The organism is Streptomyces sp. NPDC098781 (assembly GCF_044759995.1).
Classification (GTDB): Bacteria; Actinomycetota; Actinomycetes; order Streptomycetales; family Streptomycetaceae; genus Streptomyces.
This window is the reverse complement of the sequence record NZ_JBIWAK010000002.1, coordinates 904,449-1,018,066: the sequence shown is the minus strand read 5'-3', so window position 1 is coordinate 1,018,066 and position 113,618 is coordinate 904,449. Positions and strand designations below refer to the sequence as shown.

Sequence of the window (113,618 nt, the reverse complement as noted above, 5' to 3'; positions counted from 1 at the left end):
GGGTGCACGCGTACCGGCGACTTGGAGTCGGTGCCGCCGACGCGGTACGCGGCCTGCCGGGTGTGGGCGCCGTGGTCCGGCATGTGCACGAAGACACGCATCCAGCCGCGCTGGGTGCCGCTCAGCGTCCACTTGCCGGAGATGTTCAGCCGCTTGCCGTCGGCGGTCGCCAGCCAGCGGGTGTGCCCCATCCAGAAGTGGTTGTTGTTGCCCGCTCCGATCTGGTGCAGGTCCATCTTGGACGGGTACTTGCCGCCCTCGCCCGCGAAGGTGAACTGGAAGGTGCCCTTCGAGCCCACCGCGCAGGTACGTCCCGACGATCCCGCAGGAACGGTGCCGTTCGGCAGGTCGTCCACGATCAGGGACCCGGCCGGCAGGCCGGTGTTGCAGCGCGGCGGGTAGGAGCTCTCGTCGGGCTGCTCGGGATAGGTGTCGTCGAACCGGTGGATCGCGTTGCCGCACCGGGCCTCGGTGGTGCAGTTCTTCCACGCGACCCGCTGGTTCCACCAGCACTTCAGGTACAGCGGGTTGTCGCTGTGGGGGTCACCGGGCAGCGCGCACGGGCCCTTGCCGTCATCGTTGGAGGCACCGTCGGTGATCTTCGACGGCACGCAGTCGTTCTGCGGGCCGCAGAAGGTGAAGATCGGCGGCTTGGCGGAGGTGCGGGCGTCGTTGGAGTTCCACCAGGCGGCGCGGTAGCCGGCCTGCATGTCACCCGGCTTGAACATGGCGGCGATCGGACGGGCGGCCCAGCCGATCACCTTCTCCTCGTACGGCCAGTCCTGCGGGTGCGAGGCGTGGCTGTAGTCGTCCTTGCCCGCGGAGTTCTCCAGGAACGGGGTCCTGTTCTCCTTCCACAGCGGGTTGGCCGGGTTGTTGGTCCAGCCCACACCCCACTTGCCGTTCTGCGGGGCGGACTTGGGGTAGTACCCGGAGTTGTACGCCCACAGCGCGTAGAACCAGTTCTCGATGTACTTCGGATGGCCGTCGTTGATCTCCAGGCCGTCCTTGCGGGTGGTGTTCCACTTCTCGATGAGGATGTTCACGCCCGCCGCGATGTTCGCCGCGTAGTCCAGCGCCACGGCCTCCTGCTGCACCGTGGTCTTGGGCTGCTCGCCCGGCTTCTCCTTGCCGTGCATCCGCATGCCGTCGGTGACCTGCGTGATGCCGTAGCCGCAGTCGGCCTCGGCGAAGTCGATCGCCCAGGGGTCCTGCTGCTGGCCGTTCGAGGCGTACTCGACGCCGTAGAAGTTGCCGATCAGCGAGTTGGCCGTGACGCCGGGCACCGCGAGGCGGGTCGCCTGCCACATGTTGGACTCCTGCGCGGTGATTCCGAGCAGCACCGTCGCGGGCACGTGCCAGTCCTCGCCGGATCCGCCGGTCAGCGGCGTCAGCGGGAACAGCGTTTGCGGGGCGTAGGCCGCCATGCCGGTGTTCTTCCAGTTCGCCGACCGCGTCGCGCTCTTGTTGAGCTTGCCGACGACGGCCTGGTCGACGGCCCACTCGACCTGGCGCGGGGTGGGCTGGAAGGCCTGCTTCTTGGGGTCGTTGCGCGGGACGGAGCAGTAACGGTCGGCTTCGACGGTGTCGTTGGCCGCCGCCCGGGTGGAGCGGCCGGGCCCGGCGCCCTGCGCGAGCAGGACCGGGCTGGTCTGTGTGCCCTGGGTGACCTCGCGCTGATCGCCGACCGGGTCGGAGCCGGGGGGAGCGTCCAGGACGATGGTCTTGCGGGTGTCCAGCGCCTTCACCGTGGTGCGTACGGTGCGGGCCTCCAGAGCCTCCTCGGGACGGATCCGGGAGTCCTTGCCGTCCGCCCAGCGGGAGGTGACGACGGCCTCGCCCCGGCTGGAGACCCGGGCGTCCTTGTCGATGCCGCCGGGGTTGCGCAGCACGCCGCTCGCCGCGCGTGAGCCGGCGGCGGCCTTGCCGGTCACGTACACCGTGCCCGACGGGGTGGCGGTGAGGTCGAACTCGTCGAGCTTGCCGCGCGCGAGTCCGGCGGGCTTGCTCCGGCCGTCGGACTTCTTGATCTGCCCGGCGCTGACACGGGAGACGGTGGCCGTGTTCTCCGCCGCGGCGGCGCCGCGTGCCTTCGCCGCCTTGGGGTCGGCGTCGATGAAGGTGACACCGCCGTCCGCGTCGGCCTTGAGCTGGAACGGCCAGGCCTTGGTGGTGGCGATGTCCCGGGTCCTGCCGTCCTTGACGGACACGATGTGACGGCCGGCGGCGGCGACGATGCCCTGGTCGGTGGGCACGGCCGAGGTGACCTGCCCGGTGACCGTCTGCCGGGTGACGGACTGTCCGGTCCTGGCGTCGACCGTGATCAGCCGGGTCTGGTTCTTCGCCGCTCGGTCGTCCGTCAGCGCTGTGAACACCGCTTGCTCACCCTGGCCGCAGCCCGGGGAGAAGTAGCCGAGCGTGGCCTGGAACGGCAGCTTCGTGACCTTGCCGTCGGTCAGGTCGACGACGGCCGTGAAGGCGCCGCGCGTCATCAGCTCGGGCTTGTTGGTGAAGGTGCGCGGCGCGTACGCGACGGCCGCGAACTTCCCGGACTCGGTCAGACAGGCGTTGCCGATCCAGGCGTCGCTGTCGAAGCCGGGCTCGGACAGGGTCGCCGCCGTCTTCCAGGCGTACCCCTGCCTCTCGTCCGCGACGAGGAGATGGAAGCCGGTGCCGTCACCGGAGGTGGTGAAGGCCCGGTCGGACGAATCCCGGTAGTCCTCGCCCAGTACGTCCGCACGGCGGTCCGACGGGACTGCCGTGGGTTGGTCGCCGGGCTTGGTGCCCGGATCGCGGGCGGTCGGTGCCGACCAGCCCTTGGCTTCCCCCGGTGGGTCGGCCGCAGCGTATGCCTGCGTCGTGGCGACACCGGCGGACAGCGCCATGGTGAGGGCTGCTGCCACCGGTATCCGCACACGCCGGAGCAGCGCGTTGCGTATCAACGTGAAGTCTCTTCCTACGGGTTGAGCGTTTCCCTTGCAAAGGGCACGCGAGGCGTTGTCAGCGAAGGAGAGAGCGAAGGTCGCGCGAGCCTCGTGGTCGCGTAGGGTCACCGGCCGTACTGGTCAGGTTGTGGCCGTGCCGTGCAGATGTGTGCAACGGGCAAGAAGGTGACTCGCAGAGCCTCGCGAGACATAGCGCAGCATTCCCCCGTGAAAAGCGCGCAGTGGGAACCGATGTTCGGTTCAGTGGTCGTGTGGAACGTATCAGTCACTGCCATTGTCTGCCATCACGATTTTCACAGCGCGGTCACATGTGACGCACACCACGCGGGCTCGGGGTAGCGGAAAGATCGCCGACAGGTATGGTTTCGCTGACCGTTCAACCGCCCTGCTGTGCAACTGCACATGTTTCGGCGGGGCTTTGAAGCTTTCCAGGGGGAACCACCATGACCCGTGCATTCGTTCGCACGCTCGCGGTCGGCGCCGCGCTGCTCGCGTCCGCCTTCGTGACGCCCGCGGCCACCGCCGCCACGCCCACCGTCGAAGAACTGCGCGTACCGGGGACCACCGTGCAGTTCACGCCGGCCGCGTCCGCCAAGACCAAGGCCATCGCCCAGCAGGAGAAGGCCGCTGTCAGGGCGACGGCCACGCTGTGCGGCTCCGGCTACCGGCTGCACGTCGCCGAGCGCCTGCCCGACTCCCGCCGCTTCGGCACCCTGTTCACCTACACCAAGTCCAACAGCCAGGGCTTCTCCGGCGCTTGTGCCGTCTTCGACAACAACATGCCCGGCGGCATGAAGATGAAGCTGAAGCTGTGCCCGAACCGCGTCAACGCCACCTGCAAGGTCGACGAGGGCCTCTTCACCCAGTACGCGGGCCCGGTCAAGGTCGAGGGCAGCCATTCCTATGTGTTCTGCTCGAAGGTGACCGCCATCATGTGGGACGGCATCGCCGGCCCGGCGATCATCGACGCGGTCCGCAGCGCCACCCCTTGCGACTGACCCTCGCCGCGGTACTCCGGGAGAGTGATCCGGGGCGACGGCGGCCGGTGAAAGGCACCCGCGTCGTCGTCCCCCGGGAATGACTGTCCGAGCGTGAACACGAAGTGCTGACGTTGGTCGCGCGCGGGCTCAACAACCGGAAACCATCGTTGCGTTGGGACGTATCCCACGGGCGGTGAAGACGCACGTCAGCCGCGTCAAGGGTCAACCGGGGGCGCGGGGCCGGCCGCAGCCGGTCGTCTTGGCGTATGAGTCAGGGATGGTGACACCGGGGAGCCTGTGACGGAAGGTCTATGTCTGACCCTCCGTCAAAAGGAGCTCGATGACCATCCTGAGCCGCACACTCCTGGCCACCGCAGTACTCCTGACCACACCGCTCACCGCCGCCGGCACCGCCTCCGCGGCTCCCGGCTGCACCTCCTCCGTCCCCTATGTCTCGGGGGAGGACGGCTACGACACCTACCGCATCCCGGCGACGGTCACGACCGCGCGGGGCACGGTGCTCGCCTTCGCCGAGGGCCGGCACGACGGGGCGGGTGACACCGGCGACATCGATGTCGTCGCCAGACGGTCCCTCGACGGCGGCTGCACCTGGGGCCCGCTGAGCGTGGTCGCCGCCGGGGAAGGGGACACCCGGGGCAATCCGGCGCCGGTGGTGGACCCGCGCACCGGCGCGGTCGTGCTGGTCACCTCCTACAACAGCGGGGACGTGACCGAGGCGCAGATCATGCGGGGCGAGGCGACGGCGGAGCAGAGCCGCCGGGTGTTCGTCCAGCGCAGCGCCGACGACGGCCGTACGTTCACCGCTCCGCGCGACATCACGGACGCCGTGAAGCGGACGAACTGGCGCTGGTACGCCACGGGGCCGGGCCACGCGATCGCGCTCCGGCACGGCAAGTACGCGGGGCGGCTGGTCGTCCCCTCGAACCACTCGATCGCTCCGGCGGCGGGGTCCTCCGACACCGGTCAGGAGGCGAAGTACTACGGCGCCCACGCCATCTACAGCGACGACGGCGGGCGTACCTGGCAGACGGGCTTCGTGGACGCCACCTACGACGGCTACAGCAACGCCAACGAGTCCACCGCCGCGGAACTCCCCGACGGCAGGGTGTACTTCAACTCACGCGACCAGAACGGCACGAGCGCGGGCAATCGCCTCGACAGTGTCTCCAGTGACGGCGGGGAGAGCCTGGACCGTCCGTACACCGTGCAGCCGTCCCTGAACGACGTGCCGGTCGTGGAGGGCAGCGCCCTCCAACTCTCCCGCAGCAAGGGGCTGTTGCTGTTCTCCGGTCCGTCCGTCCCCACGGCCCGTCAGTCGATGGCGGTGTGGCGCAGCACGGACGGCGGGGCGACCTTCACGCGGGCGCTGACGCTGTCCCAGCAGCGGGCGGCGTACTCGGATCTGGTGCGGCTGGATGGGCAGACGGTGGGGATCCTGTACGAGACGGGGGTGGCGGGGACGTACGAGACGATCGAGTTCCGACGTCTGGCGGTGGGTGACCTGGAGTAGTTCTCCGGGAACCGTCCAGGGGGCTCGTCCCCCTGGACGACGCCCCGAGGCCCCCTCGGGGGCGAGACGAACCGGCTACAGCAGCCCCGCCCCGGCCAGGAACTTCCCCACCCGCTCCACCTCCTCCGACGACAACGCCACCTGCGGCTCCGCCGTCGCCGGACAGTCGATCACCCCTCGCAGGTACAGCGCCGCCTTGAACGCCCCCAGCGCCGACGAGCTGCCCCCCATCCGCCCGGGGTCCCCGACCGTCACCATGCCGAACAGCGCGCACAGCCGTTCCTGCTCCGCCCGCGCCGACTCCCGGTCACCGGAGCGGTGCAGCCGGTCGAGACGCACGTACCCCGCGGGATCGACGTTGGCGAGCCCCGGCACCGCCCCGTCCGCCCCGACCGCGAGAGCCGCGTCGACGATGAGTTCCGAACCGGTCAGGACGCTGAAGCCCTTGAGACCGGACTGGCCGCGCACCCCCATGACGATCTCGCGGAAACCGGCCAGATCGCCGCTGGAGTCCTTCAGACCGGCCAGCGCCCCCTCGGCGGCGAGGTCGAGGACGACCTCGGCGGGGAGCTTGGTGTGGACGGCGGACGGGAGGTCGTAGGCCACCACGGGGACCGGCGCCGCCGCCGCGATCAGACGGTAGTGGCGGGCGATCTCGGCGGGATGGGTACGGGCGTAGAACGGCGCCGTCGCCACCACCGCGTCCGCGCCCGCCTCCGTCACCTCCCGCACATGGTCCAGCACCCTCGGCGTCGTCATGTCGATCACGCCGGCCAGCACCGGCACCCGGCCGCCGACGTGCCGCACGGCCGTCTCGACCACCACCCGCCGCTGCCGGTCCGTCAGATACGCCACCTCCGACGTCGAGCCGAGCACGAACAGGCCGTGCACCCCGCCCTCGATCAGATGGTCGATCAGTCTGCGCAGGGACGGTACGTCCACCTCGCGGTTCGGTGTCAGGGGTGTGCAGACGGGCGGGACGACACCGGTGAGCGGGGTGGGGATCATGATCAAGGCTCCCTGGAAAGGTGACTCTGTCGTACGAGGTCTCGCGTGGCCTCGCCCTCCTCCACTGGATGGTGACACCTGTAACGATGCTCGGGGCTCGACGCGGCCGTAAAGTCCGGCATCGCGTCCGCACATACCCCGTCCGCCTTCCAGCACCTGGTCCGGAAGGGGCACCCACTCGGCGGTCGCGTCGCCGACGGGACCGGGCCGACCAGCGGGATCGGGTCGATGGGGTCCAGCAGACCGGGGGTCGCGGAGAAGAGCGCGCGGGTGTACGGGTGCCGGGAGCCGTCCGTGACATCGGCCGCCGGGGACTCCTCGACGATCCGGCCCAGGTACATCGTGATCACCCGGTCGCTCATCCGGCGTACCGTCTGGATGTCGTGCGAGACGAACACCAGGGCCAGTCCGAGGCGCTCCTTGAGGTCGAGCAGGAGGTTCAGGATCTGGGCGCGGACCGACACGTCCAGCGCGCTGGTCGGCTCGTCCGCCACCACCAGGTCGGGGTCCAGGGCCAGGGCGCGGGCGATGGCGACGCGCTGGCGCTGACCGCCCGACAGCTGGCCGGGCAGGGCGTCGGCGAGGGCGCGGGGCAGGCCGACCAGGGACATCAACTCCCGTACGCGGTCCTCGCGTTCGCGCCTCGTGCCGCGCTCGTGCACATCCATCGGGTCCCGCAGGATCTGGCGGACCGGCAGCCGGCGGTTCAGCGCCGTCGACGGGTCCTGGAAGATCATGCCCGTCCCGGCGCCCACCGCGGTCCTGCGCTCGCCCGGCGTCATCGACCACAGGTCGCGCCCCCGCAGGGACACCGTCCCCGACGTCGGCCGCTGCACCCCCACCAGCACCTTCGCCAGCGTCGACTTGCCGCAGCCCGACTCACCGACCACGCCCACCGTCTCGCCGGGCGCGATGGTGAGGTCGGCGCCGGTCAGGGCGTACACCCTGTCCCGGGTGAAGAGGCCGCCGCTGCGGGCCTTGTGCACGACGTGCGCGTCCGACAGCCGCACCAGCGTGTTCGGCTCGTCCGGGCCCACGGGCACATCGCCCGCGGTCACCTTGACCACGGTCACGTCACCCGGGCTCATCGCGCCCGTGTTCATCCCACCCGCGTTCATCTCGTTCGCACTCATGTCACCGCCTCACTCTCCGAGCGGTCCGTCGGCGCCAGAAGGACCGCCGGGTGATGGCAGGCCGCCGTATGTGTCCGCGTACCCGCCAGGACGGGGGCCATGGTCCGGCACACCTCGCTCGCCAGCGGGCACCGGTCCGCGAAGCGGCAGCCCGCCGGGAAGTCCGCGGGGGAGGGGACCACGCCCTTGATCTGCGTCATCCTCGACTGTGCCGACTCCAGCGACAGCACACTGCCGAGCAGGCCGCGCGTGTAGTGATGCGCCGGCGCCTCCACCAGGTCGGCGGTCACGCCGGTCTCCACGATCTGCCCGCCGTACATCACGACCACCCGGTCGGTGACGTCGGAGATCAGCGCGAGGTCGTGCGAGACGAGGATCAGCGCGAAGCCCAGCTCCTCCCGCAGCCTGAGCAGCAGCTCTATGATCTGCGCCTGCACGGTGACGTCCAGTGCGGTCGTCGGCTCGTCGGCGACGATCAGCTTCGGATCGCGGGACAGGGCCATGGCGATCAGGACGCGCTGGCGCTGGCCGCCGGAGAGCTCGTGCGGGTAGCTGCGCAGGGTGCGTTCGGGGTCGAGGCCGACCATCGTCAGCAGTTCCCGCGGGCTACGACGACCGCCGCGCCGCACGACCTGCTTGAGCTGCGAGCGGATCGTCATCGCCGGGTTCAGGGACGACAGGGCGTCCTGGTAGATCATCGCCATCTCGTGGCCCAGCAGCTTGCGGCGTACCCGCATCGGCTCGCCCACCAGCTGCCGCTGGTTGAAGCGGACGTGGCCGCGCACCCGGGCGCCCTTCGGCTCCAGCCCCATCACCGTGAGCGCGGTCAGCGACTTCCCGCAGCCCGACTCGCCGACCAGCCCCAGCACCTCACCGGGCTGCACCTCGAAGCTGATGCCGTCCACGATGTCCACGCCGGCGTGACGGCCCTCGAACCCGATCGCCAGGTTCTCCACCGCCAGCACCGGCTGCCGCCCCTGCGGCAACGGACGGGCCCGGGACCGCAGCCGGGCCGCCGCCTCCGTCAGACCGGGCAACCGGAGCACCTCGCCGCTGCCCGGTTCCGGGGCCTCCAGGCGGTCGTGCTCCTCCTTCACGTCGACCTCGCGCGCCGACGGTGCCGCCCACGCGTCCGACACCCCCTCGGAGAGGATGTTCAGCGAGAGCACGGTCACGAGCATCAGCAGCCCGGGGAAGACGGTCGCCCACCAGCCGCCGGTGAGCACCATGTTCTTGCCGTCCGCGATGACACTGCCCCAGGACGGGTCGGGCGGACGGACACCGGCTCCGATGAAGGACAGCGACGCCTCGAAGACGATCGCCTCCGCCACCTGGACCGTGCAGAAGACCAGCACCGGCGCGGCACAGTTGATCGCCACGTGCCGGATGACGATGTGCGGCGTGCGGGCGCCGATGACCCGTTCCGCCGTCACATAGTCCTCGCCGTACTGATCGAGGACGTTCGCCCGTACGACCCTCGCCACCGGCGGTGTGAACAGGAACGCGATCGCGCAGATCAGGACCGTGATGCCGCCGCCGAACACCGCGACCAGCACGGCGGCCAGCGCGATGCCCGGGAACGCCATGACCACGTCCAGACAGCGCATCAGCGTCTCGTCGACCGCCTTGCGGGACGTGGCCGCGACGGCACCGATCAGGGCCCCGACCACGAGCGCGAGCGCGGTCGCGCCGAGCCCGATCGCCAGCGACCAGCGGGCGCCGTACATCAGCCGGCTGAGGATGTCCCGGCCGAGGCTGTCCTGGCCCATCCAGTGCCCGGCGGACGGGTGTCCGGTGCCGTCGACGGGCTGCTGCTGGTCGAGCGGGTCGTGCGGGGCGAGGAGCGGGGCGAACAGCGCCACCAGGACCACGACGGCCAGGAAGCAGACAGCCACCTTCGACAGCAGCGGCAGTTTGCGCCAGCCGCGCAGCCGGATGCCGGGCCGGGACAGCGCGTCGGCCAGCCGTTTGCGGTTGAACGTCATGTCGCCTCCCGCAGTCGCGGGTTGACCAGCAGATACAGGATGTCGATGACGAGGTTGACGACCACGAAGCCGATCGCCGTGGTGATGACGACGCCCTGGACGACCGCCGGGTCACCGTTCTTCACGGCGTCGATCATCAGCTTCCCCATCCCGGGGAGGGAGAAGATCGTCTCGATGATGACCGCGCCGCCGAGGAGGTAGCCGACCCGCAGACCGAGGACGGTCAGCGGGTTGATGAGCGCGTTGCGGAGCACGTTCCGGCCGACGACCACCCGCGGCGGCAGGCCGCTGCCGATCGCGGTCCGCACGTAGTCCTTGTCCAGCTCCTCCACCACCGACGTGCGCACGATCCGGGTCAGCTGCGCCGCGACCGGCAGCGACAGCGCGAGGGCCGGCAGGGTCATGGTCTTCAGCCAGCCGGTGAAGGAGTCGGCCGGGTTGATGTAGCCGCCGGTCGGGAACCAGCCGAGGTCGACGGCGAGGTACTGGATCATCAGCAGCGCCAGCCAGAAGGCGGGGGCCGCGACACCGGTGAGGGAGACGACGCGGATGATCTGGTCGGGCAGCCGGTCGCGGTAGATGGCCGCGGTGACGCCGCCGAGCAGCGACAGCACGACCGCGATGCCGAGGCCCAGGAAGGTGAGCTGGATGGTCAGCGGCAGCGCGGTCATGACCTGGTCGACGACCGGCGCCCGGGTCAGGGCGCTGATGCCCATGTCGCCGTGGAGCAGGTCGCCGACGAAGGCGACGTAGCGGACGGGGAGCGGATCCAGCAGGCCGTTCTGCTCGCGGAAGTCATGCAGTTGCTGGGGCGTGGGGTTGGCGCCCTGGAAGAACGCGGACGCCGGGTCGACGTCCGAGAACCGCATGACCAGGAACACGAACAGCACGATGCCGAGCATCAGCGGCACGAGCAGCAGGACGCGGCGAGCCAGGATCCTGACGACGGTGATCACAGAGGGACTCCTAGACCCACTTGGCCTGGAGGAGGTTGATGCCGGGATACGGCTGTGCCCTTATGCCGGTGAGCAGCTTCGGGTTCCACGCCGTCATCAGCTCGTTGTGCACGACCGGGTAGAGCACCGCCTGCTCGGCGACGACGTCGATGTAGTCCTGGACCATCGTCTTCTTCTTCTCGGTGTCCGACTCCTGGGTCGCCCGGTCCATGTCCTTGAAGAGCGCCTTGGCGACGGAGTTGTCGGCCCACCGGGTGTACTGCATCCACAGGTTCTCGGGGCCGTAGTTGTAATGCATGATCAGGTCCGCGTCGAGGCCGAACTGGTTGGGGTTCGACGCGGCGGCGACCACCTGGTAGTCCTGCTTCTGGTCCATCTTGGTGAAGACGGCCGTCGTCTCCTGCGGGGACAGCGTGGTCTGCACACCGATCGCGTCCCAGGAGGACTTGATGGTCGGCAGACAGTCCACGATCCAGCTCACGTTGACGGCCAGGATCTCCACCTTCAGCCCGCTGACCCCGGCCTCCTTCAGCAGCGCCTTCGCCTTGTCGGGGTCGTAGTCGTAGACCGTCTTGGCGCGCCGGTAGCTGGGGTTGGCCTCGTTGAGGAAGGACGACGACGGCTTGCCGTGGCCCTTCAGGGCGACCTGGATCATCTTGTCGGTGTCGATCGCGTAGCGCAGCGCCTGGCGTACGCGTACGTCGTCGAAGGGCTTGTGCTTGGTGTTGAACATCAGGAACAGGTTGTTCATCCCGGCACCGCCCGCGACCTGAAGGCCGCCGCTCTGGAGCTGGCCGATGTTCGCGTACGGGATGTTGTCCGCGATCTGCGCGCCGGCGCTGGCACCCGAGATCCTGGCCACGCGCGGCGCGGCGTCCACGATCGTCAGCCAGTTCATCTTCTTGAAGGTGGCCTTGCGCGGGCCGTTGTAGTCGGCGAACGCCTCGAAGGTGGTGTTGGACTTCGGGTGGTGCGCGGTCTGCCGGTACGGCCCCGAGCCGATCGCCTTGCCCTTGATGGCGTCGTCCCAGCCGCCCGGCTGGGAGAACACGTGCTTCGGCATGATCTTGGCGAGGGTGAGCCGCGAAAGACCGTCCGGGAACGGGAACTTGAGCACCAGCTCGACGTTCTGCGCGTCGATCTTCCGCACTTCCTTGAGCCAGCTCGCGAAGAACCCCTTGGCGAGGGTCTGGGTCTTCGGGTCGAGGATCCGGTCGAAGACGAAGACGACGTCGTCCGCGGTGACGGGCTTGCCGTCATGGAACTTGGCGCCCGCGCGCAGCGTGAACTTCCAGGACGTGGCGCTCGCGTCGGCCGGAACCTGGGTGGCGAGGGCGGCGTACGGCTCGCGGGAGATCGGGTCGGTGTCGAGGAGACCCTCGTAGATGTGGTTGTTGGCGGCCATGCAGAAGGCGGACGCCGTCTGGGTCGGGTCCCAGCTGCCGTCGTTGCCGTAGCCGATCACTGCGGTGAGGGTCCGGTCCTGGCCACCGCCGGAGCCGGTCTCGTTGGTGGACTCCGGCCCCGACGAACAGGCCGACAGCGACGCGGAGACGGCGGCGGCCGCGCCCAGCGCGCCGGTGTACTTCAGGAACGACCGGCGGTGCAGCGCCGGCACGTCGTGGGTCACGTCGCGCACGCTTCCTCCAGCGGCTATGAGCTTGATGTGAGCTCGGGGAACGATCTTGGTTGGGTGAGGAGATACGACGTCCTACGTCCTGACGGTCAGCGCGACCATAGGTGGGGCACAGGGGGCGGTCAAGGGATCTCACACGAATGGCGCATCTGCCACAGGTCGGACCAATGGCGCTATGAAATGGCGCGAGTTGACCCCCCGTCAGGGGCGTATCCGGCGGACATGGGACGTGGGACGTCCGGGTGCGCGTAGCATGCGCCGCATGCCCGGGCAGCCCAGGAACAGTCGTCCGTCCGAGGAGTCCAGGAACAGCCGCATCCAGCGTCAGGTCATGCAGCTGATCATCGACCGCAGGCTCCAGGCCGGCACTCTCCTGCCCACCGAGGCGGAGCTGATGGAGGATCTGGGGGTCAGCCGGAACTCCGTGCGGGAGGCGCTGAAGGCGCTCCAGGCCCTCGACATCGTGGAGATCCGGCACGGCTACGGCACGTATGTCGGCCAGGCGTCCCTCACCCCTCTGATCGACGGCCTCACCTTCCGCACGCTCGCCCGGCACGACCACGACGACTCGGGGGCGCTGTCGGAGATCCTCCAGGTGCGGGAGGTGCTGGAGGAGGGGCTGATCCGGCGGGTGGCGGCGACGGTGACGGAGGCCGAGCTGGACCGGCTGGAGGTGGTCGTGTCGCGGATGGAGACGGCGGGGAGGGCGGGGCGGGCCTTTCCGGAACTGGACCGGGAGTTCCACGAGCTGCTGTACGCGTCGCTGGGCAACGATCTCGTGCCGCAGCTGTTGGCCGCGTTCTGGACGGTGTTCCGGCGGGTGAACGGTGCGCGGGGCCGACCGGACGATCCGTCTCCCGAGGTGACGGCCCGCTGGCACCGGGACATCGTGATGGCCCTGCGGGCCCGGGATGTGGAGGGGGCGCAGCGGGCGATGGCGGTGCATTTCCGGGGGATCGCGGCACGGAAGGTTTGACCATCCTTCTGGGGCTCCGCCCCAGACCCCGCTCCTCAAACGCCGGAGGGGCTGGTTTTTCAGCCCGTCCGGCGTTTGAGGACGAGGCCCCTTCAGGGCCGAAAGCGGGGGTCTGGGGGCGCAGCCCCCAGGGACGGGACGGGTAGGGGCGGCGGGGGCGAGAAACGAAATGGATGCCTCCGCCGGCACAGGTCAGGAATCGAGAAGCGCCGCCCCCGCCCCCCGGCTAGCGTGACGGGCATGGACATCAGCATTCACGCCAGTTTCCTTGCGCACGACGACCCGGAAGCCTCGCTGGCCTTCTACCGCGACGCCCTCGGCTTCGAGGTCCGTACCGACGTCGGACAGGGCAAGATGCGCTGGATCACCGTCGGCCCGCCGGGTCAGCCCGGCACGTCCATCCTGCTCGCGCCCCCCACCGCCGACCCCGGCATCACCGACGACGAGCGCCGAGTCATCGCCGAGATGATGGCCAAGGGCACCTACGGCTGGATCCTGCTGGCCACCGCGAACGTCGACGACACCTTCGAGAAGGTGCAGGCCACCGGCGCCGAGGTCGTCCAGGAGCCGACCGACCAGCCGTACGGCATCCGCGACTGCGCCTTCCGCGACCCCGCGGGCAATCTGATCCGTATCCAGGCGCGAGGCTGAGCCAAGCCGAGCCGTGCCCGGTCCAGCCCCGTCCAGTCACACCCCGCGCCCTCGCCAATGGAGAATCGCACGATGAACGAGCCGCACGCCGCCGACAGCCACGACCTGATCCGCGTGCACGGAGCGCGGGAGAACAACCTCAAGGACGTCAGCATCGACATCCCGAAGCGCCGGCTGACGGTGTTCACCGGCGTGTCCGGCTCGGGCAAGAGCTCGCTCGTCTTCGACACCATCGCCGCCGAGTCGCAGCGGCTGATCAACGAGACGTACAGCGCCTTCCTCCAGGGCTTCATGCCCAACCTCGCGCGGCCCGAGGTCGATGTCCTCGACGGGCTGACCACCGCGATCACCGTCGACCAGCAGCGCATGGGTTCCGACCCGCGCTCCACCGTCGGCACCGCCACCGACGCCAACGCGATGCTGCGTATCCTCTTCAGCCGGCTCGGCAAGCCGCACATCGGCCCGCCCGCCGCGTACTCCTTCAACGTCGCCTCGGTCTCCGCGACCGGCGGTCTGACCGTCGACCGGGGTGCGGACAAGACGAAGACCGAGAAGGTCACCTTCAGCCGCACCGGCGGCATGTGCACGCACTGCGAGGGCCGGGGCCGGGTCTCGGACATCGACCTCACCCAGCTCTTCGACGACTCGAAGTCGCTCTCCGAGGATCCGTTCACCATCCCCACCTACACGGGGGACGGGTGGGTCGTGCGGGTCATCGCCGAGTCGGGGTTCTTCGACAAAGAGAAGCCGATCCGGAAGTACACCAAGAAGGAGCGGCACGACTTCCTCTACCGGGAGCCCACCAAGGTCAAGATCAACGGCATCAACCTCACTTACGAGGGCCTGATCCCGAAGCTCCAGAAGACCTTCCTGTCCAAGGACCGCGAGTCCATGCAGCCGCACATCCGGGCCTTCGTCGACCGCGCGGTCACCTTCGCCGAGTGCCCCGAGTGCGAAGGCACCCGGCTCAGCGAACTCGCCCGCTCCTCGAAGATCGGCAAGATCAACATCGCCGACGCCTGCAAGATGGAGATCCGGGACCTGGCCGAGTGGGTCCGCGGGCTCAAGGCGCCCTCCGTCGCGCCGCTGCTCGCCAAGCTCCAGCACAGCCTCGACTCCTTCGTCGAGATCGGCCTCGGCTATCTCTCGCTCGACCGCGCCTCGGGCACCCTCTCCGGCGGCGAGGCCCAGCGCACCAAGATGATCCGCCACCTCGGCTCCTCGCTCACCGACGTCACGTACGTCTTCGACGAGCCCACCATCGGGCTGCACCCGCACGACATCCAGCGCATGAACAACCTGCTGCTGCGGCTGCGCGACAAGGGCAACACCGTGCTCGTCGTCGAGCACAAGCCGGAGACCATCGCCATCGCCGACCATGTGGTGGACCTCGGCCCCGGCGCCGGCACCGCGGGCGGCACCGTCTGCTTCGAGGGCACCCTGGACGGCCTGCGGGCGAGCGACACCGTCACCGGACGGCACCTCGACGACCGGGCCAAGCTCAAGGCGGTCTGCCGTGAGGCGACCGGCAAGCTGGAGATCCGCGGCGCGAGTGCCAACAACCTCCAGGACGTCGACGTCGACATCCCGCTCGGCGTGCTCTGCGTCATCACCGGCGTCGCCGGCTCCGGCAAGAGCTCGCTCGTGCACGGCTCCATCCCGGCGCCGGAGGGCGTGGTCTCCGTCGACCAGACGCCGATCCGCGGCTCGCGGCGCAGCAACCCGGCGACGTACACCGGACTGCTTGAGCCGATCCGCAAGGCGTTCGCCAAGGCCAACGGTGTGAAGCCGGCCCTGTTCAGCGCCAACTCCGAGGGCGCCTGCCCCACCTGCAACGGCGCCGGCGTCATCTACACCGACCTGGCGATCATGCAGAGCGTGGCCACCACCTGCGAGGACTGCGAGGGCAAGCGGTTCGACGCGTCGGTGCTGGAGTACCACTTCGGCGGCCGGGACATCAGCGAGGTGCTGGCGATGTCGGTGACCGAGGCCGAGGAGTTCTTCCGGGACGGCGAGGCCCGCATCCCGGCCGCGCACAAGATCGTCGAGCGGATGGCGGACGTCGGGCTCGGCTACCTCACCCTCGGCCAGCCGCTGACCACGCTGTCCGGCGGTGAGCGGCAGCGGCTGAAACTGGCCACACACATGGCGGACAAGGGCGGTGTCTACGTCCTCGACGAGCCGACCACCGGGCTCCACCTCGCCGATGTCGAGCAGATGCTCGGCCTGCTGGACCGGCTGGTGGACTCCGGCAAGTCGGTGATCGTCATCGAGCACCACCAGGCCGTGATGGCACACGCCGACTGGATCATCGACCTCGGCCCCGGCGCCGGTCACGACGGTGGCCGGATCGTCTTCGAGGGCACCCCCGCCGACCTCGTCGCCGAGCGCTCCACCCTCACCGGTGAGCACCTCGCGGCCTACGTCGGCGGCTGACCGCGATGTGTCTGACCTCGGCACCTGTGCTGGCCCTGCTTTCGTCCCGCTCCCGCCTCACCCGGGAGTGGACGAGGTGGGAGACGGTTCGGGAGGATGCGGGTGTGAGCCCCAGCCACTCGATGCCCGAGGAACAGCGTCTGCGCAACCTCGTCGCGCTGCGTCGCGTCCGCGACCGGATGGACCGGGAGTACGCGCAGCCGCTGGACGTGGAGGCGCTCGCACGGGGCGTGCACATGTCGGCCGGCCATCTCAGCCGTGAGTTCCGGGCCGCCTACGGCGAGTCGCCGTACGGCTATCTGATGACCCGGCGCATCGAGCGCGCGATGGCGCTGCTGCGCCGGGGCGACCTCAGTGTCACCGACGTGTGCTTCGCGGTGGGCTGTTCGTCGCTGGGCACCTTCAGCACCCGGTTCACGGAACTGGTCGGCATGTCGCCCAGCGCCTACCGGCGCCAGGAGGCGGACACGACGCAAGGGATCCCGTCGTGTCTGGCGAAGCAGGTGACCAGGCCGCTCAGGGACCGGCCGGCGCCTTTCAGCCTGGCGGCCGCGGTCAACGGGGCGGTGCCGGCCGGCGAGCCGCAGCCGTAGTGACGCGCGTGACGACCACCGACTGCCGCCTGGGCGGCAGTCGGGCCGGCGCACCACCCTCGTCCACGCCCGCGTAGCCCTCCGGGTGCCCCCGGTGGGTCAGACCAGCGTCTGCGAGAGCAGCGCGGCCGTCTCCGCCACCAGGGCGTCGTCCCACACCGCGTCCTGAGCGGGCTGGGTGGACAGGACGGAGAGGACGACGGGGGCGCCGTCGGGGGTCCAGGCGACGCCCACGTTGTTGGTGGTGCCGTAGGAGCCCGAACCCGTCTTGTCCGCCACGGTCCAGGTCTTGGGCAGGCCGGCGCGGAAGCGCTTGGCGCTGGTGGTGTTGTTCAGCAGCCAGTGGGTGAGCAGGCCGCGGTCCGCGTGGTTCAGGGCGTCGTCGCCGAGGACCAGCGCGCCGTAGGTGCGGCCGATCGCGCGGGGGCTGGTGGTGTCGGTGACGCGCCCGGGTTCCGCCGAGTTCAGCTCGGTCTCCCAGCGGTCGAGGCGGGTCACCGGGTCGCCCAGGGAGCGGGCGAAGCGGGTGATGGCGGTGGGGCCGCCGAGTTCGCGCAGCAGGAGGTTTCCGGCGCCGTTGTCGCTGAAGGTGATGGCGACGTCGCACAGTTCGGCGACCGTCATCCCCTCGGCCAGGTGCTCCCTGGTCTTGTCGGAACCGGACTCCGGCAGGTCCGCCTCCGTGTAGTGGATCCGGCGGGCGAGGAACTCGCCGTCACGGTCGAGGTCCCGCAGGACGGCCGCGGCGGCCAGGGTCTTGAAGACCGAGCACATCGGGAACAGCTCGTCGGCGCGGTGGGTGACGGTCTTGCGCGTACGGAGGTTGTGCGCGAACACGCCCAGCCGGGCGCCGTGTCGGCGCTCCAGTTCGTGCAGCCGGCCGGTGGTGGCGGCGTGGGCGGGTGCGCCGGTGAGGAGGGCAGCGGCGGTGGCGGTGCCTGCGGTGAGCAGGGTGCGTCGGCCTAGGATCTCGGTCTCCTTCGCTCGGATGCGTCCGACGGACGGCGTCGATTCCGTCCGACGTCGGTGTCGATTGCGTCCGACGGATGGTGACGCTTCGGTCGGACGGTGGTGACGATCTCTGCCTTGATCGACGCCGTATGTCATTCCTTGGTTGCCGTGACGTAGACCATCGGCGGACGGACGCGGCGCCACGCGCTCGCCACAGTGGCCGTATGGAGAACACCAAGGGGATCAGCCGGGCACGATTTCTCACGGGGGCGGCGGCCCTCGGGCTGGCCGGGGCGGTGCTGCCCGCGACAGCGGCCGCGGCGACCGCGCGCGAACCGAGGCACCGGGGACTGAGGCACCGGGGCGTCGTCTACACCGTCGGCGCGGGCGAGACACCCGGCACCGCGTGGAGTGCCGCCCGGATGCGCACCGACCTCCGTGTCATCCGCGACGAGCTGCACGCCGACACGGTCGACGTCACCGGCGACGGCGTCGACCGGCTCACCGCCACGGCCGCCGAGGCCGCCGAACGCGGACTGCACGTCTGGCTCCAGCCGACCCTCGGGGACGTGCCGGAGCGGGACATCCTGGACTCGATCGCCGAGTGCGGCCGGTTCGCCGAGCGGCTGCGCCGGCAGGGCGCGAGCGTCGACTTCAGCGTGGGCTGCGAGTTCTGGCTGTTCGTGCCGGGGATCATCCCGGGCGCCACGGTCCTGGAGCGCGTCGACAACCTCCAGAAGGGCAACGTCGACATGGCGCGGATGCAGCGCCGACTGGCCCGCTTCACCGGCCGCGCGGCGGCCGTGGCACGGTCCGTCTTCCACGGCCGCCTCGGCTACGCCGCCGCCCAGGACGAGGAGTTCGAACCGGTCGACTGGAACCTCTTCGACGTCGTCGGCATCGACTACTACTCGTTCTTCCCCCAACCGGCCGACCACGTCCGCGAGTTGCGCCGCCATCTGCGCTGGGGCAAGCCCCTGGCCATCACCGAGTTCGGCACCTGCGCCTACGAGGGAGCCCCCGAGACGGCCGGCATGGGCTGGGACATCGTCGACCACACGAAGGAGCCCGAAGAGATCAAGGGCGACCCGGTGCGCAGCGAGCGCACCCAGGCCGCCTATCTCGCCGGTCTGCTGGACGTCTTCGAGTCGATGGGCCTGTACGCGGCGATGGCCTTCGAGTTCGTCACCCCGGACGCCCCCCACCGCCCCGACGACCCCCGCCATGACCTGGACCTGGCGAGCTACGCCCTCACCAAGTCGGTCAAGGACCGCCCCGACGACCCGGCCTCTCACTGGCACTGGGAGCCGAAGGAGGCATTCCACGCCGTGGCCCACCGGTACGGCCGACGAGCGGGGACCGCCGCGCTGGGTGACCATGGCTGAGGAGGTGCGGGTATGGAGTGGACCCTTGAGCTGATCGGCGTACCGGTCACGGACATGGACCGGGCCAAGGCCTTCTACCGGGACCAGTGCGGTTTCACCGTCGACATCGATGCGCCGTTCTTCGACGGCGCCCGCTTCATCCAGCTCACCCCGCCCGGCTCCCGCTGCTCGATCGTGCTGGAGTCCGGCATGCCGGACGCCCCGGGCCAGTCCCGGATGGCGCCCGGCTCGCTGAAGGGCCTGCAACTCTGCGTCACGGACATCGAGGCGGCGAGGGCGGAGCTGGTGGGACGCGGGGTCGAGGTGACCGAGGTGCTGCATGTGGGCGCGTCCGGCTGGGCGGAGGGCCGGGGCGGGGAGACATGGACCTCCTTCGTCTTCTTCGAGGACCCCGACGGCAACGGCTGGGCGGTCCAGGAGGCCCCGGCACCCCTGGCAGAACGCTGAGCTAGTCGCAGTACTTGTCCCGCGCCGGACGCTCGCCCGTCGTCAGGAAGCGGGAGACGGTGGCGTCGCCGCACGCGGTGCCGTTGTTCAGGTAGGAGTCATGGCCGGTGGAGTCGTTGACCACCATGACCGCCCGATGGCCGTAGGCCGCCCGCAGCTTCAGGGCGCCGCTCAGCGGGGTGGCCACGTCCCGTTCGTTCTGGATCATCAGGACGTTGGATGGCCCGCGGTCCGTCACCCGCAGCGGCGCCTCCCTCGGCTGCCACGGCCACGAGGTGCACGGCAGGGCGTTCCGCGGCATGCCCGCCGTGAGCGGGTACTTCGCCCGGCTCTCGGCGACGCCCTTCTCGTACACGGCCGGCGACTCGGGCCAGTCGGCGTCGTTGCAGATGGTGCCGGCGCCGACCGCCAGGTAGTTCTGGAGCGCCGGCTCCGGTGGGCTCGGCGGCGCCGGCGGCAGGGTGCCCTTCTCGGCGGCCAGCATCAGCTTCGCCAGCGCCGGGTAGTCGTCGGGGTCGTAGAGGCTGTTGAGCATGGACTGACGCAGGACGTTGCCGTTCAGCTCCGCCGGGTTCGCCCCGGGCCAGGGCATCGGCTCGCGGTCCAGTCGGGCGGCGAGGGCGAGGAAGGCCGAGCGCACCTTGGCCGGGGTGACGGCGACGCGGTCCGGATTGCCGGGCCTGGACGCCCACTTGGCGAACTCGGGGAAGTTGTCCTCCACGCCCACCTCGAACGCCCGCAGCCAGGCCCGCTCCGCCTGGACCGGGTCGGGGTTGTCGCTGCTGTCCAGCACGATCCGGTCGGTGCGCCGCGGGAACAGCTCGGTGTAGGCGGCGCCGATGTAGGTGCCGTAGGAGACGCCCCAGGCGGACAGCTTGCGCTCGCCGAGGGCGGCCCGGATGCGGTCGATGTCCCGGGCGTTGTTGAGCGTGCTGATGTGCTTGATCAGCTCGCCCCCGTTGCGGGCGCAGGCGTCCCCCAGGCGCCGGGCCATCGCCATGTTCTCGGTGACGGAACCGTCGGGGGCCGGCCAGGGAAGCCGCTTGTCCGCGGCCAGGTCGCCGGTGTCGACGTCACAACTGACCGGGGTGGAGGGCGCGTTGCCGCGCGGGGCGAACCCGACCAGGTCGTAGGCGTCCCGCAGCTCCTTCGGCATCAGCTTGCCCTTGTCCGTGGGATGGCCGAGGCTGTCCCCGCCCGGCCCGCCGGGGATCATCAGCAGCACTCCCCGGCGGGCGGCCGGGTTGTCGCTGCGGATACGGGACACCGCGATGTCGATCTTCGGGCCGTCGGGGTCGGCGTAGTCCATCGGCACGGACACCGTGGCGCACTCCTGGCGCCGGTCCAGCCCGTCGCCCGCGCACTTGGTCCACTTCAGCGGCGCGGGCCCGCCGTCGGCGGACGCGGTGAGCGGGGTGACGACGCCGAAGACGACCCCGGAGGCGGCGGCGATCAGGGCGGCACTCTTCGTGATCTGCTTCATGTACAGCAGACTGACGGACCTTCACGGGGGGTCATATCCGGCCAACTCCCGGATTCGCCGGGGGGATTACCTCCCGCACCTCTGCTGGGGATTACCCCCGTACGGCCCCTACGTCAGCCCCAGCACCATGATGAGCCGGTCCTCGCCCGGCCCCAGATAGTCCCGGTGCACGCCTCCCTCGGTGGTGAAGCCCAGCGTCCGGTACAGCATGATCGCGGCCGCGTTCGTCGGCTCCACGGTCAGCCGGACCTCGTGCACCCGCTCCCGGCGCAGCTGCCGCAGCACCTCCAGCATCAGCCGTTTGCCGAGCCCCCGCCCGCGCCGGTCGGCGCTGACGGCCAGGCTGAGGACCCAGCACACATACCGGTCCGAGGTCGTGACGAACAGGACGTAGCCGTGCAGACAGTCCCCGTCGTCGAGGACGAGCACGCGGTCTCCGTGCACGTCGAGGTGCTGGCGCAGCACGAAGTACGGGTAGGGGTCGTCCGGGAAGACCTCCCGGTCCACGCGCAGCAGCTCGGGCAGGTCCGCTTCGGTGACGCCCCTCATGGTCAGCGGACGATCGCTGATGTCGGCCAGGAACGCCTGGTCAGCGCGGAGACCCAGAACAGGGAAACGTTCCTCCGGCACGGCCATCAACTGCCCCCTATGTGATGGAATCGAGTCACTCGTACGGGTGAGCACCTGTTGCCTGCCCTTTCAGGCGCTCGGTTGGAGATCAGCCCATCTTGAGCAGGGCAATCCGGCGGTTCAAGAGCGTGACTTGCTTATGCCTCGACGCGCTCCCAGTGCGCCTTCCTTTGGTACCGTGACAGAATGACCCAGAGATCGTCGGGGGGCGTCCGGTTGAAGAACGCTGAGGTGCGCTGGGCGGCATTCGACCCGATCGCCTATGTTGATCACAACTACCGCGACTTACAGGCAGAGGACGCGGAGATCCTGCACATGGTCCGGGATCATTTCGGCGATCATTTCCAGAAGCAGGGCGGAGGCCCCGTTTCCGGTATCGACGTGGGCGCGGGCGCCAATCTCTACCCGGCACTCGCGATGATGCCGTGGTGCGAGGAGATCACCCTCTTCGAGCGCTCGTCGGCGAACGTCGGCTACCTCAGGAGCCAGGTCGACTCCTACGACGGCAACTGGGACCAGTTCTGGGACGTGCTGAGCACGCACGAGGCGTACAACTCCCTTGGCGTGGACCCGCGGGAGCGGTTCCGGAAGGTCGTCTCGGTCGAGCAGGGCGACCTCTTCGACCTCGCGCGGTACGGGCGCCGGTGGTCCATGGGGACCATGTTCTTCGTCGCCGAGTCGATGACCACCTCCCACCGGGAGTTCCGGCTGGGCGTCGAGCGGTTCATGCGCGCGCTGTCGCCCGGCGCCCCGTTCGCGGCCGCCTTCATGGAACATTCGAAGGGCTATCACGCGGGCGAGCATTTCTTCCCGGCCTGTGACGTGGGAGAATCCGAGGTGCGCGAGAGCCTTGAGGCATTCGTGGACGACGTCAAGGTCCAACGGCTCGAATCCGCGGCCAAGGTGCGTGCCGGGTATTCCGGAATGATCGTCGCCTACGGCTGGCGCAACAATTCGGATTCGGTCATTCCGATCGGCTGACCGGTGTGAGCTTCACAGTGAAACTTCACAATAGAAGAGGGATATTCCTCGACTGATGGCAGGGCGGCCTGTGTGAGGGGCATGGGATGCAGATCAAGCCACGCCAGCATCTGCTGGACATCTGGCAGGCAATCGCCCGCCACTCTTTCGACGGGGGAGAGTGGGAGTGGGGCGACTGGGGCGGAGAGAGCAGTGTGGCCGACGCCGAGCGGCTGCTCTGCCTGCTGTACCCGGCAACCGAGATCCCCGCGTTCCGGCTGGACGACCCGGACACCACACAGGAGGACGTGCAGCAGGTCCTGAAGAAAGCGGGCGGTCGGCTGGACATCCCGGCCAACCTCGTCACCGCAGCGGCCGACTTCATGCGCGCGCACACCGGCGACGACAAACGGCCCACCTTCGCGGGCGGCTACTACTTCGGCTCCGCCGACAAGAGCAAGGAAGTCACCGAGGAACAGCGCCAGATCGGCGTGGTCGACTCCTTCTCCATGTCGATCACCCTGTGCCTGGCCACCCTCGGCTTCCTCAAGATCTACGAGACCAGAACCCGGCGCAGCGACATCAAGGAGACCATCGCCGACCTGCGCCAGGCCACCAGCAACCGGCTCACCGCCGCGATGGTGAGCCTGCTGCGCTCCTTCGTCGTCAACGTCTTCGACACCGACTCCCCCCAGGGCCGTACGCTCAGCGAACTCCTGGGCCAGGGACGGCTGTCGCAGCGCCAGGTGCTGAACACGTTCCAGAACCGCTTCCGCGCGCTGCGGGCCGCGATCGTCGAGAGCGTCTACCTCGGTATCGACGTCCAGGAAGGCCTCAAGGACGAGAACCAGCTGTTCGAGTGCGGCTGGTCGTGGACCATGGTCAAGGACGCCCCCGAGGTCGAGACCACCGAACCGGTCGGACCGCAGCCCGAGGGCGTCGCCAACGCGGTGCCGTATCTGTACTTCACCGTGGTCGCCCTCGACGGTATCCAGGACCTGTTCTCCGACCGCACCCTCACCCTCGGCCTGCTCAACACCGAACAGCAGCGGCTCGCCGAGGCGCTCCGACTGCGGTGGGAGCTCACCCAGCAGTACTGGTCCCGCATCGCCCGCTTCGACGACGACCGCTGGCCCCTGGAGGACATCCCCTGGCGTACGACCGGACAGCAGCTGGAGTCCGAGTACTTCTCCCTGTCCGTCGCCGCCATCCTCGTGCACGACCTGATGCGCCGCCGGGCCACCGACGACGACCTGACCCGCACCGTCGGCATCATGGAGCGCCTCGCCGAGCGCGGCCGTATCACCAGCCGGATGACCCGCGAAGACCCCGTCGTGCACGAACTGCACAACATGGGTGTCGCCCTGCCGCTCCAGGGCAGTGAGCAGCTCGGGCCGCAGATGACCTGGGCCATGACGGACTTCTCGGCCCAGCTGCTGAAGCGGACCGTCCAGCTGTGCACCCTGTCGCGCAACCTCGGCTCGCACGACCGGCTGCTCAGACTCGCCGAGGACGTCTTCGACCACATGTGGCGCCGCCGCATCCGGGACGGCGAGGGCGTCGGACTGTGGGACAACGTGCACGCGGCCTATCCCGAGGCGGAGATCCAGAAGCGGCGCGTCCCGGTGTCGTGGAGCATCACCGAGCGGGTCACCGAGGTGATGGTGCAGGCGCACGCCATGTACCGCCAGCCCCCGATCCGCAGCCTCGAACTCACCGACCTCGCCAGGGCGTTGCTCAGTGAGTCCGCCCACCTCCTGGGCAACGAACAGATGGAGCCCGCGCCCTCCGGAGACGGCCGGCACGGGATGCAGATCAGGAACATCGAGGTCAAGTTGCGCCGCGCCCGCAGCCTCGTGGACGAACAGCCGGGTACAGCCTACGCGTTGACGCTCGACGTGCTGGGACAGCTCGACTCGCTCGCCCGTGCCCGCGAAGCCGCGGACCGGGGAGTGTGAACCGTGCTGATCTTCGCGGCCTCCGACAAAGGAGGCACCGGCCGCTCCGTCACGAGCGCCAACCTGGCCTATCACCGCGCGCTGGCCGGGAACGACGTCTGCTACCTGGACTTCGACTTCGGCTCGCCCACCGCGGCGGCCGTCTTCGACGTGGCAGACGCCCGCCAGGAGACCGAGGACCGCGGTCTGCACGCCTACCTGATAGGAGAGGTCAGCGAACCGGCCCGGATCGACGTCTGGTCCGAGACCGAACACCAGGTGCTGCGCTTCCCGCCGCCCGGCTGCGGCCGGCTGGTGCTGATGCCCGGTGACATCAGCGGCGGCGAGTTCGCCACCAGCGACGACAATCTGCGCCGCTGCGTCGACCTGCTGATGACGCTGTACTACGAGTTCGACCTGGTGATCGTCGACCTCAGCGCCGGCCGCTCCTACGCCGTCGACATGGTCCTGGAGGCCACCGCACAGCGCGAGATGCGCGAGGTCACCGCCCGCTGGCTGGTGTTCCACCGCTGGACCCGCCAGCATGTGGCCGCCGCCGCGAGCCTGGTCTTCGGCAAGCGCGGCATCGTCGCCGGCGGCGTCGAGCGCGGCCACGACGAGGACGCGCTGCGCAACGCCATCCGGTTCGTACGGGCCGCCGTACCCGACCCCGAGTCGCCGCTGTGGTCGCAGGTCTCGCCCACCCAGTCGGCGTGGATGCGCAAGACCGACGGCGACCTCAAGCAGCTCGCGTCCACGCACGGCATCGGCTACAGCCAGGTCCTCGGGTCGGTCCCGCTCGAACCGGTCCTTCAGTGGCGTGAGCAGCTCATCACCGACGAGGACGTGCTGGACAGCCAGATCGCCAACCAGGAGACCTGGACCGCGCTGAGCCAGCTCGCCGGACGCCTCACCGACGACAAGTACTGGGAGCAGGCGTGAGCGAAGCCGTGTTCCAGGAGACCACCGCGGACCTGCGCACCCAGTCCGTGCCGCTGTCCCATCTGTCGCTGGAGCTGGGCCATCTCTACATGGAGGACTTCGAGGCGGGCCCCAAGCGCCTCGCCGAGCACTTCGCCGAGGTGAAGGTCTGGGCGGACGCCGTACGCGCCTCCGCCGGCCGCCGCGGCAAGCGGCCCCGGATCAGCACCTGCTTCCTCGTCGACGACTACTTCACCCGTTTCTCCACCCCGGCCGAGCTGATCCCGATGGTGCTCAAGGAGGCCGAGAAGGCGGGCCTGGTCATCGACTACCTGGCCCGCGAGTCGGCCTGCGCGGTCGCCGACCGCGTCGAACTCGCCGAATCGGTCATGCACCGCCTCGTCGAGTCCCCACCGCCCGGCAGCTACGGCTCCCGCCCGCCCGTCAGCCAGACCGGCTGGCTCGCCAACGGCCAGCGCACCCCGTCGACCTCCCGCAGCGCCCTGGGCGAGGTCAAGGGCTGGCAGGCGCCCCAGGAGACGGCGGCCCGCAACCACTCCATCTTCATGGACGTCGAGCTGTGGTCCGAGCAGGACGGACGCCGGCTGTGGTCCTGCCCGTTCCTGGCCGCCGTGTGGCAGCTCGCCCGGCTCGGCCTCTTACGGCACCTCGGCGAACCCGTGCTGGAGGCCAGGGACTGGCAGGGCGAGGACTTCCCGCACGACTGGGACCGGCTGCCGCCGCTGGTCAAACTCACCGACACCAAGGCGGCGTTCAGCGCCTACCGCACCTGCACCCTGATGCCGAACCGCTTCCTCGCCGTAGAGGACGCCGTACGGCTCATCCTGGACCAGATAGACGTCGACGCGGGGGCGCTCCGGCAGGTCGCCGAGCGATCGGCCGGCGAGGGCATCCCGGTACCGCCGGCCGTCGCGCAGCGCGCCACCTACGTCTTCTACGAGGAGCCGGGAGGCTCCTCCGAGGGCGAGGAGACCTGAGATGACGGCGGCCCCCGGACACCCCGCGCGCACGGTCCTCGCCTGCGGTGAGGTGCGCACCTGTCTGCTCCCGTCCCACCAGGCGCTGGACACCCGGGCCGCCGCCCAACTGCTCCGGCTGCGCGCCGACGAACCCGTCCGGGTGTCCGAGCGGCCCAGCATGTACGCCCGTTCCCCCGAGATCCTCACCGGCGTGGACTGCCGGCTGCCCGCGTCCAACGGCTCCAAGGTGCGGGGCGTCGGTACGGTGGCCGCCCGCGCGGCGCTGACCGAGGGCCGGGTCCTCCAGGCGACGGCGTACTTCAGTCTCCCCGCCACCGGGCCCGACGTGCGCCGCCCGTGGGGGCAGTACCTGGTCCGGCCCGGCCTGGTCGAACCCTTCGGCAAGCTGCCCCAACACGCCACCGCGGAAGGTGTGTTGAGGGGGGCGCGGCGCGGTGAGCTGGACCTCGGGATGATCGCCGAGGGGCTGCTGGCCGGACTTAGGCGGCACGCCCTGCTGGACCGGCGGGTCCCCTTCAAGTCGAGTCCCACCAGGCTGCGTTGGATCGCCCGCCGGGAATCCGACGGTGAGCGGGCGTCGCTGGTGAACTTCACCGTGGCCGAGGGCGGGCTGCGGACCATGGAGATACGGCTGCCGGAGCACATTCCGGCGGCATCGGCCGCGGGCATCTGTGAGGATCTCGCCCTGCACGACTGGCTTTTGACGACTGTTCAGCACATGCTTGACAACAGCAGGCTCGGTACGACGGACGGGCCTTCCGTGGTCGACACGTTGCATCCCGTCGTCGTACATCTGCTGCACCTGTGGATGCCGCGCGCACATGTGGACCCCGCACTGGGTCACCTGTGGGACGTGCTGGAGGAGAAACCTGGGTTCTCCCGGCAGTGGGAGAACCTGAGCCGGCGCATCCGGGACCGACTGGCCCTCCAGGCCGTGGCTACACCGCACCAGGCGCTCAGCGACGTGCGCTGAGGGGCGGTACCCGAACCAGACACCCGACGGGGGATGAGACATGAGTGGAGCGTCGTCATTAGGAGCAAGTAGCAACGGGCAAGTGGTGCCGCGTCCTGAGCAGCGCATGCCCAAGATGTTCTGGCGCATCGTCATCACCGCCGGGGCGGCGGGCGGGGCCTTCCTGCTCACCAGCATCCTGAGCGAGGACGACGGGAACATCTGGCAGTGGGTGGCGTCCATCGTCATCGGCAGCGCGGCGCTGATCGTGCAGTACCTGATCGACTTCGGCGAGCGGTTCGAGAAGGTCGACACCCGCTTCAACGAGATCCTCGCCGCGACGGAGCTGTTCAGTCAGGTCGATGGTTCGGTGCTGCGCTCCGACGAGGTGACCCGGCTGGTGCTCGGCTACACCAAGGTCCGTGAGCAGGGCGGCGACATCGTGCAGGCCTTCGCGGAGAAGGAGCTGGGCCGTCTCGCCAAGATGATGGAGGGGCTCGGCAGCGGAAGCGCGGACTGCCCCGGTGAGAACCACGAGTGGCTGATCGACATCACCGACTGCGTCAAGATGACCCTCGACGCCACCAGCACCTCGGTGGACCGGGAGTTCTGGAGGAGCGGGCCCGCCGAACGGTACCTCTCCGCGCAGGAGAAGGCGATCAAGAAGCGGGGCGTGGAGATCCGGCGCCTGTTCATCGTGCGGACCGAGGACGAGGTCACACCGGAGCTCCGGGCGCTGTGCGACGACCATCGACGGCGGGGCATCGACGCGCGTATCGCGGTGCGGGCGCTGATGGAGTCCAACCCCAGGGTGAGCGACTTCATCGTCTTCGACGGCGAACTCTGCCACGAGACGAAGCCGGACCAGGAGAACAACCCCGACAGCACGTTGCTGAGCACCGAGCCGGACCATATCGAGGACCACGTCACCCAGTTCACCGAGCTCTGGACGGAGGCGGAGCGTCAGCAGACGGCTCCACGGGTCACCTCAGAGACGTGAGGAACCTGTCCCAGGCCGGGGCGGAGATGAGGAGTACGGGGCTGTCCGGGGCCAGTTTGGAGTCCCGGACGGGGGTTGCGCCGGGGACTCCGTCGGCGACCTCGACGCACGACTCGCCGCCGCTGCCCCCGCTGTAGGTGCTCTTGCGCCAGCGGGCCTTGCTCAGGTCGTACTCCTGCATCGTCTGTAGTCCTCCGCCACCGACTCGATCAGTGCCAGGGACGCCTCCAACGACAGCGCGGCGCCCCTCAGGAGATCGTAATCCGCCTGTGTTCGCTTCACTACAGCCGGATCGTCCAACAGACTCCCCGAAAACACCCCCTTTGTATAGGCGGTTGGTGGGGCGTCCTCGAACTGCTTGAGGGTCATCATCTTGCCCATCTGAGGGTGGGCTCCCGCGGCGAACGGAAGTACCTGCACCAGCACCTTGCGCTGACGCAGCATCGTCGCCACGTGCTCCAACTGGGCCGCCATCACGGCAGAGCCACCTACTGGGATGCGCAGCACTGCCTCGTGCAGGATCGCCCAGTACATCGGCCTCGTGGCGTCTTTGAGGAGCCGCGCGCGTTCCTGGCGCAGCCCGACCATCTCCTCGATGTACCTGTCCGTCGCGAGCGGGTTGCTGGCGAGGTAGATGGCGCGTGCGTACTCAGGGGTTTGCAGGAGCCCGGGCACGACCGCCGGTGCCCAGTCGCAGATGGCCGTCGCCAGCCGCTCCAACTCCGCGGCGTGCGCGAAATACTCCGCGTACGGCTGCTCCTTGATGAGCTTTCGCCAAAGGCGCTCGAAAATACCGTCGGTTTGCAGGGTCTCGTCAATCCGCCTCGCTACATCAAGTTGCGGCTTTCGAATTGCCTGTTCGAACTGGCCGATGTATCCGCCGGAGACAAATACCCGGGAACCCAACTCCGCTTGAGTGATCCCGGCGTTCTCCCGGCGCCGTTTCAGTTCCGCCCCGAAGAACTCCCACGCCGCCTGACGCGAACCATTGGCCATGGCAACCCCCTTGCCCTGCACCGCACTTGTAGAGCACAGACTCCTGCCGAGTGTAGGCGTCGCAGGTCACCATGGAGATAGGAAGCGTGAAACCCAATGGGGAGGGGAGCAACGTGACGGCACGACACTCGGCGCGCTGCGTCGAAGAAGCGGAGGAAACGGTGAAGGAATTGCGGGCGGTGCTCCAGAAGGCAGGAATTACGCTGCCGACACTCCGGATCGATCCGGCGAGTCTTGCGCGTGAAGCCCCTTGCCCGCTCGTCGAATTGGGCCGTTGTTCCGTCGACACCGCGAAGCGCCTCGCGGCGGCACTGCGATGAAACCGCCGGTGGGGTCGTATGTCGTCGACACTCGTTCGGGTCGGATCGGCGTGGTGATGGGACACGAGGGGCCGTACGTCCAGCTGAGGCCGTACGGCGGCGGCAAGGAGTGGGACGCCGAGCCGGCGGCCGTACGGAACGCCACGCCCGCCGAACGGCTGCGCGCGGCGACGGCGTACGCGAACGCACGCAGCAGGGGCGAGGTTCCTTGACGTAGGGGCGGGCGCATAGGGTGCGGCGGCATGGCCTTGTGGAGATGGAGAAGGCGCGGTGTGAAGGCGGCCCGCCGCTACCCCGTGCCGCTCACCGTGCACCAGCTGTGGATGGTCGCGCTGAGCGCGCCGGTGAGCCGGGACCGGGGCGCCTCGCGGACCACGCTGTACCCGTACGCGCGGATCGACGACGACAGCGCCCGGCGCTGGCTGGCCGACCAGTGGGAGATCACCTCGCGGGCCCAGCTGGCCGGCCGGCTCGACGAGCTGAGCCGTACCGGCTACCGGGCCAGGGCCTACCGGCTCACCGGTGTCGCGCCGCTCGCCTGGGACGCCGCGCTGTACGTCGACCTCGCCCGCCGTGGCTTCGCCTGCGGGCTGATCGACGAGGGGGACGCGTGGACCGCGCTGAAGAACATCGTGCCGGCGGTGGTGGGGACGTACGGCTCCTGGCACGAGTACGCCGCCCACTACCTGCTCGGACGGAAGGTGTGGCGGGACGGGCTGCGCGGCGCGGAGGACTCCGGTGCCCCGGTGCCGCAGGAGGTCGCCGATGAGCATCTGCGCTCCCTGCTGAACCCGGAGAATCGTTCCAGCCCGTGGAACATGGCCCCCTGGGACGCCATCAGCCACCCCGACCGCCGCCGTACGAGAGAATGAACCCATGAGTCTGTTCCGCGACGACGGCATCGTGCTGCGCACCCAGAAGCTGGGGGAAGCGGACCGGATCATGCTGTGCTGTCCCGGGGGCCGCCCCCCGGACCCCCGGCCGGTGGCGTGTGGAGGTCGGCGATGAGTCTCTTCCGGGATGACGGCATCGTCTTGCGCACCCAGAAGCTGGGGGAAGCGGACCGGATCATCACGCTGCTCACTCGTGGGCACGGGCGGGTGCGGGCCGTGGCCCGGGGCGTGCGGCGGACCAAGTCGAAGTTCGGTGCCCGGCTGGAGCCGTTCTCGCATGTCGACGTGCAGTTCTTCGCGCGGGGGAGCGAGCTGATCGGGCGCGGACTGCCGTTGTGCACGCAGAGCGAGACCATCGCTCCGTACGGCGGCGGGATCGTCAGCGACTACACCCGCTACACCGCGGGCACGGCCATGCTGGAGACCGCCGAGCGGTTCACCGACCACGAGGGCGAGCCGGCGGTGCAGCAGTATCTGCTGCTGGTCGGCGCCCTGCGCACCCTCGCCCGCGGCGAGCACGCCCCGCACCTCATCCTCGACGCGTTCCTGCTCCGATCCCTCGCCGTCAACGGCTACGCCCCGACCTTCAGCGACTGCGCCAAGTGCGGAATGCCCGGACCGAACCGCTTCTTCTCGGTCGCCTCCGGGGGCTCGGTCTGTGTCGACTGCCGGGTGCCCGGTAGCGTCGTACCGTCGCCGCAGACCCTGGAACTGCTCGGAGCGCTGCTTACGGGAGACTGGGAGACGGCGGACGCCTGCGAGCCGCGGTACGTGCGGGAGGGCAGCGGGCTGGTGTCGGCCTATCTGCACTGGCACCTGGAGCGCGGGCTGCGATCGCTTCGGTACGTGGAAAAGTAAGGGAGACGACAAACACATGGCCGTGAGTGGGTTCCTGGGGCGCCGACGACGCGATTACAGGGCGCCGGAGCCGCACCCGTCGGGTGCCCGCGCGCCGAAGCTTCCGGGCGAGCTGATCCCGAAGCATGTGGCGATCGTCATGGACGGGAACGGCCGCTGGGCCAAGGAACGCGGTCTGCCGCGCACCGAGGGCCACAAGGTCGGCGCCGAGCGCGTGCTGGACGTCCTCCAGGGGGCCATCGAGATGGGCGTCGGCGCGATCTCGCTGTACGCCTTCTCCACCGAGAACTGGAAGCGCTCGCCCGACGAGGTGCGCTTCCTGATGAACTTCAACCGGGACTTCATCCGCAAGACCCGGGACCAGCTCGACGAGCTGGGGGTGCGGGTCCGCTGGGTCGGCCGGATGCCCAAGCTGTGGAAGTCGGTCGCCAGGGAGCTGGAGATCTCCCAGGAGCAGACCAAGGACAACGACAAGCTGACCTTGTACTTCTGCATGAACTACGGCGGCCGGGCCGAGATCGCGGACGCCGCGCAGGCCCTCGCGGAGGATGTGCGGGCCGGGCGGCTCGACCCGTCGAAGGTGACGGAGAAGACCTTCGCGAAGTACCTGTACTACCCGGACATGCCGGACGTGGATCTCTTCCTGCGGCCGAGCGGTGAGCAGCGCACCTCCAACTACCTGCTCTGGCAGAGCGCTTACGCCGAGATGGTCTTCCAGGACGTGCTGTGGCCGGACTTCGACCGGCGTGACCTGTGGCGTGCCTGCGTGGAGTTCGCCTCGCGCGACCGGCGGTTCGGCGGCGCGATCCCGAACGAGGAGCTGCTGGCGATGGAGGGCCGCCCGGAGGAGTGACCTGGTGGGTGCGCGAGGGGGTTCTCTCCCTCGCCGCCCCTACCCGTCCCACCCCCAGGGGCTCCGCCCCCACGCCGGTCCGGGCATTTCAGCCCGTCCGGCGTTTGAGGACGAGGCCCTTTCGGGGCCGGAGCGGGAGTCTGGGGGCGCAGCCCCCAGGGGACGGTCACCCCACCCACCCGCACGTTCAACGGCTCAGCCCGCGGCGCACTCCGCGCACGTACCGAAGATCTCCACCGTGTGCGCCACGTTCACGAAGCCGTGCTCGGCCGCGATGGCGTCCGCCCACTTCTCCACCGCCGGGCCCTCGACCTCGACCGCCTTGCCGCAGACGCGGCAGACGAGGTGGTGGTGGTGCTCGCCGGTCGAGCAGCGGCGGTACACCGACTCGCCGTCGGAGGTGCGCAGGACATCGACCTCGCCGGCGTCGGCGAGGGACTGGAGCGTGCGGTAGACCGTGGTGAGCCCGACCGAGTCGCCCTTGTGCTTGAGCATGTCGTGGAGTTCCTGCGCGCTGCGGAACTCGTCGACCTCGTCGAGGGCCGCCGCCACGGCGGCCCGCTGCCGGGTCGCGCGGCCCTTAACGGGCGGTCCAGCGGTCGTCACCGGTATGCCTCCTCACGTCTGCGCCTTGCCGGGCCATTGTGCCAGCCCGTGCTGTGCGCGGTCAGACGCTCACCTTTCCGTCGCTCTCCCTGCTGGCCGGAATCGCGCACTCCGCCGGGTCGCCCGAGGGGTGCGCGGCCGCCAGGGCGCGGGCCCTGCGCCGGGCCAGCGGGGTCGCCAGCGCGGTCAGTGCGATGAACGCGCCGATGGTGAGCAGCACGATCGTCGCGCCGGGCGGCACGTCCTGGTAGTACGAGGTGACGGTGCCGCCGATGGTCACCGTGACGCCGATCGCGACGGCGATGGCGAAGGTCGCCGCGAAGCTGCGGGTCAGCTGCTGGGCCGCCGCCACCGGCACCACCATGAGCGCGCTGACCAGCAGCAGGCCGACCACGCGCATGGCGACCGTCACGGTCACCGCCGCGGTGATCGCGGTCAGCAGGTTCAGGGCGCGCACCGGCAGGCCCGTGACCCGGGCGAACTCCTCGTCCTGGCTCACCGCGAACAGCTGGCGGCGCAGGCCCAGGGTGACCAGCACCACGAACGCGGCGAGCAGGATGATCGCCGTCACATCCGACTCGCTCACCGTGGACAGGGAGCCGAAGAGGTACGACGTCAGGTTGGCGTTGGAGCCGCCCGGCGCGAGGTTGATGAACATCACGCCGCCCGCCATGCCCCCGTAGAAGAGCATCGCGAGGGCGATGTCGCCTCGGGTCTTGCCGTACCAGCGGATCAGTTCCATCAGGACCGCGCCGAGCACGGAGACCAGCGTCGCCATCCACACCGGCGACCAGGAGAGCAGGAAGCCGAGGCCCACGCCGGTCATCGCGACATGGCCGATTCCGTCGCCCATCAGCGCCTGGCGGCGCTGGACGAGGTAGATGCCGACGGCGGGGGCGGTGATGCCGACCAGGACGGCGGCGAGCAGTGCCCGCTGCATGAAGTCGTAGTTCAGGAAGTCCATCAGCTCAGCAGTCCCGTCCGGATCGGTTCGGCGTCGTGAGCCGCGTGCGGGTGTACGTGGTCGTGGCCGGGCAGCGCGTGCTGGCCGACCGCCTTCGGCGGCGGGCCGTCGTGCAGCACACAGCCGTCGCGCAGGACGACCGCCCGGTCGATCAGCGGCTCCAGCGGGCCCAGCTCGTGCAGTACGAGCAGCACCGTCGCGCCCTGGGACACCTGCTCCCGGAGCGTGCGGGCGAGCACCTCCTGGCTGGCCAGGTCCACGCCGGCCATCGGCTCGTCCATGATCAGCAGTTCGGGCTCGGAGGCCAGGGCGCGGGCGATGAGCACCCGCTGGTGCTGGCCGCCGGAGAGGGCGTTCACCGAGTCCTTCACCCGGTCCGCCATGCCGACGAGCTCCAGGGCGCGGCGTACGGCCGCGTGGTCGGCCTTGCGGAAGACGCCGAAACGCGCGCGGGACAGCCGGCCCGAGGAGACGATCTCGCCGACCGTCGCGGGCACGCCACCGGCGGCCGTGGTGCGCTGCGGGACATAGCCCAGCCGCGCCCAGTCGCGGAACCGGGACCGCGGGGTGCCGAACAGCTCGACCTCGCCGGCGCTGACCGGTACCTGGCCGATGACGGTGCGTACGGCGGTCGACTTGCCGGAGCCGTTGGCGCCGAGCAGCGCGACGACCTCACCGCGCCGGACGGTGAGGTCGATGCCGCGCAGGACGGGGCGCGAGCCCAGCTCGGCGCGGACCTCGCGCAGCGATATGACGGGCTCGGTCATGCCGTCCTCCCTAGCGTTGATCATTTGGCTCCCAGGGCGGTCTCCAGGGCCGCGAGGTTGGCCTCCATGACCTGGAAGTAGTCGTCGCCCTTGGACTTGTCGGTGATGCCCTCCAGCGGATCGAGGACGTCGGTCTTGAGGCCGGCGTCGTCGGCGAGGGTCTTGGCGGTCTTGTTGGACACCAGGGTCTCGTAGAAGACGGTGGTGACGCCGTCGGCCTTGGCCTCGTCCCGCAGTTCCCTGATCCGGGCCGGGCTGGGCTCGCTCTCCGGGTCGACGCCGGAGATGGCCTCCTGGGTCAGGCCGTAGCGCTCGGCGAGGTAGCCGAAGGCGGCGTGGTTGGTGAAGAAGACCTTGCTCCTGGTGTTCTTCAGCCCGTCCGCGAACTCGGTGTTCAGCCCGTCGAGCTTCTTGACCAGCGCCTCGGTGTTCTTCTTGTAGTCGGCGGCGTGGTCCGGGTCCGCCTTCTCGAAGGCCGCGCCGACGCCCTTGGCGATCTCGGCGTACTTCACGGGGTCGAGCCAGACGTGCGGGTCGAGGCCGTGCGACTCCTCCTCGGAGTGGGCCTCGCCCTCGTGCTCGTGCTCGACGTCGCCGTGGTCCTCCAGCTTGGTCAGCGTGGCCGCGTCGATCTTCGTGTCGAGGCCGGCCTGGGCGATCGCCTCGTCGACGGACGGCTGGAGACCCTTGAGGTAGAGCGCCGCGTCGGACTCGTCCAGCTGCGCGGTCTGCTTGGCGCTGATCTCCAGGTCGTGCGGCTCCTGGCCGGGCTCGGTGAGGCTGGTGACCTTCACGTGGTCGCCGCCGATCTGCTCGGCGAGGAAGGCCATCGGGTAGAACGACGCGACGACGTCGAACTTGTCCGTGTTGCCGGCGGCCGAGCTGTCCGAGGAGCAGGCGGACAGCGCGCCGATGCCTACTGCGGTGACGGCCGCGAGGGCGATCCCGGATATGTGTGGTCGTCGTACGTTCATGACAGTCATTTTCAGCGAAAGTGGAAACGGTTGTCAACAAGCGTGAGGTGGTCCACAGAGGGCTACCGATTTGATTGAGGGGGAGCCCCCGCCGGTACCCTGAAGCATTCGCTGTGAAGCGCCTCGCTTCGTCGCCCGTCGTCGTAATGAAGAGAGCACCGTGGCCGCCGACAAGATCGACACCATCGTCAGCCTGAGCAAGCGCCGTGGCTTCGTATTCCCTTGCAGTGAGATCTACGGCGGCCAGCGCGCCGCCTGGGACTACGGGCCGCTGGGTGTCGAGCTCAAGGAGAACCTCAAGCGCCAGTGGTGGCGCTACATGGTGACGTCGCGCGAGGACGTGGTCGGTCTCGACTCGTCCGTGATCCTGGCCCCCGAGGTCTGGGTGGCCTCCGGCCACGTCGCCACTTTCACGGACCCGCTCACCGAGTGCACCTCCTGCCACAAGCGCTTCCGCGCCGACCACCTGGAAGAGGCGTACGAGGCCAAGAAGGGCCACCTCCCGGAGAACGGCCTGGCGGACATCAACTGCCCGAACTGCGGCAACAAGGGCCAGTTCACCGAGCCCAAGCAGTTCTCGGGTCTGCTCTCCACCCACCTCGGTCCGACCCAGGACAGCGGCTCGGTCGCCTACCTGCGTCCCGAGACCGCCCAGGGCATCTTCACCAACTTCGCCCTCGTGCAGACCGCCTCGCGCCGCAAGCCGCCGTTCGGCATCGCGCAGATGGGCAAGTCCTTCCGCAACGAGATCACGCCCGGCAACTTCATCTTCCGCACCCGCGAGTTCGAGCAGATGGAGATGGAGTTCTTCGTCAAGCCGGGCGAGGACGAGAAGTGGCAGGAGTACTGGATGGAGCAGCGCTGGAACTGGTACACCGGCCTGGGCCTGCGCGAGGAGAACATGCGGTGGTACGAGCACCCGAAGGAGAAGCTCTCCCACTACTCCAAGCGCACCGCCGACATCGAGTACCGCTTCCAGTTCGGCGGCAACGAGTGGGGTGAGCTGGAGGGTGTGGCCAACCGCACCGACTACGACCTCAACGCCCACTCCAAGGCCTCCGGCCAGGACCTCGCGTACTACGACCAGGAGGCCGGCGAGCGCTGGACCCCCTACGTCATCGAGCCCGCGGCCGGTGTCGGCCGGGCGATGCTGGCGTTCCTGCTCGACGCCTACGTCGAGGACGAGGCGCCGAACGCCAAGGGCAAGATGGAGAAGCGGACCGTGCTGCGCCTGGACCACCGTCTGGCGCCGGTGAAGGTGGCCGTGCTGCCGCTGTCCCGGAACCCGGAGCTCTCCCCGAAGGCCAAGGGTCTCGCCCAGGCGCTGCGCCAGAACTGGAACATCGAGTTCGACGACGCCGGCGCCATCGGCCGCCGCTACCGCCGCCAGGACGAGATCGGCACGCCGTACTGCGTGACCGTCGACTTCGACACCCTCGACGACAACGCCGTGACGGTCCGCGAGCGTGACTCGATGAAGCAGGAGCGGGTGTCCCTCGACCAGATCGAGGGCTACCTGGCGAGCCGGCTCGTCGGCTGCTAGGTCCCGCGGGCACCGACTGAGAAACCCCGGTTTCGTCACGGCCGTCGAGCGCCGCGACGGGATCGGGGTTTTTTGGTCCCGTAACCGGACCCGCGATTGGCCCTGTATGCGCAACCGGCGACCGCGGCAGGGTGGCGGCATGAGTCTCGCCTTCCTTCTCACCACCCTCGTCGTCGTCGCCACTCCCGGTACCGGTGTCGTCTACACCCTCGCCGCCGGTCTCTCCCGTGGCCGTCGGGCGAGTGTGGTCGCCGCTCTCGGTTGCACGCTCGGGATCGTGCCGCACATGGTGGCCACCGTGACCGGGGTGGCCGCGCTGCTGCACGCGAGTGCGGTCGCGTTCCAGGTGCTGAAGTACGCCGGTGTCGCGTACCTCCTCTACATGGCCTGGGCGACGCTCAGGGACAAGGAGGCCATCGCGGTGGACGAGGGTGCCGCGCCGGTCTCCTCGGGGCGGGTGATCGTGCGGGGTGTGCTGATCAACATCCTCAATCCGAAGCTGACGATGTTCTTCTTCGCCTTTCTGCCGCAGTTCGTGGACCCGGGCGAGGCACGCGCCGTGCCGCGGATGCTGGCGCTGAGCGGGGTGTTCATGCTCGCCACGTTCCTCGTCTTCGCGGCGTACGGCGTCCTCGCGGCCTCCGTCCGCAGCCAGGTCGTCTCCCGGCCCCGGGTGATGACCTGGCTGCGGCGGACCTTCGCGGGGTCGTTCGTGGCGCTGGGCGCGAAGCTGGCCGTCACCGCCCGCTAGAGCGCCGCCTGGGGCGCGGGCGTTCCAGGTGGACCAGGAGCGGCCGGCTGCCGAACAGGCTCAGTTGCCGCACCTGCACGGGGGCCAGGCCGACGGCCAGGGCGTGACCCAGCCCGCCCGCCTCGGGCAGCAGCACGATCGCGCGGCCCTCGTCGGTGAGGACCCGGGCGAGCTCGTGCCACCAGCGCTCCGGGTGCCCGGCGAGCCGCCCGGCCGCGTCGACCTGCGCTCCCCAGGGCGGGTTGCACAGCACACGGTCGACAGCGCGGTCGGCCAACGGGAGGGCGCCGGCGTCGCCGTGTCCGACGGTGACGGGGAGCGGTCCGGCGTTCCGCCGTGCCGCCTGGCAGGCGACCGGGTCGACGTCGAAGCCGAGCAGGGTGGTGCCGGGCACCGTGTGATGGGCCTCGATCAGCAGCGTTCCCGCGCCGCAGCACGGGTCCAACACCCGTTGCCCCGGCCGCAGTTCGGCCGCCTGGGCCATGGCGGCGGCGACCGGGGGATGGAGCGTCCCCGCGATCGTGGTGTTCTTGTAGGCACGCCGGTGCGCCGGGCGGTGTCCCAGGCGGAGCAGCAGACAGGCGTGGGTGCCGTCCAGCGTCAGCCGCCAGCCGCTGTGGCCGGGCGGGGGCGGATCGCCGTGCCGGCGGGTGTGGTACGGCAGCCCCGCGCGCTCGGCCAGGACCCGGCCGACGCCGTCCTCGATGTCGTAGCGGCTGTACGTCCTGCGTCCCAGGAACGACGCCGAGATCTCGACGCCCCCGCCGAAGCCGGGCGGGCCGCCGTGTGCCCGGCGCGCTCGGGCCAGGGCGTCCAGGTCGACGGCACGCGCCATCTCGGCCAGGGCGGCCAGGTCGCGCTTGTGCGGGCCGATGTCGTCCCGGCGGTGTGCCAGCAGGAAGACGTCGTCGGCGGTCCGCAGCCGAAGGTCGTGATGGTCGTCCGTCCGGAAACCCACCTCGCGGTGGCCGATCCGGTCGATGGTCGCGGAACCCGTCCGCAGAATCTCCGTGGCGAGCGCGGGCTCCAGCCCGCGTACGCATCGCGCCACCAAGAACACGCGCCGTGTGCGCATGATTCCGTCTTCTCCCACGTCGCAGCCCGGGACGGTGGAAGACCGTCCCGCGTCGTCGGCGCCGGGGTGATCCGCGTCGTGCCGACGGAGCGGCTAGCGGAGGTGGAAGAAGTACGTCATCGTCATGATCGAAAAAGCGTACCAGGGTGCCGGGTTCCGTGAGAGCCTTCGGTATGGCCGTCATCCACCACACCACCGTCACGCCGACCAAGCTGGAACTGCTCGCCACCTGGCTGCCCACTCGCCCTTGGTACGTCGGTGCCGGTGAACCCCGTCTCGCCAAGGCCGGCGGGTTCCGGCTGGACGATCCGCAGGGCGAGGTCGGGATCGAGTTCATGGTGACCACCGATGACGCCGGGCCCGAGCCGGTCGCGTACCTGGTGCCGCTGACCTATCGCGGCGCGCCCCTCGACGGCGCGGAGCACGCTCTCGTGGGGACCATGGAGCACGGGGTGCTGGGCCGCCGCTGGGCTTACGACGGCTGTCACGACCCGGTGCTTGCCGCCGAGTTGTGGGCCCTGATCGAGGGGCGGGCCGAGGCCCAGGCGCAGAGCGTGACCGACATGGTCGACCGGGAGGTCACCCGTTCCTACGCGGGCCCGGGCCTGCCGCCCGAGCAGGTCACGGCCCCCGTCGCGGAGGACTCACCGGACGGCACCCGCCTCCCCGCCCCGGACGGCACGACCCTCCACGTCCAGCGAACGCTGCGGCCCCTCCCGCAGGACGCGCCCCTCCTCCCCGAGGGAGCCGTCGGCCACTTCGGCGGCACCTGGCAACTCCCGGACGGCACCCGCGTGCAGGGGCTGTTCGGCGCGCTGTATGTGGGTGCGTGAGGTCGCGCTGTCGCTGCTGCGCCCGGACTTCTGAGGGGCGCCGCTCGCGGGGCTGAGGCGAGTACGTCATCCGCCGGTTCAGCGGGGAGCCTGAGGCGCGGCCTCACCTCCGGCGACCACCGGGGCTGTGGGCGACGGCCCGCCCGCCCCGCGTGCGCCCCGATGAGGTGCTGGACGCGGCGCCGCCCGGCATCCCGGGAGGTGGGCCGTGAAGGCGGGCAGGCGCCGCTGGTTCAGCGGGAGTCGGTGGTCAGCGGCCCTGTAGTGACCTGACATTGTCGCCGAAGGTCCAGTTCTTCGAGCCGTCCCAGTTGATCGACCAGGTCATCAGGCCCTTGAGCGCAGTGCCGTAGTGGCGCCAGGCCTGGGTGACGAGGGACGGTGACATGTAGCCGCCGCCCGCGCCGGACTGGGCGGGCAGGCCCGGTACCTGCTTGTCGTAGGGCACCTTGATGGTCGTGCCCTGCACTACGAGGCCCTTGTTGAGGCAGTCGGTCTGGGCGGTGAAGCCCTCGACGGTGCCGGCGGAGTAGGAGTCGCCGGAGCAGCCGTACATGCTGCCGTTGTAGTACTGCATGTTCAGCCACCACAGCCGGCCGTTGTCCGCGTACTTCTTGATGACCGGGAGATACGCGCCCCAGATCGAGCCGTAGACGACGCTGCCGCCGGTGACGTACGCCGTCTCCGGGGCCATGGTCAGGCCGAAGTTGGACGGCATCCGGGCGAGGATCCCGTCGATGATGCGGATCAGGTTGGCCTGGGACGTGGACAGTTGGGTGATGGTGCCGCTGCCGGTCAGGCCGGTCTCGATGTCTATGTCGATGCCGTCGAAGTTGTACCTCTGAAGGATCGGGACGATCGTCGCCACGAACCGGTCCGCCACGGCCGTCGAGTTGAGGTCGATGCCGGCCGTCGCGCCGCCGATGGACATCAGGATCGTCTGCCCGGACGCCTTAGCCGCGCACATCTCGGCCGGTGTCGCCACCTTCACCCCGGAGTCCATGCCGTCCTCCCACAGGGCCGTCCCGTCGGAGCGGATGACCGGGAACGCCGCGTTGATCACGTTGTAGCCGTGCGCGGCGATACGGGAGTCGGTGATCGGGGTCCAGCCGAAGGGCGGGTGGACGCCGTTCGCCGCGCCGTCCCAGTTCTCCCAGTAGCCCTGGAGGACCTTGCCGGACGGCTTGGACTTGACCGCGCAGGTGTCGGCGGCGGACGCGGGGGGTGCGGCGGGGAGCTGGGTGAGACAGGCGGTCGCCAGCGCGGCGGTGAGCAGGCTGAGGGCGCGGCGGAGCATACGGGCCTCCCGGTGGGGGGTGCGGTGAGGTGTCGTAGGCATGACATTGCTCGTGGTCCAGACCTCTCGTCAATAGGTCTGGACCAGTCTGGAGCAGTTCGTTGCCTGTGCCGCGTCGTCAACAGCGACCATGCAGTGACGAGTATGGACTGACAGATATTGAAATCTGTCAGCTGTTAGGGCAAGGTGGAGGCATGACGATGCGAACCCACTCCCTCGGAACCACCGGCCCCCAGGTCTCCGCCCTCGGCCTCGGCTGCATGGGCATGTCCGCGCTGTACGGCGACGCGGACCGGACCGAGTCGATCGCCACCGTCCACGCCGCCCTGGAAGCCGGCGTGACGCTGCTCGACACCGGCGACTTCTACGCCATGGGCCACAACGAGATGCTGATCGGCGAGGCCCTGCGCACGGCACCCGCGGGCCTGCGCGAACAGGCCCTGCTCAGCGTGAAGTTCGGCGCGCTGCGCGACCCGGCCGGCGGCTGGTCCGGGTACGACGGCCGCCCGGCCGCCGTGAAGAACTTCGCCGCCTACTCCCTCCAGCGCCTCGGCGTCGACCACATCGACGTCTACCGGATCGCGCGGCTCGACCCCGACGTACCGATCGAGGAGACCGTCGGCGCGATCTCGGAACTCATCGAGCAGGGATACGTCCGGCACGTGGGCCTCAGCGAGGTCGGCGCCGACACGATCCGCCGGGCCGCCGCCACCGCGCCGATCTCCGACCTCCAGATCGAGTACTCCCTGATCTCCCGCGGCATCGAGGAGTCCGTCCTGCCGACCACCCGTGAACTGGGCATCTCCATCACGGCGTACGGCGTCCTGTCCCGCGGGCTGATCTCCGGCCACTTCACCCGCGACCGGCAACTCGCCGCCAACGACTTCCGGTCCATGTCGCCCCGCTTCCAGGGCGAGAACCTCCAGCACAACCTGGACCTGGTCGACGCGCTGCGCAAGATCGCCGAACGCAAGGGCGTCTCCGTCGCCCAGATCGCCGTCGCCTGGGTGCTCGCACAGGGCGCACGGCACAACGACGACATCGTGCCGCTCGTCGGCGCCCGCACCCGCGAGCGGCTCACCGAGTCGCTGGGCGCGCTGGACGTCACCCTGGAGGCGGCCGACCTGGCCGAGATCGAGCAGGCGGTGCCGGCCGACGCGGCGGCGGGTGACCGCTACCCGGCCGCGCAGATGGCCCACCTGGGCACCAAGTGACGTCCGACCTGCCGGGTACGGTCTAGGGCATGTCACCGACGCCCCAGACCCTGACCGCCGAGCGCATCCTCGAAGCCACCGAGGAGGTGCTGCGCCGCCACGGCCCGGCCAAGGCCACCGTGGTCGACGTGGCCCGCGCGCTCGGCGTCAGCCATGGCAGCGTCTACCGGCACTTCCGCACGAAGGCGGCGCTGCGGGAGGCCGTGACGAAGAGGTGGCTGGACCGTACGACGGACGTGCTCGCGGCGATCGTCGCCGCCCCGGGCCTGGACCCCGAGACCCGGGTGCGCGAATGGCTCGCGGCGCTCTTCGCCGCCAAGCGCCGCAAGGCGTTCGACGACCCCGAACTCTTCGCCACGTACTCGGTGCTGACCACGGAGACCGCGGAGACCGTCGTCGGCGAGCACATCGCCGAACTCACCGGCCAGCTCACCGAGATCGTCCGCGCGGGCGCCGACGCCGGCGCCTTCACCGCCGAGGACCCGGCCACCACGGCCGTCGCCCTCTTCCGCGCTACGGACCGCTTCCACGACCCGCACTACGCGCGGGAGTGGGAACAGCCGGGTGTGGAGGGGGAGTTCGAGGTGGTCGTGGAGTTGCTGATACGAGGGTTGCGGGCCCGGGACTGAGCCGCCGGTCACCGAAGGTCCGGCTCTCCCGTCGTACGGCCGAGGTAGGTCACCGGGCCCGGGTCCGGGACCTCGATCTCATGGAAGCCGAGGCGGTCGTAGAACGCCCTGGCCGGGGTGTTGGCCGTGACCATGGAGAGATGGACGGCCGGCACCCCCTTGTCCCGCAGGGCCCCCAGCAGGGTGCCCATCAGCGCACGGCCGTGGCCCCGGCCCTGCCACGCCGGGAGCAGATCGATGTGCAGATGGGCCGGGTAGGCCGCGACCTCCGGGACCAGCATGCGCTCCGGGTCGTGCAGCAGACCGACCATCCGCTCGTCCGGGGTGGCTGGTGGGCCGGACGGCTCCGGGTGGCGGCCGGCGACCCGGGGGAGCCACTGCGCGCGGAAGGCCCGCACGAAGCGCGGGGTGTCGGCGGCGCCCAGGACGTAGCCGACCGCCCGGCCCGTCCCGTCGTCCAGGACGAACGCGAGATCGGGCTCCAGGACGACGTACGGCAGAGCGAAGGCCGCCGGGAAGACACCGGGATCCCGGTAGTGGGGACGGCTGTCACCGCCCTCGTGCGCCGTGCGGACGCAGACGTCCTCCACGGCCTCCCGGTCCTCGGGGCGGTACCGGCGGATGCGGGTCATCGGATACGGGCCATCGGGTTCGGGTGCCGGGTTCGGGTGCTGGGTGCGGTCATCGGTCGGGCTGGGAATCCGTCGGGTCCACCGTCGCCTGGTGGGCCTCCGACAGGTGCTCCTCCGCCTTGAGCCACGGCAGGAACTGGGCGTTCTTGCGCCAGCCGCAGGTGTCGCACCGGATCGTCCGCTGCGCGCCCTTGCGCTGTACTCGTACGACGTGCTCGCGCCCGTGGTGGTCCCAGCGGCTCACCTTGCTCGTGTTGATCTCCAGCATGACGCCTCCAGCGTCCCAGGACATCGAGTCTGCGTGCGCGCCCTCGCGCAGCAAGGAGTGTGCAGCAAGACCAACATCAACAGGGACTCTTTCCCGGCGAGTTGTCCAACCTGTGGCCACACCCTCACATCTCGATCAGCTGATGTTCCGCGGCAGACGCAGGCTGAGCAGGCCCGTCAGTGCCACACCGGCCAGCTGGACCAGCAGAGTTGTGATCAGCGCGTCGCGCATTCCGGCCCCCGGGACCAGGGAGAGGAACAGCGTGCCCAGGGTCGCCACACCCAGCGCCAGCGCCGACTGCTGGGTCGTGATCATCACCCCGCTGCCCACGCCCGCCCGGGCCGGCGGCACCTCGGACAGGATGATCCGGAAGACCACGGGGAGTTGGAGGGCCTGGCCCGCGCCGGCGATCGCGGCACCGGGGAGCAGTTCGAGCAGACCGAGCTGTGGCCAGGAACGCCACGCGGCCAGCGCGATCAGCGCCACGCCCACGCCCTGGACCACCGCGCCGGCGGTCACGACCCGGGTGCCGTACCGGGTCACCAGCCGGGGCCCGGCGAGGGAGACGCCGAAGAACGCCACCGCCATCGGGACCAGGGCCAGCCCCGCCTCGACCGGCCCATGGCCCGCCCCCTGCTGCAACGCCACCGCGATCACGAACATGAAGCCGCTGAAGCCGATCGAGAACGGCACGATCATCACCAGGCCACGCCGGAGGGACGTGAGCTCGAACAGGCTCGGCGGCACCAGCGGGGTACGGCCGCGCCGGTCCGCCCCGCGCTCCACCGCGTAGAACGCCGCGGCCACCAGCGGGAACGCCGTCAGCGACAGCCACGTCCACAGCGGCCAGCCCGCCGCCCGGCCCTCGGTGAGCGGGGCCAGCAGCGCGAGGAGGGCGGCGGCGAGCAGGACCGTGCCGGGGGCGTCGACCGGTTCCGGGTGCTGGGAACGGGTCTCCGGGACCGCGCGGGCGGCCAGGAACAGGCCGACGAGGACGACCGGCACGTTCACCAGGAACACCGAGCGCCAGCCGGTGCCCGCGATGTCCGCCGCGACGAGTACGCCGCCGAGGATCTGCCCGGCCACCATGGACAGTCCGGCGGTCGCGCCGTAGAGCCCCATGGCCTTCGCGCGGCGCTGACCGCTGGTCGCCGCCTGGATGGTGGCCAGCACCTGCGGCAGCATCGCCGCCGACGCCGCGCCCTGCGCGACCCGCGCCGCGACGAGCGTCCACGCGGTGGGCGCGAGCCCGCACGCCAGTGAGGTGAGCCCGAAGGCCGCCATGCCGCCGAGGAACAGGCGGCGCCGGCCGAAGAGGTCGCCGAGCCGCCCGCCGAGGACGAGCAGCACGGCGTACGCCAACCCGTAGCCCGCCACGACGAGTTCCAGCACGGCCTCGCTCGCCGCGAGGTCGTGGCCGATGGTGGGCAGGGCCACGTTGACGATGAAGAAGTCGATGAGGGGCAGTGCCGCCGCGAGCAGCACCGTGAAGAGGCCGAGGCCGCCGAGTGAAGGTGGGGCGTCGGTGGTCCGGGCCTTGAGCGCAGTGATGGTTTCGGTCACGCTGACGAGCCTGCGCCCGCTCTGAGACGGGTACCAGAGTGTCCTTATCCTGGTAGCAGGACCACCTGGAAACAGGGTGCGGGCTGCGGGAGGCTGGAGGCATGACGACCATGGCCCACGAGACGACGGCGACCGCGGACGGCTCGCACGGGACGGCCGCGTCGGCGATCCGGCGCCATGAACTCGCCGCCTTCCTGCGCCACCGCCGCGAGCACATCACCCCCGAACAGGTCGGCCTGCCCCGCGGCAGCCGGCGCCGCACGCCCGGCCTGCGCCGCGAGGAGGTCGCGCAGCTCGCCGCGGTCGGCGTCACCTGGTACACGTGGCTCGAACAGGCCCGGGACATCCAGGTCTCCGTCCAGGTCCTCGACGCCCTCGCCCGCACCCTGATGCTCGACCCCAGCGAGCGGACGCACCTGTTCCAGCTGGCCGGGGCGATCGATCCCACACCGGCGACGACATGCCCCTCGGTGACCCCCGCCATGCGGGCGGTGCTGGAGCAACTGGAGCCGTATCCGGCCTGTCTACAGAACAGCCGCTACGACATCCTCGCCCACAACCGCACCTACGGGCTGCTGCTGTGCGACCTGGAGGCCGTGCCGCCGGAGGACCGCAACTGCCTGATCCTCTCCTACACGAACGACGACTGGCGCTCGTCGATCGTGCACCTGGCGGAGGCCCAGCGCCTCATGGCCGCCCGCTTCCGCGCCGCGATGGCCGGCCATCTCGCCGAGCCCGCATGGAAGATGCTGCTCAAGCGTCTGCGGGCGGAGTCGCCCGAGTTCCGCGAGGTGTGGGACCGCCACGAGGTGGTGTCCCACCGCGGCAAGCGCAAGGAGTTCCTGAACCGGCACGTGGGGCGCATCCTGGTCGACCACACCGACCTCTGGCTGAGCCCGGACGTCGGCCCGAGGATGGTGACTTACGTCCCGGCGGACGAGGAGTCGAGAGTACGTCTGGAGACGCTGCACGAAATCGCCCTGGAAGGGGCGCGGGGAACTGCGCGACCAGCCCCCGCCCGGCGATAGTCGCCGAACTACGCGACCACCCTCGACGCCTCGCGCACGTCGGCCGACTCCAGCGTCTGGGCCGTACGTTCGGCGGTCTTGCGCGCCCAGGGCCCACTCGTCAGCGCTCCCACCGCCAGGACCAGTAGTCCGCAGCCGGTGATGATCCACCAGCCGGGTACCGCGGCGGACACGAAGGTCTCCCTGTACGACGACGCCGCCACTCCGGAGGCCAGGACCGCCCCGACCACCGCCACACCGAGCGTCTGCCCCAGTTGGCGGCTGGTGGAGGCGATGGCTGCCGCGACGCCGGCCTGGGCGCGTGGCATCCCGGACACCGCGGTGTTCGTGATCGGAGCGTTGACGAATCCGAAGCCGATGCCGAACAGGGCGTAGCCGAGGATCAGTGTGACGTTGGACGTCTCGGCGTCGAAGAGGGCGAACAGTGCCGCGCTGGACGTCATCGCGACACCCGCGACCACCAGCGACAGCCGCGGTCCACGGCTTCCGACCAGCCGCCCGGACAGGGGCGCGCACAGGAACATCGGCATCGCCATCGGCAGCATCCACAGGCCCGCGTGCAGGGCGTCCAGCCCGCGTACGTTCTGTAGGTACAGCGTCGACAGGAACAGGAACCCGCCCAGCGCCGCGAACGCGCCGATCGCGATCACCGTCGCCCCGCTGAACGGCGCCGACCGGAAGAAGCGCAGGTCGATGAGGGGTTCCTTGCGGCGCGGCTCGTACGTCAGGAGGCCAAGGAGGGCCGCCAGCGCTGTCGCCGCGAACGGCAGGACCGACGTGAACCCGGCGTTCGGCGCCTCGATGATCGCGTACGTCAGCGAGCCGAACAGCGCGATCACCAGGAGCTGGCCGACCGGGTCGAGGCGGCGGGCCCTGGGGGCGCGGGACTCGGGGACGAAGCGGAGGGTGAGCAGCAGAGCGGCCAGGCCCACGGGCAGGTTGACCCAGAAGATCGCGCGCCAGTCCACCGCGTCCACCAGCAGACCCCCGACCAGTGGCCCCGCGGCCATCGAGATGCCGACGACCCCACCCCAGACACCGATCGCCCGGGCACGCTCACGCGGGTCGGTGAAGGTGTTGGTGATGATCGACATCGCGACCGGGTTCAGCATCGAACCGCCCACCGCCTGGATCATCCGGAAGACGATCAGCGAGTCCAGGCTCGGCGCGACGGAGCACAGCGCCGAGCCGATGGTGAACAGGATCAGGCCGGTCATGAAGACCCGTTTGCGGCCGATCCGGTCCGCCGTGGACCCGGCCAGCATCAGCAGGGACGCCAGGACGAGCGTGTAGGCGTCGATCGTCCACTGGAGGCCCGATGTGCTCGCGCCGAGGTCGCGTTGCATCGAGGGCAGGGAGACGTTGAGGGCCGTGGTGTCCAGGCTCACGATCAGCAGGCTCATGCAGCAGATCGCGAGCACCAGCATCCGGCGGCGAGGGCTGAGCTCCGGCATCCTTGAATAGTACGCCTAACTAATGAATTTCGCCCCACCCGGTTCAGTACGTGAGAATGGGTGGATGCCCACGACCGCCTCGCCCTTGCAGTTCGGCCCGCACACCGTCCAGCCGCCCGTCGTCCTGGCGCCGATGGCCGGCATCACCAACGCGCCCTTTCGCACGCTGTGCCGTGAGTTCAGCGGGGGCAAGGGGCTGTTCGTCAGCGAGATGATCACCACTCGGGCGCTGGTCGAGCGCAACGAGAAGACCATGCAGCTGATCCACTTCGACGCGAGCGAGAAGCCCCGGTCGATCCAGCTGTACGGCGTCGATCCCGCCACCGTGGGCAAGGCCGTCCGCATGATCGCGGAGGAGGGGCTGGCCGATCACATCGACCTGAACTTCGGCTGTCCCGTCCCGAAGGTGACCCGCAAGGGCGGTGGATCCGCGCTGCCGTTCAAGCGGCACCTGCTGCGGGCGATTCTGCGCGAGGCCGTGAGCGGGGCGGGGGAGCTGCCGGTCACGATGAAGATGCGCAAGGGCATCGACGACGACCACATCACGTACCTGGACGCCGGGCGGATCGCGGTCGAGGAAGGCGTGACGGCGATCGCGCTGCACGGGCGCACCGCCGCGCAGCACTACGGCGGCACCGCCGACTGGGACGCCATCGCCCGCCTGAAGGAGCACGTTCCGGAGATCCCCGTGCTCGGCAACGGCGACATCTGGTCGGCCGACGACGCGCTGCGGATGGTGCGCGAGACCGGGTGCGACGGCGTCGTGGTCGGACGCGGGTGCCTCGGGCGGCCCTGGCTGTTCTCGGATCTGGTCGCCGCCTTCGAAGGACGTACGGCCGACATCGCGCGACCGGCCCTGCGTGAGGTCGCCGACGTCATGGTCCGGCACGCCACGCTGCTCGGGGAGTGGATCGGGGACGAGGCACGGGGCGTCATCGACTTCCGCAAGCACGTCGCCTGGTACCTGAAGGGCTTCGCGGTCGGCTCGGAGATGCGCAAGCGACTGGCGATCACCTCGTCGCTGGCCGAACTGCGCGCCGGGCTGGACGAGTTGGACCTCGACCAGCCGTGGCCGACGGGCGCCGACGGTCCCCGCGGCCGTACGTCCGGCAACAACCGGGTGGTGCTGCCGGACGGCTGGCTGAAGGATCCGTACGACTGTGCCGGTGTCGGCGAGGACGCCGAACTGGACACCTCCGGCGGCTGAGAGCTACTTCGACGGGTTCGGTATCGAGCCGTACGCCTTCAGGAAGCGGTCCCGGAAGGCGTCCATCTTCCAGACCGGGGTCTCGGGAGCGGGCTGGAGGCCGTCCGCCCAGTTCCATGAGGCGATCTTGTCCAGCACCGCGGGATCCTTGGCGACGATCGAGATCGGCACGTCCCGGCTGGCCTTGGTGCCGCTGACCCGGGACATCGGCTGGTGGTCGCCGAGGAAGACAAGGACGGTGTCGTCGGAGCCGTAGCGCTCCAGCCACTGGGTCAGGCTGGTGACGGAGTACGAGATCGACTTGCCGTACTCCTGCTTGGAGCGGCTGGAGTCGGAGATGATGTCCCCCGGCTTGGTGCCCGCCTTCTGGATGGGCCCGAAGACCGAGCCGTCGCCTAGATCATCCCAGTCGACCATCTTCGGGACCGGCGCCCAGGGCTGGTGGCTGGAGGTCAGGATGATCTCCGACATCAGGGGCTTGTCGCGCTTCTTGCCGTGGACCTGGCGCTGGAACGCCTCCAGGGCGTACTGGTCGGGCATCGTGGACCAGCTGAACTTCGGTCCCTCGTAGCCGAGCTGGAAGGCGTTGTAGACCTTGTCCAGGCCGTAGTACTTCTGCTCCGGCCAGGCCTTCTGCACGCCCGGCATGATGCCGACGGTGTCCCACTCGCCGGTCTTCTGGAAGACCTTGGTGAGGCTGAGGTGGTCGCTGGCCATGACGGTGCGGTAGCGCTGCTGGTTGTCGATCCACAGGCCGGCCAGGGTGCTGGAGTGGCCGAGCCAGCTGTTGCCGCCGAAGGTCGCCGACGTCAGCCAGCCGCTCTTCGCGTGGAAGCCGGCCTTCTCCAGCGCCTGCGTGCTCGTGTCGAGCGTGCCGGTGACGCCGGGTGCTATCTCCGGGTCCTCCAGCGCGCTGCGGCCGTAGCTCTCGATGAACGTGAAGACGACGTCCTTGCCGCGCAGGTCGGGGACGAGCTGGGCGGGCGGGGTGTTGCCGAAGGTGTCCGCCTCCGCGTCCTTCGCGAACTGCGCCTCGTCGTGCAGGGTGTCCATCGCCCGGCGGACGTGGACCTTCACGACACCGGCCGTGTGGTCCGCGGCGATCGGCGCGCCGGCGAGCTGCACACCGAACGCGGTGCAGGTGATCCATACGGTGCCGGCGATCAGGGCGCCCTTGGACGCGTCCGCCTTGTGGCGGGCGAGTACGTCGGCGACGCGGACGGTGGACAGGGCGACGAGGGCGATCAGGGCGACGGCCAGGGCTATGACGCCGATCGTGAGCAGCACCGTGGTCGTGCCGCCCATGGAGTCCTTCATGTACATCTGGGCGTCGTCGAGGAGTTCCCAGTCCAGGACGATGTTGAAGTGCCGGCCCAGGTATTCGTTGAAGCCCATGTCGAGGAGGCTGAGGATGGTCAGCGCGCCGAGGGCCGCGCCGGTGACGGCCGCGGTGATCCGGCGGGGGCGGCGGGGGAGGCTGAGCAGTACGGCGGCGCCGATGATCGCCTCGGCGGGCAGCCGCGTGAACTCCCGGAAGCGGAGGTTGCCGAGGGTGTTCGGCATCTGGAGACAGACGTAGATCAGGGCGACGGCGAGGAGGGTGAGGGTCCATCGGAGGTAGGGGCGGGTGGGGTGCGCGGGCTCGGCTTCGCCTTGGGCTGTGCGGGTCTCGTCGCCGGGTGCGTCCTCGGCTTCGCCTTCGGCCGTTTCGTTCCCACCCGCACCACCCGTGCGGGTTTCGTCGTCGGGTGCGGGTGGCCCCTGTGGGGCGCTCTCGCCGTCGGCGGGCGCGGGTGCGCTCTCGGTGGGCGCGGGCTCCGGCTTCTCCGGTGATTCCTCGCTGACAGGTGCCCCGCCGGTCAAGTCATCGTTCGTACCGGGCGATTGACGAAAGCGCGTGAAGACAGGCACCCGAAGGTCCTTCCGTGCGAGGCCCCTGTTGGAGTGGTGTGGCGGGCCGCGCTGGGGAGGCTGCGGCCCGCCATCCCCTCGTACGTCCCGACCTGCGCCGATGTTCACCCATCGCGCCCCACCGCTCGGCAAACAGCGGGCAAACGCCAGGCCAACCAGCCCGCCGACGCGGGGCCACCCGCACCCGGCGACGCAGGCCGCACGGGTGGGCGCGGGTGGGAACCGGAATCGAGCGAAGCCGAAGCCGAGGAGGAAACGCCCGCCCTCCCCCGGAGGGTTACGCCCCGCCGACAGCCGTCAGCAGCGCCAACGGTGCCGCCGCCGACCGCGACTCGCGCACGCACGCGTGGGGATACGGCACCGGCTCCGCATGGGTGTCGCGCCCGTACCCCGCCAGGACCTCCGGCAGCCGGTGCCCGGTCGTCGTCGCTGCGTCGACCAGCGCGTGGGCCACCGTGCGGGCCTCGTCGTGCAGGCCGTAGCGGGCCAGGCCCAGGGTGATCAGCGCGTTGTCGTGCGGCCAGACCGAGCCGCGGTGGTAGGAGAGGGGGTGGTACGCCGGCTGGCCGGAGGCCAGGGTGCGCACGCCCCAGCCCGAGAAGAAGTCCGGCTCCAGCAGACGCCGGCCCACCAGCTCGCCGTACTCCTTGTCCAGCAGCCCGGACCAGAGCAGATGCCCCGCGTCCGAGGCGAGGGCGTCGACCTGGTGGCCGGAGCCGTCCAGCGCCAGGGCCGGGAAAGAATGCCCCGCCATCCAGAAGTCCCGCTGGAAACGGTCCCGCAGATCGCCGGCCGCCTGCTCCAGCAGTGCCGCGTACGTCCCGTCCTGCCACACGGTACGGGCCAGCCATGCCGTGCGGCGCAGGGCGTCGTAGGCGTAACCCTGGGCGCCCGCCGCCATCACGGGGCCGGCCGGGCGGGTGCCGTCCGAGGAGCAGATGGCGCCGGGGGAGTCCTTCCAGTTCTGGTTGGCCAGGCCGCCCTGGTCGGCGCGGTAGACCAGGTAGCCACGGGTGGTGAGGCCGCCGTGGTCCAGCATCCAGCCGATCGCCGCCCGCGCGTGCGGCTCCAGACGCCGGGCGAGCGCCGTGTCCGCGGTCTGTTCCACGTAGGTGCCGAGCAGGATCAGGAACAGCGGGGTCGCGTCGACCGAGCCGTAGTAACGGCCGTACGGCACCTGCCCGAAGTGCGCCAGCTCCCCCTGCCGCACCTCGTGCACGATCTTGCCGGGCTGCGAGACCGCGTCGGCCGCCGTCCGCGTCGCCTGGGTCGCGGCCAGCGCGAGCAGCGTGGCGGCGGCCGGCCGGGGGCGGTAGGGGAGGGCGAAGAGGGAGGTCAGAAGGGCGTCGCGGCCGAGCAGGGCGAGGAACCAGGGGGCGCCGGCGGCGGGGACGCGCAGTTCCTCGCCGTCCGGTCCGGTTGCCGTGACCTGGAGCGCGGCCAGGTCGGCGAGGCCCCGCGCGCAGGCGGCGGCCAGTTCGGGCCAGCCCGTCGGGAAGGCCACGCCCTCCACGAACTCTCCCTCCTGGGACAGGAGTTGGGTGGAGAGGGCCGCGGGGGAGCGGGGGACGCGCAGTGCGCGTTTCTCGCCGTGCGGGCGGGCCATCACCCGAAGGGTCAGTTCCGCCGTGCTGTGCGGGGCGAGGTCCAGCGTCCAGACCATGCGCCGGGCGCCGGTGCCCGTCTCCTCCACCGCGTCGGGGGCCGGGTCGGTCGTCACCGTCGTCACCGAGCGCCACTCGCCTCGCTGGTAGGTGAACTCCACACCGTGGTCGAGCACCTGGCGGGAGCGGGTGGCACCGGACTTGGTGTACGTGCGGTGGTCCGAGCGCAGTTCGAACTGGTCGGTGAAGTCGGCGTCGGCGGTGACCGCGAGACGGATCGTCGTCGGCACCGGGCGGTTGCTGGTCACCCGCAGGGACTCGATGAACGCGCTGTCCCCCACGGCCTGTTCGCGGAAGAGCGTGTAGGCCGGTGGCTCGTTCCGGCCGCCGCGCGGCACCAGCACACAGCGTGCCGTGTCCCCGTCGGCGACCGGGCTGAGCGTCTGCGGCACCGCCCCGTCCACGGTGAGCTGCCAGCGGCTCAGATGCCGCGCGTCACGTACGAACAGCCCTTCCGGGGAGCCCGCGGCCCGGACGCCGCTGATGTCCCCGCCGTCGCCCACGGCGGCGAAGGTCCCCCCGTACACGAGCAGATGATGACGGTCCGTCATCTCCGGTCCCCTCCCTTGAGGTCCTTGAGTTCCTCGGCGTCGTGCAGCAGATCGAGCGTGAGCGCGGCCGTCCAGCCGAAGCCGGTGGCCCCGCAGGCCGCGCCGGTGAACGGGTCCACGTACTCGGCGAAGCCGGAGGCCACGGCCAGTTCCAGCACCGCCTCGCGCAGGGCGTCGGCGCGCTCCCGCTCGCCGTGGACGCGCAGGCCGCGCTCCAGCAGCCAGTTGGTGTTGAACCAGGCCGGGCCCCGCCAGTAGCGGTGCGGGTCGAAGGCCTCGCCGAGCAGGTCGTACGACGGGGCGAGGCGGGTGGTGTCGCCGAGGCCGAAGTGCGGGCCGTGTGCCGTGCGGACCAGGGCGGCGGCGATGTCGCGCGGCAGGGTGGGCAGGAGGAGCGGGACGAGGCCCGCGACGCCGCGTTCGGGGACGAGGTCGTCCGTGCGCACGTCGTGGCAGAAGAACATCTCCCGCGCCGGGTCCCACATACGGTCGATCAGGGCCGTCGTCAGGCGTTCGGCGCGGGCGTGCCGGGCCGTGCCCGGTGCTCCCAGTTCCGTCGCGATCCCCGCGAGCGCGTGCTCGGAGGCGATGAGCAGGGCGTTGAACGCCGGGTCCTCGACCGCGAACTCGCCCGGTCCGTCGGCGTATCCGCCGTCCCGGTAGTCCGTCGCCAGCCGTACGTACCGTCCGTAGTCCAGATCCGTCGGCCGGTCCTCGGGGGCGCCGTGCGCGAGGTCGGCACGGCGGAAGGAGCGGGCCGGGGCGGGGGTGACGCGGGACAGCGGGGTGTCCCAGCAGGGGCTGTTGTCCATGCCCTGTTCCCAGGGGTGCACGACCGACGCGAGGCCGGCTCCGCCGAGGTCGCGGCGGTGCAGCAGATAGCGGTGCCAGGCCGCGAGGCGGGGATAGAGGCGGGGGAGGAAGCCGCGCGCCCGGGACAGGCCGGGGTCGGCCCGGTGCACCAGCCAGGCCGCCAGGGCATGCACCGGTGGCTGCACGATGCCGGAGGTCTGTACGGTGCGCGGGGCGCCCGCGGCATGCCCCGCGGTGGAGGAGCGCCAGAAGTCGGGGCTCGGGAAGTAGGCGTCGAGCGGCACCGAGGGGTTGAAGACGATGTGCGGGACGCGTCCGTCACCCCATTGGGCGTCGAACAGGGTCTCCAGCTCCGTCTGGGCCCGTAACGGCGAGAGATGCCTGAGGCCGATCGCGATGAACGTCGAGTCCCAGGACCACTGGTGGGGGTAGAGGCTGCGCGAGGGCACCGTCGAGGAGCCGGTCCAGTTGGCCTCCAGCACCCGGGCGGCGCCGAGGTGCCGGGGATCGGCCGCCGGGGGCGGATCGTATGCGATGTCACGGGCCGCTGAGCGGGCGGTGAGTTGAGCGGTGCGATCCACTTCGGGGCTCCCCGAAAGACGTCCGGCCGTCCGGTCCGGTCGGTACCGGTCGGCGCCACAGTAGAGTTACGTCTATTTAACACGCAAAACCCAGCATGTAATGCAGGCTTGAGAAACACAAGGGGGTGTGCATGAGCGCACGGGGTCAGACGAGTGCCGGGGAACTGCTCGAACTGGTGCGGAGCGGCCGGGCCGTCACACGCGGAGCACTTCAACAGGCGACCGGGCTGTCCCGTGCCACCGTCGGCCAGCGCCTCGACCGGCTCTTCCGGGCCGGCTGGCTGCGCGAGGGGGCCGGCGGACCGGTGGACTCCCCGCTCGGCGGACGCCCCTCCATCACCCTGGAGTTCGACGACGCCCACGCCGTGGTCCTCGCCGCCGACCTGGAGACCCGGCACGCGCGCGCCGCCGTACTGTCGCTGACCGGCGAGATCCTCGCCGAGCACAGCGGCACGCTGGTCGTCGAGGACGGGCCGGAGACCGTGCTGGACGAGCTGGCGCGCTGGTTCGCCGAGCTGCTGGAGAAGGCCGGGCGGCGGGCCGAGGAGGTGTGCGGCATCGGGCTCGCGGTGCCGGGGCCGGTGGACAGGGAGACCGGCCGGGTCGTCCAGCCGCCGATCATGCCCGGCTGGGACGGCTACGACATAAGGGGGCGGCTGGCCCGCGCCTTCGGCGAGCGCACGGGAGCCGCGCCGGTGCCGGTCCTCGTCGACAACGACGCCAACCTCATGGCGTACGGCGAACAGCGCACGGGATATCCGGGGTGCACGGCGTTCGTGCTGGTCAAGGTGTCGACCGGGATCGGTGCCGGGGTGGTCGTGGACGGCTCGGTGTACCGGGGTGTCGACGGTGGCGCCGGCGACATCGGGCACATCCGGGTGGGCGCCGACGTGCGGTGCCGGTGTGGGTCCTACGGCTGTCTGGCCGCCGTCGCCAGTGGCGGTGCCGTGGCCCGCCGGCTGGCCGAGGACGGGGTGCCGGCGGCCTCCGGCTCGGATGTGCGGGACCTGCTGGCGGCCGGGCACCCGGGGGCGGCCGCGCTGGCCCGGGAGGCCGGGCGGCAGGTCGGGGACGTGCTGGCGACCGTAGTGACGCTCCTGAACCCCGGTGTGCTCATGATCGCCGGGGATCTGGCCGGAACACCCTTCCTCACCGGCGTACGGGAGCTGCTGTACCGGCGGGCGCTGCCGCGCTCCACCGCTCATCTGGACGTGGTGACCTCGCGCCTGGGGGAGCGGGCCGGGCTGATCGGTGCCGGGGCGCTCGTGGTCGAGCATCTGTACGCGCCGGAGCGGGTGGAGGAACGGCTGGTGGCGCTGGGTGTGTGACGAGCGTGTTTCCGTTTCGGCAGGTGTCCGGCGCACGTCCGCATGGTGAAATCCGGGCGGCTGTGGCAGCGTGATTCTCGCCACCCTTGATAAGGGTTGCGCTCAGATGAGCGGATCTTGAGCGGCTGCACTTCTCCAAAGGGTGGCACTCGGTGCCATGGCTTGATCGTTCATCGATCGAAATCAGACGTGCGGTAAGGCCGCTCACTTGAGCGAAAATCCGCACCTGTGGGCGCTCTTGCGTTCAAGAAGTGAAAACATCGGCGCGTCGGCGCTTGCCAACCTTTGACTTTCGATCCTCTGGCGGACGGGTGGTTACAGGCGCATGACGCATGAGTAGACGTACCCAGGTGCCTTCGATCTGGGTATGTTCCTCGCCGTCAGGGCAGCCACCACAGTCCTCGAGGGAGTCGAGACCGTGTCGGAAAACAAAGATCCCCACGTAGCGAAGTTCGTTTACGACTTCACCGAGGGAAACAAGGACCTCAAGGACCTCTTGGGTGGCAAGGGCGCCAACCTCGCCGAGATGACCAACCTGGGGCTTCCCGTTCCCCCGGGCTTCACGATCACGACGGAAGCCTGCAAGGTCTACCTCGACAGCGGCGAGGAGCCCGCGGCACTGCGTGACGAGGTGAGTGCGCACCTCGACGCCCTCGAGTCCCGGATGGGTAAGAAGCTCGGCCAGGCCGACAACCCGCTGCTCGTCTCGGTCCGCTCCGGCGCGAAGTTCTCCATGCCCGGCATGATGGACACGGTTCTCAACATCGGGCTCTCCGACAAGTCCGTGAAGGGCCTCGCCGAGCAGGCCGGCGACGAGCGGTTCGCGTGGGACTCCTACCGCCGCCTCATCCAGATGTTCGGCAAGACGGTCCTCGGCGTCGACGGCGAGCTCTTCGAGGAGGCCCTCGACAAGGCCAAGGAGGCCAAGAAGGTCACGGTCGACACCGACCTGGAGGCCGCCGACCTCAAGAAGCTGGTCACCGCCTTCAAGAAGATCGTCAAGAAGGAGGCCGGCCGGGACTTCCCGCAGGAGCCGCGCGAGCAGATGGACCTCGCCATCGAGGCGGTCTTCAACTCGTGGAACACCGACCGCGCCAAGCTGTACCGCCGCCAGGAGCGCATCCCCGGCGACCTCGGCACGGCCGTCAACGTCTGCTCGATGGTCTTCGGCAACCTCGGCCCCGACTCCGGCACCGGCGTCGCCTTCACCCGTGACCCCGCCTCCGGCCACCAGGGCGTCTACGGCGACTACCTCCAGAACGCCCAGGGCGAGGACGTGGTCGCGGGCATCCGCAACACCGTGCCGCTCGCGGAGCTGGAGACGATCGACAAGAAGTCGTACGACCAGCTGATGCAGATCATGGAGACGCTGGAGAACCACTACAAGGACCTCTGCGACATCGAGTTCACGATCGAGCGCGGTCAGCTGTGGATGCTCCAGACCCGCGTCGGCAAGCGCACGGCGGGCGCCGCCTTCCGGATCGCGACCCAGCTCGTCGACCAGGGCCTGATCGACGAGGCGGAGGCGCTCCAGCGCGTCAACGGCGCCCAGCTCGCCCAGCTGATGTTCCCGAAGTTCGACGAGGAGGCCAAGGTCGAGCAAGTCGGCCGGGGCATCGCGGCCTCGCCGGGCGCGGCCGTCGGCAAGGCCGTCTTCGACTCCTACACCGCGGTGAAGTGGTCGCGTTCGGGCGAGAAGGTCATCCTGGTCCGCCGGGAGACCAACCCCGACGACCTCGACGGCATGATCGCGGCCGAGGGCATCCTGACCTCCCGCGGCGGCAAGACCTCCCACGCGGCCGTGGTCGCGCGCGGCATGGGCAAGACCTGTGTCTGCGGCGCGGAGGAGCTGGAGGTCGACACCAAGCGGCGCCGGATGACGATCCCCGGCGGGCACGTCGTCGAGGAGGGCGACGTCATCTCCATCGACGGCTCCAGCGGCAAGGTCTACCTGGGCGAGGTCCCGGTGGTCCCCTCTCCCGTCGTGGAGTACTTCGAGGGCCGGATGCACGCCGGTGCCCAGGACGCCGGCGAGCTGGTCGAGGCCGTGCACCGGATCATGGCGTTCGCCGACCGCAAGCGACGCCTGCGGGTGCGCGCCAACGCGGACAACGCCGAGGACGCGCTGCGCGCCCGTCGGTTCGGTGCCCAGGGCATCGGTCTGTGCCGTACCGAGCACATGTTCCTCGGCGACCGCCGTGAGCTGGTCGAACGCCTGATCCTGGCCGACACCGAGGCCGAGCGCGAGGAGAGCCTGAAGGCGCTGCTGCCGCTCCAGAAGAAGGACTTCGTGGAGCTGTTCTCCGCGATGGACGGCCTCCCGGTGACGATCCGTCTGCTGGACCCGCCGCTGCACGAGTTCCTGCCGGACATCACCGAGCTGTCGGTCCGTGTGGCCCTCGCCGAGTCCCGCCAGGAGCCGCACGAGAACGAGCTGCGTCTGCTCCAGGCGGTGCACCGGCTGCACGAGCAGAACCCGATGCTGGGCCTGCGCGGCGTGCGCCTCGGCCTGGTCATCCCCGGCCTGTTCACGATGCAGGTCCGCGCGATCGCGGAGGCGGCGGCCGAGCGCAAGAACGCCAAGGGCGACCCGCGCGCCGAGATCATGATCCCGCTCGTCGGCACCGTCCAGGAGCTGGAGATCGTCCGCGAGGAGGCCGACCAGGTCGTCGCGGAGGTCGAGGCGGCCACCGGTACCAAGCTGAAGCTGTCGATCGGCACGATGATCGAGCTGCCGCGCGCCGCCCTCACGGCCGGCCAGATCGCCGAGGCGGCGGAGTTCTTCTCCTTCGGCACGAACGACCTCACCCAGACGGTGTGGGGCTTCAGCCGGGACGACGTGGAGGCGAGCTTCTTCACGGCATACCTGGAGAAGGGCATCTTCGGAGTGTCGCCCTTCGAGACGATCGACAAGGACGGCGTGGGCTCGCTGGTCGCCGCCGCGGCGAAGGCCGGCCGGGAGACCCGCCCCGACCTCAAGCTCGGCGTCTGCGGTGAGCACGGCGGTGACCCGGAGTCGGTGCACTTCTTCCACGAGGTCGGCCTGGACTACGTCTCCTGCTCGCCGTTCCGGATCCCGGTCGCGCGTCTGGAAGCGGGCCGCGCGTCGGTCCAGTCGGAGGGCAGCGACCACCGCTAGGCCGTACGGCCTAGAAAGCCCCGGAGCCGCCGCCCGTCCCCGACCCTCAAGACCGATGGGCGGCGGCTCCGGATCACGAAGAAGGGCGGCACCTGTGCGGAGGTGCCGCCCTTCCGTGCGTCAACTGCGACGGCTGCCAAGTCACGTGGCTGGGCAGGGAAATGCCTGACCAGGTGGGGTCAGGAACGGATGAACGCGAGGATGTCCGGGTTGAGGACCTCCGGGTGCGTCGACAACATCCCGTGCGGGTAGCCCTCGTAGGACTTGAGGGTTCCGTTCTTCAGAAGCTTGACCGTCAGGGGTGCCGAGTCGTCGTACGGGACGACCTGGTCGTCGGTTCCGTGCGCGACGAGGACGGGCACGGCGATCTGCTGCAAGTCCTCGGTGAAGTCGGTCTCGGAGAACGCCGCAACGCACTCGTAGTGCGCGTTCGCCGCGCCCATCATGCCCTGGCGCCACCAGTTGTCGATCAAACCCTGCGACACCTGCGCTCCGGGACGGTTGAAGCCGTAGAACGGCCCCGAGGGAATGTCGATGAACGACTGAGCCCGGTTGCCGGCAACGCCGTCACGGAAGCCGTCGAAGACCTCCATCGGCAAGCCGCCCGGGTTGGCCTCCGTCTTCAGCATCAGCGGTGGCACCGCGCCCACCAGGACCGCCTTCGAGACACGGCCGGGCTTGGCGCGGGCGACGTAGCGGGCGACCTCGCCACCGCCGGTGGAGTGGCCGATGTGCACGGCGCCCCGCAGGTCGAGTGCGTCGGTCAGGGCGGTCACGTCGGCGGCGTAGGTGTCCATGTCGTGGCCGGTCGCGGTCTGGGTGGAGCGTCCGTGGCCACGGCGGTCGTGGGCGATGACCCGGTAGCCCTGCGCCAGGAAGAACAACATCTGGTTGTCCCAGTCGTCGGCGCTCAGCGGCCACCCGTGGTGGAAGACGATCGGCTCCCCGTCCCTAGGACCCCAGTCCTTGTAGAAGATCGTGGTGCCGTCGTCGGTCGTGACTGTACCCATGGCAGATCCTCCGCTCGTCCGGGCACACCCCAGCCACGGAGCGATGGGTGGGGGCACGCGGGACTGCACGCCCAGCGGGCGCGGTCCGGATGTACGGCCCACGTTACGCCGGGTCCCCGTGGGCCACATCCGCAGCTTGTGTGTGCGGGAAAGTGGCCTGCGGCCCGTCATTCCGCGAACCCCTGGCGACCGCGGGGTTAAGAGCTGGGCAGAGCCGGTCGGGGTGCACAACCCCCCGGATGTCGACCTTGTCTGACGCGGGTGAAGTGACCACCCAATTCATCGAGCGTGGGGACACCACACCATGCGCAGACGCGCCACCGCCGTCACCGCCACCGCCGCCGCCTTCAGCGCCGTCCTGGCCGTGGCGGCTCTCGCCGTACCGGCCGCCGGGGCCGGGCAGGAGGACTCGGGTACGGAGTTCTGGAACATAGACGTCAACCACGACCGCGACTACACCGTCGGCGTCGACGCCACGCGCAAGCGGCTGTTCTCGGTCTCCGCGACGGTCAGTGACCCGTCCGGCGTCGAGAGCGTGACGTACGAGCTGTGGCACGGGGAGGAGCGGGCGACGGCCGACGGGGTCCTGGTCGGGCCCAGCCGCTGTCTGAAGCTCAACGAGTTCACCTCCTACTGCGAGGCCCTCGTGACCGCCGACCCGAACGTCAACCTCCGCAGCAACGCCCTCGCCGGCGTGTGGACCATCACCCCCGTGGCCACCGACGGCGCCGGCAACGTCACCCGCGGGAACGGCTCCTACCTCGCGCGCATCAAGCGCACGACGTACATGTCGCAGACCGTCGCCACCCCGCAGCCGGTGACGAAGGGCAAGAACCTCACGGTCAAGGCCCAGATGACCGTCGCCAGCTGGGAGGCGCACAAGAACGTGCCCCTGATCGGACACCAGGTGCTGCTCCAGTACCGCAAGGGCACGACCGGCGCCTTCACCACCCTGAAGAAGATCAAGACCGACCGCAACGGCTGGGCCACGGCCACCGTTCCGGCGACGGCGGACGGCTCCTACCGCTACGACTTCGCGGGCACGAGCCTCACCGTGGCCACGACCGGCTCGGCCGACTTCGTCGATGTGAGGTAAGCCCGGATCCGAGTGACCGCCCGCCGCGACCGGCACCGCGGCGGGCGGGCCCCGGCGGCCGTCACCAGCACTGATGTGTTGCGGGCCGCCGTGTCCGGTGCGACCGTGTTCGAGGGGGCCGTGCCGCCGGTCCGGCAAGGGATCCCCTTGCGGGCGACGGCACTTCGCGTCGATCACGTTGCGCGTCGACCAGGCCCGAACGTCACTCCGCCCTTCCCGGCCACCAGCCGCTTCGTGCGTCGGCGTGCGTCCAACCAACGGGGGAAGCACACAGAAAGCGGGAAATTCAATGGCGAACGGACCCATGGACAGGCGCGCCTCCGGCGGTCAGCCGGACCGGCCCAACGGCCACATGTCCGGCCAGGGCACGGAGTACACCGGGCGGTACGTGGTCCTGCTCGACCAGAGCAACCAGGAGAGCGGGCTGAACGCGCTCCGTTCCTCGGTGGGCATAGCGAACGTCGAACGTGTCCGCGGATCCGACGTCGGGAACGTCTCCGAGCTGCTGGAGAACCCGGACGTCTCCGTGCAGTTCGAGGAGCTCGGCGCCGCCGTGGTCGAGGTGCGGCCCGAGCAGCGCCACGCGCTGGTGACCACCGCCGAGGCCGAACCGACGATCATCGCGGCGGAGCCGGAGCGCATGGTGTACGCCATGCCGATCACCGCCCCGACGCAGGCGCCGACCGAGTTCTTCCCGGCGTACCGCAGCGACGAGGACGTCGTCGTCCGTCACTCCAGGGCCGAGATGGCCGCCGCCCAGGGCCCCACCTGGGACGAGCAGGCCTGGACGTGGGGGCTCCAGGCCATCCGGTCCAGCCTGTCGCACCTGACCGGACGCGGGGCGAAGGTCGCCGTGCTCGACACCGGCGTGGACACCGACCACCCCGACCTGGTCGGCTGCCTGGAGGAGACGATGTCGTTCGTGCTCGGCGAGTCCGTCGAGGACGGCAACGGCCACGGCACCCACTGCATCGGCACCGTCGCCGGTCCGGCTCACCCCCAGCAGGGGCCGCGCTACGGCGTGGCGTGCGACGCGCGGATCCTCGCGGGGAAGGTCCTGAGCAACGCGGGCAGCGGGACCGACGGCCAGATCCTCGCCGGCATGGCCTGGGCGGTCTCCCGGGGCGCCCGGGTGATCTCCATGTCGCTCGGCGGTGTGGTCCGGCCGGGCGAGCTCTTCCCGCAGACCTACGAGATCCTGGCCAAGCGCGCGCTCGAACGCGGCACGGTGATCGTGGCCGCCGCCGGCAACGAGAGCCGTCGGCCCCCGCACATCCAGCCGGTCGGCCGGCCCGCCAACTGCCCGTCCATCCTGGCGGTGGCGGCGCTCGACAAGTCCATCACGCCGTCGTTCTTCTCCAACGGCGGCATCAACGGCCAGGGCGGCGAGGTCAACATCGCCGCGCCGGGCAGGGACGTGCACTCGGCCGCCCCCGGTGGCGGCTACCAGATCCTGAGCGGCACCAGCATGGCGACCCCGCATGTCGCGGGTGTCCTCGCGCTGCTGGTCGAGGCGAGTCCCCACGCCTCCGCGGCCGATCTCATGTCCACCATGAAGTCCGGCGCGTTCCCGCTGACCCAGCCCCTGAGGGACGTCGGCGCCGGCCTGCTGCAAGCCCCGTGACCGAGCCGTCCCGGGGCGAGCCGGTCGGGGTCGTCCTCGCGGTCGACCCCGACCGGTTCGCGGAGGTCGTCGAGGCCCTGCGTCGGGAGGGCCTGACGGTGACGGGCGAGCAGCCCCTCCTGGGCACGCTCTCCGGGACCGTCGCGGCGGAACGGATCGCGGCTCTGGAGGCGGTCGACGGCGTCGAATCCGTCGACCGCGAGCTCACGTTCCGGCTCCCGCCGCCCGACTCCCCGATCCAGTGACACCGAGGTGTCACTCGCAGCCCACGCCGTCCCCGTCCCGGTCCAGGTGGCGGCCGTAGCCGGGGTCGCCGGAGTAGACCGGTGCGGCGCCGGCGGCTCGGGCGGCGGTGCAGTTGTCGTAGTAGACATCGGAGCCGGAGGAGCCGCTGTCGCTGTCGTCGTCGGAGATCGTGCCGCTGTCCGCGGCCGGTGTGGCGGTGACGGTCGTGGTGGCCCTGACCGTCTTCGTGGCGGTCACCGTCGGCGCCGGCTGGGGTTTCTCGGCCGGTGCCGTCGTGGTCGTGGTGACGGTGATTGTCGGCTGTGGTGACGCCGCTGTCGGCTTCGCCTCGGTGTTCTTGGAGTCGTCGCCGGATGCGCCGCTCGCGCCGAGGCCCAGGAGGAAGGCCAGGGCGAGCGCGGGAAGTACGTAGCGTTTGCGGGCCCATCTCGGGGCCGGACGGAAGGGCGGTTGCGGCGGCATGGGCGCCGCGGTGTACGGACCGGTCATGTCATCCCCCCACGGATGGTGCTTGAGGGGATGACCGTAGTGCCGTGCGACCGGATGTGGAGGAAGTGTGGCTGTTTTGTAATCGCTATGCGCGGAAGGGGCCCGTCACCTCATAGGTGATGCCGCCCGACGAACTGCCGCTGGTGCCCCGCTGGCTGGAGAAGTAGAGGCGCCTTCCGTCCGGGGAGAACGCCGGACCGGTGATCTCCGAGCCCGACTGGCCGTCGATCCGCAGGAAGGGGGCGATGACGTCGTTCGGGGTGATCACGCAGATCTCCATGTTGCCGCCGTCCTCGGCGACGAACAGGTCTCCGGATGCGGAGCCGGTGATGTTGTCGACGCCGGTGAGGGGGGCCGTGCCGGAGGTGACGAGGGAGTCGTCATACGCCAACTCGTAGGTGTTCGACGTCAGGTTGAGCTGCCAGACGCGGTTGTCGCCCTTGGTCGTGAACCACACCGTGTCGTCGGCGTAGTGGCAACCCTCGCCGCCGTTGAAGGACTTGGAGCCCGACACCTGGGAGCGGGTGGCGGTGGGGGAGCCGTCCGGGTCGGGGACGTTCGCCCAGGAGTAGGAGCCCGAGGTGGCGCTGCCGGCCACCATGACCTGGAGCGTGCCGGAGGACAGGTCGCCCCAAGTCGTGGGAACGAAGCGGTAGAAGCGGCCGTTCGTCTCGTCCTCGGTCAGGTAGACCACCTTGCGCACCGGGTCGGCGGCCGCCGCCTCGTGCTTGAAGCGGCCCATCGCGGCCCGGCGTACGGCCGCCTTCGTGCCCCAGGGGTCGGTCTCGTAGACGTACCCCAGGGACACTTCCTCGCAGGACAGCCAGGTGTTCCACGGCGTCTTGCCGCCCGCGCAGTTCTGCCGGGTGCCCGAGAGGATGCGGTACGCGCCCGTGATCGCGCCCGTCGCCGAGAACTTCACCGCGCTCGCGCCGCCGGAGGGGTTGATCTCCGAGTTGGAGACATAGATCCAGCCCGAGCCGTCCGCGTAACAGGCGCCGCCGTCCGGGGCGTTGTGCCAGGTGTACGACGTACCGGACACGGTCTGTCCGGAGCGTGCGATGACGCGGCTGCTGAAGCCGCTGGGCAGTCTGAGGCCGTTGGCGTCGGGCGAACCCAGCGCCCCGTACGGGCCCGTGCCCGGCTGGGCGGGCGCGGCGTAGGCGGCGCCCCGCCAGAGGGTTCCGCCGAAGACGGCGGCGGATCCGCCGAGGACGGCCGCACGCAGGAGGTTACGACGTTCCACTCTCACTCCAAGAGGTGCCGTACCGCCCCGTCGCCGGTCGACGACGGGGTCGTGCGAGGGAGCGCCATGGAACCTAGGGGAGCCGGGTGGACGGACCGTAGCCAGTTGATGACCGTCGGACGGCGTGCCTGGGGGCTGCCTGTGGGGTGCGCCGAGGGGTATGCGGAGAGCTACCGTCCGGTCACGTCACGTTAGCATCACGGGTCCTTCATAACTCCACCGCACCTGCGGCCCCTGGCTACGTTCGTCACCTCATGAACGACCAGGGAAGGACTCCCCGTGAACCTGCTTCGCAAGCCCGGCGCCATCGTCGTCGCCGCGCTGGCGCTGGCCGCACTGCCGTCCACCGCCGCCGCCCATGACGGTGACCACCCGTTCGAGAACTGCGCCGAGGCGTACGCCAACGGGTACTCCGACATCCCCGCCGCCGACGAGCACTACGGCAAGCACCTCGACCGGGACGACGACGGCATCGGCTGCGACAACCCGCCGGCCGGCTTCGTGCCCGCCGAGGACGAGAACGAGGGTGACGACGAGGGTGGGGCGGCCGCCCCCGCCGACGACTCCGAGGCCCAGAACGGCACCGACCTCGCCGCGACCGGCGGCGACGACAGCACCCCGTACCTGGCGGCGGGCGGCGCGGCCGCGCTGCTGGCCGGCGGCGGGGTCCTGCTGGCCGTGCACCGGCGGCGCGCGAGTCGCTGACCCGGACCACGCCGGGTGGGCGCGGCGGGCGCCCGCTCGTAGGCTGGGCCCAGCCCTCCACATCCGGAAGGAGCTCGGCCATGTCCGGCTGGAACGCGCACGACATCCCCGACCTGAGCGACCGCGCCGCCGTCGTCACCGGCGCCAACAGCGGGCTCGGCTACGTCACCGCCCGGGAGCTGGCCCGCAAGGGCGCCCGGGTGGTGCTCGCCTGCCGGAGCGAGTCCCGCGGTACGGCGGCGCGGGACCGGCTGGTCGCCGAAGTGCCCGGAGCCCGGGCCGAGTTGCGGCGGCTCGACCTCGGGGACCTCGGCTCCGTACGGGAGTTCGCCGCGGCCCTCCCGTACGACCGTCTCGACCTGCTCGTCAACAACGCCGGGGTGATGGCGTTGCCGTACGGCACGACGGTGGACGGCTTCGAGACGCAGTTCGGCGTCAACCACCTCGGGCACTTCGCGCTCGCCGGTCTGCTGCTGCCCCTGCTGCTCGGCATACCGGGCGCACGCGTGGTGACCGTCTCCAGCCCGCTGCACGCACTGTCCAACGTCGACCTCGACGACCTCAACAGCGAGCACCACTACCGGCGTTGGGTCGCCTACGGGCGCTCCAAGACGGCCAACCTGCTCTTCACGCACGAGCTGGCGCGCCGGGCCGCGGCGCACGGGGTGGACCTGGTGGTCGCCGCCGCCCATCCCGGGTACGCGGACACCAACCTTCAGTCCGCGGGGCCGCGCATGGCGGGGCGCCGGGCGACCGAGCGGCTCGCGCGCCTCGCCAACCGTGTCTTCGCCCAGTCCGCCCAGGCCGGCGCGCTGCCCACCCTGTACGCCGCCACCGCCCCCGGCGTCCGGCCCGACTCGTTCACCGGCCCGTCCATCGCCATGTGGCGCGGGTCGCCCGCACCGTCCTGGCGGGCGCCCTGGACCGTCAACGACCGGGCGGGCGAGCGGCTCTGGGCCGCTTCGGAGCGGCTGACGGGGGTGGCGTACGACGCCCTGAAGGGCTGAGGCCGCTCAGGCGGTCGCCCCGCTGTCCACCACCAGGTCGGTGCCCACCACCGACGTGGCGTCGTCGGGCTGACCGCGTCGACGCGGATGTGGTTGAGGGTGGCGCCCCTGGTGGGGGTGGAGACGGCGGCCTTCTATGACGTCCGTACTTCGTACGTCGTGACCCGCACCGCCTCGTCGTCCAGGCACTGCCCGGTCTCCAGGTCGAACCGCTGCTTCAGCAGCGGCGAGGCGACGAACGGGCGGCCCCGGTGGGTACCGGTCAGGCCGCGGGAGAGCACCGCGGCGCCGCCGAACGGGTCGCGGTTGTCGATGGCGTACAGCTGACCGGCGCGGTCGCGGAACAGGGCCACCTGGCCGCCGTCGGGCAGCAGGGCCGCCACACCGCGCCCCGGGAGCAGCCGGGTCAGGTCGCAGAGCGTCACCCAGTCCTCGTCCAGCCGTACTTGGACCTTCAGGTCGGTCGTCTCGGGTGCCAGGGTCATCGCTGGGCGCTTCCTTCCAGGGGGCGGTGGCCGATGGTCAGCAGCGGCAGGTCGGGCTTGATCTGCTCGCGCTCGGGGACGAAGCCGACGACCGGGTCGGGGGTGTCGGGGGCGTTGACGAAGGAGACGAAGCGGGCGAGCTTCTCCGGGTCGTTGATGGTCTCCGCCCACTCGTCGCGGTAGTTCGCCACATGGGCCGCCATCAGGGACTCCAGTTCCTCGCAGATGCCGAGCGAGTCCTCGACGACCACCTCGCGGACGTGGTCCAGGCCGCCGGGGATCCGCTCCAGCCACACGCTCGTGCGCTCCAGGCGGTCCGCGGTGCGGATGTAGAACATCAGGAAACGGTCGATCAGCCGGATCAGCTCGGCGTCCGACAGGTCCTGCGCGAGCAGGTCCGCGTGGCGCGGGGTCGCGCCGCCGTTGCCGCCGACGTACAGGTTCCAGCCGCTCGCGGTGGCGATGACGCCGAAGTCCTTCGACTGGGCCTCCGCGCACTCGCGCTGGCAGCCGGAGACCGCCGACTTCAGCTTGTGCGGCGAGCGCAGGCCCCGGTAGCGCAGCTCCAGGTCGATCGCCATCCGGACCGAGTCCTGGACGCCGTAGCGGCACCAGGTACGGCCCACGCAGGACTTCACCGTGCGCAGCGCCTTGCCGTAGGCATGGCCGGACTCGAAGCCCGCGTCCACCAACCTGGCCCAGATCAGGGGCAGTTGCTCCACCCGAGCGCCGAACATGTCGATCCGCTGGCCGCCCGTGATCTTCGTGTAGAGGCCGAAGTCCCGGGCGATCTCGCCGATCACGATCAGCCCCTCGGGGGTGATCTCACCGCCCGCGACACGCGGTACGACGGAGTACGAGCCGTTCTTCTGGATGTTGGCGAGGAAGTGGTCGTTGCTGTCCTGGAGGGCCGCCTGCTCGGCGTCCAGGACATAGCCGCTCGCGCCGATCGTCGGGGCGAGGGAGGCGATGATCGAGCCGACGGCCGGCTTGCAGACCTCGCAGCCGTCGCCGCCCCGGGCGCCGTCGCGGCCGTAGCGGTCCAGCAGGTCCTGGTAGGTGTTGATGCGCAGGGCGAGGACGATCTCGTACAGCTCCTCGCGGGTCTGTGCGAAGCAGCCGCACAGGCCCTTGTCGACCTCGACGCCGGACGCCTCCAGCTCGGCCGTGACCAGCTGGCCGAGGACCTTGACGCAACTGCCGCAGGTCGTACCGGCCTTGGTGCACTTCTTCACCTCGGGGACGGTCGTGCACCTGTGGTCGGTGACCGCGCCGCGGATCGTGCCCTTGGTGACGTTGTTGCAGGAGCAGATGATCGCGTCGTCCGGCAGCGCGGCCGGGCCGAGCTGGGCGGGCGCCCCGGCGCCGGCGGGCAGCACCAGCGACTCGGGCGAGACCGGCGGGACGGAGCCGGTGAAGGCCTTCAGGGTGCCGTACGCCTCCGCGTCGCCGACCAGGATGCCGCCGAGCAGCGTGCCGTCGCGGCCGATGACCAGCTTCTTGTACAGGCCCGCCCGGGAGTCGGAGTACACGACGTCCAGACAGTCCTCGGCGGTGCCGTGCGCGTCACCGAAGGAGGCGACATCCACGCCGAGCAGCTTCAGCTTTGTCGACAAGTCGGCGCCGACGAACGCCGCTTCGTCGGACGCGATGGTCGCCGCCGCCGTCTCCGCCTGCTCGTAACCCGGGGCCACCAGGCCGTACACCCGGCCGTCCGACGCCAGCGCGCACTCGCCGATCGCGAACACGTGCGGGTCGGCGACCGTACGGCACTGCTCGTCGACCGTGATGCCGCCGCGCTCGCCGACCGTGAGGCCGCAGTCGCGGGCCAGCTGGTCGCGTGGCCGGACACCGGCGCTGAACACCACCATGTCCGTGGCGAGTTCGGAGCCGTCGGACAGCTTCATGCCGGTGACGGCACCGGCCTCGTCGACCACGATCTCCTGGGTGCCGACGCCCGTGTGCACGCTCAGGCCCATGTCCTCGATGGTGCGCAGCAGCGCCGCGCCACCGCCCGCGTCGACCTGGACCGGCATCAGCCGGGGCGCGAACTCCACGATGTGGGCGTCGAGTCCGAGGCCCTTGAGCGCGCCCGCCGCCTCCAGGCCGAGCAGACCACCGCCGACCACGGCACCGGTCGTCGCCCGGGACCCGGCGTACTCCTCGATCGCGAGCAGGTCATCGATCGTGCGGTAGACGAAGCAGCCGGTGGCGTCCTTGTTCGGGACCGGCGGCACGAAGGGGTACGAGCCGGTGGCGAGCACGAGGGTGTCGTAGGCGAAGACCGCGCCGGACGCGGCGGTGACCTGCCTCGCCTCGCGGTCGACCAGGACCGCCGGGTCGCCGACGTACAGCTCGATGCCGTGCGTCGCGATGAACTCCAGGTCCGTCATGGACAGGTCCTCGGGTGTCTTCCCCGAGAAGTACGAGGTGAGCGCCACGCGGTCGTACGCCGGGCGCGGCTCCTCGCACAGCACGACCACGCGGTGCGTGGCGGTCAGGCCGCGCTGGGCGAGCGCCTCCAGGAAGCGCTGGCCGACCATGCCGTGGCCGACGAGCACGATCGTGGGGGTGGCCTCCGTGGCCTCCGGGGTGGCGGTCATCAGGAGCCTCCATCGTTGGTGAGCAGGTGGAGCAGGGGGCCGTCGGCGGGGAGCGGCTCCGCTCCCTCCCAGGCGCGGGCGAGCGCGCCGACGGTGCCGAGTTCGCCGACGAGGACCCCGCCGACCAGGCGGTCGTCACGGACGACGACCTTGCGGTAGGTGCCGCGGGTGGCGTCGGCGAGCTGCACGACGTCGTCACCGGGCCGGGCCTGCGTCTCGCCGAACACGGCGAGGTCGAAGAAGCCCTCACCGGCCAGCGTCAGCCGGGTCAGCGCCCGGGTGCCGGTGTAGCGGGCGGTGCCGTCGCCCGCCAGCGACCCGGCGAGCGCGTCGGCCTGTTCGAGCGCGGGCGCGGCCAGCCCGTACACCGTGCCGTCGTGCTGGGCACAGTCGCCGATCGCCCGGATGTGCGGGTCGGACGTGCGCAGCTCGTCGTCGACGAGGACGCCCTTGTGCACGGCCAGCCCCGCGGCCTTCGCGAGCCCCGCGCGCGGGTGGACGCCGCAGGCCAGCACCACGAGGTCGGCGTCGACGGCGTATCCGTCGGCCATCTCCACCGAGCGGACCGCACCGCCGACGCAGCGCACGTCCCGCACGCGCAGGTCGGTGTGGACCTCGACGCCGAGGCCGGCCAGATGCCGCCGGACCAGCTGCGAGGCGGCCGGATCGATTTGCCGCTCCATCAGCCGCTCGGACTGCTGGGCGAGCACCACCTGAGCGCCGCGCAGCGCGAGCGCGCGGGCCGCCGAGACCCCGAGGAGCCCGCCGCCGATCACCACCGCCCGCACCCCCGGCCGCACCGCCTTGGACAGGCCCAGGCAGTCGTCCATGGTGCGGAAGGCGTGGACGCCCTCCGGCAGTTGGTGATCCGCCGTGAACAGCCCCCGCAGCGGCGGCAGCACCGGGTTGGAGCCGGTGGCCAGCACCAGGGTGTCGTAGGCGATCTCCGACCCGTCCGCGAGATGTACGGCTCGCATCTCGCGGTCGATGCCGGTGACCCGGCCGCGGGTCAGCTCCGCGGGCGTGGGCAGGGCGATCACGTCGGGGCTGTACCGTCCGGCCAGCACCTCGGCGAGCAGCACCCGGTTGTACGGGCGGTGCTCCTCGTCGCCGACGAGCGTCACGGGCGTACCCAGCTCGCCGAGCCGCCGGGCGAGCCGGACGCCCGCGAGGCCGGCGCCGATCACCACCACACGCGTATTCGAGGTCATGTCCAGGAGCGTGCGGTGCCGGTGTTTCCCGACCGCATCGCATCTGTTTCCCACGAGGAACGCTGCCCTCAGCGGGGGCACGGGCGCGGTGTGAGGGTGCGGAGCCGGCTGAGGGGCGGGCTGTGCGGCCGGCCCGGTGCCGTACGCCCGAACCTCAGAAGCTCCTCATCTACATGGACGGCACACGCATCGTCTGCCTAGGGTCCCGATCATGCCCGACATATCCCTGACCACGGTGGCGGTCCTGTGCCTCGCGGCCCTGGCGGCCGGCTGGATCGACGCCGTGGTCGGCGGCGGAGGTCTGCTGCTGCTCCCCGCCCTGCTGCTCGGCCTCCCGTCGAGCACCCCGGCCGCGTACGCGCTCGGCACCAACAAGGCGGTCGCCATCGTCGGCACCACGGGCGCCGCGGTGACGTACACCCGCAAGGCGCCCGTGGACGTACGCCTGTCCGTGCGCATCGGTCTCGCGGCGCTGGCGGGCTCCTCCGGCGGCGCCTTCTTCGCGGCCGGCATGAGCACCGAGGTGCTCAAGCCCGTGATCATGGTGGTGCTGCTCGGCGTGGCCGCCTTCGTGATCCTGCGCCCCGCCTTCGGCACGGCACCGGCGACCGGCCCGGCCTCCCGCCGCCGGATCCTCGCCGCGATCGGCCTCGCGGGCCTGGGCATCGGCTTCTACGACGGCCTGATCGGCCCCGGCACCGGCACCTTCCTGGTCCTCGCCCTCACCGCCGTACTCCACCTCGACCTCGTCACCGCCTCCGCCACCGCCAAGATCGTCAACTGCTGCACCAACGCCGGCGCCCTCGCCACCTTCGCCTGGCAGGGCACGGTCCTGTGGCAACTGGCCGCGGTGATGGCCGTGTTCAACCTGGCAGGCGGCACGCTGGGCGCGCACACGGCGCTGAAGAAGGGCAGCGGCTTCGTCCGGGTCGTGCTGCTGACGGTGGTGTTCTCGCTGGTGGTGAAGCTGGGGTACGAGCAGTGGGTGGCGTAGGCCGAGGCCCTCTGGCGGGGCCTACTTCTGCCGCAGGTCGAGCAGTTCGACCATGCCGGTGGTGTCCTCGTCGCCGTGTCCCGCGGCCAGCCACCGCTCCATGAGGCTCGTGTACGGCGTCAGCAGCTCGGCGCTCACGCCCTGCTCCTCGGCCGTGGCCAGCAGCGTGGCGTTGCCCGCGACCTGCATGGCGAGGTTGGACACGATGTCCTTGCCGTGGTCGCCGCTCTCCAGCTGCTCGGCGGCCTTGTGCACGGCCGGCGCCATCGCGACGAGCCAGGACACCAGCAGCGGTGCGAAGTCCGTCGGGACGATGTCCTCGCGGCGGATCAGCGCGAAGGCGTGCAGCACACCCGAGAACATGCCGTCCATCGCGCTCAGCAGCGCCACGTCGTGCAGCGCGGCGAAGCCGGGGTCCGCGCCGACGTAACGGGTGCCGGCCGGGACGGCGAGCGTCTCGTCGTGCTCCTCGAACAGCTCGGGCGAGCCGCTGTAGAAGACGTACGCCCCCGACCGCGGGTCTGCGATCATCGGCGGTACGGCCATGATCCCGGCGTCCAGGAAGCGGGCGCCGCGCGCCTGTGCCCAGGCGGCGCGGGCGCGGCCCTGGGCGGGCGTTCCGGTGGTGAGGTTCACCAGGTCACGGCCGGTCAGCTCGGCGCCTTCGAGGGCCTCGCCGACGGAGGCGTCGTCCAGCAGACAGACGACCACGAGCCGGTTCGCGGCCACCGCCTCGGCGGCGCTCGCGGCGACCGTGGCGCCCTCGGCGGCCAGGGGCTCGGCGCGGGCCCGGGTGCGGTTCCAGACGGTGACCGGGTGTCCGGCGCCGAGCCAGGCCCGGGCCAGGGCGGTGCCCATGGCGCCGGTGCCGAGGAGGGTCAACGGGGTCGGGGTGCGGGGCGCGGTCGTGGAGGCGGGTGCGTTGTCGGTCATGGCGATTAGGCTCGTCGCAGAGGAACCGCCTGCTCAAGTACGTACTTACGAGTGGGTGGTTACCGCCGGGAAAGAGTCCAGGCAGGGGGAGGGGCAGGATGGCGATCGGTCGGCGCCCGGGTGCGTACGTCTGCGGGATCGACGCGGCGATGGACGTGATCGGCGGCAAGTGGAAGGTGCTCATCCTCTGGGCGCTGAACGAACGGCCGTGCCGCTTCGGGGAGCTCCGCCGCGAGCTCCCGGGCGTGTCGGAGAAGGTCCTCGCCGCCCAGCTGCGGGAGCTGGAGGCCGACGGCATGGTCCACCGGGAGGCCCACGACGAGGTGCCGCCGCGCGTCGAGTACTCGCTGACGCCGCTCGGCAGCTCGCTCAACGCCGCCCTGGGCCCGCTCGGGGCATGGGGCCGGGAGAACATCCTGGACCCTCGCGCACAGCGGTCAGCGCCTGCCGGTGAGGTGCGCGAAGACGACGACGTTGCCCTGATACCCGGTGGACCGTGAGTAGCCGCCGCCGCAGGTGATGACCCGCAGCTCGGGGCGTGCGGCCGGGCCGTACACCTTCTCGTCGGGGAAGTCCTTCGCGTCGTACACCTCGACGGCGTCGACCGAGAACACCGCCGTGCCGCCGTCGCGCCGGTCCACCTCGATCGTGCCGCCCTTGCGCAGCGCGCCCAGGCGGTAGAAGACGGCGGGTCCGTCGGCGTTGTCGACATGGCTGGCCACGATCGCGGTGCCGCGCTCGCCGGGCGAGGTGCCGGCCTCGTACCAGCCGGCGAGGTTCTCGCGCTCGGCGGGCGGCACATCGAGGCTGCCCGTCCGCGTCAGACCCAGGCCCATGAGGGGGGCGTCGACGCGGATCGAGGGGATGCGGATGCGGTCCGCGGGGGAGGGCGGGAGCGCGAGGGCCGCGTCGTGCAGCGGGTCGCGCGAGCCGCCCGGCGCGCGGCCGGACTCCGGGGCCGCCGCGGCTGTCCCGGCGTCCCCGCTCTGCGCCGCCGACGGCTGCGGCGGGGCGTGTGTCCCGGCGCCGTTGTGCAGCAGCCAGGCGCCGGAGCAGAGGGCGAGCAGGGTGACGGCGGCTATCGCGGCGTCGCCGACGCTCCTTCGACCGCGCACGCGGGCCTCCTGGGACTTCCTTGGGCCACCCGATCCCCCTCCGGGCCGCGAGGGGCATCGGACCCGGAGGGGGAGGGGACATGCGGTACCGGCGGACGGACAGCGGAGGGTGTCCGTCAGATCCCGTCGCCTCTCGCCCGGCGATGCAGGAGCCAGGTACCGCCCGCGGCGGCGATGGCGAGAGCCGCCACGCCGGCCGCGGTCTGCACGGGATCGGTGCCAAGAGCGCCGCCGACCCCCGTCTTCACACTTCCTCTCGGATGCACCTGCCCGGGCGTCGCCGTCAGGGTGACCACCAGGTCGCCCGTCACCCGCCGGCCGCCCTCGGCGCAGGTCGCGACGATCTCGTACGTCCCCGGCTGCGCGCTCGGCGGCACCCGGAACCGCCCGGTCGTCTCCCGCTCGTGCGGCGCCAGCGTGAAGGCGCCGGCGCCCACCGCGCTGGCGTCGCCGGCCGCGCCGCCGTCCCGGCACGCGGTCGTGTGCACCGTGACCTGCCCGCCCGGCACCACCGAGGAGGGGACCGGCCGCAGTCCGCCGCCCTCGGCGTGGGCGGGCGTGACGACGAGCCCCACGGCGCCGACGGCCAGCGCGGTCCCGGTCAGCAGACGGGCGGTACGTCGCATCGAAGCTCCTCCGAGCACAACGGGCCCACGGCCCGCGACACCCCCAAGTGCCGCCGCCTCGGCCGAGACCCTGCCCTTTCGAGGGTTGGGGCAGCGGGGCGGGCGCGCTTCCCGAGAGAGCACCGGGACGGGGTGAACGGGTGTCGCGAGGGGCGGGCCGGAGGATCGATACGACGGTGTTTCAGCAGGTCATCGCCGTGGCGAAGGCGTGCCCAGGAAGAATCCGACGGGCCGGGGGGCTCAGGTGCGAACGGGTGACCGGAGCCCCGACCCGCCCCGCCGGGGCCCGGTCCGGAGACTGTCGGCCACCCCCGTCCTCGCCCCGTCTCCTCAGCGCACGTCGACCGCGTTCCAGGCGGCCGCCACCGCGTCGTACTCCGTGCCACCGGCCCCGTACAGGTCCTTCGCCGCGTTCAGCGTGGCCGTCCGGGCCGCCGCGTAGTTCGTCGAGGACGTCATGTAGACGGTCAGCGCCCGGTACCAGATCTTGCCCAGCTTGTCCCGGCCGATGCCGGTGACCGAAGAGCCGTTGCAGGTGGGGGAGTCGTGGGCGACGCCGTTGATCGTCTTCTTGCCGCTGCCCTCGGCGAGCAGGTAGGCGAAGTGGTTGCCGATGCCCGAGGAGTAGTGCACGTCGAGGTCCGCGGTGGTCGTGCTCCAGCAGTCCACCGAGACACCGTCCCTGGACGGCTTGTCCATGTACCGCAGGGCGCTCCGTCCGAGCCCCGACCGGACGACCTTCTCGCCGATCATGTAGTCCGCCGGGTCCGAGGCGTTGCCCGCGTGGAACTCCACGAGCGTGCCGAAGACGTCGGAGGTGGCCTCGTTCAGCCCGCCGGACTCGCCCGAGTACGTCAGCGCCGCCGTCTTCGACGTCACGCCGTGCGACATCTCGTGGCCGGCGACGTCCAGTGACACCAGCGGGCCGAGCAGCGTGCCGTCACCGTCGCCGTACGTCATGCAGAAGCAGGTGTCGTCCCAGAAGGCGTTGTTGTAGTCGTTGCCGTAGTGCACCCGGTTGAACGAGCCCTTGCCGTCGCCCGCGATGCCGTTGCGGCCGTGCATGTCCCGGTAGTAGTCCCACGTCGCGTCCGTGCCGTACTGGGCGTCCACCGCGGCCGAGGAGCGGTCCGCCGTGGTGCCGGTGCCCCAGTGGTTGTCGGCGTCCGTGAAGACGGTCGCCGGGGCACGGTTGAGACAGATGGTCAGGATGCACAGGTCCGTCTTGTTCGCCGCGTCACCCGTGTAAGTGCCGCCGCGCGTCGCGTCCTTGAGCTGGTACGTCGATCCCGACGCGGTGGTCTGCAACGGGACCGTGCCCGCGTACAGCGACTTGCCGTCGCCGGACGCCGTCTCGATGCTGTCCCACGCGTCGATCTGCGCCCCGCTGCCGGCGTCGGTCAGCACCGTGCGGGCGACCGGGTTGCCGCGGCCGTCCTGGGCGACGGCGTCGGTCTGCCAGGCCAGCTTCGGGGCGCCGTGCAGGGCGTCGACGACCAGCTCGGGCCGGGACGTCAGCCGCTTCAGCGTCTCGCCGAGGTTCACCGCGCGCAGCGCGCTCGCGGCGAGGTCGGCCGCCTTGGGCGCCGAGACCTTGGGCGTCACGCTCTTCAGCGAGAGCGCGCCGGCGGCGGCCCGGGACGCGCCCCGGTAGGTACCGTCCTTCGCCAGGTGCAGCACGAAGTCCCCGCCGAGGACCGGCAGTTGCCGGTACGTCCGGTCGTAGCGGACGTGCTGGGTACCGTCCGCGTCGACGATCACGTCCCGAACCCTGGTGTCCTGCGCGGCGGTCAGCCCCAGACTCCCCGCCACGTCCGCGAGGGCCGACGCGGCGTTCTCGACGGCGTCGGCCCTGCTCGGCGTCTCGTCCGCGCCGGCGGCGGGGGAGAGGGCCGTGGCCAGCAGAGCGGCGACGGTGACGGCGACGCCCGCCGTGGCGAGACGGACCCCTCGTATGTGCGAACGTATTCGGCGCATCGGTCTCCTTGAGCTGCGCGGCGCGGAAGGTGACCAAGATTCAAGGCGCCGTGCACCTGCCGTGGCCAGGGTGAATACGTGCAGGTGTGTGAGGGGAGAGAATCGTTTCCGTGACCCTGTCTCCTCGACTGCCGTTCTTCGTCTACGGCACCCTCCGCCCAGGCGAGCCCAACCACGACGCCTTCCTGCGCGGCCGCACGCTCACGGAGGAACCGGCGCGACTCGCGGGCGCGGTGCTGTACGAGGGTCCGGGCTACCCGTACGCCGTCGAGGACGCGAGCGGCACGGGCACGGTGTACGGCGACCTGATCACCGCCCGCCCCGAGCAATACACCGGCCTGCTGACCGCCCTCGACCACCTGGAGGAATACGCCCCCGCCGACCCCCGCAACCTCTACGAACGCATCACCCGCAAGGCCCTGCGCGACTCGGACGGAACAGCCGTACAGGCATGGGTATATGTGGCCGCACCCTCCGTGGCGGCCCGCCTCCGGGCCCGGGGCAGGCTCATCGGGAGCGGGGACTGGGCGAGGCGGGCCGGCTGAGCCGGGGCGGCCGTCGGCCTCCTCGACTCCCGTTGTCCGCCTACGACTTCACCGTCTCCACCCGCACCGCGCACACCTTGAACTCAGGCATCCGTGACGTCGGGTCCAGTGCCGGGTTGGTCAGGGTGTTGGCGCGGCCCTCGCCGGGCCAGTGGAACGGCATGAAGACGGTGTCCGGGCGGATGGCGGTCGTGATGCGGGCGGGGGCCACCGCCCGGCCCCGGCGTGAGACCACGGCGAGCGGGTCGCCCTCGGCCGCCCCGAGCCGGGCCGCCAGCCGGGGGTGCAGTTCCACGAACGGGCCCGGCGCGGCGCTGTTCAGCTCCTCGACGCGGCGGGTCTGGGCGCCGGACTGGTACTGCGCCACGACCCGCCCGGTCGTCAGCAGCACCGGGTACTCGTCGTCGGGTTCCTCGGCACTCGCCCGGTGCGAGACGGGCACGAACCTCGCCTTGCCGTCGGGCGTGGCGAACCGGTCGAGGAAGAGGCGGGGAGTGCCGGGGTGCACGGCGGCGCTGGTCTCCTCGGCGTCGTCCGGCCTGGCCGCGGCCGGGCACGGCCAGAACACGCCGTTCTCGTCCGCCAGCCTGCCGTAGGTGATCCCCGAGTAATCCGCGGGCCCGCCCGCGCTGGCCCGGCGAAGCTCCTCGAACACCTCCTCCGGGTCGGTCGGGAAGCCCTTCTCCAGACCCCTGTCCCCGGACAGCCGGGCCGCCAGCTCGTGCATGACCTCCAGGTCGCTGCGCACCCCCAGCGGCGGGCTGATCGCGCGCCGCCGCAGCAGCACCCGGCCCTCCAGGTTGGTCGTCGTGCCCGTCTCCTCCGCCCACTGGGTCACCGGCAGGACGACGTCCGCCAGCGCCGCCGTCTCCGACAGCACCACGTCACACACGGCAAGGAAGTCCAGGGACTTGATCCGCTCCTCGATGTGCGCGGCACGCGGCGCCGACACCACCGGGTTGGAGCCCATCAGCAACAGGGACCTGATGTCCGTGCCCAGCGCGTCCAGCAGCTCGTACGCGCTGCGCCCGGGGCCGGGCAGGCTGTCCGGGTCCACGCCCCACACCTCGGCCACATGTCGCCGCGCCGCCGGGTCGTCCAGCTTGCGGTAGCCGGGCAACTGGTCGGCCTTCTGGCCGTGTTCGCGTCCACCCTGCCCGTTGCCCTGACCGGTGAGACAGCCGTACCCGGACAGCGGCCGGCCCGCCCGTCCCGTCGCCAGGCACAGGTTGATCCACGCGCCCACGGTGTCCGTGCCCTTGGACTGCTGCTCGGGCCCGCGCGCGGTCAGCACCATCGCGTGCTCCGGCTCGCAGAACAGCCGTACGGCCTCGCGGAGTTGAGGAACGGACACCCCCGTGATCCGCTCCACGTACTCCGGCCAGTGCGCCATCGCGGCGGCCCGCGCCTCGTCCCAGCCCGCTGTGCGCTCGCTGACGTACTCCTCGTCGACCCGGCCCTCCGCGACGATCAGGTGCAGCAGCCCGAGAGCCAGCGCGAGGTCGGTGCCGGGGCGGGGCGCCAGATGCAGGTCGGCCTGCTCGGCGGTCTTCGTGCGGCGCGGGTCGACGACGATGAGCGTGCCGCCGTTCTCGCGCAGTTCGGTGAAGTAGCGCAGCGACGGCGGCATCGTCTCGGCGGGGTTGGAGCCGACGAGGATCACACAGCCCGTCCTCGGGATGTCCTCCAGCGGGAACGGCAGCCCCCGGTCCAGACCGAACGCCTTGATCCCGGCCGCCGCCGCCGACGACATGCAGAAACGGCCGTTGTAGTCGATCTGCGAGGTACCGAGCACGACCCGCGCGAACTTGCCGAGGCTGTACGCCTTCTCGTTCGTCAGACCGCCCCCGCCGAAGACCCCGCACGCGTCCGGGCCATGTTCCGTACGCGTGCGGCCGAGGCCCTCGGCGACGCGGTCCAGCGCCTCGTCCCAGCCCACGGGCACGAGCGTGCCGCCCGACCGCACCAGCGGCGAGGTCAGGCGGACACCCGACGCCAGCACCGCGGGAGCCGTACGGCCCTTGCCGCACAGCGCTCCCCGGTTCACCGGGAAGTCCGGGCGCTCGACCACCACGACACCCCCGTCCCGCGCGGGCGTGAGGTTCATCCCGCACTGCAAGGCGCAGTACGGGCAGTGCGTGGGTGTCGCGGAGTTCGGCATGCCGTCCAGCGTGAGTCGGGGGTGTTACGTGCGAAGCGGCTGCCTGTTACGCCGCCGGGACGGTGACCTCCCCACCGCCGGCCGGCCGCCGTGAGGGGCCGGACACGACGGAGGGCGGGAGCGTGGCATCGGCCTCGCTCCCGCCCGTTCAGGGACGGTCCTTGGTCAGAGGGCGCCCTTGGTCAGCACTCGTAGGCGTAGTACGGGGTGTCCCCCGGTTCCAGGCCGATCCTCGCGGTCGCGCCCGGACCGATCTGGATGCACGGCGGGTCGAACCCGTCGACCTCGACGGTCGCGTAGATCGTGTACCCGCACTCGTTCCAGATGTCCGCCCAGCCGTAGCCGTAACCGACGACGTGGGCACAGCCCGGCTCCCTCGGCTGTCCGGCCTCGACCGCCGAGGCGGTACCCGCGGCGGTCGCGCCGGTGATCAGCATCACCGCCGCGGCCGTGGCGAACAGAGAGCGAAGACGAGTCATGAGATGTCCTTTCCCCCAGTCGCGGCGGACGGTCCGCTCCGCCGCCGCACTGCGAGGGACACTATGAGTAGCCGAACGGCTACGGAACGCTTCCTCCGCGGCATTCACACCGTTGGCTGGCGTGCGCGTGTCAAAACCTGCGTGCGAGAGCGTGCACCGGCCGTTCCGGGCGCCCGCGTCACCCCGCCGCCAGCGCGTTCGCCACCCCCGGCTCCCTCGGCCCGAGGAAGTGGGGGTCCGGCTCGAACAGCGCGTCCAGGGCCGCCTTGCCCGCCGCGAGGATCTCCCGGGTTCCGCCGTAGTACCAGGTCGCGTCGTGTCTGTCCTGCACCCCCACGCCGTACGACGTCACCCCCGCCTCCTGGCACAGCGCGACCGCCCGCCGGATGTGGAAGCCCTGGCTGATCAGCACCGCCTCGTCGACACCGAAGATCTTCTTGGCGCGGACGCAGGAGTCCCAGGTGTCGAAGCCGGCGTAGTCGCTGACGATGCGCGAGTCGGGGACGCCGTGCCGGGTCAGATATGTCCGCATGGCGTCGGGCTCGTCGTAGTCCGCCCGGGAGTTGTCGCCCGTGACGAGGACGACCCTGATCCGGCCCGCGCGGTACAACTCGGCCGCCGCGTCCAGCCGGTGGGCGAGGTAGGGCGAGGGCTCGCCGTCCCACAGCCCGGCCCCGAAGACGACGGCGACGTCCGTGCGCGGCACGTCCGCCGTGGTGCGCAGCCGGTCGCCGGTGACAAGGTGCATCCAGGTGGCCGGAAGCAGTGCCAGCACACATCCGGCCATCAGGACCCGCACCAGCCGCCGCTGCCCGGCGCGGGTGCGCGGCAGTCTCGGTCGGCCCAGCCTCGGTCGGCGCATCGGACGGTCCCCTCCCCGGTCGGCCCACAGCCCGTTCTCGACTGTCAGGGACGTCCCGCCGACCGCCGTGGTTCACCCCAGGCGACGTGAGCAGCTTCACTCCGGCCGGTGAAACCGCAGGTCATGCCACCTCACACCGGCCAGGCCCGGTACGTGAACCCGGCGTAAGAACCCGTCATTCCCGTGAAACGGGGCGGCAATGTCGCGCCGCCACCATCGGTTCATGACGGCGTCGAACCCTCTTCACGACGAGTCCACGACGGCCCACCTCGACAGTACGGCGCACCTCATGAACCGGATCAGCACCCAGCTCGCCGGCCGGCTCAGCCTGGTCTCGCTCGACGGCAGGCGCCGCCCGGAGGCGCCCCCGCTCGTCGTCGTCGCCCACGGCAGCCGCGACCCGCGCGCCCTGAGCACCGTACGCACGCTCCTCGAGAAGGTCCGCGCCCTGCGCCCGGGCCTGCCGGTCCACCTCGGCCACATCGAGCTGAACGAACCCCTGCTCCCCGACACCCTCGCCGCGCTCGGCGACCGCGAGGCCGTCCTCGTCCCCCTGCTGCTGAGCCGCGGCTACCACATCAAGCGCGACATCCCCGAGATGGCCGCCGAGTCGGCGGTACGCGCCCGCGTGGCCGGCGCCCTCGGCCCGCACCCCCTGCTGGTGGAGGCGCTGCACGCCCGCCTGGTCGAGGCCGGGTGGCGCACCGGTACGGACGACTCCACGCGCCGCGAGAGCGCGGTGGTCCTGGCGGCGGCGGGTTCCCGTGACCCCGAGTCGAAGGTCGACACATCCCGTACCGCCCAGCTCCTCGCCGACCGCCTGGGCGTCCCGGTGATCCCCGCCTACGCGACGACGGCGGCCCCGACGGTCCCGGACGCGCTGGCCGCGTTGGCCGCCCGGGGGCGCACCAGGGGCGCGGTCGCCTCCTACTTCACGGCGCCGGGCCGCTTCGCGACGGAGTGCGCCGAGGCGGCCCCATGGATCGCGTCCGCGCCGCTGGGCACACACCCGGCGATGGCGAGCCTGCTCCTGCACCGCTACGACCGGGCCCTGGCAGCCCCGGTCACGTCGGCACCCGAACTCGCCTCGGCCTGACACGCGGGTGCGGTGACCCACGGGGCGCGCGGCCGGCCACGACCAGCCGGCCCTCGACACCCGACGGCACCCCGACAGACGCAAAGGCGCACTCCGTTTGTCACTGCCTGCCCGTACTGTCGAGACATGCCGTACGACCTGCCGTCACTCGAACGCTGGGCCCCCGAACCGGACAAGCGCCCCGGCCGGACCGCCTTCCAACGCGATCGCGCGCGCCTCCTGCACTCCGCAGCCCTCAGAAGGCTGGCCGGCAAGACCCAGGTCGTGACGCCGGGCACCCACAGCAACGCCTGGGACCCCAGCCCCCGCACCCGGCTGACCCACTCCCTGGAGTGCGCCCAGGTCGGCCGGGAACTCGGCGCGGCCCTCGGCTGCGACCCCGACCTGGTGGAGACCGCCTGCCTCGCCCACGACCTCGGCCACCCACCCTTCGGCCACAACGGCGAAGTCGCGCTGAACGAGTTCGCCGAGGATTGCGGCGGCTTCGAGGGCAACGCCCAGTCCCTGCGCCTGGTCACCCGCATCGAGCCCAAGCGCTTCACCCCGGAGGGCTCCGTCGGTCTCAACCTCACCCGCGCCACCCTCGACGCCGCCACGAAGTACCCCTGGCCGCGCGGCGCCCACCCCACCGACCCGAAGTCCCCGAAGTTCGGCGTCTACGAGGACGACCGGCCCGTCTTCGACTGGGTCCGCAAGGACGCCCCCGGCACCCGCACCACCTTCGAGGCCCAGGTCATGGACTGGTCCGACGACGTGGCGTACTCGGTGCACGACGTCGAGGACGGCCTGCACGCCGGCCACATCGACCCCAACTGTCTGCACGCCGAACCCGAACGGGAGGCCGTCTTCGCGGTCGCCGTCGGCCGCTACGTCCCCGAGGACACCGACCCGGCCGAACTCGCCGCCGCCCTCGACCGGCTCCAGGACGCACCATGGTGGCCGCACGGCTACGACGGCTCGGCCGTCGCCCAGGCCCGCCTCAAGGACGCCACCAGCCAGCTCATCGGCCGGTTCTGCCTGGCCGCGGAGGGCGCCACCCGCGCCGCGTACGGCGACGGGCGGCTCACCCGCTACGGCGCCGAACTCGTCGTACCGCACGAGACCCGCCTGGAGTGCGCGGTCCTCAAGGCCGTCGCCGACCGGTATGTCATGCAGCGCGCCGAGCAGGAGCGGCTGCGCGCCGACCAGCGGATCGTGGTCGCCGAACTGGCCGAGGCGCTCACCGCCCGCGCGCCCGAGGGACTGGACCCGCAGTTCCGGGCCCTGTTCGACGAGGCCGCCGACGACCGCGCCCGCAAGCGCGTGATCGTCGACCAGATCGCCTCCTTGACGGACGCGTCGGCGCGCGCACTGCACGCGCGGCTCACGGGACGGGCCTGAGCGCCGGTCCGTCACCCACGCGCGACAGGTGAGACACCGGGGACGAACGGGCACTCGAAAGTGACCCTGCGTGGCCTGATCGGGTCACCCCCTCTTCCCGCATCACGCTGCGTGCGGGACGCTCATGTGGCGGCACCCTTACGAGGAGGCATCAAGTGGTCGACGCGGATCAGACATTCGTCATCGTCGGAGGAGGGCTCGCCGGCGCCAAAGCGGCCGAGACGCTCCGAGCGGAGGGCTTCACCGGGCGGGTGATACTGATCTGCGACGAGCGCGACCACCCGTACGAGCGGCCGCCCCTGTCCAAGGGCCACCTCCTCGGCAAGGAGGAGCGCGACAGCGTCTTCGTGCACGAACCCGCCTGGTACGCGCGCAACGACATCGAGCTGCACCTCGGCCAGACCGTCGACGCGATCGACCGTACGGCGAAGACGGTGCGGTTCGGGGAGGACGGCACCGTCGCCCACTACGACAAGCTGCTGCTGGCCACCGGTGCCGAACCCCGCCGTCTCGACATCCCGGGCACCGACCTGGCCGGCGTCCACCATCTGCGCCGCCTCGCGCACGCCGAGCGCCTCAAGGGCGTCCTGACCTCACTCGGCCGGGACAACGGGCACATCGTGATCGCCGGCGCCGGGTGGATCGGGCTGGAGGTCGCGGCGGCGGCCCGCGAGTACGGCGCCGAGGTCACCGTCGTCGAGCAGGCGCCGACGCCGCTGCACGGCGTGCTGGGCCCCGAGCTGGGCGCGGTCTTCGCCGAGCTGCACCGCGAGCGCGGGGTGCGGTTCCACTTCGGCAGGCGGCTGACGGAGATCGTCGGGCAGGACGGCATGGTGCTGGCCGCGCGCACCGACGACGGCGAGGAGCACCCCGCGCACGACGTCCTCGCGGCGATCGGCGCCGCCCCGCGCATCGGCCTCGCGGAGGCGGCGGGGCTGGAGATCGCCGACCGTGCGTCGGGCGCCGGAGTGGTGGTCGACGAACAGCTGCGCACCTCCGACCCCGACATCTACGCGGCCGGCGACGTGGCGTCCTTCCCGCACGCCCTGTTCTCGACCCGGCTGCGGGTGGAGCACTGGGCCAACGCCCTCAACGGCGGACCGGCCGCCGCGCGCGCGATGCTCGGGCGGGACGTCACCTACGACCGCGTCCCCTACTTCTTCTCCGACCAGTACGACCTGGGCATGGAGTACTCCGGCTGGGCGCCCCCGGGGTCGTACGACCAGGTGGTGATCCGGGGCGACGCCGGGAAGCGGGAGTTCATCGCGTTCTGGGTGAGGGACGGCCGGGTGCTGGCCGGGATGAACGTGAACGTGTGGGACGTCACAGAGCCGATCCAGCGGCTGATCCGCTCGAAAACACAGGTGAACACCGAGGCGTTGGCGGACCCGCACATTCCACTCGAAAACCTCGTCTCTTGAGTGTCAGTCCTGCCCCGTAGAATCTCCGCGTGGCAGGACGGATCAACGACGAGGACGTGAAGGCGGTACGGGACGCGGTCCCGATCGACGCCGTGGTGTCCGAGTACCTCCAGCTGCGCGGCGCCGGCGGCGGCAACCTCAAGGGGCTCTGCCCGTTCCACGACGAGAAGTCGCCTTCCTTCCAGGTCAGCCCGAGCAAGGGGCTCTTCCACTGCTTCGGCTGCCAGGAGGGCGGCGACACCATCACATTCGTGATGAAGGTCGACCACCTCTCCTTCTCCGAGGCGGTCGAGCGGCTCGCCGCCCAGGCCGGCATCACCCTGCGCTACGAGGAGGGCGGCTACAACCCCGCCCACCAGCGCGGCGAACGGATCCGCCTGGTCGAGGCCCACAAGATCGCCGCCGACTGGTACGCCGAGCAGCTGGCGAGCAGCCCCGAGGCCGACACCGGCCGGATCTTCCTCGCCGAGCGCGGCTTCGACCAGGCCGCCGCCGTCCACTTCGGCGTCGGCTACAGCCCCCAGGGCTGGGACCACCTGACCCGCTATCTGCGCGGCAAGGGCTTCACCGACAAGGAACTGCTGCTGTCCGGGCTGTCCCAGGAAGGCCGCCGCGGCCCGATCGACCGCTTCCGGGGCCGGCTGATGTGGCCGATCCGCGACATCGGCGGTGACGTGGTCGGCTTCGGCGCCCGCAAGCTGTACGAGGCGGACAACGGCCCGAAGTACCTCAACACCCCCGATACGGCGATCTACAAGAAGTCCCACGTCCTGTACGGCATCGACCTCGCCAAGAAGGACATCGCGAAGTCGAGCCGCGCGGTGGTCGTCGAGGGCTACACCGACGTCATGGCCTGCCACCTGGCGGGTGTCACGACCGCGATCGCCACCTGCGGTACGGCCTTCGGCGGCGACCACATCAAGATCCTGCGCCGGCTGCTGATGGACAACGGCTCGGCCCGGGTCATCTTCACCTTCGACGGCGACGCGGCCGGCCAGAAGGCCGCCCTGCGCGCCTTCGAGGACGACCAGAAGTTCGCGGCGGAGACCTACATCGCCATCGCGCCGGACGGCATGGACCCCTGCGAACTGCGCATCGCGAAGGGCGACGACGCGGTGGCCGACCTGGTCGAACCACGCACCCCGCTGTTCGAGTTCGCGCTGCGCCAGATCGTGGTCCGCTACGACCTAGACACCCCGGCGGGCCGCGCCGCCGCGCTGGACGAGGCGGCGCCGATCGTCGCCCGCATCAAGAACAGCGGCGCCCAGCACGAGGTCGCCGTCCAGCTCGCCGGCATGCTGGGCATCCTGGACACCCAGTTCGTGGTCAAGCGGGTCGCGCAGCTGGCGCGTTGGGCCCGCGACCGGGGCGGCCGGGGCGGGGCTCCGACGTCCCGGGGTGCCCAGCAGCCGTACGACGCCGCCCCCGCACCCCGCGCCGCGGGCCCGGCCCTGACCCTGCGCAACCCGGTCTACGCCACCGAACGCGAACTCCTCAAACTCGCCCTCCAGCGCCCCGAGTTGGTCTCGCCGGCGTTCGACGCGTACGGCGTCGACGAGTTCACCGCCGCGCCCTACGCCGCCGTACGCCAGGCGATCATGGACGCGGGCGGCGCGGAGTACGGCATCCAGGACTCGCCGGAGTACCTGGTCCGGGTCCGCGACGCGGCCCCCGACGACCAGGTGCGCGCGATGGTGACCGAGCTGGCGGTCGAGGCGATCATGCGCAAGGCCGTCGACGAGAACTACGCCGGCGAACAGCTCGTCACGGTCCGCCGCCGCGCCGTCGAACGCCGCATCCGCGACGTCCAGAGCCAGCTGACCCGCCTGGGCGCGGGCGGCGACCCCGTCCAACTGGCCGCCGTGCAGAACGAGCTGTGGGTCTTGCAGCAGTACGACCAGGCACTGCGGGAGCGGGGCGCGGCGGCGCTGTGAGAGTCCACTCCCGAGGGAGTGGCGAGTAACCGCCCGGTCACGGACCGGCTTCAAAAAGTCACCGCACGCCCCTCGTGGCGGTGATGTGTCGTACTCCACACTGGGTTGCGGTGCCTGAGTCCTCGGAGCGCGGCCGATCCGTTCCCCACGGGTCCCACACCCCCGCGGTTCCGCTCATCGCGTACGGGACGGACAGCGGCGAGGCCGCCGACTCCGCCCTCGAAGCAGCGCTGCCGTATGCCTCGGCAGCGAACATCCTGGAGGTCGCCCCCGTGCAGACCCAGACCCTGATCCAGACCGACACGAGTACGGACGGCACGGCGCCGGACGCGGAGGCCGACGTCCTCGTCGCGGTGCCGCCGCAGAGCCGTGTCGCGCACCACCCCGAGGCGGAGCCGGAGGCCCCGCCCGAGCCGGTGGAGCCGCCGGCCGAGGCACTGGACGGCTCCGAAGCCGCCGAGCCCGTCGAGGCCCCGCTGCCCGCCCGCAGCCGCGCCGCCGACACCAGCGGCCCCTCCTCGGACCTCTTCCGCCAGTACCTGCGGGAGATCGGCCGCATCCCCCTGCTCACCGCGGCCGAGGAGGTCGAACTCGCCCGCCGGGTCGAGGCCGGCCTGTTCGCCGAGGAGAAGCTGAGCAACACCCCCGACCTGGACAGCCAGCTCGCCCTCGACCTGGACCGCCTGGTCGTGATGGGCCGGATGGCCAAGCGGCGCCTGATCGAGGCGAACCTGCGGCTCGTGGTCTCCGTCGCCAAACGGTACGTCGGCCGCGGTCTGACCATGCTCGACCTCGTCCAGGAGGGGAACCTGGGCCTGATCCGGGCGGTCGAGAAGTTCGACTACGCCCGTGGCTACAAGTTCTCGACCTACGCCACCTGGTGGATCCGCCAGGCCATGTCCCGGGCCCTCGCCGACCAGGCCCGCACCATCCGGGTGCCGGTCCACGTGGTCGAGCTGATCAACCGCGTCGTCCGCGTCCAGCGCCGGATGCTCCAGGAACGCGGCTACGAACCGACGCCGGAAGAGGTCGCCGCCCACCTCGACCTGCTGCCCGAGCGCGTCAGCGAGGTACTGCGGCTGGCCCAGGAACCGGTGTCGCTGCACGCGCCGGTGGGCGAGGAGGACGATGTCGCGCTCGGCGACCTGATCGAGGACGGCGACGCGGCGTCCCCCGTGGAGTCGGCGGCGTTCCTGCTGCTCAGGGAGCACCTGGAGGCGGTGCTGTCCACCCTCGGGGAGCGGGAGCGGAAGGTCGTACAACTGCGGTACGGCCTGGCGGACGGCCGCCCGCGCACGCTGGAGGAGATAGGCCGGATCTTCGGTGTGACGCGGGAACGCATCCGCCAGATCGAGTCGAAGACCCTCAACAAGCTGCGGGACCACGCCTTCGCGGACCAGCTGAGGGGCTATCTGGACTGACGCCGTCCGCGGGCCCGGTGGGGGCTGGCCGCGCAGTTCCCCGCGCCCCTGAAGGGGCGTCAGCGGCACGTACCCAAGGGGGCGCGGGGAACTGCGCGACCAGCCACAACGGACCCGCAGCCCCCCGCGACCGGCGCCTCAGTCCACCTCGGCCACCGCCTGTGCGAACTGCGCCTTGTACAGCCGCGCGTACGCCCCGTCGGCCGCCAGCAGCTCACCGTGCGCGCCCTGTTCGACGATCGAGCCGTTCTCCATGACGAGGATCGTGTCCGCGTCCCGGATCGTCGACAGCCGGTGCGCGATGACGAACGACGTACGCCCGTGCGCCAGTTTCGCCATCGCCTTCTGGATCAGTACCTCGGTACGGGTGTCAACCGACGACGTCGCCTCGTCGAGGACCAGGATCACCGGGTCGGACAGGAACGCCCGCGCGATGGTGATCAGCTGCTTCTCACCGGCGCTGACCCCGCTGCCCTCGTCGTCGATCACCGTGTCGTACCCGTCGGGCAGCGTACGGATGAACCGGTCGGCGTGGGCGGCCCGCGCCGCCTCCTCGATCTCGCCCCGGGTGACCTCCCTGGACGCCCCGTAGGCGATGTTCTCCGCGATCGTGCCGCCGAACAGCCAGGTGTCCTGGAGCACCATCCCGATTCCGGCCCGCAGTTCGTCCCGGGACATGCGCGAGACGTCGACGCCGTCCAGCGTGATGCGCCCGGAGGAGACGTCGTAGAACCGCATCAGCAGATTGACCAGGGTCGTCTTGCCCGCGCCCGTGGGACCGACGATCGCGACCGTGTGCCCCGGCTCCACCTTCAAGGACAGGTCCTCGATCAGCGGCTTGTCGGGGTCGTACCGGAAGGACACCCGCTCCAGCGCCACCCGGCCCCGCAGCTCCTCCGGCCGCACCCCCGGCACCGGATCCGCCTGCTGCTCCTCCGCGTCCAGCAGCTCGAAGATCCGCTCCGCCGAGGCGACACCGGACTGCACGAGGTTCGCCATCGACGCGACCTGCGTCAACGGCATCGAGAACTGCCGCGAGTACTGGATGAAGGCCTGCACATCACCGATCGACAGCGAGCCGGACGCGACCCGCAGACCGCCGACCACGGCGACCAGGACGTAGTTGAGGTTCGACACGAACAGCATCAACGGCTGCATCACACCGCTGTTGAACTGCGCCTTGAAACCGGCCTCGTACAGCGCCTCGTTCTGCTCGGCGAACTGCTGCGCCGACTCCTCCTGCCGCCCGAACACCTTCACCAGGGTGTGCCCGGTGTACATCTCCTCGACGTGCGCGTTGAGCTTGCCGGTGGTGCGCCACTGCTGCACGAAGTGCGGCTGTGACCGCTTGCCCACGCGCGTGGCGACCACGAACGACAACGGCACCGTCACCAGCGCGACCAGCGCCAGCAGCCACGACACCCAGAACATCATCGCCAGCACACCGATGATGGTCAGCACCGAGTTGATGAGCTGGCCCATCGACTGCTGGAGCGTCTGCCCGATGTTGTCGATGTCGTTGGTCGCCCGCGACAGCACCTCACCGCGCTGACGCTTGTCGAAGTACGACAGCGGCAGCCGCGACAGCTTCGTCTGCACGTCCTCACGCATCCGGTACATCGTGCGGTTCACGGCCCGGTTCACCAGCCGGGTCGCCCCCGCCATCAGCAGCCCGGCGACGAGGAACACCCCGAGCGCGAACAGCAGGACGTGCCCCACGGCCGTGAAGTCGATGCCCTGGCCCGGGGTGAAGTCCGTGCCGCGCAGCATGTCGGCGATCTGGTCGTCGCCGCGCTCCCGCATTGCCGCGAGAACCTGCTCCTTGGACATCCCGGACTCGAACTGCCGCCCGACGATGCCCGCGAAGACCAGGTCGGTGGCCTCGCCGAGGATCTTCGGCCCGGCGACCGACAGGCCCACGCTGACGACCACGCAGAACAGCAGCACGTAGATCGTGATCCGCTCGGGCCTGAACTGGCCGATCAGCCGTCTGCCGGACACCTTGAAGTCCAGCGAGCGCTGATCGGGACCGCCGCCGGCCATCATCCGTCCCATGGGCCCGGCCATCAGGCGGCCTCCGCTTCCGTCAGCTGGGAGAGCACGATCTCCCGATACGTCTCGTTGTCCGCCATCAACTCGTGATGCCGGCCGGAGCCGACCACCCGCCCCTCGTCGAGGACGACGATCCGGTCCGCGTCCCGGATGGTCGCCACCCGCTGGGCGACGATCACCACCGTCGCCTCGGAGGTCTCCCGCCCCAGCGCCGCACGCAGCGCGGCGTCGGTGGCGTAGTCGAGGGCGGAGAAGGAGTCGTCGAAGAGATAGATCTCCGGGCGCTGCACGAGGGTGCGCGCGATGGCGAGGCGCTGGCGCTGACCGCCGGACACGTTCGTGCCGCCCTGCGCGATGGGGGAGTCCAGCCCGTTCTCCAGCCGGTCCACGAACTCCTTGGCCTGCGCCACTTCCAGCGCGTGCCACAGCTCGTCGTCCGTCGCGTCCGGGTTGCCGTACCGCAGGTTGGTCGCCACCGTCCCCGCGAACAGGTACGGCTTCTGCGGCACCAGCCCGACCGTCCTGGCGAGCAGCGCCGGGTCGATCTCCGACACCTCGACGCCGTCCACCAGCACCGAGCCGTCCGTGGCGTCGAACAGCCGGGGCACCAGCCCCAGCAGGGTCGACTTCCCACTGCCCGTCGACCCGATCACGGCCGTCACCTCACCGGGCCGGGCCACCAGGTCGATCGACTTCAGCACCGGCTCCTCGGCACCCGGATAGCGGAAGCCCGCGCCCCGGACCTCCAGATGACCGTGCCGGCGCAGCTCCCGCACCGGCGCGAGAGGCGGCACCACGCTGGAGGAGGTGTCCAGGACCTCCTGGATGCGCTCGGCGCACACCTCCGCGCGCGGCACCATCATGAACATGAACGTGGCCATCATCACGGACATCACGATCTGCATCAGATAGGCCAGGAACGCGGTCAGGTCACCGATCTCCATCCCGCCGCTGTCGATGCGATGGGCGCCGAACCACACCACCGCGACGGACGACAGGTTCACCACCGTCATCACGATCGGGAACATCAGCGCCAGCAGATTGCCGGTGCCCGTCGCCATCTCGGTCAGCTCGGCGTTGGCCTTCCCGAAGCGCCGCTGCTCGTAGTCGTCACGCACGAAGGCACGGATCACGCGGTTGCCGGTGATCTGCTCGCGCAGCACCCGGTTCACCGTGTCCAGTCGCACCTGCATCGCCCGGAACAGCGGCCGCAGCCGCCGCACGATCAGGGTCACGCTGATGCCGAGGGTGGGCACCACGGCGACCAGCACCCCGGACAGCGGCACGTCCAGGCCGAGCGCCAGCACGATGCCGCCGACGCACATGATGGGCGCCGACACCATCAGCGTGAACGTCATCAGCGCCAGCATCTGCACCTGCTGGACGTCATTGGTCGTACGGGTGATCAGCGACGGCGCCCCGAAGTGGCCCACCTCACGCGCCGAGAACGACTGCACCCGGTCGAAGACGGCGGCCCGCACGTCCCGGCCGAGCGCGGCGGCGGTGCGGGCGCCGTAATAGACGGCACCGATGTTGCACACGACCTGCGCCAGCGAGATGCCGATCATCAGGGCGCCGTAGCTGAGGATGTAGCCGGTGTCGCCGGTGACGACACCCTTGTCGATGATGTCCGCGTTCAGCGTGGGCAGATAGAGCGTGGCGCAGGTCTGGAGGAATTGCAGCAGCACCAGCCAGGCGATGGGTTTTCGGTACGGACGGAGGTGAGTCCGCAGAAGTCGTATGAGCACGCTGCTTCTCTCGGAGTGGGGCGAGTCGGCGAAGGGGCTGTTGGTTGCCCTTGGCCCCTATCGTCGAACACTCCACCGGCGTTACCTCAACCGATTAAGCCGTCGGCGCTGCTTCGTACGGCCTTCCGGGTGCGGTTCCTACCGGTCTCTTACCTTCCGCCCCGGCCGAGCCGCCCCCGGCGCTAGGACCGGAACGCTCCCGGATGGGTCTGGTCCCGCACCGACACGAACTGCTGGCGCACCGCCTGGCCCACCGCCAGCTCGTCCCCCGGCTCCAGGACCTGCGCCGCCGCGCCCTGCCAGACGGGCGGAGTACGCGGGTCGAGTGTGCCCTGCGACACACCGAGAGCCCAGGCGGCCTGCCGGGCGGCACCCATCGCCGCGTAGTCCGCGGGCTGCGGTACGACGACCTGGACCCCGAACAGCGCGGGCGCCGCCGCCTGCACGGCCGGCAGCTCGGCGGCCGCCCCCAGCAGGAAGATCCGCCGCACCTCGACACCCCGACCGCGCAGCACGTCCAGCGCGTCCGCCAGCCCGCACAGCATGCCCTCGAACGCGGCCCGCGCCAGATGCTCCGGCTTCATCGACTCCCGTCGAAGCCCGGCCAGCGTGCCGGCGGTGTGCGGCAGGTTCGGCGTCCGCTCACCCTCCAGATAGGGGAGCAGCACGAGCCCGTGCGACCCCGGCGTCGACTTCATCGCCAGGTCGGACAGACCCTCCAGATCGGACACGCCGAGGAGTTCGGCGGTGCCGCGCAGGGTGCGTACGGCGTTCAGGGTCGTGACGACCGGGAGGTGCATGCCGGTCGCGTCGGCCAGGGAGGTGATCATCCCGGAGCTGTCGACGAGCGCCTCGGGATGGACGGCCATCACGGACCCGGAGGCGCCGAGCGACACGACGGCGTCGCCCAGCCCGATGCCGAGCCCGAACGCGGCGGCCATGGTCTCGCCGGTCCCCGCGGAGATCAGCAGCCCCTCCGGCGTCGTACCGGCCGCCTCGGCCGGGCCGATCACCTCGGGCAGCATCGCCTGGTGGCCGAGCGCCAGCTCGACGAGATCGCTGCGGTAGCCGCCGCCGGCGGCCGACCAGTAGCCGGTCCCGGACGCGCCGCCCCGGTCCGTGGTCCTTCTCACCGGCCGGCCGAGCAGCTGCCACACCAGCCAGTCGTGCGCCTGCATCAGTACGGCGGCGCGCGCGGCGTGCTCCGGCTCGGTCTTGGCGAGCCAGCGCAGCTTGGTCACCGGCTGCGCGGCCTGCGGCACACACCCCACGGCCTGCGCCCACGCCTCGCGCCCGCCGAGCGCGTCGATCAGATCGGCCGCCGCGACCTGGGCACGCTTGTCGCCGCCGACCATCGCGGGGCGCACGGTGTTGCCCTGGGCGTCGAGCGGGACGAGGGCGTTCTGCTGCGCCGACACGCCGATGGCCTGCACACCTTCCAGCAGCCCGCCCCCGGCCGCCTCACCGAGGGAGAGCAGCCAGGCCTGCGGGTCGACGTCGGAGGGACGCGCGCCGCCCTCCGGCGACTCCACCGGATGCGGGGCGTACCCCTGCCTGAGCACGGCGCCTGTGTCCGTGTCGCAGACGACGATGCGAGTGAAATCGGGCGAACTGTCCAGCCCGGCGACTATCCCCATGGCGCAAATTGTGCCGTAGCGCTGCGCCGGCTTGGGCCGTGGGCGGCGTGGGGGGCGTGTGTGGCTTTCCGGGTGCGGGTCGCGGGGGGCCGGTCACGCAGTTCTCCGCGCCCCTGGGCCGGCAGTCCTGTCCGGCACCCAAGAAGAGCTGTCACGTGTTGCTGGTGCCCCAGTCGTCCTCGGCGCCTCCGTTGTGGGCGCTGCGCTCCCGGAGGTGGCGGACTCGTTGGGCCACCGTCTCCGGGACCCGGTCACCCACCTTCTCGCTGACCGTGTGGTACGCCTTGCCCGCGAAGTGGCGGCCCTGGAGCGCCGCCGACTCGGCGGTGTTGCGCACGGCGGGGTTCTGCGAGATCTCCCGGGCCGCTTTCTTCAGCTGCTCGTAGCGCTCGCGTCCGGCGCGTGTGCCGAGGACGTAACCGACGGCGAGTCCGATGACGAACGTGAGTCGGTAGCGCATGGCTGCCACCCTTCCCTTGGTAGGTCCCTGGTGCGGCGTCGGTGCCTGGGGGAACCGATTGGCGGAGCACCCCCCTGCTTGCGCTAATGTATGTGTCGCAGCGAGCGCACGCCCCCTGGCGGTTACCCAGGTAGGTGCGTTCGATGCAAAACGAGACCTTCCTCGGTAGCTCAATTGGCAGAGCAGCCGGCTGTTAACCGGCAGGTTACTGGTTCGAGTCCAGTCCGGGGAGCTCGGTCCTCCGTAGCTCAATTGGCAGAGCAGCCGGCTGTTAACCGGCAGGTTACTGGTTCGAGTCCAGTCGGGGGAGCACGCTGAATCAGGGCCCCACTCAGGGGTCCTTTTTCATGTCCGCCGTCCCTGCCGTGGAACCGCGCAGGTCACAGCGGAGTCCTTGAGGGCAGGCGAAGTCGACCATACGAAGCAGGAGATCGTATGAGCGGCTATGCTGCGGCAGACGGCGCGCACACATGTACGCGACACGCCGCTATGGGGCGGTAGCTCAGCCGGTTAGAGCAGCGGACTCATAATCCGTCGGCCGTGGGTTCGAGTCCCACCCGCCCCACCATGTAGGTCCGTGACCTGCGGAAACGTCTCAGCGGGAGTGCGGATTCAGGACTTTCGGCCAACGGACTGAATCGGCTGCTCGTGAGTTCAACGGCGGTGCGGTCACCCGCAGTTGGGTGCTTCGTTCACCTGCGGTTATGCCTAGTGCGATTGCTCTCACGGGCTGGAACGGACGGTCTGGCGGGCGACCGAGGGCGGTAGTTGGGACGCTGATGGGACGCAGGGAACCGGAAGTGGCTGCGTCGGCGCCATGTAGATGACCCGTACCGAAACGACCCGGCTCGCCGACGCACTGCGTGCCTCCGACTCCCGCCACGACGGAGCGACGTCGGCATCAGTGAGAGAGCGATGAGCGAACCGCGCGAAAGGTGAGCTACGGCGGTCAGGAACGGCTGTCGTCAGTGCCCCGGTGACCCCGCCGATCAACCCGTCGGTGGTGGCGCGGGAGCAGACCTTGATCCTTTTTGTGCCAAGTCAAGCCAGGCGAACCCGGAAGGCGGAGGGTCGAGCCGACAATGCATCACATCATCTGTTGTCGGCGCCGGGCCTCTGTGGTCGGGCGGGTGCCGATGGTCAGCGAGGTGTGATGCCGCTGCGCCGCACTTGGCGTGCCCGAGGCCGAGGACGTACAAGCGGTTACGTCAGAGCAGGTCCGGTGCGGGTGCGCGCATGGCCAGGAACGCCTGGTCGATGAGGGTGCCCAGGTCGTCGGCCCCGTCGGTCTGTGCCCAGCGTCTGGTGGCTACTTCCAGGGCGGTCAGGGCGGCCGCGGCTAGTAGCGCCGTCTCGAAGTTTTCCTTGCCGCGGCCGAGCCGTTCGGCCAGTACGCCGCTGAGCGTTTCCTGCCAGCTGCGGTACTTCTCCATCTCACGCGTCCGCAGCGAGGGTGTCGACTCGATCAGACGGGCCAGCGCGAGCCCGCCTTCGGGGTCCTCGCTGCGAGCGTCGGTGATCACGTCGAAGGCCCGCCGCAGTGCTGTCCAGGCGTCTTCGCCGGCCGGTCGAGCGGCCAGGGCTTCGGCGATCCTCGCGCCGTATCCCTCGAGTGCGGCGAGGACCGCGTCCTCCTTGCTGCCGAAGTAGCGGAAGAAGGTGGCGCGCGATACGCCTGCGGCTGCGGCGATTTGGGGCACCGTGACGTTTTCGAAGCCACGCGCGGCGAACAGGCCCGTTGCGACCCGGGCGACCTCGGCCCGCATTGTTTGGCGCATGCGGGGCTGGAGCGGCGTTGACGACTCGGTCATGACTCCATACTGTAGGCGTGAGACTGGGTCTCACGGAGAGATTGGGTCTCACGAATGGAAAGGAAGCGTCACCATGCTCAAGCTGCCGCCCCTGCTGCACATCGGTCAGGTCGTGTACGACGCCCGCACCGCGGTCAAGGACCTGCAAGACCGATACGGACTTGAGGAGATCCGTCCCGCCATCGAGTTGACCCTCGATAACCAGGTCGATGGAAGCGAGCACGGCGTCTTCAGCGCGCGCTACCACTTCCTCGGGCTCGGCAACACCGAGTTGGAGATCATCGAGCCCGTGGGCAGTGCTCCCTCCCCGTACACGCAGTTCCTGGAGGAATGCGGTGAGGGCCTGCACCACCTGGCCTTCAATGTCGACTCGATCGAGGAGCACCTGGCCGCCGCCCCCTCGGCGCAGCTGCTGGTCGACGCGCCGATGCCGTACGACAGCCGGATGGCGTACGCGAAAGGGCTCGCGCCCGGCGCACTGCTGGAGCTGATCGAGGTTCCGGGCGGCTTCGCCGCGGCCGCCGATCGCTACAGCCAGGACGGCTGACTGCGGACCCGGCGACAGGAGGGTCCCGAGCCCCCTTGGAAGCTCGCCCGACTCCCGGGCCCTCCTGTCGGCCGCTCCACCCGCCACGACAGCAATCCCACCCGGAACCATCCGCCCCTTCGTGCCACCGGAAGGCTCGAACCATGAAATGGACCGCGGCCCAAGTACCCGACCTGTCCGGACGGACCGTCGTCGTCACCGGGGCCAACAGCGGCCTGGGCCTGGCCACCACCCGCACCCTCGCCCAGTACGGCGCGCGTGTCGTCATGGCCGTCCGCAGCCTGAACAGGGGGCATGAAGCCGCCGCACGGATCCACGACGAACACCCCCGCGCGCGTCTGGAGGTGCGCGACCTGGACCTGGCCGATCTTGAGTCAGTGCGCGGCTTCGCCACGGCCCTGCACGTCGACGGGGTCTCCGTCGACGTGCTGATCAACAATGCGGGCGTGATGGCACCGCCCCACCTGCTGAGCCCACAGGGATTCGAGAGTCAGTTCGCTGCTGGACACCTCGGCCATTTCGCTCTGACCGGGCTCCTGCTGGAAACCCTGAGCGCGAGCCGCGACCCACGAGTGGTGACGGTCAGCTCGATGATGCATCGAGGCGGCCGGATCCACTTCGACGACCTCAACGGCACCCGCCACTACGCGCCGCGGGAGTACTACCAGCAGGCCAAATTCGCCCAGACCGTCTTCGCGCTCGAACTGCACAGGCGCCTTGGCGCTGCCGGCAGCCAGGTACGCAGCCTGCTCGCACACCCTGGCTACACCGCCACCAACCTGGCCACCACCGGTCCGAGGGGACTTCCTCGCCTCGCCGGACGCATCGGCAACCGGCTCCTCGCGCAGAACGTGACCATGGGGGTCCTGCCACAGCTGTACGCGAGCACCGCCCCCGACGCGCGCAGCGGACAGTTCTACGGCCCTGACGGACTACGTGAAATGCGGGGCTACCCGACCCTCGTCAAACCCGATCCAGCCGCAGAGGATCCCACCGCGGCACAGCGCCTATGGGAGTTGTCCGAAAACCTCACCGGTATCCGCTACAACCTGTCCGCACCCGCCTGACCGGACCGGCCACCCTAGCCTCATGGGCGCATCGCTCATGAGACGGTCTTCAGCGTCGAGCGGGCGGTAAGTGAGCTGATTTCCCGTCCTTCTCCTTCGAATGACTACTCACGCATGGTCAGGCCGCCGTCGACGGAGAGGATCTGGCCGGTGATCCAGCTGCCTTCGTCGGACAGGAGGAAGGCGAGCATGGAGGCGAGATCGTCTGGCTGGCCGAGGCGGGGGAGGGCGGTGCCCTGCAGGAACTCCTCCGTGGCCTCGTCCGTCAACACCCTCGCGGCCGCTTCCGTCAGGACCGCGCCCGGGGCGACGGCGTTGGCGCGCACGTTCCGCTTGCCCCAGGTGCGAGCCGTGTGACGGGTCAGCGAGTGCAGCGCGTGCTTGGAGGCGCTGTAGGCGGTGGGAGCAGGGCCTCCCAGGAAGGGGCCGGCCGAGGAGACATTGACGATCGAGCCGCCGCCGGCGGCGACGATGGCGGGCAGGCTTTCCCGGATGACGACGCCGGTGCCGATGAGGTTGGTCTGCATCACCTCGGTCCATACGCCGACGTCCAAGGTGTCCACGCCCAGGTCCCGGCTCATGAGATCCGGGCGGACCGCCGCGGCGACGTTGGCGACGCCGTCGAGTCGGCCGAACGATTCGGTGGCCTTGGCGACGAGGGACGTGATCGAGGCTTCGTCGCGAAGGTCGAACTGGGCGGTCAGCAGGTTGGCCGCCAGCGCCCCGGCCTGGTCGCGGGTCTGCGCGAGGCCCTCGGCGCGGGTGCCCCCGGCCACGACCTGTGCCCCCTCGGACAGCAGACGCAGTACGGTGGCCGCCCCTATTCCGGATCCGCCGCCGGTCACGATGAAGGTCTTGTCCTTGAGCCCTTCCATTTTCTTCTCCTTGGTCATGAAGGCCGCATGGGGCGATCGGTTTGGTCAATTGCCTTCTGTGTGAGCAGTCCGGCCCATCGGGTCGGTCCGCCCGGCCGGACCGCTCACCAGCGGTTGCGTGCGCTGTTCAGCGCGACCGCCTGGGTGTCGTGGTCGTAGAGCCGCGCCTCGGCGACCCTGCCGTCGCGCACGATCAGCTCCTCGGCCACGACCACGTTTTCGCCGGTCTTGAGGTCGGGGAAGCGGAGCAGTCCGACGGCGGTGTCGCCGTTGACACGATTCCGTTGGTGGTCCCCGCCCCCGGGCAGGTACGGCGGCTGGCGTACGACCAGGGCTCTTCTGGGCGTCGCGCACCGTGGCGTTGCGCGAGCCCGGATCGGGGCCTGTCGGTCTCGGTGCCCTAGTAGGCCACCGCGGACAGGTCCGTGGCGTAGCGGCGGGCCAGCTCGTGGGACTCGGCGAGGGAGGTCTCGTGGAGCGGGACCAGGTGCTGCAGCGGCTCCATGACGGGCGCGTACGTCAGCTCGGGAGTGATGGTGCGGACGTCGAGGCGCAGCGCGTCGCCGAGGATGGTCTCCAGGGCGGGGACGACGAAGTCCTTGCCGTGCTGAGGGCTGCCGGGACCGTAGCCGCCGCCTCGGGCGGAGACGAGGACGGCCGGGCGGCCGGAGTGGGGGTCGGCATCGCCCGTTCCGAAGGTCCTCCCGACGATCATGATGTGGTCGAGCCATGCCTTGAACACCGAGGGCATCGAGTAGTTGTACATCGGGACCGCGAACAGGTAGGCGCTCGCGCCCAGGAACTCATCGACGAGTTCGTCCTGCAGTGCCGCTGCCGCCCGCTGCTCGGGGGTCTGCTGGTCGGCAGGGGTCGTACGGGCGGTGATGCCGGCAGCGTCCAGGTGGCCGAGCGGGTTGAGGGCGAGGTCACGGGTGACGACGTCTCCACTCCAGGCCTCGGCGAAGGTGTCGGCGACCTGCCGGGAGTAGGAGGCGTTGCCGGAGGCGGAGGAGTCGATGCGCAGAAGGTAGGACATGGTCTTGCTCTCTGTATGTGTCAGGTGATGTCGGTGTGCGGGAGTGCTCAGGAGGGGCCCGTGCCGGGAACGGCGCAGCCGTCCCGGCCGCAGACCCCGTCGGCCTGGGCGACGGAAGGCAGCGGCCGCAGGGCGGCCTGACCGGCGTCCCACGCCTCGGTCATCGCGGCGAGGAGCCGATCCGTGCCGACGGCTCCGTTGATGGTGTGGCTGCCGTCGATGACGAGGAACGGCACGCCTCCGGCACCCAGACGTCGGGCCTCGTGCTGGTCGGCCACCACTCGTGCGCGGTAGCGACGGTCGTCGAGGACCTCGGCGGCCTCGGCGCGGTCCAGGCCCAGCTGGGCGGCGAACTCGAGCACCTCGATTGCGGTCCACAGCTTGCGGGCCTGCCCGAAGTGGGCTCGGAACATCGCCGTCCATGCCTCGTTGCCCCGTCCCAGACCGGTGGCGTGGGCCAGCAGCTCGTGGGCCAGATCGGTGGGACCGAGCGTGCGGTCCATCACGCGATAAGGCGCCAGGCCCTCGACCGCTGCCTGCCTCTCGATCGGCCGGAGGACCTGGTCGGCGACGGAGGGCACGCCGGCCCTCTCCAGCAGTTCCCGCTGGGTAACGCCTTCGCGCGGCAGGTCCGGGTGGAGCTGGAAGGAGCGGTGAACCAACTGCACGTCGGCGGCGTGCTCGAAACGCTCCAGCGCCTGGTGAAGCCGGTGGTCCATCAACCCGCAGTAGGGGCAGACGATGTCCGACCAGAACTCGATCTTCACGAGGGCGCCTCCCATTTCTTACTGAATGTGTGCAGCCCTACTGTGCATTAGTATCGGAGGGGTTACAAAAGGCACATACATGTGCGCGGTGAGGAGAGGTGGCAGTCATGAGTGCGGGCAGGATCGGAGCAGCGCGTACCAATGTGCTGGGAGACGTACGGCGTATGCCCGGCCCGTGCGCTCAGTGGGACGGCAAGGATGCGGACTTCATCCGCGAGATCCTCGACCTGATTGGCGACAAGTGGAGCGTGCTGATCATTGGCACGCTCGCCGACGGCCCGATGCGCTACTCCGACCTCGCGGCCGCGATCCCCGGTATCTCCCAGCGCATGCTCACCCTCACGCTCAAGCACCTACAGCGCAGCGGGCTCGTGAGCCGCACCGCTTACGCGGAAGTCCCGCCCCGCGTCGAATACTCCCTGACAGACCTGGGCATCTCGCTGCTGTCCACCGTTCTGGACCTGGCCACCTGGTCGGCCGACCGCCACGACGAAATCCGCGACCACCAGCGTGCGTTCGACACCGAGAAGGCATCGAAGACGTGATCGGTTCGGGCGACATCATCGTCTGTGCGACGTCAACGGACAGGCCGGCCCCACCCTGCAGCGCGCTGTCGGATACCGCCCTGTGCCCATGACTACCGGCCCCTGCGGCACCAACAGCACCGGCTCGCTGGCGTCACGCACCTCGTCGACGGTGATACCGGGGCGACCTCGCGCAGGACCAGCCCCGCGGGGGTGACGTCGAGGACGGCCATGTCGGTGATGAGGCGGTTGACCACCTGACGCCCGGTGCGGGGCAGAGTGCACACGCTCAGGCCCGCAGAGCGCACGGGTTTCCAGACCTGGCTGAACTCCTTGCGTCAGGGGGATGTCTCCGGCGGGAGGCCGGGTACCGCGAGTACGAAGTCCACATCCCTCCCGGCCACGGCGTGAACAACACCCTGATGGTGGACGGGTTTCGCGAAAGCGACGGCACGGCCGGCGAGGCGGGGTGGAGGACTTTCTCTAGCGGAGTGGCCGCGGCCAACTGAAGAAGTGCGCCACCCCCCCTCAATGACCCGCGGAACGCGGAGATGCACGGAGTCGAGACCGTCACGAACCCAGGACTCGTTCCAGTACGCCCTCGTACAGGAAGCCCACGCCACGATGGAACCCGAAGAAATCGAACAACTATGCACCATGTATGTCTTCTCGCCGCCACCGGGGAAGAGCTGGGGACTGACCTACGAGAGCCTGGAAGCCAAGCTTCTGGAGCGGAACCCCGAGGAGTTCATCCGCTTGGACGACGGCTTCGGGGGGCCGGTCGCGGGCTCGTCGATGCACTTCGGGATCACTCTGGACGACGAGCGGCTGGAGGCGATGGCCCTCCTGGCGCCCGAGGGCGTATCCGTTCAGGACTGCACCACCGGCTCTGCGGCCCGGTTCGCTCTCTGGCTGAGAGCGGAGGTGGTGCCGAGGGACGTGGCCATCATGTTCAACACGGAGTGGGGCTTGGAAGCCGAGCTGCCGGACGCGCCCGTGCCGGACGCCACACGCCCCCGGATCGCGACCGCTTTCATGGAGCATCTCGTCGAGACCGGCGAGCTCGACTGATGCGCACGCCGGTCTCCGCGAGTGGAGCCGCCCGGAACACGTCCCGGCTCACAGATCCACTTCCAGCTTCAGCAGGCACACGATCGCGTCGGTGTGGGCGCTCAGCAGGCCGGCCATCAGGAAGCCTCGGTGGTTCTCCAGGACGCGGTAGCGGCTGTGTTTCGGTTCGACCTGGGGGATGAGGACGGTGACCGGTCTGTCGTCGCGGGGCATTTGCTCGACGTAGTCGATGACCGGGTGCACCAGGGCGTGTTGCGGGCTGTCGATGATGTCGAGGCGGGCGCCGGGGTCCCAGCGTGCCCAGTCGGCGCGCATGGACTCGGCTTTCGTGTCGTCGTCGAACACGGCGACCACGACGACCTCGTCGCCCAGCGCGAATGCCGCGTCGAGGGAGGACACGGCGACCGCGTCGACGCCGCCCAGGGGCACGATGACCAGCCCGCGCTTCCGTGGGGGGCGCCGTGGGGTGGTGTCCAGGCTCAGCTTGTCCTTGAGGAGGGTGTAGTACCGCTCGATCCGGGAGAACAGCAGCATCAGAAGCGGCACGAGCAGAACGACGATCCAGGCGCCTTCGGTGAACTTGGTGGCGAGCAGGACGGCACCGGCCACGGCGGTCAGCACGGCCCCGAAGCAGTTGATCAGCGCCCGGGTCCACCATCTGTCGGGGCGCTGGGTGCGCCAGTGCCGGACGAGGCCGATCTGGCTGATGGTGAAGCCGACGAAGACGCCGATGGCGTAGAGCGGGATCAGGCGGTCGGTCTCGGCGTTGACGATGAGCAGCAGGACGCCGGCCAGTACGGCGAGGACGGCGACGCCCCAACGGTGGACGGGCCGCTCGGAACGGAGGGCGAACACGTGGGGCAGCCGGTCGTCCTTGGCCAGCAGGCTCATCAGGACCGGTAGGCCGCCGAAGCTGGTGTTCGCGGCGATGCCCAGCACCAGGGTGACGAGGAGGCTGATGGCGTAGTAGACCGCGCCGGTCCCGAAGGCGGCGGCGGTCAGCTGGGCCAACAGGGTGGCATCCTCGCGCGGCACCACATCATGACGGTGGATCAGCGACGCCAGACCGATGAGCAGGACGCCCAGCAGCAACCCCAGGAGGAGTTCGGTGTGCTGGGCCCGCTTCACCCGTGGCTTGCGGAACATCGGGACGGCGTTGGCGATGGCCTCCACTCCGGTCAGCGCCGAACAGCCGGCGGAGAACGCCTTGAGCACCAGCAGCAGTCCCAGCGCCTCGACGGCCGGAAAGGACTCGTGCTCTCCGACGGTCGCCACGGGCTCCGACCGGAAGAGACCCACGACGATGATGGCGAGCACGCTGATCACGAAGAGGACCATGGGCAGCATCAGGACCTTCGCGCTGTCCGCGATGCCGCGCAGATTGACGGCCGTGATGACGACCAGCCCGATCAGTGACACGGCCAGCTCGTGGCCGGCCAGGGCGGGGAAGGCCGAGGCGACGCTCGCGGCGCCGGCCGCGAGACTGACGGCGACGGTGAGGACGTAGTCGACGATCAGACTGGCCGCGGCCAACAGACTGACCGGCCGGCCCAGGTCCTTCTTCGCGACGGCATAGGCTCCGCCACCGTCCGGGTGTACGGCGATCACCTGGCGGTAGGAGACCACCAGTACGGCGAGCAGCGCGGCGATGACAAAGGTGATCGGCAGGAGTGCGTCGAGCCCGCCCGGCCCGGCGGCCACCAGCACGAGCACGATCGCTTCCGGGCCGTACGCGACCGAGCTGAGCGCGTCCAGCGACAGGGCGGCAAGGCCCTGGATCACGGTCAGGTGGGACTTCCCGCCCTCGCCGTGCCGCCGCGGAACCTTGGGATGTCGTTTCTTGGCGGCCGTCCCGAGCGTCATGACGGGCTCACCTCGCCGTTCGATGCCGGGCGTGACCACCGGCACCGTGATGCGGACCGTTCATCGGCCTTCCCTCACCCCGCCCGACGGGGGGATGCGGCGCGGAGGGCGTACCACGCTCCCCGGTTCGGCCTGAGCTGAACGGCAACGCCCATGATCTCTCTCCGCTCGGTGTGAGGTGACCGCCGACCTCCAGCTTCGGAGAGCCGTCGGGGACCCGCACGCCGACCGCGCTGGATGGGTGTGTCCTGGAGTCGATCAAGCCCGGGGCGCTCTGGTGCCCGATACGATCACCCGCTCGGCGGGAAGGGCTCGATACCCCACCGTGCCCGGTGCGTCTGGCCCGGCCGCAGCACGGTCAGTCCGGTGCGGGAGTTGAAGGCGTCGGGGACGCAGGTCATCGGTTCGACGGCCAGGCCGGTGCGTCGCCGGTCGGCTTCCGGAAGGGTGTCGCCCGTGTAGATCTCCAGGTACGGGTACGCCTCGTCCGCCCAGAGGGTGGTGGTCGTCCCGTCGGGATCCGAGAGGCGGACCCGTGCGCGTCCGTCGGCGTCCAGGTGGAGCTGGGTGTAGGCGGTGTCGATCCTTCGGTCGCCGAGCCGCTGTCCTCGCCGTAGGTCGTACGGGGTGCCGTCGACCGGGGACTGCCCGGTGGGGATGCCGAGCTCGTCGACGGGGAAGTAGACGTCGGCCGGCACCTGGCAGCTCGCGGTGTCGATCGTGGCCCGGCCGACGGTGATGTAGGGGTGAGCCCCGGTGCCGTAGGGGCAAGGGGCGTCGGAGGCGTTGGTCACCACGGTCCGCACGGTGAGGCCCTGGGAGTCCAAGCTGTAGTCGAGCCGGCACTCCAGCACCCAGGACCAGCCGGGGCAGGCGTGCAGCACATAGCTGAGGGACGCGGTCGCCTCGGAGCCGCCCACGTACTGCCAGGGTGCCCACCGGGTCAGGCCGTGGATGGCGCCGTGCTTGCCCGGGTCGGTCAGGTCGAGCTGGTGAGCGGTGCCGTCCCAGGTGTACCGGCCGTCCCGGACGCGGTTGGGCCAGGGAATCAGGGAGTGCCCGCGCGCCCCGGTGCACATGTCCTCGGGAGGGTAGCCGTCGATGACGGGCCGGGATCCCACCGTGTAGGACCGCAGACCGGCGCCGACCTCCGTGATCACCGCGGTCTGCTCGCCGTGCCGGATGGTGTGCTGCCCACCCGAGGGGAGTGTCATCAGCCGTCCTCCGATGCCCTGCGGTCAGCTGTCGAGCGAGCCCTCTCTTCGATACTGCACAACGCGGGCCGGGCCCGCCTCCGGGCGGGTCGCGGGGCGCCGCCGCACGCCGCGACCGCCCGTCCGGATCAGGTCCGGGTCCAGTGGGGCGGGGAGCGATCAGGGGTTTCGCCGGCTCCCCGCCCGCCCAGCTGTCACGGCTCCCTCGGCCGGGGCGCGGCGAGCACCGCCTCCAGAGCGTCCCGCTCGTCCGCGCCGCAGAAGACCAGCACGTCGACGGCGACCCCCAGCACGATCGGACGCACGGCGTTCGCGGCCACCGCCTCCGTGCCGCTGCTGTGGGCCAGCTCGCCGACCAGCGTGAGCAGTTCGGTGCCGGAGCGCATACGCGCCTCGTTGTCCGCGAGTTCCCCGGCGAGTTCCGTCAGGGTTTCGCTCAGGCGTTGCAGGACCGAAGCCAGCATCGTGTGCCCCCGCGCGGGCGCGGCCATCGCCGTACGGGTCAGGACCAGGCAACCGGAACCGACCAGCACGAGACGGCCCGCGGCTTCGCTCTCGCGCCGCACGGAGGCGACCCTCGTCCACCAGATGGGGGAGCGCCGGGCCGAGCGGCCGCTGCTGACGCGCACGTTCCGGAGATCGGCCAGCTCGTCGCCGACGTCCTGAAGCTCGGCGACGGCCCGGTCGGCGAGCGCCCGGTCACCGGCCCGCAGGGCGCCCGCCCCCAGTGCCAGCGCCTCGGCCATCTCGGACAGGGCGGCCGCCTCCGCCCGGCGCAGCAGCGCGACGGGCTCCGCCGGCAGCAACAGCTGGCTGAAGAGCAGCGACACGCCGACGCCGATGGCCGCGTCGACGATGCGGTCGGGGCCGACGTGGGGCTGACTGGTGGCGACGGCGATGACCGCGCTGACGCCCGCCTGCGCGGTCACGGTCCGCTCGGAGTGCACGGCCAGCGCGATCATCATCGCGGCGAACACGGACAACGCCAGCGTCGCGGAGCTCCGGTGCGGCAGCACGGCCGTCGCCGCCTCCGCCGTCACGATGCCCAGGATCACCCCGACGAACAGCCGGACCGCGTTGCTGCCCCGCTCCCCGCGCGACGCGTTCAGCCCGACCAGTGCCGCGATGGGCGCGAAGACCGGCTGGTGATGGTCGATGAGGTGTCCGGCGATGACCCAGGCCACCACGGCGGCCGCGGTCTGGTGGAGAACCGGCCACATTCCGGACGACATCCGCTGTCCCGCCAGGGAGAGCACGCCCGCGACGCGGCCCTGCCCGGTACGCCCCGACAAGTGGTCGGTCATCCGCGGCCGGTGCCTCACCCCTGCCGCGCCGTCCCGCCAGGCGTTCTCTCCCTATGGCCGAGGGTGCCTGGCTCTCTGGAGAATCCCTGGGTCATCACGGGGCCTTCCGGGGGGAATCGAAACACCCGCGCGCCCTCACCAGGGGGCACGCGTTGTGGCCGTCGGGCCGAGTCCAGGCTTACCGGGCGCCTGCGGCGCACCGCGAACGGCACGCCATTCGGGCGCCTCGGGTGATCCGTTGGGACCAGCCCCCTTCAGCCGCATGGCTGGCGCGGCGGAGAACCCCGGTGGCTCCGTGGGCGGGCAGGGCCCGGAGCCCGGGGCGTTGGAGTTTGCCGTTCATCCGCCCTCCGTTCGGCCTTCACTCATCCGTGGACACAGAACGCACACAGTTCCGCGACTCTCAGTGCGCTTTGGGTGATTCTTCGTCGCTGGCGAGAAACAGCCCATCGGATGAAGGGGAGAGGGGGTGGTTTCCATGGTTCCGTCACGGTTTTTGTACGTGGTTCGGGGTACCCCGCAGAGACCCGTGGGGGAAGAGCAGTCCGTCGGTTGGCGGCTCGTCGGGTCCAACCACCGTGAACTGGGGCGCAGTGCCGAGTCGTTCGCCGGTTTCGCGGAGTGCCGGGCCTCGGTGCTGTGGTTGCGGGAACGTATCGGTGACGCCAAAGTGCTGCTGACCACGACGGAGGCGGCCGGCGGCTGGAGCTGGCGGCTGGAGATCGAGGGCCGGGCGGCCGCGGTTGCCGGGCGGCTCTACCAGCGTCAGCGCGACTGCCAGTACAACTTCGGCCAGTTCCTGCACGCCGTCCCGGTGGCCGAGCTGACCGAGCCGACTCCGCCCTGGCCCCGCGGGTCCGGCGGGGGACGGCCGCGCGGATCCGGCCGGGCGGCCGGACCGGACCGGCCCGGCGTCGCCCGGCTGGAACCCGACGCGGTGCGGCACAGCCGGCCCGACGACGACGGTGGCGGCGCCCGCGAGCGAGCCGGGACGCGTGCCCGATGAGCGTTGTCATGCCCAGACTCGGGCAGCCCTCCGAACCCGAACCGGCACAGGACACCGGCGATGACGCCCGGCGTGCGCCGCGTGGCCGGACCGAGCCCTCGGACCGCCTCTTCCAGGGCGTCCTGCGCGGCAGCGGCGCCGTCGTCCTGGCGATCATGCTGCTGGTCGGCGTCTTCCTCACCTACCGGGCGTCCCAGGCGCTGGGCGTGGCGAAGTGGTCGTTCCTCACCACCTCGGCCTGGGAGCCGGACTCACGCCACTTCGGTATCGCGGCCGTGCTCAGCGGCACGGTGCTCATCGGTGTCACCGCGATCTGCATCGCCCTGCCGCTGGCGCTGGGCACCGCGCTGTACATCTCGGAGTACGCGCCGCGCAGGCTGAGGCGGACCCTGATCAGCCTGGTCGATCTCATGGCGGCCGTGCCCAGCGTCGTGTACGGGCTGTGGGGCTTCTTCCTGCTCCAGGGGCAGGTCGTCGGGCTCTCCCGGTGGCTCGCCACCTACTTCTCCTGGATCCCCGTCTTCAAGGTCGACGGGGTCGTCGCGGGCGATCCGCTCCAGACCACCACCGTGTACACGTCCTCCACGTTCATCGCCGGCATCGTCGTCGCGCTCATGGTCACGCCCATCGCCTGCTCGGTGATGCGGGAGACCTTCTCGCAGGCACCGGCCGGGGAACGCGAGGGCGCGCTGGCGCTGGGCGCGACCCGGTGGGGGATGATCCGCGCGGTCGTCCTGCCGTACGGGCGGGGCGGCATCATCGGCGGCACCATGCTGGGCCTGGGCCGGGCCCTGGGCGAGACGATCGCCGTCTACATGATCATCTCACCGGTGTTCACCGTGCAGTGGCACATCCTCCAGAACGGCGCCAACTCGGTCTCGGCGCTGATCGCGCTGCGCTACGGCTCCGCCAGCAAGTTCGGCATGTCGGCCCTGATGGCCGCCGGACTCGCCCTGTTCCTGCTGACCCTCGTCGTGAACTTCGTCGCGTCCTCGATCGCCGCCCGCAGCCGCTCCGGCGCCGGAACGGAGGCCTGAGCATGACCACCGAACTCCTCAAGGAACCCGTGACCGTGCGGCCCGCCGCCGAGGACCACGACAGCGCCCCCGAGGTACGGCGGAACACCTCCTCCGTGCACGCCTCCGACCTGCTCGCCCTCGCGGGCGCGGCCGCGGGCGGAGTGTCGTTCACCGCGCTGCTGTTCGTCTGGATCGCCCCGTTCGACACCATCCTCGGTTTCGTCGTCGTCGCGTATCTGCTCTTCCTCGGGCTGTACGCCGTGCTGGTCTCCTTCGACGAGAACTCCGTCGCCGTACGGGACAAGGTCACCGCCGTGCTGTGGCAGAGCCTCGCCGTGCTGCTGCTCGGCGCGCTGGCCCTGGTCGTGGGCTACACCCTGTGGCGCGGCCGCTCCGCTCTCGTGCACATCGGCTTCTTCACCGAGGACATGTCGGGCACCGGACCGCTGGATCCGCTCAGCGAGGGCGGCGTGGTGCACGCGATCGTCGGCACGCTGGAGCAGATCTCCATCTCCCTGGCCGTCACCGTGCCGCTCGGGCTGGCCTGCGCGGTGTTCCTGAACGAAGTGCCCGGACGCTACGCGCGTTTCGTGCGCACCATCGTCGAGGCGATGACCGCCCTGCCGTCCATCGTGGCCGGTCTGTTCATCTACGCCACCGTCATCCTCCTCCTCGGCCGCGAGAAGTCCGGCATCGCCGCCGCGCTCGCGCTCAGCGTGATGATGCTGCCGATCATCATCCGCGCCGCCGACGTGGTGATCCGGCTGGTGCCGGGCTCGCTGCGGGAGGCGTCGTACGCCCTGGGCGCGAGCAAGTGGCGCACGGTGTTGACGGTCGTCCTGCCCACCGCACGCTCCGGCCTGACCACCGCCGTCATCCTCGGCACCGCCCGCGGCATCGGCGAGACCTCGCCGGTGCTGCTCACCTCCGGGGTCAACGCCGGACTGAACGCCGACCCGCTCAGGGGCCCGCAGATCTCACTGCCGCTGGCCACCTTCGACCTGGTGCGCTCGCCCCAACCCTCCTTCATCGCCCGTGGGTTCGGCTCCGCCGCCCTGCTGATGGCGCTGGTCCTGCTGCTGTTCGTGCTGGCCCGCGTGATCGGCGGGCGCGGACCCGGCGAACTGACCCGCAACCAGCGGCACCGCCGCGTGCTCGCCTCACGGCGTGACGCCGAGCGCATGAGCAGGCGGACGCGGCAAAGGGTCCAGTCGGCCGAGGACGCTGTCCCGGCGCCGGACCCCGGCTGACCGCCGCACCCGCACCAGCACCGACACACCCGCCCCGTCACCGACCCCGACCTGGAGTTCTTCGTCATGCCCGGATCACCTCCGGCCACCTCCGCACGCCTCCGTACGAGAGCCGTGACCGCCCTCGTCCTCCTGGCCGCCCTGCTGTTCGGCGCCGTTCCCGCCGACGCCGCGACCTATGTGCCGATCTCGGGCGCCGGCTCCACCTGGAGCCAGAACGCGCTCGACCAGTGGCGGGCCAACGTCAAGCAGTACGGCATGACCGTGAACTACAACGGCACGGGTTCGTCGGACGGCCGTAACCAGTTCCGCAACGGCACCGTGGACTACGCCGTCTCCGAAATCCCGTACGGCATCAAGGACTCGGGCGTCGTCGACTCGCCGCCGTCCCGGAAGTACGCCTACATGCCGATCGTGGCCGGCGGTACGTCGTTCATGTACAACCTCACCATCGGCGGCCGCCGGGTGACCAACCTGCGGCTGTCCGGCGAGGTCATCGCCAAGATGTTCACCGGGCAGATCAAGACCTGGAACGACCCCGCCATCAAGGCCGACAACCCGGCGCTCGCCGCCGCGCTGCCCGCCCGCCGGGTGGTGCCGGTGGTGCGCTCCGACGGCTCCGGTACGACCGCCCAGTTCACCACCTGGCTGAGCAAGCAGCACGCGGGCCTGTGGGACGCCTACTGCCGCCGGGCCGGCCGGACCACCCCCTGCGGGGCGACCTCGAACTACCCGGTCGTGTCGGGCGCCGGCTTCGTCGGACAGTCGGGCTCCAACGGTGTCTCCGGCTATGTCGCCCAGGCCGGCAACGTCGGCACGATCACCTATGTCGAGTACTCGTACGCCGTGTACACGACCGGCTTCCCGGTCGCCAAGGTGCTCAACCGGGCCGGGTACTACGTCGAGCCGACCGCGAAGAACGTGGCGGTGGCGCTGACCAAGGCGGACATCGAGGAGAACGCCTCGTCCCCGGCGTATCTGACCCAGAAGCTCGACCGCGTCTACAACGACTCGGACGCGCGCAGCTACCCGCTCTCCAGCTACAGCTACATGATCATCCCGACCAAGCTGGAGTCGAACTTCAACACCCAGAAGGGCAAGACGCTCGGCGCCTTCTCCTACTACTTCCTGTGCCAGGGCCAGCAGCGCGTCGACAGCCTCGGGTACTCGCCGCTGCCGATCAACCTCGTGCAGGCCGGGCTGAAGCAGGTCCGCAGGATCCCCGGCGTCGATGTCGAGAGCATCGACATCAAGAAGTGCAACAACCCGACCTTCTCGTCGGACGGCAGGAACACGCTGGTCAAGACCGCGCCGTTCCCGCCCGCTTGTGACAAGAAGGGCGCGACCCAGTGCTCCACCGGTACGGGTGGGGCCAAGACGCCCACCCAGGTGGGCGGCGGTTCCGGTGGCGGTGGCGGCTCCGGTGGGAGCGCGTCCGGTGGCTCGGGGTCGGCTTCCGGGACCGGGGGTGGCTCCGGTGGGGCCGCCGCGTCCGGTGGCGGCGGAACCGGTGGTGCCGGGCCCGGCGGTTCGGCTGCCTCCGGCGGTGCGGGGCCCTCGGGGACGCCGGGCGCCGGCAGTGGCGGCGCGTCGGTCGATCCGGACACCGGGCAGGTCATCGGCGCGGGGGGCCCTGCGGGCGGCGGGACCGGGGTGGATGCGTTCGCCCAGCCTGTGAGCACGTCGCGGGGGATCAGTGGGGGTACGCGTACGGCGTTGATGGTGCTCGCGGGTGGGTTGTTGCTGGCGATCACCGTGGGGCCTCCGTTGATCAGCCGTCGACTCAAGCGGGGCGGCTCGCTGTGATGGGTCGTCGTTCGTCCGCCGCGCCGTCGGGGCTGGTCGCGCCCCGCGGCGGAGCCGCTGATCGATACAGCCACGCGCCCCTCAAGGGCGTTGCGCGGAGGTTCGTTTCCACCTTCCTGGCCGTTGCGGTCGCCCTGCTGTCCGTGATCGGCGTCGGCGTGCTCGTCTCTCCCGGGCCCGCCTCGGCCGCCGACTCCTCGTCCGACGTGACCGTCGCCGGTGAAGGGCCCTACGGGGACCTGAAGGTGACGGTCAGTCAGACGCACAACCTCGTCAACCAGGTCGTCCGGGTGTCCTGGAAGGGCGCCGCCCCGACCGTCTCCGACACCACCTATGCCGCCAACTACCTCCAGATCATGCAGTGCTGGGGGGACGGGAACTCCGGGCCCGACCCCGAGCAGTGTCAGTTCGGGGGTTCCTCCGCGCTGGGTGCCGGGGCCGGTAGTCAGACCGCGGGGGCGTACACCAACACCCGGCAGCTCAGCTACGGCGGGCTCAAGGATCCGGCGCAGGAGTTGCCGCCGGCGTCCGGGACCGGGATCTCCTATGTGCCGTTCCGGTCGGTGACCGGGGATGTGATCACGAAGGGGAACTGGAACGAGTTCTACGACGTGAACACCTCCAACGAGGTGCCGTACGCCCGGACCGGGCCCGACGGCACCGGTGAGGTGTACTTCGAGGCGCAGACGGGGCTGGAGGCGCCCGGCCTGGGGTGCGGGGAGGTGCCCGCGGGGGCCTCCGGAGTCACCGCCGGGCGCAAGTGCTGGCTGGTCGTCGTGCCGCGCGGGGAGAGCGAGGTCGACGGCACCGCGTACACCACGCGGTCGAGCGGGCTGCTGGAGTCCTCGCCGCTGAGCGCGAGCAACTGGAAGCACCGGCTGGTCGTGCCGCTGGGCTTCGAGCCGATGGGGCGGTTCTGCCCGATCGGCGCCGACGAGCGGGGCACGCTCGGGAACGAGGTCGTCGCTGAGGTCGTCACCCGGTGGCAGCCCGCCCTGTGCCAGTCCGCGGGCCGGACCATCTACGGATACGCCCAGGTCACCGATGACACCGCGCGCGCCAAGCTGGTCTCCGGATCGCCGGGGCTGGTCTTCCTCGGACGTCCGGTCACCGGCGACCAGGTGCCGGCCGGGCAGCGGCCCGTCTACGCGCCCGTCGCCCTGTCGGGACTGACCCTCGGGTTCTTCATCGAGAGCCAGGCCGGGTTCGGCGCGCCCGCGGCCGTCAAGGCGCGCGACGGGGCCCGTCTGACCTCGCTGAATCTCACCCCGCGACTGGTGGCCAAGCTGCTCACCGAGTCGTACCAGGACGGCAATTCGCGGCTCGCGCCGAGCACCGTGGCGAACCCGTTCAACCTGGCCGCGGACCCCGAGTTCCTCAAGTACAACCCCGGCTACAAGGACCTCAGCTTCCCCGGCGGCCTCGGCGACGCGCTCGTACCGGAGGCGCTGGCCGACGCCACCTGGGAGCTGTGGAACTGGGTGCGCCAGGACCCGGCCGCCCGCGAGTTCCTGAGCGGCACCGCCGACAACGCGGGGCGGTACGGCGAGGCCGGCTTCTCCGGGATGAAGGTCAACCCGCACTACAAGGACATGGAGCTGCCCCGGGAGGAGTTCCCGAAGAGCGACCCGTTCTGCCAGAAGTTCGAGGACCACCCCGACCACCCGCTGTGCATCCAGGACAAGCACCCGTACGCCACCGACCTGCACTCCGCCGCCCGCGCGGCCGCACGGGGCGACACCCTGGCCCGCACCAACTGGGACAACACCTCGACTCCCCCCGGCTACAAGAAGAACCCGCCGCAGCCCGCGGGCAAGCGGGCCGTCCTCGCCCTCACCGACACGGCGACGGCGGCACGCTACGGCCTGGTGCCCGCCAAGCTCCAGAACGCGGCCGGCCGGTTCGTCGCCCCCGACACCCGGGGTCTGCTCGCGGGGCAGGCCGCCATGAAGTCCGGCGGGGTGAGCGGGGTGGAGGTCGCCGACCCGGCCACCAAGAGCCGTGACGCCTACCCGCTGACGCTGCTCACCTATGCCGCGACCGTGCCGGAGAAGCTCACCGAGCAGGAGGGCGCGGACTACGCGGCCCTGCTGAAGTACGCGGCCGGCGACGGCCAGCGACCCGGCGTGGCGGCCGGCACCCTCCCCGAGGGGTACGCCCCCCTCCCGGCCGAGGTGCGGGGTCGTACGCGTTCCGCCGCCGAGGCCATCGCCTCGCGTGCCGGTGCCTCGGCGCCGAACCCGCCGACCGCCGGCGGCACCGGCGGCGGCTCGGGCACGGTGTCCGGTGGCTCCGGTGACGTGGGTGGGATCGGTGCGGCGGGCTCGGGAGGTGCCGCGCTCAGCGGGGGCGCCGGGACCTCCGGCGGGTCGGCCGCCGCGGGTGGCGCCGCAGGTACCGGGGCCTCCCCGTCCGCCGCCGCACCCTCGGTCTCCCCGTCCACCGCTCCGGCCGCCGCCTCGGGCAGCCCGCTGCTGCGCACCCCCGACTGGGCGCTCGGCGCCGTGCGCTACGCCCTTCTGATCGCCCTGGTCGCCGGTCTCGCCGCCGCCGTCTGCGGCCCCCTCCTGCCGAGGGCCGTGCCGCGACTGGCCGCCGCCGTCTCGACCTGGCGGGCCAGGGACAAGTCGTCCGACGACCGAGGGAGGTGATGCCCGCACCCGACACACCGACAGGTCCGCGCCAA

100 protein-coding genes and 3 tRNA genes (1 of these 103 only partly in view) are annotated in these 113,618 nt (G+C 70.6%); 55 read left to right on the top strand and 48 right to left on the bottom strand.

What is annotated here, in order from left to right; all coding sequences use genetic code 11:
• A protein-coding gene (locus ACIQWG_RS10635; RefSeq protein WP_404092969.1) for an SGNH/GDSL hydrolase family protein crosses the window boundary here: on the bottom strand, positions 1–2,903 show its 5' portion. It extends 1,165 nt beyond the left edge of the window; only the first 2,903 of its 4,068 coding nucleotides appear in the window; its start codon is at positions 2,901–2,903; the stop codon falls past the left edge of the window.
• A 485-nt stretch (positions 2,904–3,388) separates the two neighbouring features.
• Here ACIQWG_RS10635 and ACIQWG_RS10630 point away from each other — a divergent pair, with 485 nt between their 5' ends.
• On the top strand, positions 3,389–3,943 hold the full coding sequence (locus ACIQWG_RS10630; RefSeq protein WP_404092967.1) for a hypothetical protein: 555 nt from the start codon (positions 3,389–3,391) through the stop codon (positions 3,941–3,943).
• Positions 3,944–4,265: 322 nt separating this feature from the next.
• Positions 4,266–5,456 carry an exo-alpha-sialidase gene (locus tag ACIQWG_RS10625; protein WP_404092965.1) on the top strand — a complete coding sequence of 397 codons (1,191 nt, stop codon included), beginning with the start codon at positions 4,266–4,268 and terminating at the stop codon, positions 5,454–5,456.
• Positions 5,457–5,531: 75 nt separating this feature from the next.
• On the opposite strand, the gene ACIQWG_RS10620 is transcribed toward ACIQWG_RS10625, so the two are convergent.
• From ACIQWG_RS10620 to ACIQWG_RS10600, 5 genes are all read right to left on the bottom strand, one after another.
• Positions 5,532–6,467, bottom strand: coding sequence for a dihydrodipicolinate synthase family protein (locus tag ACIQWG_RS10620; protein WP_404093559.1), 936 nt, complete (start codon positions 6,465–6,467; stop codon positions 5,532–5,534).
• Complete coding sequence (locus tag ACIQWG_RS10615) at positions 6,467–7,474, bottom strand: oligopeptide/dipeptide ABC transporter ATP-binding protein (protein WP_404093556.1); 1,008 nt, start codon at positions 7,472–7,474, stop codon at positions 6,467–6,469. Before ACIQWG_RS10615 ends, ACIQWG_RS10620 begins: the two co-directional genes overlap by 1 nt.
• 119 nt (positions 7,475–7,593) lie before the next feature.
• A complete protein-coding gene (locus ACIQWG_RS10610) occupies positions 7,594–9,582 on the bottom strand; it encodes a dipeptide/oligopeptide/nickel ABC transporter permease/ATP-binding protein (RefSeq protein WP_404092962.1) in 1,989 nt (662 codons plus the stop codon).
• Positions 9,579–10,538, bottom strand: a complete 960-nt coding sequence (locus ACIQWG_RS10605) for an ABC transporter permease (RefSeq protein ID WP_404092959.1) — start codon at positions 10,536–10,538, stop codon at positions 9,579–9,581. Before ACIQWG_RS10605 ends, ACIQWG_RS10610 begins: the two co-directional genes overlap by 4 nt.
• 10 nt (positions 10,539–10,548) lie before the next feature.
• Positions 10,549–12,177: an ABC transporter substrate-binding protein gene (locus ACIQWG_RS10600; RefSeq protein WP_404092957.1), complete on the bottom strand. Its 1,629-nt coding sequence runs from the start codon at positions 12,175–12,177 to the stop codon at positions 10,549–10,551.
• Between the two features lie 259 nt (positions 12,178–12,436).
• Here ACIQWG_RS10600 and ACIQWG_RS10595 point away from each other — a divergent pair, with 259 nt between their 5' ends.
• The 4 genes from ACIQWG_RS10595 to ACIQWG_RS10580 all read left to right on the top strand — a co-directional run bounded on the left by ACIQWG_RS10595 (position 12,437) and on the right by ACIQWG_RS10580 (position 16,830).
• Positions 12,437–13,150: a FadR/GntR family transcriptional regulator gene (locus ACIQWG_RS10595; RefSeq protein ID WP_404092955.1), complete on the top strand. Its 714-nt coding sequence runs from the start codon at positions 12,437–12,439 to the stop codon at positions 13,148–13,150.
• A gap of 240 nt (positions 13,151–13,390) precedes the next feature.
• Positions 13,391–13,801: a VOC family protein gene (locus tag ACIQWG_RS10590; RefSeq protein WP_404092953.1), complete on the top strand. Its 411-nt coding sequence runs from the start codon at positions 13,391–13,393 to the stop codon at positions 13,799–13,801.
• 72 nt (positions 13,802–13,873) lie between these two features.
• The gene (locus ACIQWG_RS10585) at positions 13,874–16,237 is read left to right on the top strand and encodes an ATP-binding cassette domain-containing protein (protein ID WP_404092950.1); all 2,364 of its coding nucleotides are present in this window, start codon (positions 13,874–13,876) and stop codon (positions 16,235–16,237) included.
• Between the two features lie 122 nt (positions 16,238–16,359).
• Entirely contained in the window at positions 16,360–16,830 is a 471-nt protein-coding gene (locus ACIQWG_RS10580) for a helix-turn-helix transcriptional regulator (protein ID WP_404093555.1), read from the top strand.
• 99 nt (positions 16,831–16,929) lie between these two features.
• Here the strand turns inward: ACIQWG_RS10580 and bla are convergent, their stop codons facing one another.
• Positions 16,930–17,667, bottom strand: a complete 738-nt coding sequence (gene bla / locus ACIQWG_RS10575) for a class A beta-lactamase (protein WP_404092948.1) — start codon at positions 17,665–17,667, stop codon at positions 16,930–16,932.
• Between bla and ACIQWG_RS10570 the strand changes: the two genes are divergently transcribed.
• The 3 genes from ACIQWG_RS10570 to ACIQWG_RS10560 all read left to right on the top strand — a co-directional run bounded on the left by ACIQWG_RS10570 (position 17,656) and on the right by ACIQWG_RS10560 (position 19,613).
• Positions 17,656–17,796 carry a hypothetical protein gene (locus ACIQWG_RS10570; RefSeq protein ID WP_404092945.1) on the top strand — a complete coding sequence of 47 codons (141 nt, stop codon included), beginning with the start codon at positions 17,656–17,658 and terminating at the stop codon, positions 17,794–17,796. The genes bla and ACIQWG_RS10570 overlap by 12 nt on opposite strands.
• A gap of 209 nt (positions 17,797–18,005) precedes the next feature.
• On the top strand, positions 18,006–19,166 hold the full coding sequence (locus ACIQWG_RS10565; protein ID WP_404092942.1) for an abortive phage infection protein: 1,161 nt from the start codon (positions 18,006–18,008) through the stop codon (positions 19,164–19,166).
• Between the two features lie 12 nt (positions 19,167–19,178).
• Positions 19,179–19,613 carry a VOC family protein gene (locus tag ACIQWG_RS10560; protein ID WP_404092940.1) on the top strand — a complete coding sequence of 145 codons (435 nt, stop codon included), beginning with the start codon at positions 19,179–19,181 and terminating at the stop codon, positions 19,611–19,613.
• A gap of 1 nt (position 19,614) precedes the next feature.
• Here the strand turns inward: ACIQWG_RS10560 and ACIQWG_RS10555 are convergent, their stop codons facing one another.
• Positions 19,615–21,096 carry an alpha/beta hydrolase gene (locus tag ACIQWG_RS10555; RefSeq protein WP_404092937.1) on the bottom strand — a complete coding sequence of 494 codons (1,482 nt, stop codon included), beginning with the start codon at positions 21,094–21,096 and terminating at the stop codon, positions 19,615–19,617.
• A gap of 108 nt (positions 21,097–21,204) precedes the next feature.
• The gene (locus ACIQWG_RS10550) at positions 21,205–21,732 is read right to left on the bottom strand and encodes a GNAT family N-acetyltransferase (protein WP_404092934.1); all 528 of its coding nucleotides are present in this window, start codon (positions 21,730–21,732) and stop codon (positions 21,205–21,207) included.
• A 180-nt stretch (positions 21,733–21,912) separates the two neighbouring features.
• On the opposite strand from ACIQWG_RS10550, the gene ACIQWG_RS10545 reads away from it, so the two are divergent.
• The 6 genes from ACIQWG_RS10545 to ACIQWG_RS10520 all read left to right on the top strand — a co-directional run bounded on the left by ACIQWG_RS10545 (position 21,913) and on the right by ACIQWG_RS10520 (position 28,497).
• Entirely contained in the window at positions 21,913–22,707 is a 795-nt protein-coding gene (locus tag ACIQWG_RS10545; protein WP_404092931.1) for an SCO2525 family SAM-dependent methyltransferase, read from the top strand.
• 86 nt (positions 22,708–22,793) lie between these two features.
• Positions 22,794–24,644 (top strand): SCO2524 family protein, encoded by a 1,851-nt coding sequence (locus ACIQWG_RS10540; RefSeq protein ID WP_404092928.1) that lies wholly within the window; start codon positions 22,794–22,796, stop codon positions 24,642–24,644.
• A gap of 3 nt (positions 24,645–24,647) precedes the next feature.
• A complete protein-coding gene (locus ACIQWG_RS10535; RefSeq protein WP_404092927.1) occupies positions 24,648–25,565 on the top strand; it encodes an SCO2523 family variant P-loop protein in 918 nt (305 codons plus the stop codon).
• Positions 25,562–26,542, top strand: a complete 981-nt coding sequence (locus ACIQWG_RS10530; RefSeq protein WP_404092925.1) for an SCO2522 family protein — start codon at positions 25,562–25,564, stop codon at positions 26,540–26,542. Before ACIQWG_RS10535 ends, ACIQWG_RS10530 begins: the two co-directional genes overlap by 4 nt.
• 1 nt (position 26,543) lies before the next feature.
• On the top strand, positions 26,544–27,518 hold the full coding sequence (locus tag ACIQWG_RS10525) for an SCO2521 family protein (RefSeq protein WP_404092922.1): 975 nt from the start codon (positions 26,544–26,546) through the stop codon (positions 27,516–27,518).
• A gap of 82 nt (positions 27,519–27,600) precedes the next feature.
• Positions 27,601–28,497, top strand: a complete 897-nt coding sequence (locus tag ACIQWG_RS10520) for a DUF6879 family protein (RefSeq protein WP_404092919.1) — start codon at positions 27,601–27,603, stop codon at positions 28,495–28,497.
• Here the strand turns inward: ACIQWG_RS10520 and ACIQWG_RS10515 are convergent.
• The gene (locus ACIQWG_RS10515) at positions 28,481–28,678 is read right to left on the bottom strand and encodes a DUF397 domain-containing protein (RefSeq protein WP_404092916.1); all 198 of its coding nucleotides are present in this window, start codon (positions 28,676–28,678) and stop codon (positions 28,481–28,483) included. The genes ACIQWG_RS10520 and ACIQWG_RS10515 overlap by 17 nt on opposite strands.
• Positions 28,660–29,493, bottom strand: a complete 834-nt coding sequence (locus ACIQWG_RS10510; protein WP_404092914.1) for a helix-turn-helix domain-containing protein — start codon at positions 29,491–29,493, stop codon at positions 28,660–28,662. Before ACIQWG_RS10510 ends, ACIQWG_RS10515 begins: the two co-directional genes overlap by 19 nt.
• Positions 29,494–29,606: 113 nt before the next feature.
• Between ACIQWG_RS10510 and ACIQWG_RS10505 the strand changes: the two genes are divergently transcribed.
• The 6 genes from ACIQWG_RS10505 to ACIQWG_RS10480 are packed head-to-tail and all read left to right on the top strand — an operon-like array spanning position 29,607 to position 32,417.
• Positions 29,607–29,813, top strand: a complete 207-nt coding sequence (locus tag ACIQWG_RS10505) for a hypothetical protein (protein ID WP_404092911.1) — start codon at positions 29,607–29,609, stop codon at positions 29,811–29,813.
• On the top strand, positions 29,810–30,025 hold the full coding sequence (locus ACIQWG_RS10500) for a hypothetical protein (protein WP_404092910.1): 216 nt from the start codon (positions 29,810–29,812) through the stop codon (positions 30,023–30,025). The genes ACIQWG_RS10505 and ACIQWG_RS10500 overlap by 4 nt, the downstream gene beginning before the upstream one ends.
• 30 nt (positions 30,026–30,055) lie before the next feature.
• A complete protein-coding gene (locus ACIQWG_RS10495; protein ID WP_404092908.1) occupies positions 30,056–30,685 on the top strand; it encodes a DUF1266 domain-containing protein in 630 nt (209 codons plus the stop codon).
• 4 nt (positions 30,686–30,689) lie between these two features.
• Positions 30,690–30,821, top strand: a complete 132-nt coding sequence (locus tag ACIQWG_RS10490; RefSeq protein WP_404092905.1) for a hypothetical protein — start codon at positions 30,690–30,692, stop codon at positions 30,819–30,821.
• Positions 30,818–31,564, top strand: coding sequence for a DNA repair protein RecO (gene recO / locus ACIQWG_RS10485; protein WP_404092903.1), 747 nt, complete (start codon positions 30,818–30,820; stop codon positions 31,562–31,564). The genes ACIQWG_RS10490 and recO overlap by 4 nt, the downstream gene beginning before the upstream one ends.
• A gap of 16 nt (positions 31,565–31,580) precedes the next feature.
• Positions 31,581–32,417 (top strand): isoprenyl transferase, encoded by an 837-nt coding sequence (locus ACIQWG_RS10480; RefSeq protein WP_404092901.1) that lies wholly within the window; start codon positions 31,581–31,583, stop codon positions 32,415–32,417.
• 195 nt (positions 32,418–32,612) lie between these two features.
• Here the strand turns inward: ACIQWG_RS10480 and ACIQWG_RS10475 are convergent, their stop codons facing one another.
• From ACIQWG_RS10475 to ACIQWG_RS10460, 4 genes are all read right to left on the bottom strand, one after another.
• The gene (locus tag ACIQWG_RS10475; protein ID WP_404092899.1) at positions 32,613–33,023 is read right to left on the bottom strand and encodes a Fur family transcriptional regulator; all 411 of its coding nucleotides are present in this window, start codon (positions 33,021–33,023) and stop codon (positions 32,613–32,615) included.
• 61 nt (positions 33,024–33,084) lie between these two features.
• Positions 33,085–33,987, bottom strand: a complete 903-nt coding sequence (locus tag ACIQWG_RS10470) for a metal ABC transporter permease (RefSeq protein WP_404092897.1) — start codon at positions 33,985–33,987, stop codon at positions 33,085–33,087.
• Entirely contained in the window at positions 33,987–34,754 is a 768-nt protein-coding gene (locus ACIQWG_RS10465) for a metal ABC transporter ATP-binding protein (protein ID WP_404092895.1), read from the bottom strand. The genes ACIQWG_RS10470 and ACIQWG_RS10465 overlap by 1 nt, the downstream gene beginning before the upstream one ends.
• 20 nt (positions 34,755–34,774) lie before the next feature.
• Entirely contained in the window at positions 34,775–35,728 is a 954-nt protein-coding gene (locus ACIQWG_RS10460; protein WP_404092894.1) for a zinc ABC transporter substrate-binding protein, read from the bottom strand.
• A 160-nt stretch (positions 35,729–35,888) separates the two neighbouring features.
• Here ACIQWG_RS10460 and ACIQWG_RS10455 point away from each other — a divergent pair, with 160 nt between their 5' ends.
• Both ACIQWG_RS10455 and ACIQWG_RS10450 read left to right on the top strand, forming a co-directional pair.
• On the top strand, positions 35,889–37,271 hold the full coding sequence (locus ACIQWG_RS10455) for a glycine--tRNA ligase (protein ID WP_404092891.1): 1,383 nt from the start codon (positions 35,889–35,891) through the stop codon (positions 37,269–37,271).
• Positions 37,272–37,410: 139 nt separating this feature from the next.
• Positions 37,411–38,022, top strand: coding sequence for a LysE family translocator (locus ACIQWG_RS10450; protein ID WP_404092888.1), 612 nt, complete (start codon positions 37,411–37,413; stop codon positions 38,020–38,022).
• Here the strand turns inward: ACIQWG_RS10450 and ACIQWG_RS10445 are convergent.
• A complete protein-coding gene (locus ACIQWG_RS10445) occupies positions 38,009–39,097 on the bottom strand; it encodes a methyltransferase domain-containing protein (RefSeq protein WP_404092887.1) in 1,089 nt (362 codons plus the stop codon). The two genes, ACIQWG_RS10450 and ACIQWG_RS10445, sit on opposite strands and share 14 nt — an antisense overlap.
• Before the next feature lie 173 nt (positions 39,098–39,270).
• On the opposite strand from ACIQWG_RS10445, the gene ACIQWG_RS10440 reads away from it, so the two are divergent.
• Positions 39,271–39,930 carry a 1,4-alpha-glucan branching protein gene (locus tag ACIQWG_RS10440; protein ID WP_404093553.1) on the top strand — a complete coding sequence of 220 codons (660 nt, stop codon included), beginning with the start codon at positions 39,271–39,273 and terminating at the stop codon, positions 39,928–39,930.
• Between the two features lie 250 nt (positions 39,931–40,180).
• Here the strand turns inward: ACIQWG_RS10440 and ACIQWG_RS10435 are convergent, their stop codons facing one another.
• A complete protein-coding gene (locus ACIQWG_RS10435; RefSeq protein ID WP_404092885.1) occupies positions 40,181–41,227 on the bottom strand; it encodes a chitinase in 1,047 nt (348 codons plus the stop codon).
• A 194-nt stretch (positions 41,228–41,421) separates the two neighbouring features.
• On the opposite strand from ACIQWG_RS10435, the gene ACIQWG_RS10430 reads away from it, so the two are divergent.
• Entirely contained in the window at positions 41,422–42,441 is a 1,020-nt protein-coding gene (locus ACIQWG_RS10430) for an aldo/keto reductase (RefSeq protein WP_404092883.1), read from the top strand.
• Between the two features lie 29 nt (positions 42,442–42,470).
• Positions 42,471–43,070, top strand: a complete 600-nt coding sequence (locus ACIQWG_RS10425; protein WP_404092880.1) for a TetR family transcriptional regulator — start codon at positions 42,471–42,473, stop codon at positions 43,068–43,070.
• Between the two features lie 8 nt (positions 43,071–43,078).
• On the opposite strand, the gene ACIQWG_RS10420 is transcribed toward ACIQWG_RS10425, so the two are convergent.
• The 3 genes from ACIQWG_RS10420 to ACIQWG_RS10410 all read right to left on the bottom strand — a co-directional run bounded on the left by ACIQWG_RS10420 (position 43,079) and on the right by ACIQWG_RS10410 (position 45,533).
• Entirely contained in the window at positions 43,079–43,702 is a 624-nt protein-coding gene (locus ACIQWG_RS10420; RefSeq protein ID WP_404092877.1) for a GNAT family N-acetyltransferase, read from the bottom strand.
• Positions 43,703–43,751: 49 nt separating this feature from the next.
• Positions 43,752–43,970, bottom strand: coding sequence for a hypothetical protein (locus ACIQWG_RS10415; protein ID WP_404093551.1), 219 nt, complete (start codon positions 43,968–43,970; stop codon positions 43,752–43,754).
• 135 nt (positions 43,971–44,105) lie between these two features.
• Positions 44,106–45,533 carry an MFS transporter gene (locus tag ACIQWG_RS10410; RefSeq protein WP_404092875.1) on the bottom strand — a complete coding sequence of 476 codons (1,428 nt, stop codon included), beginning with the start codon at positions 45,531–45,533 and terminating at the stop codon, positions 44,106–44,108.
• A 101-nt stretch (positions 45,534–45,634) separates the two neighbouring features.
• Between ACIQWG_RS10410 and ACIQWG_RS10405 the strand changes: the two genes are divergently transcribed.
• A complete protein-coding gene (locus ACIQWG_RS10405; RefSeq protein ID WP_404092873.1) occupies positions 45,635–46,561 on the top strand; it encodes a helix-turn-helix transcriptional regulator in 927 nt (308 codons plus the stop codon).
• 8 nt (positions 46,562–46,569) lie between these two features.
• Here ACIQWG_RS10405 and ACIQWG_RS10400 read toward each other — a convergent pair whose 3' ends face one another.
• Positions 46,570–48,015 carry an MFS transporter gene (locus ACIQWG_RS10400; protein WP_404092871.1) on the bottom strand — a complete coding sequence of 482 codons (1,446 nt, stop codon included), beginning with the start codon at positions 48,013–48,015 and terminating at the stop codon, positions 46,570–46,572.
• Between the two features lie 64 nt (positions 48,016–48,079).
• On the opposite strand from ACIQWG_RS10400, the gene dusB reads away from it, so the two are divergent.
• Entirely contained in the window at positions 48,080–49,222 is a 1,143-nt protein-coding gene (gene dusB / locus ACIQWG_RS10395) for a tRNA dihydrouridine synthase DusB (protein WP_404092868.1), read from the top strand.
• Between the two features lie 3 nt (positions 49,223–49,225).
• On the opposite strand, the gene ACIQWG_RS10390 is transcribed toward dusB, so the two are convergent.
• From ACIQWG_RS10390 to ACIQWG_RS10380, 3 genes are all read right to left on the bottom strand, one after another.
• Positions 49,226–51,085, bottom strand: a complete 1,860-nt coding sequence (locus tag ACIQWG_RS10390) for a CDP-alcohol phosphatidyltransferase (RefSeq protein ID WP_404092865.1) — start codon at positions 51,083–51,085, stop codon at positions 49,226–49,228.
• A 325-nt stretch (positions 51,086–51,410) separates the two neighbouring features.
• Positions 51,411–53,348 carry a glycogen debranching N-terminal domain-containing protein gene (locus tag ACIQWG_RS10385; RefSeq protein ID WP_404092863.1) on the bottom strand — a complete coding sequence of 646 codons (1,938 nt, stop codon included), beginning with the start codon at positions 53,346–53,348 and terminating at the stop codon, positions 51,411–51,413.
• Positions 53,345–54,742 carry an MGH1-like glycoside hydrolase domain-containing protein gene (locus ACIQWG_RS10380; RefSeq protein WP_404092861.1) on the bottom strand — a complete coding sequence of 466 codons (1,398 nt, stop codon included), beginning with the start codon at positions 54,740–54,742 and terminating at the stop codon, positions 53,345–53,347. The genes ACIQWG_RS10385 and ACIQWG_RS10380 overlap by 4 nt, the downstream gene beginning before the upstream one ends.
• Before the next feature lie 131 nt (positions 54,743–54,873).
• Here ACIQWG_RS10380 and ACIQWG_RS10375 point away from each other — a divergent pair, with 131 nt between their 5' ends.
• Positions 54,874–56,070 carry an ROK family protein gene (locus tag ACIQWG_RS10375; protein ID WP_404092859.1) on the top strand — a complete coding sequence of 399 codons (1,197 nt, stop codon included), beginning with the start codon at positions 54,874–54,876 and terminating at the stop codon, positions 56,068–56,070.
• 418 nt (positions 56,071–56,488) lie between these two features.
• Positions 56,489–59,209: a pyruvate, phosphate dikinase gene (gene ppdK / locus ACIQWG_RS10370; protein ID WP_404092856.1), complete on the top strand. Its 2,721-nt coding sequence runs from the start codon at positions 56,489–56,491 to the stop codon at positions 59,207–59,209.
• Between the two features lie 179 nt (positions 59,210–59,388).
• Here ppdK and ACIQWG_RS10365 read toward each other — a convergent pair whose 3' ends face one another.
• On the bottom strand, positions 59,389–60,219 hold the full coding sequence (locus tag ACIQWG_RS10365; RefSeq protein ID WP_404092852.1) for an alpha/beta fold hydrolase: 831 nt from the start codon (positions 60,217–60,219) through the stop codon (positions 59,389–59,391).
• 304 nt (positions 60,220–60,523) lie between these two features.
• Between ACIQWG_RS10365 and ACIQWG_RS10360 the strand changes: the two genes are divergently transcribed.
• The 3 genes from ACIQWG_RS10360 (at position 60,524) to ACIQWG_RS10350 (ending at position 63,184) form a co-directional block, all read left to right on the top strand.
• Entirely contained in the window at positions 60,524–61,315 is a 792-nt protein-coding gene (locus ACIQWG_RS10360) for a hypothetical protein (protein ID WP_404092850.1), read from the top strand.
• Between the two features lie 289 nt (positions 61,316–61,604).
• Positions 61,605–62,939, top strand: coding sequence for a S8 family peptidase (locus ACIQWG_RS10355; RefSeq protein ID WP_404092847.1), 1,335 nt, complete (start codon positions 61,605–61,607; stop codon positions 62,937–62,939).
• The gene (locus ACIQWG_RS10350; RefSeq protein WP_404092846.1) at positions 62,936–63,184 is read left to right on the top strand and encodes a hypothetical protein; all 249 of its coding nucleotides are present in this window, start codon (positions 62,936–62,938) and stop codon (positions 63,182–63,184) included. Before ACIQWG_RS10355 ends, ACIQWG_RS10350 begins: the two co-directional genes overlap by 4 nt.
• A 10-nt stretch (positions 63,185–63,194) precedes the next feature.
• Here the strand turns inward: ACIQWG_RS10350 and ACIQWG_RS10345 are convergent, their stop codons facing one another.
• Entirely contained in the window at positions 63,195–63,674 is a 480-nt protein-coding gene (locus ACIQWG_RS10345) for an excalibur calcium-binding domain-containing protein (protein ID WP_404092844.1), read from the bottom strand.
• Positions 63,675–63,759: 85 nt separating this feature from the next.
• Positions 63,760–64,920: an alkaline phosphatase PhoX gene (locus ACIQWG_RS10340; protein ID WP_404092842.1), complete on the bottom strand. Its 1,161-nt coding sequence runs from the start codon at positions 64,918–64,920 to the stop codon at positions 63,760–63,762.
• Between the two features lie 279 nt (positions 64,921–65,199).
• Here ACIQWG_RS10340 and ACIQWG_RS10335 point away from each other — a divergent pair, with 279 nt between their 5' ends.
• Positions 65,200–65,625 (top strand): LAETG motif-containing sortase-dependent surface protein, encoded by a 426-nt coding sequence (locus ACIQWG_RS10335; protein ID WP_404092838.1) that lies wholly within the window; start codon positions 65,200–65,202, stop codon positions 65,623–65,625.
• Between the two features lie 80 nt (positions 65,626–65,705).
• Positions 65,706–66,632 carry an oxidoreductase gene (locus ACIQWG_RS10330; protein ID WP_404092835.1) on the top strand — a complete coding sequence of 309 codons (927 nt, stop codon included), beginning with the start codon at positions 65,706–65,708 and terminating at the stop codon, positions 66,630–66,632.
• 134 nt (positions 66,633–66,766) lie between these two features.
• Here the strand turns inward: ACIQWG_RS10330 and nirD are convergent, their stop codons facing one another.
• Genes nirD through ACIQWG_RS10315 form a run of 3 tightly spaced genes read right to left on the bottom strand, consistent with a single transcriptional unit; the run spans position 66,767 to position 70,931 of the window.
• Complete coding sequence (gene nirD, locus ACIQWG_RS10325) at positions 66,767–67,117, bottom strand: nitrite reductase small subunit NirD (RefSeq protein WP_404092833.1); 351 nt, start codon at positions 67,115–67,117, stop codon at positions 66,767–66,769.
• Positions 67,114–69,720, bottom strand: coding sequence for a nitrite reductase large subunit NirB (nirB, locus tag ACIQWG_RS10320; protein ID WP_404092832.1), 2,607 nt, complete (start codon positions 69,718–69,720; stop codon positions 67,114–67,116). Before nirB ends, nirD begins: the two co-directional genes overlap by 4 nt.
• Complete coding sequence (locus ACIQWG_RS10315) at positions 69,720–70,931, bottom strand: NAD(P)/FAD-dependent oxidoreductase (protein WP_404092829.1); 1,212 nt, start codon at positions 70,929–70,931, stop codon at positions 69,720–69,722. Before ACIQWG_RS10315 ends, nirB begins: the two co-directional genes overlap by 1 nt.
• A 211-nt stretch (positions 70,932–71,142) precedes the next feature.
• Between ACIQWG_RS10315 and ACIQWG_RS10310 the strand changes: the two genes are divergently transcribed.
• Entirely contained in the window at positions 71,143–71,925 is a 783-nt protein-coding gene (locus tag ACIQWG_RS10310) for a sulfite exporter TauE/SafE family protein (protein WP_404092826.1), read from the top strand.
• A 21-nt stretch (positions 71,926–71,946) separates the two neighbouring features.
• On the opposite strand, the gene ACIQWG_RS10305 is transcribed toward ACIQWG_RS10310, so the two are convergent.
• A complete protein-coding gene (locus ACIQWG_RS10305; protein ID WP_404092824.1) occupies positions 71,947–72,858 on the bottom strand; it encodes an NAD(P)-dependent oxidoreductase in 912 nt (303 codons plus the stop codon).
• A gap of 98 nt (positions 72,859–72,956) precedes the next feature.
• Between ACIQWG_RS10305 and ACIQWG_RS10300 the strand changes: the two genes are divergently transcribed.
• The gene (locus tag ACIQWG_RS10300) at positions 72,957–73,358 is read left to right on the top strand and encodes a winged helix-turn-helix transcriptional regulator (RefSeq protein ID WP_404092821.1); all 402 of its coding nucleotides are present in this window, start codon (positions 72,957–72,959) and stop codon (positions 73,356–73,358) included.
• Here ACIQWG_RS10300 and ACIQWG_RS10295 read toward each other — a convergent pair.
• The 3 genes from ACIQWG_RS10295 to ACIQWG_RS10285 form a co-directional block, all read right to left on the bottom strand.
• Complete coding sequence (locus ACIQWG_RS10295) at positions 73,296–73,973, bottom strand: class F sortase (protein WP_404092819.1); 678 nt, start codon at positions 73,971–73,973, stop codon at positions 73,296–73,298. The two genes, ACIQWG_RS10300 and ACIQWG_RS10295, sit on opposite strands and share 63 nt — an antisense overlap.
• Positions 73,974–74,089: 116 nt before the next feature.
• A complete protein-coding gene (locus ACIQWG_RS10290; protein WP_404092817.1) occupies positions 74,090–74,599 on the bottom strand; it encodes a hypothetical protein in 510 nt (169 codons plus the stop codon).
• A 330-nt stretch (positions 74,600–74,929) separates the two neighbouring features.
• On the bottom strand, positions 74,930–76,576 hold the full coding sequence (locus ACIQWG_RS10285) for a M4 family metallopeptidase (RefSeq protein WP_404092815.1): 1,647 nt from the start codon (positions 76,574–76,576) through the stop codon (positions 74,930–74,932).
• Positions 76,577–76,692: 116 nt separating this feature from the next.
• Here ACIQWG_RS10285 and ACIQWG_RS10280 point away from each other — a divergent pair, with 116 nt between their 5' ends.
• Positions 76,693–77,121 (top strand): gamma-glutamylcyclotransferase family protein, encoded by a 429-nt coding sequence (locus ACIQWG_RS10280; protein ID WP_404093548.1) that lies wholly within the window; start codon positions 76,693–76,695, stop codon positions 77,119–77,121.
• A 40-nt stretch (positions 77,122–77,161) separates the two neighbouring features.
• On the opposite strand, the gene ACIQWG_RS10275 is transcribed toward ACIQWG_RS10280, so the two are convergent.
• From ACIQWG_RS10275 to ACIQWG_RS10265, 3 genes are all read right to left on the bottom strand, one after another.
• A complete protein-coding gene (locus tag ACIQWG_RS10275) occupies positions 77,162–79,282 on the bottom strand; it encodes a molybdopterin oxidoreductase family protein (RefSeq protein WP_404092813.1) in 2,121 nt (706 codons plus the stop codon).
• A 182-nt stretch (positions 79,283–79,464) separates the two neighbouring features.
• A complete protein-coding gene (locus ACIQWG_RS10270) occupies positions 79,465–79,761 on the bottom strand; it encodes a hypothetical protein (protein WP_404092811.1) in 297 nt (98 codons plus the stop codon).
• A gap of 178 nt (positions 79,762–79,939) precedes the next feature.
• Positions 79,940–80,623, bottom strand: a complete 684-nt coding sequence (locus tag ACIQWG_RS10265) for a vancomycin high temperature exclusion protein (protein WP_404092809.1) — start codon at positions 80,621–80,623, stop codon at positions 79,940–79,942.
• A 223-nt stretch (positions 80,624–80,846) separates the two neighbouring features.
• Here ACIQWG_RS10265 and ACIQWG_RS10260 point away from each other — a divergent pair, with 223 nt between their 5' ends.
• From ACIQWG_RS10260 to ACIQWG_RS10240, 5 genes are all read left to right on the top strand, one after another.
• Positions 80,847–81,719, top strand: coding sequence for a sirohydrochlorin chelatase (locus ACIQWG_RS10260; RefSeq protein ID WP_404092807.1), 873 nt, complete (start codon positions 80,847–80,849; stop codon positions 81,717–81,719).
• Between the two features lie 126 nt (positions 81,720–81,845).
• On the top strand, positions 81,846–83,099 hold the full coding sequence (locus ACIQWG_RS10255; protein ID WP_404092805.1) for a deoxyguanosinetriphosphate triphosphohydrolase: 1,254 nt from the start codon (positions 81,846–81,848) through the stop codon (positions 83,097–83,099).
• 155 nt (positions 83,100–83,254) lie between these two features.
• Positions 83,255–84,520 (top strand): NAD(P)/FAD-dependent oxidoreductase, encoded by a 1,266-nt coding sequence (locus tag ACIQWG_RS10250; RefSeq protein WP_404092802.1) that lies wholly within the window; start codon positions 83,255–83,257, stop codon positions 84,518–84,520.
• Positions 84,521–84,549: 29 nt separating this feature from the next.
• Positions 84,550–86,454 carry a DNA primase gene (gene dnaG, locus ACIQWG_RS10245; RefSeq protein ID WP_404092799.1) on the top strand — a complete coding sequence of 635 codons (1,905 nt, stop codon included), beginning with the start codon at positions 84,550–84,552 and terminating at the stop codon, positions 86,452–86,454.
• A gap of 110 nt (positions 86,455–86,564) precedes the next feature.
• Complete coding sequence (locus tag ACIQWG_RS10240) at positions 86,565–87,875, top strand: RNA polymerase sigma factor (protein ID WP_404092797.1); 1,311 nt, start codon at positions 86,565–86,567, stop codon at positions 87,873–87,875.
• Between the two features lie 138 nt (positions 87,876–88,013).
• Here the strand turns inward: ACIQWG_RS10240 and ACIQWG_RS10235 are convergent, their stop codons facing one another.
• From ACIQWG_RS10235 to ACIQWG_RS10220, 4 genes are all read right to left on the bottom strand, one after another.
• The gene (locus ACIQWG_RS10235) at positions 88,014–89,942 is read right to left on the bottom strand and encodes an ABC transporter ATP-binding protein (RefSeq protein WP_404092795.1); all 1,929 of its coding nucleotides are present in this window, start codon (positions 89,940–89,942) and stop codon (positions 88,014–88,016) included.
• Complete coding sequence (locus ACIQWG_RS10230) at positions 89,942–91,675, bottom strand: ABC transporter ATP-binding protein (RefSeq protein WP_404092792.1); 1,734 nt, start codon at positions 91,673–91,675, stop codon at positions 89,942–89,944. Before ACIQWG_RS10230 ends, ACIQWG_RS10235 begins: the two co-directional genes overlap by 1 nt.
• 182 nt (positions 91,676–91,857) lie before the next feature.
• Positions 91,858–93,312, bottom strand: a complete 1,455-nt coding sequence (locus ACIQWG_RS10225; protein WP_404092789.1) for an FGGY family carbohydrate kinase — start codon at positions 93,310–93,312, stop codon at positions 91,858–91,860.
• Between the two features lie 151 nt (positions 93,313–93,463).
• Entirely contained in the window at positions 93,464–93,772 is a 309-nt protein-coding gene (locus ACIQWG_RS10220; protein WP_404092787.1) for a YtxH domain-containing protein, read from the bottom strand.
• Positions 93,773–93,931: 159 nt separating this feature from the next.
• On the opposite strand from ACIQWG_RS10220, the gene ACIQWG_RS10215 reads away from it, so the two are divergent.
• The 3 genes from ACIQWG_RS10215 (at position 93,932) to ACIQWG_RS10205 (ending at position 94,340) form a co-directional block, all read left to right on the top strand.
• Positions 93,932–94,004, top strand: a tRNA-Asn gene (locus ACIQWG_RS10215).
• A 5-nt stretch (positions 94,005–94,009) separates the two neighbouring features.
• A tRNA-Asn gene (locus ACIQWG_RS10210) sits at positions 94,010–94,082 on the top strand.
• A gap of 181 nt (positions 94,083–94,263) precedes the next feature.
• Positions 94,264–94,340 (top strand) — tRNA-Ile (locus ACIQWG_RS10205).
• 640 nt (positions 94,341–94,980) lie between these two features.
• On the opposite strand, the gene ACIQWG_RS10200 is transcribed toward ACIQWG_RS10205, so the two are convergent.
• On the bottom strand, positions 94,981–95,583 hold the full coding sequence (locus tag ACIQWG_RS10200; RefSeq protein ID WP_404092784.1) for a TetR family transcriptional regulator: 603 nt from the start codon (positions 95,581–95,583) through the stop codon (positions 94,981–94,983).
• 73 nt (positions 95,584–95,656) lie between these two features.
• On the opposite strand from ACIQWG_RS10200, the gene ACIQWG_RS10195 reads away from it, so the two are divergent.
• Both ACIQWG_RS10195 and ACIQWG_RS10190 read left to right on the top strand, forming a co-directional pair.
• Positions 95,657–96,130, top strand: a complete 474-nt coding sequence (locus ACIQWG_RS10195; protein WP_404092782.1) for a VOC family protein — start codon at positions 95,657–95,659, stop codon at positions 96,128–96,130.
• A 143-nt stretch (positions 96,131–96,273) separates the two neighbouring features.
• Complete coding sequence (locus tag ACIQWG_RS10190; RefSeq protein ID WP_404092779.1) at positions 96,274–97,197, top strand: oxidoreductase; 924 nt, start codon at positions 96,274–96,276, stop codon at positions 97,195–97,197.
• Between the two features lie 104 nt (positions 97,198–97,301).
• Here the strand turns inward: ACIQWG_RS10190 and ACIQWG_RS10185 are convergent, their stop codons facing one another.
• The 3 genes from ACIQWG_RS10185 to ACIQWG_RS10175 all read right to left on the bottom strand — a co-directional run bounded on the left by ACIQWG_RS10185 (position 97,302) and on the right by ACIQWG_RS10175 (position 99,875).
• A complete protein-coding gene (locus tag ACIQWG_RS10185) occupies positions 97,302–98,072 on the bottom strand; it encodes an SDR family NAD(P)-dependent oxidoreductase (RefSeq protein WP_404092776.1) in 771 nt (256 codons plus the stop codon).
• Between the two features lie 400 nt (positions 98,073–98,472).
• Positions 98,473–99,108 (bottom strand): FMN-dependent NADH-azoreductase, encoded by a 636-nt coding sequence (locus ACIQWG_RS10180; RefSeq protein ID WP_404092774.1) that lies wholly within the window; start codon positions 99,106–99,108, stop codon positions 98,473–98,475.
• Positions 99,109–99,155: 47 nt separating this feature from the next.
• Positions 99,156–99,875, bottom strand: coding sequence for a DsbA family protein (locus tag ACIQWG_RS10175; protein WP_404092772.1), 720 nt, complete (start codon positions 99,873–99,875; stop codon positions 99,156–99,158).
• A gap of 107 nt (positions 99,876–99,982) precedes the next feature.
• Here ACIQWG_RS10175 and ACIQWG_RS10170 point away from each other — a divergent pair, with 107 nt between their 5' ends.
• Both ACIQWG_RS10170 and ACIQWG_RS10165 read left to right on the top strand, forming a co-directional pair.
• Positions 99,983–100,420, top strand: a complete 438-nt coding sequence (locus tag ACIQWG_RS10170; RefSeq protein ID WP_404092770.1) for a winged helix-turn-helix transcriptional regulator — start codon at positions 99,983–99,985, stop codon at positions 100,418–100,420.
• Positions 100,421–101,023: 603 nt separating this feature from the next.
• Positions 101,024–101,470, top strand: coding sequence for a hypothetical protein (locus ACIQWG_RS10165; protein ID WP_404092768.1), 447 nt, complete (start codon positions 101,024–101,026; stop codon positions 101,468–101,470).
• A gap of 48 nt (positions 101,471–101,518) precedes the next feature.
• On the opposite strand, the gene ACIQWG_RS10160 is transcribed toward ACIQWG_RS10165, so the two are convergent.
• The 3 genes from ACIQWG_RS10160 to ACIQWG_RS10150 all read right to left on the bottom strand — a co-directional run bounded on the left by ACIQWG_RS10160 (position 101,519) and on the right by ACIQWG_RS10150 (position 105,851).
• Positions 101,519–103,333 (bottom strand): APC family permease, encoded by a 1,815-nt coding sequence (locus ACIQWG_RS10160; RefSeq protein WP_404092766.1) that lies wholly within the window; start codon positions 103,331–103,333, stop codon positions 101,519–101,521.
• A 290-nt stretch (positions 103,334–103,623) separates the two neighbouring features.
• The gene (locus ACIQWG_RS10155) at positions 103,624–104,547 is read right to left on the bottom strand and encodes an aldose 1-epimerase family protein (protein WP_404092763.1); all 924 of its coding nucleotides are present in this window, start codon (positions 104,545–104,547) and stop codon (positions 103,624–103,626) included.
• A 194-nt stretch (positions 104,548–104,741) separates the two neighbouring features.
• Entirely contained in the window at positions 104,742–105,851 is a 1,110-nt protein-coding gene (locus ACIQWG_RS10150; RefSeq protein WP_404092761.1) for an aromatic acid exporter family protein, read from the bottom strand.
• A 529-nt stretch (positions 105,852–106,380) separates the two neighbouring features.
• On the opposite strand from ACIQWG_RS10150, the gene ACIQWG_RS10145 reads away from it, so the two are divergent.
• From ACIQWG_RS10145 to ACIQWG_RS10125, 5 genes are all read left to right on the top strand, one after another.
• Positions 106,381–106,857, top strand: a complete 477-nt coding sequence (locus ACIQWG_RS10145; RefSeq protein WP_404092759.1) for a hypothetical protein — start codon at positions 106,381–106,383, stop codon at positions 106,855–106,857.
• Between the two features lie 8 nt (positions 106,858–106,865).
• Positions 106,866–107,894, top strand: coding sequence for a phosphate ABC transporter permease subunit PstC (gene pstC / locus ACIQWG_RS10140; RefSeq protein ID WP_404092757.1), 1,029 nt, complete (start codon positions 106,866–106,868; stop codon positions 107,892–107,894).
• A 2-nt stretch (positions 107,895–107,896) separates the two neighbouring features.
• On the top strand, positions 107,897–109,126 hold the full coding sequence (gene pstA / locus ACIQWG_RS10135) for a phosphate ABC transporter permease PstA (RefSeq protein WP_404092756.1): 1,230 nt from the start codon (positions 107,897–107,899) through the stop codon (positions 109,124–109,126).
• Positions 109,127–109,192: 66 nt separating this feature from the next.
• On the top strand, positions 109,193–110,932 hold the full coding sequence (pstS, locus tag ACIQWG_RS10130) for a phosphate ABC transporter substrate-binding protein PstS (protein WP_404092753.1): 1,740 nt from the start codon (positions 109,193–109,195) through the stop codon (positions 110,930–110,932).
• Positions 110,932–113,583 (top strand): hypothetical protein, encoded by a 2,652-nt coding sequence (locus ACIQWG_RS10125; protein ID WP_404092750.1) that lies wholly within the window; start codon positions 110,932–110,934, stop codon positions 113,581–113,583. The genes pstS and ACIQWG_RS10125 overlap by 1 nt, the downstream gene beginning before the upstream one ends.
• Positions 113,584–113,618 lie beyond the last annotated feature (35 nt).

Coding starts and splice junctions, on each gene's coding strand:
- ACIQWG_RS10630 (WP_404092967.1), top strand. CDS start 3,389: ATGACCCGTGCATTCGTTCGCACGCTCGCGGTCGGCGCCGCGCTGCTC.
- ACIQWG_RS10625 (WP_404092965.1), top strand. CDS start 4,266: ATGACCATCCTGAGCCGCACACTCCTGGCCACCGCAGTACTCCTGACC.
- ACIQWG_RS10610 (WP_404092962.1), bottom strand. CDS start 9,582: ATGACGTTCAACCGCAAACGGCTGGCCGACGCGCTGTCCCGGCCCGGC.
- ACIQWG_RS10595 (WP_404092955.1), top strand. CDS start 12,437: ATGCCCGGGCAGCCCAGGAACAGTCGTCCGTCCGAGGAGTCCAGGAAC.
- ACIQWG_RS10590 (WP_404092953.1), top strand. CDS start 13,391: ATGGACATCAGCATTCACGCCAGTTTCCTTGCGCACGACGACCCGGAA.
- ACIQWG_RS10585 (WP_404092950.1), top strand. CDS start 13,874: ATGAACGAGCCGCACGCCGCCGACAGCCACGACCTGATCCGCGTGCAC.
- ACIQWG_RS10580 (WP_404093555.1), top strand. CDS start 16,360: ATGCCCGAGGAACAGCGTCTGCGCAACCTCGTCGCGCTGCGTCGCGTC.
- ACIQWG_RS10565 (WP_404092942.1), top strand. CDS start 18,006: ATGGAGAACACCAAGGGGATCAGCCGGGCACGATTTCTCACGGGGGCG.
- ACIQWG_RS10560 (WP_404092940.1), top strand. CDS start 19,179: ATGGAGTGGACCCTTGAGCTGATCGGCGTACCGGTCACGGACATGGAC.
- ACIQWG_RS10555 (WP_404092937.1), bottom strand. CDS start 21,096: ATGAAGCAGATCACGAAGAGTGCCGCCCTGATCGCCGCCGCCTCCGGG.
- ACIQWG_RS10550 (WP_404092934.1), bottom strand. CDS start 21,732: ATGGCCGTGCCGGAGGAACGTTTCCCTGTTCTGGGTCTCCGCGCTGAC.
- ACIQWG_RS10545 (WP_404092931.1), top strand. CDS start 21,913: ATGACCCAGAGATCGTCGGGGGGCGTCCGGTTGAAGAACGCTGAGGTG.
- ACIQWG_RS10540 (WP_404092928.1), top strand. CDS start 22,794: ATGCAGATCAAGCCACGCCAGCATCTGCTGGACATCTGGCAGGCAATC.
- ACIQWG_RS10525 (WP_404092922.1), top strand. CDS start 26,544: ATGACGGCGGCCCCCGGACACCCCGCGCGCACGGTCCTCGCCTGCGGT.
- ACIQWG_RS10515 (WP_404092916.1), bottom strand. CDS start 28,678: ATGCAGGAGTACGACCTGAGCAAGGCCCGCTGGCGCAAGAGCACCTAC.
- ACIQWG_RS10510 (WP_404092914.1), bottom strand. CDS start 29,493: ATGGCCAATGGTTCGCGTCAGGCGGCGTGGGAGTTCTTCGGGGCGGAA.
- ACIQWG_RS10500 (WP_404092910.1), top strand. CDS start 29,810: ATGAAACCGCCGGTGGGGTCGTATGTCGTCGACACTCGTTCGGGTCGG.
- ACIQWG_RS10495 (WP_404092908.1), top strand. CDS start 30,056: ATGGCCTTGTGGAGATGGAGAAGGCGCGGTGTGAAGGCGGCCCGCCGC.
- ACIQWG_RS10490 (WP_404092905.1), top strand. CDS start 30,690: ATGAGTCTGTTCCGCGACGACGGCATCGTGCTGCGCACCCAGAAGCTG.
- recO (WP_404092903.1), top strand. CDS start 30,818: ATGAGTCTCTTCCGGGATGACGGCATCGTCTTGCGCACCCAGAAGCTG.
- ACIQWG_RS10480 (WP_404092901.1), top strand. CDS start 31,581: ATGGCCGTGAGTGGGTTCCTGGGGCGCCGACGACGCGATTACAGGGCG.
- ACIQWG_RS10470 (WP_404092897.1), bottom strand. CDS start 33,987: ATGGACTTCCTGAACTACGACTTCATGCAGCGGGCACTGCTCGCCGCC.
- ACIQWG_RS10465 (WP_404092895.1), bottom strand. CDS start 34,754: ATGACCGAGCCCGTCATATCGCTGCGCGAGGTCCGCGCCGAGCTGGGC.
- ACIQWG_RS10460 (WP_404092894.1), bottom strand. CDS start 35,728: ATGAACGTACGACGACCACACATATCCGGGATCGCCCTCGCGGCCGTC.
- ACIQWG_RS10450 (WP_404092888.1), top strand. CDS start 37,411: ATGAGTCTCGCCTTCCTTCTCACCACCCTCGTCGTCGTCGCCACTCCC.
- ACIQWG_RS10445 (WP_404092887.1), bottom strand. CDS start 39,097: ATGCGCACACGGCGCGTGTTCTTGGTGGCGCGATGCGTACGCGGGCTG.
- ACIQWG_RS10440 (WP_404093553.1), top strand. CDS start 39,271: ATGGCCGTCATCCACCACACCACCGTCACGCCGACCAAGCTGGAACTG.
- ACIQWG_RS10435 (WP_404092885.1), bottom strand. CDS start 41,227: ATGCTCCGCCGCGCCCTCAGCCTGCTCACCGCCGCGCTGGCGACCGCC.
- ACIQWG_RS10430 (WP_404092883.1), top strand. CDS start 41,422: ATGACGATGCGAACCCACTCCCTCGGAACCACCGGCCCCCAGGTCTCC.
- ACIQWG_RS10425 (WP_404092880.1), top strand. CDS start 42,471: ATGTCACCGACGCCCCAGACCCTGACCGCCGAGCGCATCCTCGAAGCC.
- ACIQWG_RS10420 (WP_404092877.1), bottom strand. CDS start 43,702: ATGACCCGCATCCGCCGGTACCGCCCCGAGGACCGGGAGGCCGTGGAG.
- ACIQWG_RS10415 (WP_404093551.1), bottom strand. CDS start 43,970: ATGCTGGAGATCAACACGAGCAAGGTGAGCCGCTGGGACCACCACGGG.
- ACIQWG_RS10405 (WP_404092873.1), top strand. CDS start 45,635: ATGACGACCATGGCCCACGAGACGACGGCGACCGCGGACGGCTCGCAC.
- ACIQWG_RS10400 (WP_404092871.1), bottom strand. CDS start 48,015: ATGCCGGAGCTCAGCCCTCGCCGCCGGATGCTGGTGCTCGCGATCTGC.
- dusB (WP_404092868.1), top strand. CDS start 48,080: ATGCCCACGACCGCCTCGCCCTTGCAGTTCGGCCCGCACACCGTCCAG.
- ACIQWG_RS10385 (WP_404092863.1), bottom strand. CDS start 53,348: ATGACGGACCGTCATCATCTGCTCGTGTACGGGGGGACCTTCGCCGCC.
- ACIQWG_RS10375 (WP_404092859.1), top strand. CDS start 54,874: ATGAGCGCACGGGGTCAGACGAGTGCCGGGGAACTGCTCGAACTGGTG.
- ACIQWG_RS10365 (WP_404092852.1), bottom strand. CDS start 60,219: ATGGGTACAGTCACGACCGACGACGGCACCACGATCTTCTACAAGGAC.
- ACIQWG_RS10360 (WP_404092850.1), top strand. CDS start 60,524: ATGCGCAGACGCGCCACCGCCGTCACCGCCACCGCCGCCGCCTTCAGC.
- ACIQWG_RS10355 (WP_404092847.1), top strand. CDS start 61,605: ATGGCGAACGGACCCATGGACAGGCGCGCCTCCGGCGGTCAGCCGGAC.
- ACIQWG_RS10345 (WP_404092844.1), bottom strand. CDS start 63,674: ATGACCGGTCCGTACACCGCGGCGCCCATGCCGCCGCAACCGCCCTTC.
- ACIQWG_RS10330 (WP_404092835.1), top strand. CDS start 65,706: ATGTCCGGCTGGAACGCGCACGACATCCCCGACCTGAGCGACCGCGCC.
- nirD (WP_404092833.1), bottom strand. CDS start 67,117: ATGACCCTGGCACCCGAGACGACCGACCTGAAGGTCCAAGTACGGCTG.
- nirB (WP_404092832.1), bottom strand. CDS start 69,720: ATGACCGCCACCCCGGAGGCCACGGAGGCCACCCCCACGATCGTGCTC.
- ACIQWG_RS10315 (WP_404092829.1), bottom strand. CDS start 70,931: ATGACCTCGAATACGCGTGTGGTGGTGATCGGCGCCGGCCTCGCGGGC.
- ACIQWG_RS10310 (WP_404092826.1), top strand. CDS start 71,143: ATGCCCGACATATCCCTGACCACGGTGGCGGTCCTGTGCCTCGCGGCC.
- ACIQWG_RS10305 (WP_404092824.1), bottom strand. CDS start 72,858: ATGACCGACAACGCACCCGCCTCCACGACCGCGCCCCGCACCCCGACC.
- ACIQWG_RS10300 (WP_404092821.1), top strand. CDS start 72,957: ATGGCGATCGGTCGGCGCCCGGGTGCGTACGTCTGCGGGATCGACGCG.
- ACIQWG_RS10290 (WP_404092817.1), bottom strand. CDS start 74,599: ATGCGACGTACCGCCCGTCTGCTGACCGGGACCGCGCTGGCCGTCGGC.
- ACIQWG_RS10285 (WP_404092815.1), bottom strand. CDS start 76,576: ATGCGCCGAATACGTTCGCACATACGAGGGGTCCGTCTCGCCACGGCG.
- ACIQWG_RS10275 (WP_404092813.1), bottom strand. CDS start 79,282: ATGCCGAACTCCGCGACACCCACGCACTGCCCGTACTGCGCCTTGCAG.
- ACIQWG_RS10270 (WP_404092811.1), bottom strand. CDS start 79,761: ATGACTCGTCTTCGCTCTCTGTTCGCCACGGCCGCGGCGGTGATGCTG.
- ACIQWG_RS10265 (WP_404092809.1), bottom strand. CDS start 80,623: ATGCGCCGACCGAGGCTGGGCCGACCGAGACTGCCGCGCACCCGCGCC.
- ACIQWG_RS10260 (WP_404092807.1), top strand. CDS start 80,847: ATGACGGCGTCGAACCCTCTTCACGACGAGTCCACGACGGCCCACCTC.
- ACIQWG_RS10255 (WP_404092805.1), top strand. CDS start 81,846: ATGCCGTACGACCTGCCGTCACTCGAACGCTGGGCCCCCGAACCGGAC.
- ACIQWG_RS10235 (WP_404092795.1), bottom strand. CDS start 89,942: ATGGCCGGGCCCATGGGACGGATGATGGCCGGCGGCGGTCCCGATCAG.
- ACIQWG_RS10225 (WP_404092789.1), bottom strand. CDS start 93,312: ATGGGGATAGTCGCCGGGCTGGACAGTTCGCCCGATTTCACTCGCATC.
- ACIQWG_RS10220 (WP_404092787.1), bottom strand. CDS start 93,772: ATGCGCTACCGACTCACGTTCGTCATCGGACTCGCCGTCGGTTACGTC.
- ACIQWG_RS10200 (WP_404092784.1), bottom strand. CDS start 95,583: ATGACCGAGTCGTCAACGCCGCTCCAGCCCCGCATGCGCCAAACAATG.
- ACIQWG_RS10195 (WP_404092782.1), top strand. CDS start 95,657: ATGCTCAAGCTGCCGCCCCTGCTGCACATCGGTCAGGTCGTGTACGAC.
- ACIQWG_RS10190 (WP_404092779.1), top strand. CDS start 96,274: ATGAAATGGACCGCGGCCCAAGTACCCGACCTGTCCGGACGGACCGTC.
- ACIQWG_RS10185 (WP_404092776.1), bottom strand. CDS start 98,072: ATGGAAGGGCTCAAGGACAAGACCTTCATCGTGACCGGCGGCGGATCC.
- ACIQWG_RS10180 (WP_404092774.1), bottom strand. CDS start 99,108: ATGTCCTACCTTCTGCGCATCGACTCCTCCGCCTCCGGCAACGCCTCC.
- ACIQWG_RS10170 (WP_404092770.1), top strand. CDS start 99,983: ATGAGTGCGGGCAGGATCGGAGCAGCGCGTACCAATGTGCTGGGAGAC.
- ACIQWG_RS10165 (WP_404092768.1), top strand. CDS start 101,024: ATGGAACCCGAAGAAATCGAACAACTATGCACCATGTATGTCTTCTCG.
- ACIQWG_RS10160 (WP_404092766.1), bottom strand. CDS start 103,333: ATGACGCTCGGGACGGCCGCCAAGAAACGACATCCCAAGGTTCCGCGG.
- ACIQWG_RS10155 (WP_404092763.1), bottom strand. CDS start 104,547: ATGACACTCCCCTCGGGTGGGCAGCACACCATCCGGCACGGCGAGCAG.
- ACIQWG_RS10150 (WP_404092761.1), bottom strand. CDS start 105,851: ATGACCGACCACTTGTCGGGGCGTACCGGGCAGGGCCGCGTCGCGGGC.
- pstC (WP_404092757.1), top strand. CDS start 106,866: ATGCCCAGACTCGGGCAGCCCTCCGAACCCGAACCGGCACAGGACACC.
- pstA (WP_404092756.1), top strand. CDS start 107,897: ATGACCACCGAACTCCTCAAGGAACCCGTGACCGTGCGGCCCGCCGCC.
- pstS (WP_404092753.1), top strand. CDS start 109,193: ATGCCCGGATCACCTCCGGCCACCTCCGCACGCCTCCGTACGAGAGCC.
- ACIQWG_RS10125 (WP_404092750.1), top strand. CDS start 110,932: ATGGGTCGTCGTTCGTCCGCCGCGCCGTCGGGGCTGGTCGCGCCCCGC.